Here is a 111,343-nt window from a genome sequence, read left to right on the forward strand (position 1 = left end):
TGCCGACCGGAATGCCGATGATTGAAACGCATTGCACGATACCGGCGGCGATGTGTGACAGACACAGCCACCAGCCGAACAGCACCAGCCAGATAATGTTGAGCAGTGAGCCGCCGGCGGAGAGCAGCGCATTGCTTTTTTCCGGATACAGTTCATCGACGTGTATCGCTTCGTTGCCGAACGGCACCAGCGACAGCTTAGTGATTTCCCAACAGGAGCGGGTAAGCGGCAGTGTGATGACAAGCAGCACGCTGAACACCGTAGCAATAAGCCAGCCTAGCGTGGTGAAGAAACCGCCCAACACAAAATTAAGAATATTCAGTACAGTACGCATAGACGTCATTCTGCTCTAATGATAGCCAAACCGCGATGCGGGCGTATTCACGATAAAAACGCAAAATCTATTCTACCCTTTTTTTAGCGCTAGAGTGCCACTGCTTATCGCAGGTAAACTGGCAGATATCCGTTATTTAATCTCAACATAGTCATGGCGCGACGATATGGAACTTAAAGCGACATCGCTGGGGAAACACCTGGCTCAGCACCCTTATAACCGCGTGCGGTTGTTGCACGCCGGCGTTGAGGTGAGCGGGGAAAAACATGAATATCTGATCCCCTTCAATCAACTGATTCAGGTCAGGTGCAAGCGTGGCATCGTCTGGGGCGAGCTGGAATTTGAATTACCGGACGAAAAAGTGGTGCGGCTGCACGGCACCGAATGGCAGGAAACGCAGCGTTTTTATCACTTTCTGCAGCAGGCGTGGCAGCAGTGGAGCGCCGAAATGAGCGACGTCAGCGCCGGCGTGTTGCAACAGCAGGTGGCGCAGATTAAGCGCATTGAGCAACAAGATAAATGGTTCAAAAAGTCTGAGCTGGGCAAGCTGCAGCAGCAAATTCGCGAGGCTTTCTCCGCGCTACCGATGCCGGTGGCGCGCCTGGAGGAATTCGATAACTGCCGGGCTGATTACCATCTGTGTTTGCAATGGTTGCAGCAGGGGGCGCGCAGCATCGAGCAACGCAACCGGCAGTGGACCGAGCGCATGCTGGAGCAACACCATGATTTCTTCCAGACCGTCGAGAGTTCGCCGCTCAACGACGCCCAGAGCCGGGCGGTGGTCAATGGCGAGGATTCCGTGCTGGTGTTGGCCGGCGCCGGCAGCGGCAAAACGTCGGTGCTGGTGGCGCGCGCCGGCTGGCTGCTGCGTCGTCAGGAGGCTGAGCCGGGTCAAATCTTGCTGTTGGCGTTCGGCCGTCAGGCCGCCGGCGAGATGAACGACCGCATCAAAGAACGTTTGGGGGATGTCGGCATTCAGGCCAAGACCTTCCATGCCTTGGCGCTGCAAATCATTCAACAAGGCAGCCGCAAAGCGCCGGCCATCAGCCGGTTGGAAACCGATGCCAAAGCGCGCAAAGAGCTGCTGATCACCCATTGGCGCCAACAGTGCGCGGAGAAGAAAGCGCAGGCCAAGGGGTGGCGTCAATGGTTGACCGAAGAGCTGGAATGGGAAGTGCCGGAAGGCGACTTCTGGCAGGATAAGCGCCTGGCGGATCGCCTGGCAAGCCGGTTGGAACGCTGGTTGGGGCTGATGCGCATGCATGGCGGCAGCCAGGCGGAAATGATCGAGCAGGCGGATGAAGAAATCCGCGATCTGTTTTCAAAACGCATCAGGCTGATGGCGCCGCTGCTGAAAGCCTGGAAAAGCGCCTTGAAAGAGGAAGGGGCGGTGGACTTCTCCGGCCTTATCCATCAGGCGGTCAACATTCTCGACAAGGGGCGCTTCGTCAGCCCGTGGAAACATATTCTGGTCGACGAGTTTCAGGATATCTCACCGCAGCGTGCACTGTTGCTGGCGGCATTGCGCCGACAGAACAAGCAGACCTGCCTGTTTGCTGTAGGGGATGACTGGCAGGCGATTTATCGCTTCAGCGGCGCAGAACTGACGTTAACCACGGCCTTCGCCACGAACTTCGGCGAAGGCGCGCAGTGCGCACTGGATACCACCTATCGTTTCAATGAACGTATCGGCGAGGTGGCCAACCGGTTCGTGCAGCAGAACCCGCACCAGCTGAAAAAACCGCTCAATAGCCTGAGCAAGGGCAATAAAAAGTCGGTGACGATCCTGCCGCACGAGCAGTTGGAGCCGCTACTGGACAAGCTGAGCGGCTACGCCAAGCCGGATGAGCGCATCCTGGTGCTGGCGCGTTACCACCATCTGAAACCGGAAGCGCTGGCGAAAGCGGCCACCCGCTGGCCAAAGCTGGATCTGGAGTTTATGACCATCCACGCCAGCAAGGGGCAGCAGGCGGAATACGTCATCATCGCCGGTTTGCATGAGGGGCGCGACGGCTTCCCCGCCGTGGCGCGCGAGTCGGTGTTGGAAGAGGTGTTACTGCCGCAGCCGGAGGACTTTCCGGATGCTGAAGAGCGCCGTCTGCTGTATGTCGCGTTGACTCGCGCCAAACATCAGGTATGGCTGTTGCAGGATCGTGAACGTCCTTCGGTGTTTGTCGACCACCTGCGTGAGCTTGGCGTTCCGGTGCAGAAAAAACCGTAAGCAGCTGGCCTGGCGGTAGCCAGGCCGAAAGGACTATTTCAGGCGGTCTTGCAGGTAACGCTGATAGTCGGGGATGGCGATCTCCACCTCGCTTTTGAACAGCGGAGAGTCAATCAGAAAATCAGCGGTCGAACGGTTGGTCGCTACCGGAATATTCCAGACGGTCGCCAGCCGCAGCAGGGCCTTCACGTCCGGATCGTGCGGAACCGCGTTCAGCGGATCCCAGAAGAAGATCAGCATGTCTATCTTGCCTTCCGCAATCAGTGCGCCGACTTGCTGATCGCCCCCCATTGGGCCGCTCAGCATGCTGGTGACGGGAATGCCGCTGGCACGCTGGATCAGGTTGCCGGTGGTGCCGGTGGCGTACAACTGGTGCTGCGCCAGAATGGTCTTGTGGCTTTCAACCCACTCCAGCAGGGCCTGTTTGCGGTGATCGTGCGCCACCAGCGCAATGTGTTTGCGCTCGGCGATAGTGCGGGTGGTCAATTCCATCTCAGTGTCCTTCGCTAATCGGTGATGTGCGACAGATTACTGAAACTGTTTTTCACTGCCTAGCGTTTGCAGCTGAAAATGCGAAGAAAAGGCGCCTTCGCGGCTAAGGCGCCGGGAGGGATCAGCGAACCGGTTGTTTGTTGGCCCAGTGCAGGAAGCGCTTCTGGGTTTCCTTGTCCGCCTGTTGGAACCAGTATTGCAGCATCTGTTCCGACACGTTTTCACCTTTCAGCGTCACCGTCGGGGCATTCACCGGTGCGCCGGCCGGCAGGGAGGCTGTTGTCTTGCCTGCGTTCGGCTGGACGAAAAGCGGGACGGAAGCCGGGCGGCTTTGGCGATTGTAATCCGTCATCACCTTTTCCAAATCGGCATTGAAGGTGACGCTGTCGGGATGCAGCACATCATGCTGGAACGGCAGGGCATTACCCTCTTTATCCACCACCCGATAGTTCAGCGTTTTATCGAAGCGTTGCGCGTCACGATCGTTCTCGATGCGCGGCAGTTCGATCGCCACCTGACTGATCTTTTGCGTATTGAAGGTGGCAACCAGCGGCAGGGACGCATAGGCCTGCGTATGCTGGCCGGAACGTACGGTTTTGGTCACTTTAAACAGCAGCTGGTGCTGTCCGCCATCCAGTTCAAGGCTGTCGGCGCCTTTTAACAACGAACCTGTCATTTTCTTGCCGTCGACCACCAGCAGATCGATGTCCGGGGAGAGTTTCAGGGTCGTAGCCGCGGCAGGCATGCTGATGCTGAGCAACGCCGCAACCACCAGACCAAATTTCATCATTATCTCCTTATAAAGTGACGTAGCTCTAAGTGTTGAACATGGCATAGGTTGTGTCAAAATTTTTCAATTGGGTATTTTATTTACATTTTTACATATTTATTTGTAATTAGACACGTCTGTGCGTGGCTGAACCGCGACAGCCTCAGACCATAAGATTACGCTGAAGTTTCCTGCGCGTAGCGTTTAGCCGCGCGAATGCCGATCGGTTACACTCGAAACGGAAGAGTGACGCAGTGATAAACGGGAGTTGAAGATGCAAGATCAAGAGATTGTTGAGTTATTGCAGCAGGTGAAAACCATCGCGCTGGTGGGCGCCAGCGATAACCCGTCGCGGCCCAGCTATGGGGTGATGGCTTATCTGTTGTCGCAGGGATATCAGGTGATCCCGGTGAGCCCAAAACTGGCGGGGCAGACGCTGTTGGGGCAGCCGGTTTATGCCACGCTGGCCGCCATCCCGCAGCCGGTCGATATGGTCGACGTTTTTCGCAATTCGGAGGCAGCCTACGGCGTGGCGCAAGAGGCGATAGCGATCGGCGCCAAGGCGCTGTGGTTGCAGATCGGCGTGATTAATGACCAGGCGGCAGTGCTGGCGCAACAGGCCGGGCTGCAGGTGGTGATGGATCGCTGCCCGAAAATCGAAATCCCGCGTTTGGGGCTGGAGCGCTAAATAAAAAGAGCCCGGCGCGATGCCGGGCTCTTTCAGGGTTTCTCAGGTCTTGGCGCGGTCAATTGCGCAAGCGTGGCGCCTGTAACTGGTGACGGATGGATTCCGCCAGTTCATCCAGCGATGGTTGCTCGGGATGCGCTTCCTGGGGCTCGCCATCCAGCTGCGCTTCCGCCAGATAGGTATGCACCGGTTGGCCTTCCTCGTCTTCCATCACCACGTGGTACCAAGGAGCGGAACGCAGTTCATCGTTCGCCGCTATCTCGTCAGCTTTGGGTTGTTCCAAAGAGTATTCAGGGTCGATATCGATAACGACGCCCAAATACCCCAGCAGTTTATGCCTAACCTGTTGTCCGATACCGAATTTGCTGGCAATCATGATGACCTCCTGAGAAACAATGCCTTGCTCATATATGGGGGCAAGGCAGCGCATTTCAAGTTACATCACCCGACAAGCGAAGCCTTTCAGATACAGCCCCTCAGGGTACGTGGCGATCACCGGGTGATCGGCAGCCTGGCGGAACTGTTCTATAAATTGTACATCACGTCCGGCATCTACAGCGGCGTCGGCCAAAATTTTCTGGAACAGATCGGTCGGCATCAGCCCGGAGCAAGAGAAGCTGAGCAGAATGCCGCCCGGGTTCAGCAGCTGCAGCGCCAGCATATTAATGTCTTTGTAGCCACGGCAGGCGCTGGCCAGCTGGTTTTTGTTCTCGACGAACTTCGGCGGATCCATGATGATCAGATCGAATTTCTCGCCTTGGGCGCGGTAGTTGCGCAGCAGTTGGAACACGTCATCGCGAACGAACTCTGCCTTGTTCAGATCCAACTTGTTGAGCTCGACGTTCTGTCTGGCGATATCCAGCGCCGCCTGCGAGGTATCTACACTGATCACCTGCGCGCAGCCGCCCATCAGAGCGGAAACGGCGAAGGCGCCGGTGTAAGAGAAGCAGTTCAGCACCCGGCGGCCGGCGGAGTAGTTACGCGCCGCCAGGCGGCTGTCGCGCTGATCGAGATAGAAACCGGTCTTGTGCCCTTGCTGAATGTCCACCAGCAGTTTCATGCCGTGTTCGGTGATCGGCAGCAGCTCCGGCGGCAGATCGCCCAGCACCGGGCCTTGCGCCAGCGGCAGGCCTTCTTTTTTACGCACCGCCACGTCGGAACGGTCGTAAATTGAACATTCCGGGTAACAATGCTGCAGAGCGGAAAGCAGAGCCGGGCGCTGATATTCGGCGCCGGCGGACAGCAGCTGCAGCACCAGGAAATTCTGGAAGCGATCGATAGTGATGCCCGGTAGGCCGTCGGACTCGCCGGCGATCAGGCGGTATCCGTCCAGGCCGTCGCGCTGCGCGACCCAATCACGCCAGCTTTGCGCTTGCTGCAGGCGGCGAATGAAGAAATCGATGTTAATCTCTTCATCCTGCTGGAAAGTCCAGACGCGTGCGCGGATCTGCGACTCGGGCGAATAGGCGCCGCGAGCCAGCCATTTGCCCTGGCTGTCGAGAATATCGATGGTTTCACCGGAGAGCGCTTTGCCCTCGACGCGTTGAACGGCGCCGGAGAATACCCAAGGGTGACGACGGAGTAAGGACTTTTCACGTCCTTTGGCGAGAAACAGGCGTACGGTCATAATTAATAATGCTGCCAGCTAGGATAGAAAGAGTGACACGGCGGTGCAAAGGCACGGCAATGCCATAACGAAAACTGAATTAAGGGGGCGATTATGACACAAGTTTGCATTGCTGCGTATGTGTATGGCGTGGTGCAGGGGGTAGGGTTTCGCTATTCCACTCAGCGGCAGGCTGAGGCGCTGGGGGTGACGGGCTATGCGCGCAACCTTGATGACGGCAGCGTTCAGGTGGTGGCCTGCGGCACACAGGCGCAGGTGGACTCGCTGGTCGCATGGCTGAAGCAGGGCGGCCCGCGCAGCGCGCGCGTCGAACGCGTGCTGGTGGAGCCGAAGGGCGTGACCGACTACGACGGGTTCGGCATTCGCTATTAAGTGCTCGCCTGCAGCGGCGCTGCGGGCGGAGCGGTCAGATGCATTTTACCGGTTTGGGCAATCCGGCGATCTTGGTGGCCTGTTTGGCCGGCCCTTTCGGGAACAGGCGGTACAGATAGCGGCTGTTGCCTTTTTCTTCGCCGTATTTCTGCGCCATGGCTTTGACCAGCATGCGAATAGCCGGTGAGGTATTGAATTCCTGATAGAAGTCGCGCACAAAGCGCACCACTTCCCAGTGTGCTTCGGTGAGCACGATCTCTTCCTGCGCGGCCAGCAGCGGCGCCAGGCCTTCATGCCAGTCGGCGCTGTTTTTCAGATAGCCCTGCGCGTCAGTGTCGATAACCCGACCTTCAAACTCCAACATACTGCCTCGATAACGGATAATTCGGAACGGCCGCCAGTTTAGCAAATTTTTTCAGCCGCAAAAATAAAGCCCCGCCGGAGCGGGGCCTGGAAGGCGGGGTAACACGCGATCAGTTGCTGCGGGCGAAGCCCAGGATGCTCAACAGGCTGATGAACATGTTGTACAGCGATACGTACAGGCTGACGGTGGCGCGAATGTAGTTGGTCTCGCCGCCGTGAATGATGTTGCTGGTTTCCCACAAGATCGCGCCGGCGGAGAACAGAATGAACAGCGCGCTGATCGCCAGGTGCAGAGCAGGGATCTGCAGGAACAGGTTGGCGATCACCGCCACCAGCAGCACCACAAAACCGGCCATCATCATGCCGGACAGGAACGACATGTCTTTACGGGTGGTCAGCACGTAGGCCGAGCAGCACAAGAACACCGCGGCGGTGCCGCCCAGCGCCAGCATGATCAGATCGCCCGCGCCGGCGTTCAGGAACGAGCTGAGGATCGGGCCGAGGGCATACCCCATGAAACCGGTCAACGCGAACGCCGCCAGAATGCCTGCCGGGCTGTTGGCCAGTTTATGCGTCAGGAACATCAGGCCGTAGAAGCCAACCAGCATCAGCAGCAAGCCCGGCGCAGGCAGGCCCAGCAGGGTACTGGCGGTTGCGGTCAGCGCCGAGAAAGCCAGCGTCAGGGATAACAGGAAATAGGTGTTGCGCAGGACTTTATGCGTGCTGAGCAGGGAGTCGCGCGAGGAAGACGAGACGACAATGCGGTCCATAATGATCTCTCTTATCAGGCCATCACAAAATAATCCCGATGATAGGCAGCGCAAGCGCTTGATTAAAGTTTGTTTACCAATCTTTACCCTTAGTTATCATTGTTGCAACAGCGGGGGGAGCGGCCACGCGTTTGTTCGCCGGCTTGCATCATTCCGTCGATTTTTCGCGCGGTTGAACGCGCCTGGGCTTTACAAGCGAATAAGCTCTGTTTATAGTGCGCGTCGTTGCGGAGGGGTGGCCGAGTGGCTGAAGGCAACGGTCTTGAAAACCGTCGACGGGAAACCGTTCCAGAGTTCGAATCTCTGCTCCTCCGCCATACATTCTGACCCCGCGCTCTTAGAGCGCGGGGTTTTTTGCTTTTGCGTGCTGAGAACTTGACGGTCGCCCGCAGGAAACGCGGACGGCTATTGATAAGGGCTACGCATCGGTGAGATTATGCGGTCATCAAGGCAGGCTGCTCGGATGCCTGCTGCTGTCAGGCGTGACCGGCACGATAATTAACGCCGCCTTATCGATTTTGCTTAATACTCTTAGGAGACAGAGATGAACTGGTATCAAGTCGCCCTATGGACCATGATTTTTCTCAAGTCCGGCGCTTTCCTGGTGTTCGTATGGTGGTGGATGTTCAAACGTGCGACCAAACCCTATGAGCGTCCGAAAGACGTTGTGGTCGACGAGACGCCGTATGACGATAGCCTTACGATGGAAGAGGTGATGAAGAATCACGGCATCGTACGGACTGAAAAGCCGCTCTGATCGTCGAATGTCTGTGTTGCTATCAACCCGAGCCTGTGGCGCTCGGGTTTTTTATTCCCGCCGTTACTCGCGATGCATCCCTTTTCCCCAATCTTGTTTGACCCCTGTAGCGATTTATTTAAATGAATTATCTTTCAGTATATTTTTTAATATACTTTAAAGGTGGGTTTTATATTGATAGGGAAAGATATATTTTTCTCTGAAAAATTCATCCTTATCGACTGAGTAAAGAAAAATTCGCACGCTGTTTCTTGTGTGTCTGAATATTCATGTGCAGAGAGTATCGCATTTCCGGGCTACTCCTATAGCGGTAGGTCGGATAATTTTTAAGGTAGGGGAAAAGTAAACCTTACGTGGAGGGATGAGGAGGGTTAAGGAATCTAAGATTTTTCTTTGTGTGTTTTTTCTTTTTATATCAATGGCTTTTTGTTTTTTATGCCACAAGCGCTTTTATGAGGAAATGGCGGCCCTCATTTGACCCGCGCAGTAAGCAGCCTGCCGTACTCACTCTTTTAAGGCACACATCCTTCCGGTCATTGCTCGATTCATTTTTTTTATTGTCATGAAAATTATTTGATTCGATGTTGCAATTTTTTTGTCTTTGGAATTAATATGTCCTGCATCTGGCGGTGAATGAGATTTTTCCCATTGTCGGATATCTTTTAGAATACACTTGGATATATATAAATATATACCGTCGCATATAAACTTTTAGATGGCAGGATGCTGTCAATACTCTGCTATTGCCTAAGCTTCGTTAGCCTCTAAACGGTTTAATGGTGTAGGTCATTTTATATATGCTCTCTCAGCGAAGAAAGTAATGGGGTTTATTATGATTAAGCAAGGCATCTCTTTGGCGGTATTGGCTGCCGCGTTAACATCTGTGGGCGCAACGGCGGCAGATAATTCCGCCGGTGGCGTTATTTCGTTTAGCGGTGCCGTTACGGATACCACTTGTACCATCAATGGCGGGAAAAGCGCCGATTTTACCGTTGCGCTCAGCCCGATTTCCGTGACTGATGCGGGCACCGTGGTCGGCCCCATCACCAAAAACAAGAAATCTTTCTCGCTGACGTTCTCCGGCTGCACGCCGGCGGCGGGAACGGCCGGTACGCCGCTGAAGATCTACTTCTCTTCGGCGAATAATATCTCTACCGACGGGAAATATCTGCTGAACAGCTCCGTGAATGAAAGCGACGCCGCCGTAGCGAAAAACGTCGGTTTTTCTCTGGCTGAGCCGGGTTCATCCACGCCGATTCCGTTGAACGTGCCTTATGTCACCAAGATCAAAGGCGATAAAACGGCGCCGGATGCCGAAACGCTGACGCTGGACGCCTATTACTACAAGACCAATGCATTGGCGGCAAAAGTGGGGGAATTGAGTTCCAACGTGACTTACACCATTTCTTACCTGTAATTGCAATTAAGCCAGGCCTGCGCCCAAGGCAAAGGCCTGGCTTCTGGGGTGACTATGAAACAGTGCTTAATCTTTGCTGGATTGTTTCTCAGCAGCTTTTGCGCCGATGCCAATATTGTAATTAATGGAACGCGCGTTATTTATCCGGAAAAAAACAAGGATGTTATCGTTCAGTTAGTCAACAATGGTGACGATCCGGCACTGGTGCAGGCATGGATTGATGACGGTGATATAAATTCGACGCCTGAAACGGCAACCGTGCCGTTCTTGTTATCCCCGCCGGTTGTGAAAGTTGCCGGAAATAATGGCCAGCAATTACGCATACAAAAAATGAACGCGGCGCTTCCCGGCGATCGTGAGTCGGTATTTTATTTGAATGTGCTGGATATCCCGCCTACGCCGGAGAATTTGCAGGGCGTCAATACGCTGCAATTAGCCATCAAATCACGCATCAAGCTATTTTATCGCCCGGCAGGGTTAACCGGCAGTGTCAATAACATCACCGACTTCATTGAACTCCAGGCGGCGGGGAAGGGATTTAAGGTTATCAACAAAGGCCCTTACTATTTTACGTTGGCCAATGTTGATCAGAAAGGCAAAAAGAATCTGTTGGTCGATTCAGTGATGGTCGGGCCATATTCCAGCCTCTTTGCCCCGACCAAAGTTGGCGTGAGCCGGAATATTCCCTACACCCTGCTCTATATCGACGACCTGGGGGCTTATAAATCTAAAGCCATTACAGCCCGCTAACGTGAAGAACGGCCATGAAGCTTAAACTAAAATTGCTTTCGATACTGACCGCATCTGTATTCATACCGTTAAATAAAGCATCGGCGATGAAATTCGACACTTCTCTATTGGCCGGTGCGTCCAGCGAATCCGATCTGTCGCGTTTTTACCTCAATAATGACATGCCGGCAGGCACGCAAACGGTCGACGTGTATGTCAACCAGAGTTGGAAAGGGCGGTTCTCGTTGCAGTTCGGCGAACATAAAGGCGATATTCGCATCGCCCATCGTGACGCCGCCCTGTTGGGCATCGATATGAGTCGTTTGTCCATCGGGGTGGACAAGGGGCCGATCCCCGTCCAAACGTTAGTGCAAGGAGGAAGGGCGGACTTCGATGTGGGGACGTTGAGCCTTAAGCTGACGGTGCCCCAGTCGCGAGTGATTCGCGCAGAGGCCGGCTATGTTGACGCCAAATTTTGGGATCGCGGCGTGCCTGCGTTGCTGCTGGCCTATAACGCCACCTATTACCACGAGCAGTCGTTGCAGGGCGACAAGGCGTCAAACGACGATTTCTATACCGGTTTGGAATCGGGGGTCAATCTGGCGGGTTGGCAATTCAGAGACAGCAGCAATTTCCGCAGCAGTTCGCGGCAAGGCAGCGATTGGCAAAATAATACTCGCTATGTGCAGCGTGGCTTCGCCGCCATCAAATCGAACCTGACGATGGGCGATTTCTATTCGCCGGGTGATTTGTTCGACTCGATTCGGGTGCGGGGCGGCGCTTTAGCCTCGGATATCAACATGCGGCCCAATTCGCAGCAGGGCTTTTCGCCGATAGTACGGGGCGTGGCGCAGAGCAATGCCCTGGTGAAAGTATTGCAAAACGGCAACCTCATCTATCAGGAGAACGTGCCGCCGGGCGCCTTTACGCTGGACAATATATTGCCGACCGGTTCTGCGGGGGATCTGTTGGTCGTGGTCAGGGAAGCCGACGGGCGGGAACAATCCTTTACCGTGCCGTTTTCCGCCGTTCCCAACATGTTGAAGCAGGGCGTCAGCAAATATGGCCTGGTGGCCGGTAAGGTCAATCAGGCGGATACCGACTATGCGCCCGCTTTCGTGCAGGGCACGCTGCAGTACGGCTTCAATAATCTGGTCACCGGTTACGCCGGTACGATCCTCAGCGAGGACTATCGCGCCTGGCTGCTGGGCAGTGGCTGGAATCTGCCGTTCGGCGCGGTATCCGTCGATGTGACTCAGGCCTCGACGCATTTGCAGGATCGCAATGATAATGGGCAAAGTTTTCGGATCGCCTACAGCAAGTTTTTGGACGCTACCGCAACCAACTTCACGCTGGCGGCTTACCGTTATTCGACCAAAGGTTATTACAGTTTCAACGATGCCATCTACACCCATCAAGGCTACCGCGAGCGTGACAAGCGCTTTCACGATTATTGGAACGATCGGGATGACGATGAGCTTGCCCCGCTGGATTTGAATACCTGGGACGCCGTTCGCGCCGCTCGTCCGCGCAATACCTTCAATTTGAACCTGAATCAGAGGCTCGCAGACGGGTGGGGCACGCTCTATTTCTCCGGCACCCAGCGCGACTATTGGTCGGATACGAATAAAAGCCGGGAATACCAGCTCGGGTATTCAAACGCCTTCGCGCGCGTCAGTTACAACATTTCCGCGAGTCGCGTGAGAAATTCCGATCGCAAAGAAGAGACGCGGTTTTATCTCTCTTTGAGCGTGCCGTTGTCGATGTTCGACAACAATGCCTATCTCAGCACCAGCTTATCCGCCACCGATTCGCACTATCAGCAAAGCTCGCTGAGCCTGAGCGGCAATGCGCTGGAATCAAACCGTCTGAGTTATGCGCTTGCCGGCAGCAATCAAAGCGGCGGCAACAGCATGGCGAGCGTGAATGCCGCCTATCGCGCCAACGCGACGACCGTCGGCGGCTCCTACAGTGAATCATCAGACTATCGACAGTTGGGCATGAGCGCCCGCGGCAGCCTGGTGGCGATCCCTTGGCATTTGCTGGCGTCCAACGAAATGGGCAACACCATGATGGTGGTGGACGCGCCCAAGGCCAAAGGGCTGATGGTGAACGGCGACGAGAGCATCGTCACTAACGACGAAGGGCTGGCTTTGGTGCCTTACGCCACGCCTTACCGGCAAAACTCCGTGACATTGTCGGATACCGGCTACAGTTCCGGCGCCGAGATCGTCGGCAATATCGCCAACAGCGTGCCCTATGCCGGCGCCGTCAACTATTTGAGATTCGAAACCGATCGGCGTCGGCCTTATACGCTGCGCGCCTTTAAGCGCGGCAATAAGCCCCTGCCATTTGGTGCGGAGGTGGCGGATCAAAGCGGGCATGCCATTGGCTTCGTCGGGCAGGCCAGCGTCCTGTATCTGCGGGTGGAGCAGCAGCCAACGTCACTGGAGGTCAGGCTGAATGACGGTGTCTGCAAGATTGAACGCCCGAAAATCTCGATGGACAGCGCAGCCAACACATGTCGATAAAAGGATAATTACACCATGCTCAGGATACTCGCACTGACCCTGTCCCTGTTGTTCAGCGGTTACAGTTACGCTTCATGCTACGGCAACGGCATCCAATATGCGCCGCCTATCTACGTCGATTTGTCGGATAAGCTCAGCGATAAAACCCCGGTCTGGGAAGGCAGTTTTTATACGCAATACAGCGGTTCATTCAGTTGTTCAACCTCGAGCAGCGAATTCGGCTATACGCGCATCCTGTCAACCGACAGCACAAAGGCGACCATTCTGGGATTCAACAACGGTAAATATTGGATACGCGCTGAAATAACCAACGACATCGCCAACAAAAAACTTAGCGGTTGGGGATCGCACTCCGCTTCGGAATTGAATCAGCCGATGAATATTCGTTTCAGTCTGGTCAGCAAGACGGGCACATCGATACCCGGCGACACGGTTAGCCTTAAGGACGTGATGTTCGTGACCGATCTGAGCGGGATGTCCTTGCTGGAGATCATTTTGTGGCCCGCCAAGCAGTTGGTGAAGATCTTGACCTGGCTGCTCAACGGTTTCAATTGGCCTTACGATCAGCGCGATATGTACGGACAGCCGATGACCATCAAGTATGCGCCCAAGATGACGACCTGCACTTTCGACAATGCCGGCCTGGCGGTGAAGTTGCCGACGCTGGGGATATCGCAGATTACTCAGGGGGCGCAAAATGGCCTGACGCCCTTTACGCTGAATTTCAGCTGCCAGAATCGGCAAAGTGGCGGCACGGCCGATCGGGATATCAATATGTTTTTATCCAGCAATAATCTGTTGTCTTCGGATAATACGGTTTTGATTGATAAAAGCGCTGAGGCGGCAAAAGGCATTGGCATCCGGCTGGTCAAGACGGCTTCGCCGAATAATCCCGTCACGCTGTCGCTTTCCAGCGTGACGCCAGGTGCGGCGACTTCATTATTTCACGTGGGAACCGGCAATGCCTTGGATGCACAATTTTCCATCGGCATGGCGGCCTATTATTATCCTTACAGCCCCACCGCAATGAGCAGCGGGGGAATTAACACATCGGCTACGCTTAACATTATATATAAATAATTCTTTTGTTATTTTTAATAATAAAAAACAGGTTGCCACATATAAGAAAAATCTTAACATGGTAATTGGTGGCGAATATTATTTGCTTGAATAATATTGGTGTTTAATCCGGATCTCTATGTTGAGGATGAATTGTATGACGGAACAAATCCAGATCGGTGTCAAAGTGGAAAAATCGCTAAAAGATGAGGTTGACGTCATTCTTCGCGGTTTGGATATTAAGCCGACGACGGCGATAAATGGGCTTTATCAATATATCTCGCAGCATGGAGAGCTCCCTTTTGTCATATCAACCAGCGTGAAAACACCGAAGGATATCGCCGGCGGGTTGTTCAAGAACCTGTTTTCCTTACAAAGCACGCTCAGCGTTTTCCTGGATAAAGTGCAAATGAAGCGGTGTGTCAGCAGGGAGGAAGTATTGATTGTGCTCGATATATTGCGCGACTTTATCGTTGGCTTTCGCCAAAGCGCGCAATATCTCGGCGCTTCGCCTTTCGGTCGGCGCGTAGTTTGGAAGGATGCCGTATGCGCCGTCGAGAGTATTCATGAAATTCTAGATAATAACGTGAAATACAGTGAAGATGGCATTATGAATTTGGATGAAAAATATCTCTCATCGCTGTCCGCATTGCTGATCTCATTATGTTCTTCACTTAAGTAAGTCGGACCAATAAAGTTAATTGACATGACTGCCATGGGGGCGTTGTTAAAAACGCGCCCATGACAAATAGCAATGGGGTGATCCTGTGCGAGTGGCTATATTTTCTGATGATTACTATTTATTCTATGGCATATCGCAGATCTTAATGTCGTTGGAGGGCGTTGAAGTTATGGGGCTGCATTCATCTGCACGCCGTGGATTACATGCCATGTATTGTCATGCAGAAGTGGTCATCGTCTCTTTCTCGTCTATCTGTCGGGTTATGAATTTCTTATCGCATATTATCGACAGGCCTGACAATACGATCGTCTTAACCGGCGTGGAAACGCCGCGACTGGCGAATTTTAACTGTCTGAAAAAAAACATTGGTCTTACGACGTTCGTTGAGGCAATAAAAATGTTCACCGCGAGCTGCAAAGGGAAGAGCCTGTCGCCGCGCGAGCTTTCGGTGTTGGCCATGCTGCTGGCGGGAAAACCGAATACCGGCGTCGCTAAGGCGTTGGGCATTTCCGAGAAAACCGTCAGCCAGCATAAAATGAACGCCATGCGTAAATTGGAAATCGAACGTTTTCACCAATTTATTGTTGCGGCGGATGAGCGAGTGTAAGCGTGATGCCGTTGGCGGAGTGAGCGCCGTCTGATGCCCGAGTAAAATAAACCCGCCGAAGCGGGTTTTTCCGTCAGTTTTTGCAGCCCATCAACTCCGGCAGAACGCCGGGCTTGTTCTTCAGCGAAGCCTGTACGTCGTCAGGCAGACCAGCCCAGATGATCAGGCCGGTGCGTTTCTCGATCTCGTCCACCGTCACGCGGAATTGGCAAAAATCGGCGCCCTTCGGCGTGTTTTGATCGAACAGGAAAGCGGCATAGTGGTTCACCGCCGGGCTGTTGTTGATGAAAATCACCTTCCAGTAGGCGCTGGGGATGGTGTGCGCTTTCTGGGTGCCCGGCAGTTTGCCCATATCGCGTTCATACAGCGGCCCGGTCACGGTATAGACCGAAGAGATGTCCGCGCGATCGATAAGCTTGCGCTCCTGATCTTCCAACCGCGCCCAGGCGCCCTGGTTCAGGTCGGACTTTTGCGGCGTGATGTTGGACAGGTAGTTCAGCGATTCCCAGTCGGAAACGCCGGCCAACGAGGCCAGCGGCGCCTGATGGCCGCGATCGACCTTCAACGCCGCGTTGGCGCCGGTGTAATCGGCAGGGGCCAGGGTATCTGCCGGATTGAGCGCCGGGTCGGTTTTCCAGTTGCGCGTCTTGCCGCTGGCCGGCGTGTCTTTGGTGATGTGATAGGCCACCCAGTTGGCGAATTTGGTGGTGCTGTTATTGTTCAACGTATAAGCATGACGCACGATCGACACATTGCTGCTGCCGCCGGTCGGGCAGCCAACCGCGCAGTTGTCGATAGATTCGAGCGTCTCGGCCGACGCCTGTGCGGCGAACAGCAGGGCGGCCAGGGCCAACATCTTGTTGTTAAAGCGCATATTCATATCCTCAATAAGTTAAAAAATACTGTATATATTTACAGTAAATTAAACTTATCGCAGTGAAACGAATACAACAATGCAACACATTCATGTTGTGAATGTGTCAGTCATGGTACAGCGATACCGCACGTTAAAGTCGGCAGAAATAAAAACGGCGTCCAACAGACGCCGTTTCAAAAGGGGGTTATTCCAGCAGGTCGTTGACCGTGCGGCGAACGTAGTGCGTCATCTGCGCCAGATCGTCCGGTGATACCGGCCCGCCGCCGGCGCGCACCACCTGCTGCTCAATCTGGGCGATCTCTTGCTCGACCTTGTTGGCGATCTGCACTTTGACTATCTTGTCCACCGAAGACAGCAGCACCTTCAATACCACTTTCAACGCGATGTTTTCGCAGAACGAGTCGTAGTGATGAACCGGCGGCGGCGGGGCCGGAGCCGGCTCGGGCGCGCGCGGAGCCAGAGCTTTGAAGCTGTCTACATTTTCAATAATAAGATCCATGTCTCTTATTAGTTCATCAAAATCTTTAGACACTGACTTATTCCCTTCGCTGTGCGCAAAAAACAGAACGCCCGTCCTCGGGCTGAAAGCCGATGAGCGACGGGCAGAACGAATTCGGGCCTGGCCTTCAGACGCTGAATGGCCGGGGGAGGGGCATTCTAACCTTGCGGCGGGTCGGCAACAAGATGGGGCCGTGCGAATGCGCGGCCCTTTGAATCACGGGTGCAGGAGGGCGATTAACTTTTCAGCTTGGCGGTGATTTTCGCCACGTGCTCGCCCTGATAGCGGGCAATGGTCAGCTCTTCGTTGCTCGGCTGTCGCGAACCGTCGGCGCCGGCGATAGTGGTCGCACCATAGGGGGTGCCCCCGCGCACCTGCGAAACGTCAAACAGCTCCGGCGTCGCATAGCCGATCGGCACGATGATGAAGCCGTGGTGCGCCAGCGTGGTCCAGGTCGAACTGATGGTTTGCTCCTGGCCGCCGCCGGTGCCGGTGGAGGAGAAGACGCTACCCACCTTGCCGTACAGCGCGCCGGAAGCCCACAGGCCGCCGGTCTGATCGAGGAAGGTGCGCATCTGTCCGGCCATGTTGCCGAAGCGGGTCGGCGTACCGAAGATAATGCCATCATAGTCCGCCAGCTCTTGCGGGGTGGCGACCGGCGCCTGCTGGTGTTGCTTGCCCCCGGCCTTGGCGAAGGCTTCCGGCGTCATGGTTTCCGGCACGCGTTTGACCGTCACGTCCACGTTATCGACCCGATTCGCCCCTTCGGCCACCGCCTGCGCCAGGCGTTCGATGTGGCCGTACATTGAGTAATAAAGCACCAACAGTTTCGTCATGTTTCGTACTCCCGCTCAGATGATTAACAAAAACCCCTGATAAGCATAGAAGCGAATGACGAACTTGGCGTCGCGGCGTTACCTGATGCCGGCGATCGCCAACAGGGCGCCAAAGACAATCAGCAGCCCGCCAAAGGTGCGATCGATGCCGCGGCGCAAACGCAAAAAGCGCGCATTGACGCCCGGCGCGGAAAACAGCAGCGCGACGGCGGCGAACCAGAATACATGGACGGCGGCGATAAAGAGGCCATAGCCGATCTGTACGCCGAGCACGGTGTGGGGAGAGACCACCTGCATGAACAGACTGACGATAAAGATGGTGGTTTTCGGATTTAACGCGTTGGTGAGAAAGCCGGTTTTCAGGGCGGCGAGATCGCTGATGGCGGCCGGCGTCGTGGTGGGCGCGGCGTCGTGATGGGTTGCGTTGCGCAGCAGCGTAAAGCCGAGGTAGATCAGGTAGGCGGCGCCGATGCCTTTGAGCAGGTTAAACAACCAGGGCGACTGTTGGATCAACACGCCGACGCCAATCAGCGTATAGCTGACATGGATCAGTACGCCGGCACCAATGCCGCAGGCGGTGAAGATGCCGGCGCGGCGGGAGAGCAGCAGGCTGTTGCGCGAGACCATGGCGAAATCCGGCCCGGGGCTGATTACAGCGAGTAAAGTAATGGTGACGACAGCGATGAGTTCAGTCATAGTTATCCTTGCGATGTTTATCAATAGAGTGACTGATTTATAAGAGTAATTTTTCTCGGTGACAAACGATGAATAGTGACGATATCGGTGAGAAAAACTCACGCAATAGGGCCAGGCCATTGCCGTTGGGCGGGCTGCGCTGTTTCGAGGCCGCCGCGCGGCTGGAAAGTTTCACCCAGGCGGCGCAGGGGCTGAATTTGACGCATGGCGCCATCAGCCGGGCGGTGAGGGCGCTGGAAGAGGAATTGGGCGTGGCGTTGTTTGAGCGCCGCCATCGGCGGGTACTGCTCACGGCGGCGGGCCGCAAGCTGTTTCAGGCGACACAGCAGGCCTTCGGCATTTTGGACCATACCGCGCTGGAGCTGCGCCAGCAGGCGCTCAATGCGCCGCTGATCTTGTCCTGTGAACCGACCTTATTGATGCGTTGGCTGATCCCGCGTTTGCCGGCTTTTCAGCGGGCGCACCCGGACATCAACTTACAGCTGGTGGCGGGCGGCGGTCCGTTTTCGTTCCATGACGGCATCACGGCGGCGATCCGGCGCAATGACTTCGATTGGGGAAAGCAGGCGCATAGCCTGGCGCTGTTCAATGAAAAGGTCGGGCCGGTGTGCCAACCCGAGGCGCTGACGAGGCTGACGGCCTCTGTGGACGGACGGCGGCTTTTGCGGCCGGGCGCCAAACTGCTGCATGCCGCGACCCGGCCGGATGCCTGGCGGCACTGGGCGCATCAGCAGGGGGTGACATTGGCGGGGCATCCGGAACAGCGCTTTGACCATTTCTATTTCAGCCTGCAGGCCGCGGTAGCCGGCCTTGGTATCGCAATCGGCCCATGGCTGCAGGTGCGAGACGATCTGGCCGCCGGCTTGTTGAGCGCGCCGTTCGGTTTTACGCCCGACGGCAGCGGCTATTACCTGCTGTCGCCGCAGCCTATCGTGCCGGGCAGCGCGTTGGCCCGGCTGGCCGAGTGGCTAACGCTCACGGCAGGCGCCTGAGTTTTTGCGCCAGCCGCTGTTCCTGCCAGCGGCTGAAGACGTTGCGCAGCAGCAGGGTGCGCACCGCCCGCATGATCAGCGCGAGGCTCATGCCGCCGATCGCCCATAGCGCCCAGAGATAGTGCGGGTGGGTAAAGACGTTGACAGCGAGCAATATCGCGCCGATGACGGCGAAACGCACCGCCATGCTCAGCAGTTTACCCTCTGCCGCAACCTGGCGACGAAGGCGCTGCGCCTCAGGCGTCTCCTCCTGCGGTGCCTGCGGCGGGGCGTTGAGATCGCTGACCTGCACGCCCAGCGCGGCGGCGATTGCGGTCAAGGTTTCCAGGCTGGCCTGTTCGCCGTTTTCAATCCGCTGTACGGTGCGGGTGCTGAGGCCGGCGATGGCCGCCAACTGCTCCTGCGACCAGCCTTTTTCCAGGCGTAATGGTCTGATGCGGTACTTTTGCATGGTGCACTCCCGAGTTCGCTGTCACTGTCATCCAGTGTAGGAGGCGCGGGGTAGCGGCGCCACGACAGCGGCACGACAGCGACACGACATCTGCCGCCGGCGCGGGCCGGCGGGCAGTCAGAAGGCGACGTTGCGGATAAAGCGCAGCGGGAGATCGCCGTGGTTGGCGTAAGCGTAGCGCTGATCGCTGTTGAAGGTTTGCGTGGCGCCGGCGCTGAGCGTCAGCGTGCCTTGTTCCAGTTCCAGCGTCAGGGTGCCGGCAATCACGTAGATCATTTCGCTCCAGCCTTCGGCGTCCGGCGCCGAGTCGTAGCGCTCGCCCGGCATCAGCGTCCATTCCCACAGCTCGGCCCGTTGGCGCGCCGGCACGCTGGCGGCAAACAGCGCCTGGCTGCCCGGCTGTGCGCCTTGCCAGGCCAACTCGCCTACCAGATGGCTGCCGCGAGCCTCTGGCGCCTGAATCAGATCGGTGAACGAAATCGCCAGGGCGGCGGCGATCTTGTCGAGCACCGCCAGACTGACGTTGCGATCGCCGGCCTCGATGCCCGCCAGCATGCGGCGGCTGACGCCGGAAAGTTCGGCCAGCGCCATCTGGCTCAGGCCCGCCTGTTGGCGGTAGCCGCGCAGATTGCTGCTCAGGTACTGCAGCACTTTGGGGGGATCGGTTTTCGCGTTATGCGCCGTATTGCTCATCGCCGGACTTTATCTCATACTGGCAGGATCTGTGCATTATATTGCACTCAGCAGGAAGGGCAAGCCGGTGTCAGCAGCAAAAAAATCCTTTATTTCCGCCGTGGTTCCGCAAATCAGGTTGCCGGAAGCGGTGTTGATTTTCATCACCATGATCTGGGGCGGCACCTTTTTGGCCGTGCATCACGCGATGCAAGTCAGCGGGCCGTTCTTTTTCGTCGGTCTGCGTTTCGCCACCGCCACGCTGGCGTTGACGCTGTTTTCGCTGCGCGTGCTGCGCGGCCTGACCCTGTATGAACTGAAGGCGGGCGTACTTATCGGGCTGGCGATCATGTTCGGCTACAGCATGCAAACCGTCGGTCTGCAGACGATTACCAGCAGCCAATCGGCGTTCATCACCGCCATGTACGTGCCGATCGTGCCGCTGTTGCAATGGCTGGTGCTGGGGCGGTTCCCCGGCATCATGTCGTGGATTGGTATTCTGCTGGCCTTTACCGGCCTGATGCTGCTGGCGGCGCCGAGCAGCACGGACATGTCGCTGAGCCTCGGCGAAATTCTGACGCTGGCCGGCACGCTGGGCATGGCGGCAGAGATCATTCTGATCGGCGCCTTCGCCGGCAAGGTGAATATCCGCCGGGTGACCATTGTGCAGCTGGCGACCGCCTCGCTGGCCTCATTTTTGATGATGGCGCCGACCGGCGAATCGCCGCCGCCGTATTCGGATTACCTGCTGTACAGCGCCATTGGGCTGGGGCTGGCCAGCGCGTTGATTCAGCTGACCATGAACTGGGCGCAGCGCAGCGTTTCACCCACGCGCGCTACGGTGATCTACGCCGGCGAACCGGTCTGGGCGGGCATCGTCGGGCGGCTCGCCGGTGAGCGTTTGCCGGGCGTCGCGTTGTTGGGGGGCGCGTTGATTGTGATCGGGGTGGTGGTCAGCGAGCTGCGCGTACGGCGCAAGGGGAAAGCGGCGGTGGCGACGGAAGCGGATTAGCGCAGAGGCAAAAAAGAGCAAAGGGGCGGAGATATCCGCCCCTTTTTGCATCACGCGGTTTTCTTCTTGCGCAGGAACACGTAAGACAGGCCGAGCAGGATGAACCACAGCGGGGTGACGATCAGCGCCTGGCGGGTGTCTTCGCGCAGCGACAACAGCACCAACACGAACACGAAGAACGCCATGCACACCCAGCACATCAGTTTGCCGGCCGGCATTTTGTAGATCGATTTCTGGTGCAGCGCCGGGCGCCGTTTGCGGTAGACCAGATACGAACACAGGATGATGGTCCAGACGAACATGAACAGAATCGCCGACACGGTGGTCACCAGGGTGAAGACCGTCATCACGTTCGGGATCAGGTAAATCAGCACCACGCCGCCCAGCAGGCAGATGCAGGAGAAGGTGAGGCCGTTGGCCGGCACCGCGCGCTTGGACAGGTTGGCGAACGATTTCGGCGCGTCGCCTTCCTGCGCCAGCCCGAACAGCATGCGGCTGGTGGAGAACACCCCACTGTTGGCGGAGGAGGCGGCGGAGGTCAGCACCACGAAGTTGATCACGCTGGCCGCGGCCGGCAGGCCAATCAGCACGAACAATTCAACGAACGGGCTCTTGTCCGGCACTACGGAGCTCCACGGCGTCACCGACATGATGACGATCAGGGCGAACACGTAGAACATGATGATGCGGATCGGAATCGAGTTGATGGCGCGTGGCAGTGACTTCTCCGGATCCTTGGTTTCCGCCGCGGTGGTGCCCACCAGTTCAATGCCGACGAAGGCGAATACCGCGATCTGGAAGCCGGCGAAGAAACCGCTGATGCCTTTCGGGAACATGCCGCCGTCATTCCACAGATGGGTGAACGAGGCTACGGTACCGGTCGGCGACTGGAACTGCATGGCGATCATCACCAACCCGGCGACGATCAGCCCGACGATGGCGACGATTTTGATCATCGCAAACCAAAACTCCATTTCGCCGAACATCTTCACCGTCGCCAGATTAAGGCCGAGCAGCAACAGCACGCACAGCAGCGAAGCGATCCACTGCGACAGTTCAGGGAACCAGAACTGGGCGTAGGCGGTGATCGCCACGACGTCGGCGATGCCGGTGACCACCCAGCAGAACCAGTAGGTCCAGCCGGTGAAGAAGCCGGCCCACGGGCCGAGCAGATCTGCGGCGAAATCGCTGAACGATTTGTATTCCAGGTTGGACAGCAGCAGCTCGCCCATGGCGCGCATCACGAAGAACAGCATAAAGCCGATGATCATGTACACGAAGATGATCGAAGGGCCTGCCAGGCTGATGGTTTTACCGGAACCCATAAACAGACCGGTGCCGATGGCGCCGCCGATGGCGATCAGTTGAATATGTCGGTTAGTGAGGTTTCGCCGTAGATGATCTTCTGAAGCGGGCGTCGCGTCAGTCGCTATTTTAGAGTGATCTACCATCTGATGATGTCCTGTTTTACCTGTCATTAGTGAAGTCGTGAGCTCTGAAGTGGCTCTTTTTTATACATTTATCCGGTTGGTCCGGCTTTAGTAAGGTAGTGCAATAACGCCACCTTTGTGCAACATGTTTACAACATTTATACGCGGGATAAAAGTCGATCAATCTTTACACGAGAGGAGGCAAATCGGACGTTCAGGGAGCGGAAGATTACTCTTCAAACGGTGGGATTAACAGACCTTATGCGGCTTATCTCGTTGATTAAACAAAGGGTTGTAAAATTCGCATGAGAAAAAGTAATGGGTGTAAGCGTTTGACAGCGAGGCTGACAAGAAGGGCGATTTATCTCGTTGGGCCGTTAGCTCAGGCGGTAGAGCCGTTGATGTCTAATCAACGAGACAGAGATTCGCCCCCTGTACGGCCCGTCAACCAAATCAGCGTGTTACGCTCAGAAATTTCTTTGATCGTGCCCTCATGGCGCCGTTTTAAGCGCGTATTCTGCAAAAAAATTCGCATTTTTCGACTGATGTTCAGAAAGGTGATCTGGCGCAAACTGCGATGTTGCACCGTACTTTATACGGCAAGGGAGGCTGTGCGCTGGCGCAACGTCGGCGCAGGGATGGGGCATTTGCCCAAGAATCTTTCAGGTCAAGAAACGGGGAACACATGCGCGGCCGACATCAAGAGCAGTGCCCAAACGGCGGCTGAGAGTGCGGCGGTGGCATAGACGTGCCTCGCCGGCAGTTGCAGCATGCCGGCCATCAGCGGCACGGTGTAACGCATCACCGCCAGAAAACGCGAGGCGAACAGCAGCGGCAGCCCGCGCTTTTGCAAGGAACGTTGCGCTTTGCGCAGCGGGGCGTGAAAGCGTGCCGGCAGCCGGCGGCCAAGATCGCGACGGCAGAACAGTGCGCCGCAGTGGAAAGACAGGATTGAGCCCAACGCCGCGCCAAGGGCGATGGCCGCCCAAACCGCGCCGATCGGCAGCGCATGTTTGCCCGCAAGGATGCCCATCAGCAGCGTCACCGAGGCAGGCGGCAGGACGGAGGACACCACGATCACGGATTTTCCCAGCGCGAACAGGAAAATCAGCAGTAGCAACATCTCCGGTTCCGGGCTGTATTTGGCGATAATGTGCGTCAATTCATCCATTTAACACCTGTGGGCGAGAGGGCTGACTGTCAGTGTCCCATCCGCAGGTTCAATAATGGCTAAATAACGCGTCGCTATCCGGTTATCTCTGCGTCTTGCTTGCGCGCCTCGGCATGCCGATGTCTGAGCGCCCCTAACAGCACGGCGCACAGCAGCGAAAAGGCGGCCAGCGCCAGCGGCCCGGCATGCGGGCTGTGAAAACGCTGTTCCGCCTCAGTGCGGATCAGCGGGGCTAAAAAGCTGAATGCGGCGCCGAGCGTGGTGCAAAAACCGATGCCGGCCGCCAGCGCCGGACCGGTGAGCAGCTGAGCGGGAAACGTCCAGAAAATGGGTTGTACCGCCAGAAAACTGACTGCGCAACAGCTCAGGGCGACGATAGCGAGCAACGGGCTGGCATAGGAAGAGACGACCAACCCCAGCGCTGCCGCGACCATGCAGCCAACGGCGATCGGCAATCTTCTGGCGGTTTTTCTGTCGGCATAGCGCGGCAGGAAATAGACGCCAAGCGCGGAGCATGCCCAGGGAATGGCGGCTACCAACGAGGCCTTGAAGCCGAGATGGGTGCCCATCAGCGAGGCGATCTGCGACGGCAGAAAAAACATCAGGCCGTATACGCCGATTTGCAGGGTGCCGTAGATCAACGCCAGATGCCAAACTTTGCCGCTTCTCATCGCCACTTTAACGCTGCTGGTTTCGGTGCGCTGCTGTTCAGCGGCCAGCTGTGTGACCAGCGCATTACGTTCTTCCTCGGTGAGAAAGCGGGCCTGCCCTGGGCTATCGTCGAGATAGAAAAAGGCGAAGACGCCGAGGACGACGGCCGGCAACCCTTCCAGCACGAACATCCAGAACCAGCCGGGCTTGCCCAACACGCCGTGCATCTCCAGCAAGGCCCCCGACAGCGGTGAGCCGAGCGTCAGGGCCGCCGGTACGCCAAGCACGAAAATGCCAATGACCGAGGCGCGCACCTTATTGGGAAAATAGATCGACGCCAGCAGCAGGATGCCGGGGTAAAAGCCGGCTTCGGCGATCCCCAGCAGAAAGCGCAGGACAATAAATTGCTGCTCGTTGGCCACCAGCCCGGTACAGGCCGACAATGCCCCCCACAGCGCGGTGGTGGCGCTGAGCCAGCGTTTGGCGCCCCAGCGATTCATCAACAGGTTGGCCGGAATGCCGAACAGCGCATAGGCGGCAAAGAATATCCCCGCGCCCAGCGCAAAGGCGGATTGCGACAGCGCGATATCGATGGCCATCGCGTCTTTGGCAAAGCCGACGTTGACCCTGTCGATAAACGCGATGAAGTACATGGCGAACATCAATGGCACCAGTCTGCGCCAGGTTTTGCGGATGGCGGCGTTGAGCGCTGGAGCGGCATAGGTGACGTGATTCACTGGCGGTAACCTCTCTTCTGAGAATGATAAGCGTCGGTCATAAGGACCGTCCTGGCGCCGTGGCCCATCATGCGGCGATGACATGGCTTTTCTGCGTGAGCCTTAAAGGTCTAAAGGACTAATGGTCAGGCCTTTAGGGGCGAAAAAAACGCCGCGTATTGCGTCGGCATATCGGTACAGATATCACCATGGTGAATGGTGTGTTGCTTTTTTGTTAATTGAAAGTTCACACAGGGCCAGGACGCGTTCAAGCGCTTTGATCGAGATCTGTGTGCGCTATCACCGAATTGGGAACCCGATGACAGACACGGGAGAGTGGCGCTTTCATCTCGCGAGGGAGGGCGATAAGGTGAAGCGCGGCACAACAGAACGCAGGAGCGCAACATGCTGAAGGTCATTGCTGAAGATTTCATTCACCCGGAACACATTGACACCGTTATGCCGTGGTATCGCGAGCTGGTGGAGAAAACCCGGCAGGAGCCGCTGTGCATCAGTTATGAACTGTGCATTGACCAGCAGGATCCCGGGCACTTTATTTTTATCGAAAGCTGGCCGGATCGCGCGGCTCTCGAAGTGCATTGCCAGACCGAGCATTTCACCCGGCTGGTGCCGCAGATCAATCAGTATCAGCGCAAGCCTTGCACCTTCCTGTTTATGCAGGCGTTCCCTGAAACAGGCGATAAATAGGCGAAAAAATCCCCGCAGGGGGCGGGGTTAATGGCTTCTCAACACTATCTTGTTGTGATTAAAAAATAGGCTGATAATGATTTTCATTCCCTAGGAATGCTCTTAAATTAATCAATCTGGTGAATGATTTGCCGTCTGCTTTTCGCTGGCGGTTTTAATGGCGCGCAGCATGCGGCGTCTTATCAACCCACTGACCAGGCGAATTGCATACCAGTAGGGGGTAAACCGCCGCCGGCTGGCGTCGTCGGGGCAGAAGATGCGCGTTTCCGTCACCAGACGACAACGCCCGCCCTCGGGGGGACTCACGACATACCCCAGCGCCAGTTTGGCGACGCCAGGCTGAGCGAAGGCCTGAAAGTCCGCCCCGTCAGCGACCTTCACCAAACCGTATTCGGCCTGCCAAAACCGGCCGATCAGGCCATAGACCAACGCGGTTTCATCCTGCTCAAGCAGGCAAAAGTTATGCAGGCCAAACGGCGGAGGACGAGGCTTATCGCGTGGCATCAGCCGCGCGGGCAATTCGCGCAGCGCTATCATGCTACGGAAAAAACGATCGCGCTTGGGATCGTAAGCGGCCACGGCGTCCAGCACCCGCGATTGCGGCGCGGTGATGACGATCGTATGCCGCTCAGAGAACTGATATTGCCCGAGGTATTTATTCAACAGCGTCATGTTGTTCATGCTCTCGCCATTCGCTATGCAGCAGGGCGAAACCGAATTCATCACCCCATGCGCCTTTGAAAAACACGTTTTGCCGCCAACAGGCCTCACGGCGAAAGCCCAGCTTACTGAACAACGCGGCGGCGCGAAGATTACGCGCGTCTACCACGGCGGTAATGCGGTGTTTCGCCAGCGGCCCGAACAGCAGGGCGATGACGGCGCTTAGCGCCTCGCGCGCCTGTCCTTGCCGCTGATGAACCGGATCGAAGGTCACGCCCAGTTCAGCCTGACGCCCTTCATCGAAAAAATGCACCGCGACATCGCCCAGCAACGCGCCGTCCTCGCGGCGCTCGACCGCCAGTTGAAACCAGCTGTCATCACGGTTGAACGCGAGCCGCTGTTGCTGTGCGAAAAAGGCCTGCGCCTGTGCGGCGCTGTAGTCGCTCCAGCTCTGGTAGCGCGCCACGTCAGGATGGTTGCGGTAGGCGGTAAAGTGGGGCAGATCGTCGGCGGTGAACGGGCGCAAGATCAGTCTGGGGGTCAGCAGAGGCAAGTGGCGCATTATTTTTCCTTATCAGCGCATGAGGGCTACCGGCAGTGTAGCCCAGCGCCGAGAGGCGGGCTGCGTAAAATGAGCTGTGGCGGGGAGGCGCAGCGGGAAATGCCGGCTCAGGCAAGCCGGCAAGCAATAAAGGGGTTAACGACGAGCGGCCGCCTGACGCAGGCGTTCGACCGGCGCCTGCTGAAAATCGAACGATGGCGCCTCGCGCTGCGTCAGCCCCTGGCGCACGATGGCCTTCACGGCCAGGCTGGCGGCGAGATCCTTCCCGGCGATCTGCTCGGCGATGCGCAGCGCTTCTTCCCGGGCCGAGCCCTCGCTGATGCGGGAAATGGCGCCGTGTGACAGGGCCTCCCGCGCACCGACGGTTCTGCCGGTCAGCAGCCAGTCGAGGGCGACATAGGGAGAAACTCGCGCCGGCAAGCGCGCGCATCCGCCTTGCGCGGCGACCAATCCGAGCCCGGTTTCGGGGAAGCTGAAGCGCGCGTTCTGGCCGGCGACGATCAGATCGCAAGCCAGGGCGAGCTCAAAGCCGCCCCCGTAAGCGATGCCGTCAACGGCGGCGATGATCACCTTGGCGATCTGCGCATGGATCAGCCCCCCGAATCCCTCCGGCGTGACGATGGGCAGTTCGCCCTGTCGGAACGCGTTGACATCCATGCCGGCGGAAAATACCGCCGGCTGACCGGCCAGGACGATCGCGCGTATCGTATCGTCATTATCCGCCTGCCGCAGGTAACTGCGGATCAACTCGGCCATCTGCAGGTTGATGGCGTTCTTTTTCTCCGGCCGATTGAGGGTGATGACCGCAACCTGCGCGCCATAACGTTCGTAAAGCACCGGCGGTGATTCACTCATCGCTGGCCTCCCCGCGGAAAAAGATCAGCGTCAGCAGCAGGGCGATGGCGCCGAGCGGCAGCGAAAACAGCGGCAAATAGTGGGCCGGCAACGCGTAGAGCGTCAGGCCGCCCAGCATGCCGCCCGCCGCGATGCCGGCGTACAGCACCGAGCTGTTGAGCGACACGGTCAGCGCGCCAAAGCGTTTCGACAGCGACAACAGGTGATGCTGGATCGGCACCAGATACATCCAGCCGGTGATGCCCCAGACCAGAAAGATGGCCAGCACCCACCAGGGCGAGGTGACGTAAAAGGCCAGCAGGAACAGGGACAACGTCTGGATCGCCACGGAAAACAGCAGCACGAACTTGCTGCCGAAGGCATCGGTTAGCGCGCCGGAGGCAAAATTGCCGATCACCGCGCCAATGCCGAACACCAGCAGCGCGAGGGGCAGGATCGCCTGCGGGCCGAACTGGGTGTTTTTCAGCAATACGCTGACGTAGCTATACACGATGTGTTCCGAGCAAACGGCAAAAAAGGTGATCAGCAGCGTAGTCAGCACCGCCTTTTGCCGCAGCGGAGCGAGCCGCTCTTTCAGCGAATGCTTGCCCGGTGGCGCAATGGCGCGCAGCGCCAGCGAAAGGCCCAGCAGCGCAATCGCTCCCAGCAGGGCGATGAACAGAAAGATGTCGCGCCAGCCGATCAGTTTGGCGAGAAAGGTACCAAACGGAATGCCGAGCGCAATAGCCAACGTCATACCGCCATAGACGATGGAAATGGCCAGGCCGCGACGCTTTTCCGCCACCAGCCCCACCGCAGCGGCGGCGGCCTGTGGCGTGTAACAGGCCGCCCCCAATGCCGCCAGCACTCTGCCAAACGAGATCTGCAGGTAGCTGGTGGCCCAGGCGCAGGCTAGGTTGCCGGCGATGAACAGCACCAGCGCCAACTGCAGGATATGCTTGCGGTTGACGTTGCCGAGCAGCCAGGCGGTGAGGGGGGCGAACAGCATATAAGCCAGCGCGAATATCGATATCAACTGCCCCGCTTGCGCGGGGCTGACGGCAAATGTCGCGGAAATGTCGCTGAGCACGCCGGCGACGATAAAGGCGTCGGTGCCGATGGCGAAGGTGCCGGTCGCCATCAGACACAGCGTGACCAGATGGCCGTTATAATCCGCTAACTTCATCCCGCCCTCCGCAGATCGTTTACCGCCCAGACCCGGCTCAACGCCGCCAGGAAGGTCTCCACGTCGGCATGGGAATGCGCCGAGGTCGGCGTCACCCGCAGCCGCTCGCTGCCCGCAGGCACCGTCGGGGCATTGACCGGTTGCACGTAAATATCGTGCTCATCGAGCAGCACTTTACTGATGTGTTTGTTGCGATGGGGATCGCCGACCCGCAGCGGCAGGATATGGCTGTCTGCCGACACCAGCGGGATGCCGGCGGCGCGCAGGCCGGTCTTCAGGTGATCGACGATCGCCAGCAGGTGCTTGCGTTGGGTGTCGTGCTCGAGGTTGTATTTAAAGCTGGCCAACGCGGCGGCCACCACCGGCGCCGGCGACGAGGTGCTGAAGACGAATGCCGGCGCCCAGCTGCGCACGGCTTCCACCACCGAACGGGGCGCGGCGATATAGCCGCCCGCCGCACCGTAAGACTTGCCGAACCCGCCCTGGATAATGGTGATTTTATCCAACAGGCCCAGCTGTTCGGCATAGCCCAGCCCCCGTTCGCCATACACGCCGGCCGAATGAATTTCGTCGAGATAGGTCAGCGCCTGATACTGTTCCGCCAGCGCCACAATCTGCGCCAGAGGAGCAAAGTCACCGTCCATGGAATACAGCGACTCAAAGGCGATCAGCTTTGGCCGCGCCGGATCGGCGGCCTGCAGCAGCTCGGCGAGGTGCGCCACGTCGTTATGGCGGAAGATTTTTTTCTCCGCCTTGCTGTAGCGAATCCCGTAAATCATCGAGGCGTGATTCAGTTCGTCAGAGAACACGATCAGATCGGGAATGGCGTCGCACAGGGTGGACAAGGTGGCGTCGTTGGCGCCGAAGCCGGTGGTGAACAGCAGCGCCGACTCTTTGCCGTAGGCGCTGGCCAGCAGCGTTTCCAGTTCAGTGTGATAGACCGAGGTGCCGGAAATGCTGCGGGCGCCGCAGGTGCCTAACCCGACTCGGTTAACCGCGTCGGTGGTGGCCAGCAGCACTTTGGGGTGGTGGCTCATGGCCAGATAGTCGTTTGAGCACCAGACGTTGAGACGGCGCTCGCCTTGTTGCCCGTGGCTGGTGGCCCAGGGTTTGTCCTGTACGCCGCGTTCAAGGTTGAGGAACTCGCGAAAACGCCCCTGCTTTTTGGTTTCCGCCAACTTTTCTTCAAGAATGTTCAGTACGCTCATAGCATGTTCCTTGTGTTAAACGGCTTTAAGGTTTAATGACAGGCCCTGACCGACGCCGACGCACATTGTGACCAATGCGTTGCCGGCCTGCCGATCGCGTAATTCCAGCGCCGCCGACAGCACCAGGCGCGCGCCGGACATTCCCAGCGGATGGCCGAGCGCGATGGCGCCGCCGTTTGGGTTGACGCGCGCGTCGCCGGCGTCGATGCGCCAGTGTTTCAGCGCCGCCAGAACCTGCGCGGCGAAGGCTTCGTTAATCTCGATGATGTCGAAGTCGTTCAAGGTGAACCCGCCGCGCTGCAGTAAGCGCTCGGTGGAAGCGATCGGCCCCAGCCCCATCAGCGCCGGCGCGACGCCGGCGGCCGCGCTGTCGCCGATCTCCGCCAGCGGTTGCCAGCCCTGGCGTTTCACGTAGCGTCCGGAGGCCAGCAGCAGCGCGGCGGCGCCGTCATTGATGCCGGAAGCGTTGCCGGCGGTGACCGAACCGCCGGCGGCGAAGGCCGGTTTCAGCGCCTGCAACTGCTGCAGCGTGCTGAGCCGGGGGAATTCGTCCTGTGCGAATATGCGGGTGGTTTTACGATCCGCCGGCACATCCACGGGCGTGATTTCCCGCGCCAATCGACCACTGTCGATCGCCCGGCGGGCTTTTTGCTGCGAGCCCAACGCGAACAGATCCTGTTCCTCGCGTGAGATACCCTGCTGTTGGGCCACGTTTTCCGCCGTGATGCCCAGCGGATCGCTGCCGTAGCGTTCCGCCAGGCGCGGGTTGACAAAGCGCCATCCCAGCGTGGTGTCGTACAGCTTTACCCCCTTGTCGAACGGCGTTTCGCCCTTGCTCAGCACATAGGGCGCGCGGCTCATGCTTTCCACGCCGCCGGCCAGAATCAGTTCGCTGAGGCCGCTGCGGATTTTCGCCGCGGCGTAGATCACCGCATCCAACCCGGAGGCGCAAAGGCGGTTGAGGGTGATGGCCGGCACCGACTGATCCAACCCGGAAAGCAGCGTCGCCATGCGGGCGACGTTGCGGTTGTCTTCGCCGGACTGGTTGGCGCAGCCCAGCACCACTTCATCCAGATCCTGCTGCGCCGCCGGATGGCGCTGAAGCAGGCTGAGAATAATCGTCGCCGCCATATCATCGGGGCGGGTATGCGCCAGGCTGCCGCCATAGGCGCCGATCGCCGTGCGCGTGCCGTCGATCAGATAAACACCGTCATCTTTAATGCTCATCATGGATCCTTAAGGCGTGGTGGTCAGCGCCGGTTGGGCGGCGTGCAGAAGGGTGTAATGCGGCGCATAGCGCGCCGCGTGCAGCAATTGCGCCAGGTTGCTCAGCGTCGTCCTGACATTTTCCTCGCCGAGACGAGTGAGCCAGCCGAAAATGCCGTCGGCGTAGTTCACGCCGGCGACGGCGGCGACATCAATGTCTTCCCGGCTGCAGACGCCGCTTTCCACCATGATCACCGACTCGTTAATCAGGCTGCTGAGCACGCGGGCGACGATCAAGGCCGGGGAATCCTTGATAAATTCCACCTGCGGGATCGCGGTGTGCAGCAGGCGTAAAAACAGCGCCTTATTGGCCGCAGAGGCGTGGCGGCTATGCGCCGCCACCAGGTACGCCGTATCGCCGTAGTTCAGGGCGACATCGACGACAAAGGCGTCCGCCGCGGTCTGTTCGGCAAGCTGGTTTGCCGTGCGGCCATCGGTAACGCTGACGGTGAAAGCGTCATTGACCTGAATGGCGGCGCCCAGGCCCGGTAATGTCGGCCGTTGTTCCACGCGCAGCCGCGGCCATTGCAGGGCGGCCCGCTGCTGTAGCAGGGTAAAGAGAGGATGTTCACCGTAAATGCGTAGCGTCTCGACCTCCGCATCGACGGCGGCCGCAAGCGGCGGGGGAGATTCTTCGGCGGAGAAATAGGAGCGGCCGTTCTTTTTGCCCAACAGACCGGCATCGACCAGCGAGCGCTGCAGATGGCCCGGGGTATAGCGCGGATCGTACTGCATGTCCTGCCAAATTTGCCGGCTGACCTGATAGTTGATGTCCTGACCGATAAAATCGGTCAGCTCGAGCGGCCCCATGCGAAAGTGTCCGCCGGCTTTGAGGGCGCGGTCGATCTGCGGCGCACGCGCCACGTGTTCTTCCAACAGGCGGAACCCTTCCAGATAGTAGGGGCGGGCCATACGGTTGACGATAAATCCCGGCGTGGCCTGACAGACGACATCGCGTTTCCCTAACGCCGCCACCAGTTGACGGCAACGTTCGGTGGTGACCTGTGCGGTAAAATAGGCCGGAATGATTTCAATCAGCTTCATCAGCGGCGCGGGGTTGAAAAAGTGCAAACCGATAAAGCGTTCGCTGTGCGTCACCGCCGTCGCCAGCTTATTAAGCGACAGTGAGGAGGTATTGGTAGCGATCAGCGTGTCGGGCTTGACCGTCGCGGCGATGGCCGCCAGCACCTCGAGTTTGGCTTGCTCATGTTCTGCGATGGTTTCGATCACCAGATCGCTGTCGGCGATGACCCCAAATTCTGCGGAGAACGTCAGATTAGCCAGCACCGCGTCTTTGTCCTGCAGCGCGAGCTTGCCCTGTTCCACCTTTTTGTTCAGGTCTTGCACGATAGCGTCGCGAGCTTGATTGAGGGTATTGCCGTTGCGATTATAAAGCACCGTACGAATGCTTTTTTGCGCAAAAAGATAAGCGATGCCTCTGCCCATCGTTCCCGCGCCGATAATCGCAGCCGATTGAATTGCCGCATTACTTTCTGCCATAGAAAATCCCCGTCACTGTATGCCATGCGAAATTCGCAAATGCTTATTATCTCTTTGGATTTACGGCGGCACCGGGTGCCTGTGAGGAAAGTAATTGGCGGTGTCTTGGCTGTCTAACGGTAGAAATGACAGGTTTACCTGCAGACGGGGTTATGCTATTCGCGTAGTTTTGCGGCTCAGCCCAATAAAAAGGCTTATTCTGAGGGAAATAAACCGGGGAATAGCTTTTTTCGTTATAGCGTTCGTATTTTTTATTATATGAAACGGCTATTGGCGCCGGGCGGCGATATCCTATAGTGAGTCTGACCTATCGATAAATCGACATCGCTATTTGGAGAACCTGCGTTATGGATACCCGCACTCAACGGCTCATGGCGGAGGTGATTGGCAGTTTGACCGATCGCGAACGTTTTCTGACCCAACTGGGGCGCTGCGTCGAGGCGCTGGGTTTTGATTATTTCTCCTACATCGTTTTTTCCTGTTACCCGGCGAGCCGGCCAAAAATGCGGGTTGAAGGAACGTTTCCAGCGCGCTATCTCGAGGATTATCGGCGGCAGCGGGCATATTTGCAGGATCCTGTCATCGAGCGAGCCCACCATTCCACGCTGCAATTCCAGTGGGACGAAAGTTTTTATCACGAGCGGCCGGCGCTTTGGCAGCGCATGTCGCAGTTTGGTCTGCACACCGGGTGGTCGCAATCGGTCAAGGATTGCTATGGCCGCCTGGGGATCCTGACTTTTGCCGGCAAGGCGCTGCCGCAGCAAACGCCGCAGGCCGGCGCGGTGAATGAACTCTTTTTCCTTTGGCTGGCGCAAACCGCCCACAAAACGCTGCGTGAAGCGTTGATATCGGTGAACGACGAAGCGATAAAAGATGTGCTGACGCTGCGCGAGAAAGATATCTTGCGCTGGTGCAGCGAAGGCAAAACCGCGGAAGAGATCGCGCTGCTGATGGGTGTGAGTGAACGTACGATCAATTTCCATATCGGTAACTCGATTAAAAAACTTTCGGTCGCTAATAAGACCGCAGCCACCGCCAAAGCCGTTTATTTACAGCTGATTTAATTGCGAGAAATAAATAATTAATCGCCTATCAGTTAGCGGCGCGATGTTTATATTTTGTTAAATTAAGCATTGTCCTTATCAGTATTTACCTCCGATCACAAAAGCGTGATAAAGCGGTTCACCGCGCCCGTGCGCGGCAGTACTCTGTAGGCACCCGGTTTACATAGAAAGGATGTGATATGTACAAGACTATTTTAGTGCCGATAGATATTGAAGAGGATCTGTTGACCGAGCATGCGCTGAAGCATGTGGAATATTTGGCGAAGATGTCCGGCGCTAAAGTGCATTTTTTCCATGCGCTGCCGGATGCCTCGGCTTTTGTTACTGCCTATTCGTTCGGTCTCAAGGAGTTTGAGAATCAGGCGGAAGTGAAGGCGGTGGAGAAGCTGAAGAAAATCATGTCGGAAATCGATCTGCCGTTAGATCGCCTCAATTACACCGTCAGCTTTGGCTCTGCGCGCGATCAGGCGCTGGAACTGGCGGAAGAGATCGACGCCGATCTGATCATCATCGGTTCGCGTCGCCCGAGCGTGAAAACTTATCTGTTGGGCTCCAACGCCGCCGCCATCGTTCGCCATGCCAATATATCGGTGATGGTGGTTCGATAATCCTCCTTTAAGCCCGCCGTTTTCATGCGCGTTCTGCGGTCGCCGGTCGGCCGCAGAACGCAGGCTGCTTTATTGCCATCTCAGCCTGAGCTGCTACGATTTTAGCTGACGTTTTTTATGCCGACCGGGCCAGCGGCCTTGCGCATATTCTTTATTTCAGCCAGAAGAGGGGCAGCCATGCCATTAGAAGTCGATGGGATCATCAGAGGCGATCGAGGCAGTGAACCGAGCCATTGGCAACATACGCCAACCAAACCGCTTATCACGCTGACCTGGCATCACACCATCCCCTGGAACTGTTTACGCAATGTCTGGAATGGTCTGGTGGCTGGCGAGCATTGGAACGCGCTCGACGAGTTTATGAATCTGATCGGTGTGCCTAACCGCGCCGAGGTGCTCAAACAGATCAAGAATGAAAATCTGCAGGATCGCGATGGGTTACATACCCTGGTGACCTGGCAAGGCTGGAATATCGTCGAGGGGCCGGGTAACGAATATCGCGCGCAGGGTGACGATCCCGGTGAAAATTTCGACGACTGGTCCGGCAAAGGCATGAGCACGAATCAGCAAGCGACGCTGCAGCAGGTCAAAGTGTTGTATCAGGTGATGGCGCCGCTGGGAAGCCGCGCGCTGGACGCCGCCAGACAGGCGCCGAACATTACTGCGGAAGAAGCGAGCGTCTTGCAACGAACGATTAAACAGACCCGCCCAACGTTGCGCGGAAAGGAACCGATCCGGTGGCAAGAGGGCATGTGGCACAAAGTGCAACCTGGTAAAGAGGCGAAACATTTCGCCCAATGGGACAGCAAACCCGTATGGCGCAAGCGCCTGCACAGCGACTTGGCTCAGGCAGGCTAAACTTCGCCCCGCGCCGGATTGGCGGCGCGGGGGCATCAATTCGGCGCTAATCGCACAGCGCCGCTATCTCGTCGTACAGCGTCCTGGGGATTTCCACGCCGTATTGTTCGCTGTGGCGTCGTTGCCGATAGCGCCGCTCGCCGGGAATGCGTGCGCCTTGCGCTTGCATGTCGGCAAACATCGCCTCCGCGCTGGCGAAATACCGCTCCTTATCCGCGCCGAGAAAACGCTCGGGATCCAACGCGATGATCAGTTCACCGCCGTAGGGCGATGAACCGGTGCCGTCGTCATAGGCCAGCGACTCTTTGCTGGTCATGTCGCCGATCAGCGGCCCAGCCAACAATTCAACCATGGCCGCCAGCGCCGAGCCTTTATGGCCGCCGAAAGTCAGCATCGCGCCCTCCAACACGCTGGCGGCGTCGGTGGAGGGGTTGCCTGCCTTATCAATGCCCCAGCCTTCCGGCAGCGGGGTGCCGGCGCGGCGATGCAATTCGATTTCGCCGCGCGCCGCTGCGCTGGTGGCCATGTCGAACAAAAACGGCGGCCGAGCCGGGCGCGGCCAGCCGAAGGCGATGGGGTTGGTGCCGAATAGCGGGCGTGAACCGCCGGCCGGCGTCACCCAGGCGTGGCTGGGCGTGCAGGCTAAGGCCACTAAACCCTGTTCGGTCAGCGGTTCGATGTCGGCCCACAGCGCGGAGAAATGCACGCACTGGTTGATCGCCAGGGCGGCGATGCCGTTGGCGCGCACCTTATCGATAAAGGCCGGCAGAGCGGTGCGGTAGGCGAGCAGGGAAAAGGCGCCGCCGGCATCGGCGCGCAAGATGGCCGGCGCCTGGTCGAAGAGCCTGGGTTTCGCATCGGCAGAGACTTTGCCCGCCCGTAATGAGCGGACGCAGCCCAACAGCCGGTACAACCCGTGCGAAGCACAGCCGTCGCGCTCGCCCTGAATGACATTTTGCGCCACTGTCTCGGCATGCGCCTGATTGAAGCCGTTGCAGCGCAGTGCGCGTAGCGCCAGTTGATAAGCGTGTTCCAGCGACAAAACGTGCATGGTTGTCATTTCGATGTCCTCCCTGGGTCATTCTTCTTCATCGCCGATAAAATTGGCCTGGGGTAAACAGGTATAGGCGCCCCAGTAGTAAATCGCCAGCGCAATCACCGCCATGGTGAGGGTGTCCCACGGATGAGCAATAGCGCCGATGCCGCCGAAACTGCTGAGGTAGGAAAGCGCGATCGTCAGCGCATAGAAGACGATTAGCCACAGCGAGGACCAAATTTGCTGCCTGAGGCTAACGGCGTGGGTCGGCACCTGATTCTTGAACAGGATGTAGATGAAGAACATCAGTATCTGCAAGCCGAGCAGCCAGGAGACGGTGTCCCAGCCGGACCAGAAGACGATTAGCGCCGAAATGATAAATGACAGCGGGCCGAGCACGCAGAAACCGCGCACCCGGAACGGACGCGGCATATCGGGCGCATTGCGCCGCAGCCCGGCGGCGGTGACCGGGGCGATGGCGTAACTCAGCACCAGCGCGGCGGACACCACGCCGATCAGCTTTTCCCACGATGGGAACGGCAGCGTCCAGAAGACCGAGAGGGCGAAGGTGAGCCACAACGCCGGGCGCGGGATACCGGATTCACTATCCACCCGGGTGAACAGTTTGAAGAAGGTGCCAGCGCGCGCCCACCCGTAGATCACGCGAGGCGTAGCGTTCATGTAGATGTTGCCGGTGCCGCTGGGCGAAACGATCGCGTCGCTGACCACCAGAAACGCCAGCCATCCCATGCCGAGCGTGATGGCGATATCGCGGAAAGGCAGGGAAAACTGTTGGCTGATGCCGGCCCAGCCACCGCTCAGCATCTCGCTGGGGATACTGCCGAGAAACGCTATCTGCAGCAGCACATAGATGATGGTGGACAGCACTACCGACAGGATCAGCGCGATGGGAATGGTGCGCTGCGGTTTTTGCACCTCGCTGGCGACCGAAATGATCGGCGTCAGGCCGAGGTAGGCGAAGATGATGCCGCCGGCGGAAATGGCGGCTTCAACCCCGGCGGAGCCGAAGGGGGCAAAGCCCTGGCTGTGCAGGTTTTCCGGTTTGAAAAAGCTGAACAGCACCACGATCACCAACAGCGGTACCAGAAACTTCAGCACGCTGATGAGATTATTGGATTTGGCGAAGGTTTTGACGCTGTAGTAGTTGAGCGCGAAGAAAAAGCACAGCAGCGCCAACTGCACCAGCCAGCCGAGCGCTGTCGGATCGCCGGAACCCGGCTGGCTGAGGAGCGGGAACCAGGCGGCGGCGTACTGACGGGCGGCGACGACCTCGATAGCGATCAGGCTGGAGAAGGCGATCAGCGTGATAAACCCCAGCAGATAGCCCATCAATTCGCCGTGCGAGAACACCGGATAGCGAATGATGCCGCCGGCGCGCGGCAGGGCGGCGCCCAGCTCGCAGTAGACGATGCCCAGCAGCAGCACCGCCAGGCCGCCGATCAGCCAGGAATAGATGCCGGCGGGGCCGGCGACGGAGGAGACATGGCTGGCGGCGAACAGCCAGCCTGAGCCGAATATGGCGCCCAGACCGATGAACGTCAGATCGGTGAGCGTAAGCTGCTTCTTGAATTTGCCTTGGGTTGTCATGGTATTACCCTTTTGTTATTGAGTGGCAGGCAGATGCGGCCGGGCTAATGTTGGGCAGGTGAAACTATGGGATCTCGGGTGTAAACGCCGTTCACCAGCCGCAGCAGGTTGAGCGGGTTGGCGTCCTGCAGCGGCGGCGGCAGCAGCGCCGCCGGGGTGTTTTGCAGGCAGACCGGCCGCAGGAAACGCTCGATGGCCAGCGTGCCTACCGAGGTGCCGCGTGCGTCGCTGGTCGCCGGATAAGGGCCCCCGTGTACCATGGCGTCGCACACCTCTACCCCGGTTGGATACCCGTTGAACAGCACCCGGCCGGCTTTGCGCGTCAGCAATGCCGTCAGCCCGGCGGCCATATCGAGATCGCCGTCTTCCGCCAGCAGCGTGACGGTCAGCTGGCCTTGCAACGCCGCCAGCGCCGCATGCAGCTGCGCTTCGTTATCTACCGCCACCAGCACGCTGGCCGGGCCGAAGACCTCTGTTTGCAGCAGCGGATCGGCCTGCAGCAGCAATGTTTCCTCCGCCTGATAAAGCTGCGCCGCTGCCCGGTGGGGCAGAATCTCGCGCCCCCCCGCCAGATGCCGTATGTGCGGATGGGCATCGAGCGCGGCCAGCCCGCGCCGGTAGTGCTCCAGCGTGCCGGCATTCAGCATCGGCTGTGGGGGGGCGGCGTCGACCAATGCGCTCATCGTCGCGGCCAACCGTTCGAAGGCGACGCCGCGCAGCGCGACGATCACGCCGGGCTTGGTGCAAAACTGGCCACAGCCGAGCGTGAAGGAGGAGACCAGTTCCTGCGCGATGTGCTGCCCGCGCCGAGCCAACGCCTGCGGCAGGATCACGACCGGGTTAATGCTCGACATCTCGGCGAAGACCGGGATCGGCTGGGGACGCTGCGCGGCCAGATCGAACAGCGCCCGGCCGCCTTGCAGTGAGCCGGTAAACCCCACGGCCTGAATCGCCGGATGCTGCACCAGCTCGGCTCCTACACGGTTGCCGAAGATCATGTTGAAGACGCCGGCGGGCATGCCCATACGTTCCCTTGCGCGCTCGATCGCCTGAGCGGTCAGCTCGGCGGTGATCATATGGCCGCTGTGTGCCTTGAACACGACCGGGCAGCCGGCGGCGAGCGCGGCGGCGGTATCACCGCCCGCGGTGGAAAACGCCAGCGGAAAGTTGCTGGCGCCGAACACCGCCACCGGACCGAGCGCCGTGCGATATTGACGCAGATCGGGACGCGGCAGAGGAGAACGCAGCGGCAACGCGCAGTCGATGCGCACGCCCTCGACGTCGCCGCGTCGCAGCAGCGTGGCGAACAGCCGCATCTGGCCGCTGGTTCTGGCGCGTTCGCCGCTTAACCGCGCCGGCGGCAGGGCGGTTTCCTGCATGGCGAAGGCGAAGAAGGTCTCATCCAACGCGTCCAGCTCCTCGGCGATGGCGTCGAGAAAACTCGCGCGTTGTTCGGCGCTGCATTGCGAATAGGGATCAAAGGCCGCCGCGGCGGCTTCGGCGGCGGCGGCGGTTTCTGCCGCCGTAGCCTGGTGGAAGCGGTAGCCGGTCGGCTGACCGTCGTCGGCGCGCAGGCTGAGCAGCGCCGCTTCTCCCGTAGCACGGCGCTGGCCGCCGATAAATTGTTGGCCGCTGATGGCGGCATCGCGAGCGTTGGGCATGGGTCCCCCTGGTAGAGAAAGTGCGCCGCCCGGCGTGGCCGGGCGGCGAAGGCGTTATAGGCCGACGTCCGGCAGCGCGGGACGAGTGGCCAGCGCTTTATCGATCACGGCGTTGATTTCGGAGAGCGTTTCCCCCTGCAGCGCCAGACGCGGCGGGCGAGTGATGGCGCTGCCGCGGCCGACCCGCTGTTCGCACAGCTTGATGCATTGCACCAGATCGGGGCGGGCATCGAGATGCAGCAGCGGCATGAACCAGCTGTACAGCGCCAGCGCTTCCTCATAGCGTTTTTCCTTCGCCAGACGGAACAGGGTTTCCCCTTCGCGCGGGAAAGCGTTGGACATGCCAGAGATCCAGCCTTGCGCGCCGACGGCGATGCTCTCCAGCACCACATCATCCAATCCGGCGAACAGTACGAAGCGATCGCCGACTTCGTTGCGCAGATCGATAAAGCGGCGGGTGTCGCCCGACGAGTCTTTGAAACACACGATGTTCTCGCAGTCGACCAGTGAGGTCAGGATGTCGGGCGTGACGTCATTTTTGTAAATGGGAGGGTTGTTGTAGACCATGATCGGCAGATCGGTAGCGCCGGCGACGCTGCGAAAGTGCGCGGCGGTTTCGTGCGGCTTGGCGGAGTAGACCAGCGCCGGCATCACCATAATGCCGTCGACGCCGGCCTTTTGCGCTTCACGCGCCATGTTTTGCGCGAAGGCGGTGGTGAATTCGGCGATGCCGGCGATCACCGGCACTTGGCCGTCGGCGGCGTCCCTTGCCACTTCGATCACCGCCAGCTTTTCCTGTACCGTCATCGAGGTGTTTTCACCGACGGTGCCGCAGACGACCAGGCCGGAGACGCCGTCGCGCACCAGGTTTTTGATCACCGTATGCGTGGCGTCGAGGTCCAGAGAAAAATCGTTGCGAAACTGGGTCGTCACCGCCGGGAATACGCCGCTCCAGCTTAGGGTTTTATGGCTCATCGTGTTTGTCCTGTCGTCCGAAAGTGTTAATAAAAAGTGAATCTTTGGTGAGGCTCACCGACAGATTGACCGGTATTGCACAGGGAGGCTTGACGCTTTTCGCCGATTGCTGCGACGAAATTGGCACAATGGCGCCGGAAAGCGGGCATGCAGAAATCGGGCGCCGGTGCGCCATAAAGAATGATTTTAATGCGGTAAATCAGCGAATTAAGCGGAAAGCGTCAGGCGGAAATCGCGCGGCGTGGAACCGGTCATCGCTTTGAACTGACGGCTGAAGGCGCTGTGATCGGTATAGCCGCACTGCAGCGCGATGTCGGTGATCGGCAGCTCGCCCGCCAGCAGTTCCGTGGCCTTTTCCAGCCGCACTTTGTGGATCATCTGGCGCGGAGTGAGGTGGAAGATACGTTTGCAGTAGCGTTCTATCTGCGCCACCGATAACCCGGTCAACGCCGTCAGCTCCTCGAGCGCGATCGGCCGGGCGTAGTGGCGGCGGATGTATACGTCGATCGCGGCCAGCCGTTGGTAAGCCGGATGATTGGCTTTGGCCTCTTGCAGATCGTGTGAAATGCCCGCCATTCCGATGATTTTTCCCTGCGCATCGTACAGCGCCAGCTTTTGCGTCAGGCACCAGCCGGTTTCACGGCCGTTGTACAGGTGCATTTCCAGCTGATCCTGGATCAGCACGCCGTGGCGCAATACCCGCAGATCTTGCTCGGTGTAGCCGGATCCGAGCTGCGCGGGGAAAACGTCGGCGGACGTCTTGCCCAGCAGCGGCGCGACGGTCTTGAAGCCGCAGCGCCTGGCCAGCGTCAGGTTGGCCAACAGGTAGCGCGCCTGGGCGTCTTTGATAAAGAACACCACATTGGGAATCGCGTTCAGCAACGGCGCGATCAGCGCCAGCGTATTGAGCAGATCGCGCAGGTTGTTCGGACGCTGCTGCGCCAGCCCGTCGCACAGGCGCGACAAATGTTCGACGGCGAAAACGTCCTCCTGATCCGGCAGCTCCACCAGGGCAGGCGGTGAGGGAGAAATCTGATGTTGATGGTCTGAAATGGATCGCATAGCAGTCCCTTTTCGGTCGTTAGCCGGAAAAACAGGCGGCCAGGTTGGCGCTTTCGCATCAATATTAACTTTTTTGTAACGAATCAAGCGCTATTTCCGGCTGGCTACCAAATATGCGGATCGCCGCATACTTTTGCCGGACGGCGCGCGGCGGTTGCTTGAAAACTGCGGCATTTCTCGCTACGCGGTGGTTTAGCATGAAAGTAACGTCATGATAAATAAGTTATTGTTATGGTTGCGTTAAACGTATGCCCGTGATGGGCCAGGCTAGCCTGTCGTCATTGTGCTGATTTCTTCATTCGCCACGCCGAAACGCATCAAGCCGTCATGCGCGCATTCGTTCAGGCTAACGCCATTGGTAACATCTCATTAACCCTGGAGACGCCGATGGCACTTTCTGCGCATATCACCGCTTTGCGGGCGATCGATTCTCATACCGGCGGGGAGCCGACCCGGCTGATCGTCGAAGGCTTCCCCGACCTTGGCGAAGGCTGCATGGCGGAACGGCGGGCGCATTTCGCGCAACATTATGACGATTGGCGCTGCGCGGTGATGCTCGAACCCCGCGGCAATGACGTGTTGGTGGGGGCGTTGCTGTGTCGGCCTTGTTCGCCGCAGGCTACCGCCGGGGTGATCTTTTTCAACAACACCGGTTATCTGGGCATGTGCGGCCACGGCACTATCGGGCTGATTGCTTCGTTGGCGCATCTCGGGCGCATCCGCGCCGGGCGTCATCTGATCGAGACCCCGGTCGGCCCGGTGAACGCCACGCTGCATGATGACGGCAGCGTTACCGTAGAGAACGTGGCGGCTTATCGTTATCGCCACCAGGTGCGAGTTGAGGTGGCCGGTTACGGCCCGGTGACGGGGGACATTGCCTGGGGGGGAAACTGGTTTTTCCTCATCGGCGAGTCGCCGTTGACCATCGATAAACATAATCTGGAGGCGCTGACCGCGTTCACCTGGGCGGTCCGGCAGGCGCTTGAACAGGCGGGCATTCGTGGCGAAGACGGCGAGGCGATCGACCATATCGAGCTGTTCGGTGACGATCCGCAGGCCGACAGCCGCAGCTTCGTGCTGTGCCCCGGCAAAGCCTACGATCGATCGCCGTGCGGCACCGGCACCAGCGCCAAGCTGGCGTGTCTGGCGGCGGACGGCAAACTGGCGCCCGATATGCACTGGCGCCAGGCCAGCGTCATCGGCAGCGAATTCCTGGCTTATTACCGCTGGAACGGCGAGCGCATCACCCCCTTTATTCGTGGGCAGGCTTATGTATGCGCCGATAGCCAACTGCTGCTCGACGAACGCGATCCTTTTGTCTGGGGCATACGCTGATGGGCGGCGGACGGGGAGTTGATGCCATCGTGGTGGGTGCCGGCATCATCGGCGCCGCCTGCGCCTGGCGGTTGGCGCGGGAGGGGTACCGCGTCTCGGTGGTGGACGACTGTCGCGCCGGCGCCACCGCCGCCGGCATGGGGCACTTGGTATGCATGGACGACAACCCGGCCGAGCTGGCGTTGAGCGCTTATTCGCTGCGGTTATGGCGTGAAGTGACGGGCCGGATGCCGCAAGCCTGCGCCTGGCGCGGCTGCGGAACGCTGTGGTTAGCGGAGCAAGCGAATGAAATGGCCATCGCCGAACAGAAGCGGACGCGGCTGGCGGAGCAGGGCGTGGCGGCGGAACTGCTGACGGCGGAGCAGGTTGCCGCCATGGAGCCGATGCTGCGGCAGGGGCTTGCCGGTGGGCTGCGGGTGCCGGGCGACGGCATTTTGTATGCGCCGCACGCGGCGCGTTGGCTGTTGGCCGACGCTGGCGCGGCGATCGATGTGGTGCAGGGTGAAGCGATCGCGCTGGACGAGGCGGCGGTGCGGTTGGCGGACGGCAGAGAGCTGGCGGCGCCGGTGGTCGTCTTGGCCTGCGGCCTGCGGGCCAATGATTTGTTGTCGCAGCCGTTGCTGCGTGCCAAGAAGGGCCACCTGGCGATCACCGATCGTTATCCGCCGCGGGTGCGGCATCAGTTGGTGGAGCTGGGGTATGGCGCCAGCGCGCATGCCAGCGACGGCGCCTCCGTGGCGTTCAATGTGCAGGCGCGGCCCACCGGGCAATGGCTGATCGGTTCTTCCCGCCAGTTCGATTCCGTCGATTCGTCATTGGATATGCCGCTGCTGGCGGCGATGCTCATGCGCGCGCAGCATTTCTTGCCCGCACTGGCGCAGCTGAACATCATTCGCTGTTGGACCGGGCTGCGCGCCGCCTCTGCCGATGGATTGCCGCTGTTGGGCGCGCATCCGCGGCATACCTGGTTGTGGTTGGCGTTGGGGCATGAGGGACTGGGCGTCACGACCGCCCTCGGCAGCGCCGCGCTGCTTGCCGCGCAGATCGGCCGGCAGGCGCCGGAGATTGACGATTCCCCGTATTTGGCGTCGCGGGCGTTTGCCGCCGAGGAGCTGTCCGTATGAAAGAGAAGCAAAACACGCTCGCGTTGAGCATCGACGGTAAACCTTACCGGGTGCCGGTTGGCATCAGCGTTGCCGCGGCGCTCAGTTTGTGCGGCGGGGATCATTGCCGATTGTCGATTTCACGCCAGCCGCGCGCACCATTTTGCGGCATGGGCGTTTGTCAGGAGTGCCGGGTAACCATTAACGGTCTGCGCCGCCTGGCGTGCCAGACGTTGTGCCAATCCGGCATGCGGATTGAGAGGAGCGATGATGAGTGACTTCGATTGCGAGGTGCTGATCGTCGGCGCCGGGCCGGCCGGCATGGCGGCAGCGCTGGCGGCGGCGGAAAACGGGGGGCAGATACGGGTGATCGATGATAATCCGCACCCCGGTGGGCAAATCTGGCGTGATGGGCCGCAGGTGGCTTTGCCTGAAGCGGCGAGACGATATCGGCAGGCGATGGCGGCGCGGGAAAATATTGTGCTGCACTCCGGCTGCAAGCTGGTGGCGCAGTGTGGCGCTAACCGATTGGCGTATGAAGACGCTGAAGGCTGCGGCGTGATTCGCTATCAAAAGCTGATTCTATGCAATGGCGCCCGTGAACTGCTGCTGCCGTTTCCTGGCTGGACGTTGCCGGGAGTGAGCGGCGCCGGTGGTCTACAGGCGCAAATCAAGCAGGGGCTGGCGATCCGCGGCGAGCGGGTGGTGATAGCCGGCAGCGGTCCGTTGCTGTTGGCGGTGGCGAAAAGTGTGAAACAGGCCGGTGGCGAGGTCGTGCTGGTCGCGGAACAGGCGGCGCTGCGGCGATTGGCGGCATTCGCCGGCGGCCTGTGGCGTTGGCCGTCCAAGCTGCGTCAGTCGTTTTCTCTGATTCAGCCTCATTACCGTGCCGATAGCCGAGTATTGGCGGCATTGGGGCAAGAGCGTTTGACGTCAGTGCGCGTCGGCAACGGCGGGCGGGAAAGTACGGTGGCCTGCGACAGGCTGGCCTGCGGCTTCGGTTTGGTGGCGAATATTGAACTGGCGATGCTGCTGGGATGCCGGATCGCACACGACGCCGTCGCGGTGGATTATTGGCAGCAAACCAGCCAGGCGCAAATTTATGCCGCCGGGGAGTGTACCGGTATCGGCGGCAGTGAACTGGCGCTCACCACCGGCGCCATCGCCGGTTATGCCGCCACCGGGCAAAAGGCAAAAGCCGAATCCCTGACGGCGCAGCGGCGGCGATGGCGGCGTTTCGCCACGTCGACAGCGGCCGCTTTTGCGCTTGATGAACGCATGAGTTATCTGGCCAAACCGCAGACGCTGCTGTGCCGCTGCGAAGACGTCACGCTGGAACAGGTATGCCATCAACCTGACTGGAACACGGCCAAGCTGAGCAGCCGCTGTGGTATGGGAGCCTGTCAGGGCAAGGTTTGCGCGACGGCGGCGCGGCACCTGTTGGGGTGGCCTTTGCCGCCGCCACGCGCCCCTTTAACGCCGGTGCGGACGGAAACGCTGGTTGCTCTGGGAAGGCATTGCAGCGACGACGATAATTGATGGGGCATCGCGGCAGTGGCGTTTCAGTCCAAATCGATTTCGCTGCATCACCACTGCGGCCAATAGTAGGTTTTCTCTCGCCAGCCCTTGCCGTACATACAAGCCTCGATGGTGGCGTTTCGGGCTGACTGATTGCGATCGGTCTGTACCGTTTTGATCGACGGCTCTTTGTCATAGCGATATCCCGATGGACAATCTTTCTTATTCTTCTCGCAAGGGATGTATTTGTTTTCGTAGCTGAACTCTACGTCCCGCACGACGTCTGGCGGGAAGCGATCGTAGCCCCGACTGCGGCATTCGGCATATTCGGCATTTCGGGTGCTCTCAACTGCGCCGGGTCTTTCCCATTGGGTACAGGCAGTCATCATCAATAACGGCAAAACAATCAAACAACGGTAATTCTTCATGGTGTCCCTAACTCTTCCTCTATCCTGGTGATCACTGACTAGGAATCTTCCCAACCAGCGATGCGAAAAAGTGTAATCAACTGACGACACAATTGGAAATGATAATGGTTATTGTTTAGGTGTGATTGAGGCAACGGCACCCTGAAATGCGCCGTCGGCGATAGGGGAGAGGCTTACAAGGGGCAGATCTGACGATGAGAGTGTGTGGGCAGAGCGATTTTATATCTTTTCTCTTTTTGCTGCATGGCTTGGTCATTATCTCAGCGTTATGAGAGGGAAGAACAGTATGCAAGCTAAGTATTTTCTTATCCTGTTTAAATGGAATTTTGAATTAAGATATTTACCCATGGCCAAGTTTTAATGCACGGTATTAATGCTCTATTTTTTTATTTCTGTTTTTTTATTGTGCCTTTATTTTCGGAATTCTTCCATTAAATACTTTTTAGTTACAGGGAATTCATTTGCATTTTAAATTTGGATTTTTTAAATTCAGCTCAGATGAGGGATAACCGTTAGCGACAGGTTCAAAAAAGGAGTTTATTTTGTCTGGGATAAAGAAAACGCCTGAAAGCCATGGCGGTTTGCCTTCACCATCAGGGGATTATGATAATTTTAAGCACCTTTCCGATGTTGGCACCGTGTTGGGATATGGGCGAACTCGCTTTTATCAGTGGTGCCGCGGACGCGGATTTCTAACGCCGATGAATGTTCCTTCGCATGAAATGCTCAGTCTGGGATATATGGTGGCAGTGCTGTCAGAGACCGGTCATACCCGGGTTTACGTCACGCCGGATGGCTTCAGCTACGTCAGTGACGCGTTTGCGGCAGATATCCAACGCGGCATGGTAAAGTTTTAAATTTTTAAAAATCGCCTTTATTTCAAGGTCTTTAATACAGAATCTTCTTATCCGGAAAGACGCGCAGGGCGATGAGTAGGAAGTTATCCGATTTTTTCGTCTTTGCGACATGAAGGCTACTGACAGCAGCTATTCTCTTGTTACGATAAGCATTATTTTTTTCAGGAGCCAAGGATGAAGCATTACGCCGCGTTGTTGTTCGCCTCTGCACTGTTGACGGGATGTGCGACCCAAGCCGTACCACCGCAACAGGCTGAATTACCGCCCCCAAGCCGTCTGATGCTTTATCAGAATATCCCGGATACGCCATACGCCACGGTGGTGGTGGTGCGCGACAGTGGAATGCTGGCGGGTAGCTGCCGCACCGGCGTTTATGTGAATGGGGAGTTCGCCGCTTCGCTGGGCGCGAAAGAAAAAGCGGAGTTTCGCGTGCCGCCGGGCAATACTTCGGTGAGCATCGGGCAAGATATGATAGAGAACTCTCTGTGTATTTGGCGAGATACCAGCGGCAGCGTGCCGATGACGCTGCGCGCCGGTGAAAGCCGCTATCTGCGGATCGCCGGCGATCGGCAGCGAGGCTTCGTTTTGCAGGCAGGGCGGCCGTAACCGCCCAGGCAAGGGCGTTAACGTCCTTGCCACCATCCCCACAGCGTAATTAATAGCCACGCCGCCGCAATCCAGCACAGTACCGCCGCACCCAACGCTAACGACAGCCGCAGACTGTTAATCAGGAAATACAGCGAAATCAAATACACCAGATAGGGCAACACCGCCCACATGCCGAAAATCAGCGTCGTTTTCAGTGCCGCTATTGAACGTTCGCTGCCGACAACATAATGCGCAATCAAAGCGAAAGTGGGGAAGAGCGGGACTAAACCGGCGATATAATAGTTGCGCGTTTTGGCCAGCAGGCCGATCAGAACCACGACCAGCGCGCCTATCAGCGCTTTGACAAGGATGCCCATAACGGTCTCGGGTGTCGGGGGAAAGCCAACACACTGCCCGAAAGCCTGAGCAGAATCAATGGCGTATTGCGTAGTGCGGGGAAAAACAGACCCGCATGAATCGCGGGTCTGAGCGGCAACGTTTACTGGCGGTAAGCGTGCTTGATTTGCTGAATGCTGTTCTTGAAGATTTCCGCCTGAGTCGGATCTTCAATCTGGGCGATGAAACGTTCCATGTTGATGATGACTTTCCCGGCATCGGCCTGGCCGATCGACTTCAGGATCAGCGTCAGCGTGGCTTTGAGGCAGGCAACCTCGGTCGCCAAGATCTCCGGGTTTGCAGACGTAGTGAAATCAACGTTGCTCATTTTCTCTCCTGATTTTTGAGGCCGTAGCCTGATACAAGCTGCTTTAGCGCACTGCGCGCGGACTATAGGCAAGTTGCCCACGCACGGCGGCGAATTTAACTGGGCGCGGAGTATAGCATAGCATGCGTCAGCCATCTGCACCGGGCTTGCTCTGGCGGCGCTGGTGGGTGAAGTTTGCTCATTGCACGTCCGGGTCATCCATTGTCGGCCAGTTATTTCGAGGCGGTTAACAAGTATTTGCCCGGCTCGTTATTGTTGAACAATCGGGGTTATTATAATTATTAGGGGCGGGTGGCACTGATTTTGCCGGCGTTGGTCGGTAATAATAGTTTTGTACGCTGGCTGTCAGGCTCGCGTTGGCCGCGGCTTTAAATATCAAATGATTACAAACAGCCAACAGCCGTGTTAATATTATTCATGTCGTGATTGCTTACACAGATTTCTCCCTCGCGGCATGATTGTCGCGCTATCCTGTGTCTGACGCAGCGCGACGAAATTATTTTCGTCGCTCGATCTTTTCTGACGTGACGATTTATCGGCGGCATAGACGGCTAAAATTGAAAAATCAGCTATGCTCCGCAAAGTTATTCGGAAGTATGTATTAATCTGTGTTCATTCTTGTCTGAAAAACAAGTAATATCTCTGGCGAAAACAGAGGCTGATTGCGTTACTCCCTTTTTTTGGAGAATTTTCCTTGATTAGCGTTCTTCTTGTTGATGACCACGAACTGGTGCGCGCAGGGATACGACGCATTCTTGAAGATATCAAAGGTATAAAAGTTGTCGGTGAGGCCCAGTGCGGTGAAGACGCCGTAAAATGGTGCCGTGGCAACGCTGTCGATATCGTGCTGATGGACATGAATATGCCGGGCATTGGCGGGCTGGAAGCCACGCGCAAGATTGTGCGTTATGCACCCGACGTCAAAGTCATCATGCTGACTATCCATACCGAAAATCCCTTGCCCGCGAAGGTGATGCAGGCGGGGGCCGCCGGCTACCTGAGCAAGGGCGCCGCGCCGCAGGAAGTGATTAACGCCTTGCGTTCCGTGCATGCGGGGCAGCGCTACATCGCGTCTGACATCGCCCAGCAAATGGCTCTGAGCCAGCTGGAGCCGCAGGCCGAAACGCCGTTCAGCTGCCTGTCTGAGCGCGAGCTGCAGATCATGTTGATGATCACCAAAGGCAAAAAAGTGAATGAGATCTCGGAGCAACTGAGTCTCAGCCCGAAAACGGTGAACAGTTACCGTTACCGTATGTTCAGCAAATTGAATATCAGCGGCGACGTCGAACTGACCCACCTGGCCATCCGACATGGATTGTTCAATGCGGAGACGTTGTTAAGCAGTGAATGACCGTTTTGATGCCAAAGCTTTCCTGAGTACCGTCACCAGCCAACCTGGCGTCTATCGTATGTATGACGCCACTGGCACGGTGATCTATGTCGGTAAAGCCAAAGACCTGAAAAAACGTCTCGCCAGCTATTTTCGGCAGCAGGTCAGCAGCCGTAAAACCGAAACGCTGGTTAAAAATATCGCGCAAATAGACGTAACGGTTACCCATACCGAAACAGAAGCGCTGTTGTTGGAACATAACTACATTAAATTGTACCAACCGCGATATAATGTTCTTTTGCGAGACGATAAATCTTATCCGCTGATTTTTCTCAGCGCCGATACCCATCCCCGTTTAGCGGTGCATCGCGGCGCCAAACACGCCAAGGGCGAATATTTCGGTCCTTTTCCCAACTCTTACGCCGTGCGCGAAACGTTGGCGCTGCTGCAGAAGCTGTTCCCGATCCGCCAGTGCGAAAACAGCGTGTACCGCAACCGCTCGCGCCCGTGTCTGCAGTATCAGATCGGCCGCTGCCTGGGCCCTTGCGTCGCCGGCCTGGTGAGTGAAGAAGAGTACCGGCAACAGGTGGACTACGTGCGGCTGTTTCTTTCGGGCAAAGATCAACAGGTGTTGCACCAGCTGATTGCCCGCATGGAAGAAGCCAGCAAGCTGCTCAATTTCGAAGAGGCGGCGCGCATACGCGATCAAATTCAGGCCGTGCGCCGCGTTACCGAGCGGCAGTTCGTCTCGGGCGACAGTGACGATCTGGATGTCATCGGCGTGGCGTTCGACGCCGGTATGGCATGCCTGCACGTGCTGTTCATCCGTCAGGGCAAGGTGTTGGGCAGCCGCAGCTATTTCCCTAAGGTGCCGGGCGGTACGGATATGAGCGAAGTGGTGCAGACTTTCGTCGGCCAATTTTACCTGCAGGGCAGCCAGGCGCGCACGCTGCCCGGCGAGATCCTGTTGGATTTCAGCTTGCCGGAAAAGGACCTGCTCGCAGAATCGCTCTCCGAGTTGGCGGGGCGCAAGATCCAAATTCAAAGCAAGCCGCGCGGCGACCGCGCCCGTTATCTGAAGCTGGCCCGCACCAACGCGGCAACGGCGTTGACCACCAAGCTTTCGCAACAGTCGACGATCCATCAGCGGCTGGCGGAATTGGCCAAGGTGCTGAATCTGGCGGAAATCAACCGTATGGAATGCTTCGACATCAGCCATACCATGGGCGAACAGACCGTAGCTTCGTGCGTGGTGTTCGACGGAAACGGCCCGGTGCGTTCGGAGTATCGGCGCTACAATATTAGCGGCATCACCCCCGGCGATGACTACGCGGCGATGACGCAGGTGCTGAAACGCCGTTACGGCAAAGCGCTGGAAGAGAAAAAAATCCCGGATGTCATTTTCATCGACGGCGGCAAAGGGCAGCTCGGCATGGCGATCGACGTGTTCAACTCGCTGAACGTCACCTGGGACAAGAATAAACCGTTGCTGATCGGCATCGCCAAAGGCGCCGATCGCAAGGCCGGGTTAGAAACGTTGTTCTTCGTGCCGGAAGGCGAAGGGATTTCGTTGCCGCCGGATTCGCCGGCGCTGCATGTGATCCAACACATCCGCGATGATTCACATAATCATGCGATTACCGGTCACCGGCAGAGAAGGGCGAAAGTCAGAAATACCAGCGCACTGGAACTGATTGAGGGCGTAGGGCCGAAACGGCGCCAGGTGCTGTTGAAGTATATGGGCGGACTGCAACCTTTGTTGAACGCCAGCGTGGAGGAAATTGCAAAAGTGCCGGGTATTTCACAAGCATTGGCAGAAAAGATCTACAATGCATTGAAACACTGAGGGCAATGTAGCAACATACTCTTAATTTCCACTTTAGCCAGATAGTTACCGTAGCATTATGCAATTGAATATACCGACTTGGCTTACCCTGTTTCGCGTAGTTCTGATCCCATTCTTTGTGCTGGCGTTTTACCTGCCGTTCAGCTGGGCTCCGATGGTTTGCGCCGTTATCTTTGTGTTTGCCGCTGTCACCGACTGGTTTGACGGTTTCCTGGCGCGCCGCTGGAAACAAACGACGCGCTTCGGGGCGTTTTTGGATCCGGTCGCGGACAAAGTGATGGTGGCGGTAGCGCTGGTGCTGGTGGCGGAGCACTACCACAGCTGGTGGATCACGCTGCCGGCGGCCACCATGATCGCCCGCGAAATCATCATTTCGTCGCTGCGCGAGTGGATGGCGGAAATTGGCAAACGCAGCAGCGTGGCGGTGTCCTGGATCGGCAAAGTGAAGACCATGGCGCAGATGATGTCGCTGGTGGGCTTGCTGTGGCGCCCGGATCGCTCTGTGGAATATGTGGCGATCGGCTTGCTGTATATTGCGGCGGTGCTGACTTTCTGGTCGATGTTCCAATATTTGAACGCGGCGCGTAACGATTTGCTGGAACCGTGATCGATACGCTGCAAAAAGCGGCAAACGATCGTGGTGGGCCAACAATTTTATTGACTCATCACGTCAGGTAAGTAGAATGCATCGCATCAGACGACAACGATGAATTGCAAAAGATAGCAAAGAAATCAGTCAGTTCTGGTAATGCGGGAATAGCTCAGTTGGTAGAGCGCAACCTTGCCAAGGTTGAGGTCGCGAGTTCGAGCCTCGTTTCCCGCTCCAAATATTAGCCTGTTGAATCCCCCGTGATTCGGCAGGTAAGGAAAAGGGGCTTCGGCCCCTTTTTCGTTTTCTGCTTCTGCGCCATTCGGCGAAACCTTTCTTCATCTTCCCATATCGATTATTGACTCTCCTCACGTATCTTTCCTGTCGTTGTCATACTGCTGGATGCAGCCGTTAAACGGTGAAACAATAATTTGATACGTCCGGCGGTTCGCCATGCAAGAAGAAAATAATGCGGCGTATGACGCCATCCGAGCACTCAGGCACAGCGCATGCTGCGCTGTCGCCTCGTCAAATCGCTGGGTTATCGGCAAAGTGAAGCGGTAGGTCGGTCTTTTGGAAGCGGGCATGGGAGGATGTATGGAATCTGGTGCTTTAAAGCATCTGATAAGAACGGCGGCGGGATGTGCGCTGTTCTTCGGCCTGGTCGCCCCGCCGTTGGGGGGCGTGCTCATGTTTCTGCTGATGGCGTTCGGCAGCGGTGAGTGGGTGGGAATAAGTCTTCTCGATGCCGGCGACTTGCTGGGCATGGCCGGGTTTATCGGTATTTTTTCTTATGCGCTCGGTTTTTTGCCGGCATGTTTGGCGGGGGCTGTCGCCGGTATCGCCCATTCAGGCATTCGCCAATTGCGGTGGTTTCTGCTGTTGTGTGCGGTGGTGTCCGCCATTGCTCCCGGGTTGCTGAATGCCGATCAGCGTATTTTTGGCGCGATCGCGGTCTTACCGGGAATGTTCGCCGGGTTTTTATGGTGGCGTCGAAGATTGCGTGATGCCCCGACTGATGAGGTTTTGCACGATAGCCCTTCGCCATAAGCAAGCGAAAAGCCGGGGAGGGCCATTCCTGTCGAGAAAAAGAACCGTTTTGCCCGTGAATTCCTGAGCCGATGCATATAATATCAACATTCCGCTTGCCTTTTCGTTGGCATTGTGAACAGTGCGCCCACAAAATAAGCAGTTGAAAGCGTTAGAGAACTTTTTGCTATTTCGGGGGGTTGCCAAGGTGGGGGGTTTAGTCCATAATGCAGTCCATCGATTCGGCAGTAACGAAATAAATTACTTAAGAATCAGATGATTAGGATAAGCGATTTTATCATCGCAATCCCGAAGAACAAAACGAAGTGGGTGATTCACCGGCTTTGGCCTGAAAAGGCAAAACAGAATAAAGGCGCGTTAACAAAGCGGTTATGTAGCGGATTGCAAATCCGTCCAGTCCGGTTCGACTCCGGAACGCGCCTCCAACTTTCCCGAGCCCGGGTGGTGAAATCGGTAGACACAAGGGATTTAAAATCCCTCGGCTTATGGCTGTGCGGGTTCAAGTCCCGCCCCGGGTACCAGGGAACAAAAATACCGAATAATCAAAGCAATAAGTAGTAATGTCGTAGACCGCCGAGAGGCGGTTTTTTTGTGTCTGAAATTCGCATTACGCCTGCATTTTTTTCCTTTTTGTCATGCCGCCACCCTGCCTGCAGGGAGCCCCGCAGGGCTCCACACTACAGATCATAAGAAACCGAACGCCGCGGCGAGGATCCAGCCGAAGACGCAAGAGACGCTGACGCCGATCAGGCCCGGTAGAATGAAGCTGTGGTTGATCACGAAGCGGCCGATGCGGGTGGTGCCGGAGCGGTCGAACTGAATTGCCGCCAGATCGCTGGGGTAGGTCGGCAAAATATAATAACCGTAGCAGGCCGGCGCCGAAGCGACGATATAGGCCGGGTTGACGCCGATCGCCAGCGCCACCGGCACCAGCGCCGCCAGCGCGGCGGCCTGCGAATTGACGAATTTCGACACCAGCAGCAGGATCAGCGCATAGGCCCAGGGGTACTCTTTCACCAGCACGCCCAGCGTGGCTTCTATCTGCGTCAGGTGCGCGCCGAACATGGTTTCCGCCATCCAGGCGACGCCATACACCGCCACGATGGCAATCATGCCGGAACGGAACACCTCGTTTTTAGAGATAGACGCCGGGTTGGTGCGGGTAATGATGACGATCAGCGCCCCGGCCATCAGCATGCACATCTGGATCACCAGGACCATGGAAAGTGGCTTGCCACCGAAGCTGGGCCGCAGGTCGGAAAAAGCCCCCAGCACCGCCACCAGGGCGATCGTGGCGAGGAAAATCCACATGGCGATCCAGTTGCTGCGCGGCAATACCCGGTCCAGCAGGGTGGCGGCGTCGCCATAGACGTAGCGATGGTTCTCCGGCACCGAGATGAATTTCTGAAACTCGGGATCTTTGTCCAGGTCTTTGCCGCGGAACCAACTGAAGATACCGATCGCCAGAATGCCGCACAGGGTGGAAGGAATGGTGATCGACAGCAGATCGAGGAATTCCAGATGGCGGCCATTGAAGGTGTAGCTGCTGAGCATCGCCACCAGTGAAACGACTGCCACCGAGACCGGGCTGGCGATAATGCCCATCTGCGCGCCGATCGAGCTGGCTGCCATCGGCCGTTCCGGGCGGATGTTATTTTTGATCGCCACGTCATAGATGATCGGCAAGATGGTGTACACCACATGGCCGGTGCCGCAAAGAATAGTGAGAATGCAGGTGACGAACGGCGCGATGATAGAGACATATCGCGGGTTGCGCCGCAGCATCCGCTCGGCGATCTGGAGCATGACGTCCAACCCGCCTGAGGCCTGCAGGGTGGCGGAGGCCGCCACCACCGCGATGATCACCAGCATCACGTCTACCGGCGGTTTGCCGGGCTGCAGGTGAAAGCCGAACACCAGAATCATCAAACCGATACCGCCCAGCAACCCCAGCGCAATGCCGCCTTTACGCGCCCCATACAGCAGGCATGCCAATATAACCGCTAATTGCAGAAAGAAATCCATGATAGATACGCCTTAATAATGTTGAACTTAACTGCGTTCAGTTTCCGGCGGCGTTTACAGCAGAAAGTTGTTTTAAATCTAAAGGCATTAATAAATTATGGTTATTGACCTTAAAGAGTGATGTCGGTCACATTCAAAGAACATAGAGAGCGTGCGGAAAGCGGCATCAGCACGAAAAAGCAAGCCAAGAGGTCAGACCTCTCCTATATGACGGATTTACCACCAGAGGAGAGAGTTATGGATCCGACAAAAATGACGGGGCTGGCGTTATTACAGGCAGCGATGGCCGGCAAAATTCCACCGGCTTCGATCGCTGAAACGGTGCCCATGAAACCGGCCGCGGTTGAAGAGGGATATATCCGCATCGTGGCGCGGGCCGACGAACGCCACCTTAACCCGCTGGGCGGCGTTCATGGCGGCTTCGCCGCCACGGTTTTGGACTCGGTGACCGGTTGCGCGGTGCACAGTACGCTGGGCGCAGGGACGGGTTATGGCACCGTCGATCTGCAGGTGAAAATGTTGCGCCCGGTGCCGAAGGAGATTGATCTGATCGCCGAGGGGCGTCTGGTCTATGCGTCGAAAAACGTCGCTTTCGCGGAAGGCACGCTCAAAACGGCGGAAGGGAAACTGCTGGCTTCGGCAACCGCCACTTGCTTTATTATTCGCCCTACCGAACAGCCGCCGCAATAACCTGCCATTTATCAGGCCCCGGTTATTCCATCCGGGGCCTGATGCATTTCTCTGTCGGCTGCACCGACCGCCGCGATACGGCTGCACCGACCGCCGCGATACGGCTGCAGGCGCGATGCGTCATTGTGGTCTAGTATTCTTGGGTAAAAATTTATCGGGGTGAGTATGCAGCCGTATAAAGAGGTTGAGTTTGATCATGAGCTTTGTCTGGCGATCGGCAGAGCCGTATTGGACGTGGTAGCGCAAGGGGAAGAAACCAGCGCGACGTCGGTGATGAGCGCCATTGAGCGGGCGGTGGAACAGGGGCTGAACGACGACGACACCGCCGTTGCCGACGACGCGCTGGATTTGATGGCTCGTCTTATTCACGGCTGCGGATTTATTAATCTATCGGGTGAAGAGGAGACTTCCCATGCATTGGTTGAATTTCAAGCGCTACAAGAGTGACGTCGCCAAACAGGCCGTGCCGCCGCATCTGAATGCCGCTGAATTTGCGCGGCATTATGCCGATAAGCCGCAGGAGAATACGGAAGAGTATCTTTCGCTCAGCGGGGAGATGTGCTGGGATGCGGTGGTGCTGTGCGCCCACCGTTCCGGCGCGCTCAGTAAGGCGAAATACAAGCAACTGTGGCTGACGGTGTTCGATAAGCAGTACAAACATTTCGTCAGCCCTGACGATACCGAGATCCGCACCATGGCGGATATGCTGCGCGCCCCGCAGGGATGTTTTATCGGGATATTCTCCATGCGCGACGCGGCCTCGCCCCGATTGCTGCATGCCATGATCGGCACCGGCGCGGGATTTGCCGCAGGCAATAAAAATCTTTGCATCGGCGTGGGAGGCGCGGTCGGCTGGGAAAATCTCAATCTGGCGCGCGATCTGCGCTGGCAGCCGGAAGGCGGTTTTCTACGCCAGGGCGACAGTGAAGTGCTGCGTATTTTTTATCGGCCTTTCCCCGCCTGAAACGGTCCGGACGCTTTTAGGGTAAAAAAAACCGCCGTTGGGCGGTTTTTTGCGTCTTATTTGAACCCGCCGCTGCGGATGAAGTCGAGACCGGCGGCGGTGATCCGCGTTTGGTGCGGATCGATATCATAGTTGTTCTCGTCGATGTCGCTCATCACGTAGGCCTGTATCAGCCCCTTGGTTTTGAGATAGGCGAAGGGATCCGCGAAGGCGTGCGGGCTGGTGGCGTCCTGCTTCCACAGTTCGTAAGTTTTCTCATCCAGCGTGCCGGGATGATTGGCGGCCAGTCGGGTCAGGATCTGATTGTAGAACACATAGTCGGTCATGATGCGGTCCTCTTTATCGCGAGCGACAGTCTCGGAAAATGACGTAACGTCTATCAATCATAGCCGATGTTTGCTCGCCGCCTGCGTTATCGCGAATCCAGGTTATCCACGCTGGCTTTCGAACCAGTGAAACAGACGCGAAATGGTGAGGCTGAGATCGCCGATGTTGAAGAGCGCGCCGAGCCACAGGGTTAGCATAACCAGGATGCCGATGATGACGGGAAGATCCATTTTGCCCATGAGAATGTTTTGCAGAGGTGACGGTGCCACAAGGGTAACACCGTTTTCCGGCAGGATAAAATGTGCCGCCGTTATTTCGATTGTGCCGCTGCGGAATGGCGAAGGCCGGCCATCAGGATGACCGGCCGGGTTTCAACAGCCTATCTTGCCGCCAATCGGTCAGGCATAGTGGCGGGCGATATGCTCGGCGGTGGCGATCGTCGTCACATTAGTGGCGACGGAGGGCACGTCGGGGAAAATGGAGGCGTCGACAACCCGAAGCCCGTGCACGCCGTGCACGCGGCCCTGAAGGTCAACGACCGCCTTCGGGTCGCCGGCATTCCCCATCGGCGCGGAGGAGGTCGGGTGATGATAGGTATCCAACGTCGCCGCCATCGAGGCCAGAATGGCCTCGTCGTTGTCTGCGGCGGGCGCAAGCTCGCTGTGGATAAGCGTAGACAGCGGAGCGGTTTGCCCTATTTTTCGCGCCAGTTTAACCCCCTCCAGCAAGCGAACACGGTCACTCTCTTGCGCCAGGAAGTTAAGGTCAATGTGAGGGGCTGCCATCGGATCGCGGCTTTCCAGCCAGATGCGTCCGGTGGATTGCGGCCGAGTCAGCGCCACCGCCAGGACAAATCCGACGCCGGTGGGGCTTTGGTCATGTGGGAACAGATGCGTCGCGGTAATGTGCAGATCGAGCTCCTCCGGTTCCGCCCGGCTGCTGCGGGTCCACAGCTTGGCGCCGATAACCGGCGATTGGCTGCCGATGACCTCGGGGCGGGCTGCGTAGGCATTGTAATAAAAGGGGTGATCGACCAGGTTTTCACCGACGGGCAAATCGGCGACGACGGGGATCCCCAGACGCTTCGACTGTTGCGCAGGCGCAATGCCGGATCGCATCAAAACGGCGGCGCTGCCGTAGGTTCCGGCGCTCAGGATCACTTCAGCGGCATGGATTTCTTCGCCACTGGCCAGGCGAACGCCGATCGCGCGCTGCCCGTCAAATATCACGCGGTCGACTAGCGTATCGGCACGCAGGGTGAGATTGTCTCTGGCGCGCGTTTTCTCATCCAGATAGGCCATGCCGGTGTTAACGCGCACACCGTTGACGATATTCATCGGGTAGGGGCCGACGCCATTCGCTGAAGGGCCGTCAAAATCGTCGATGGCGTCATAGCCGTTGGCGCGCGTGGCGGCGACGAAAGCGCGTTGCATTGGCGTGATGTCATCCAATGTGAGTTGCACGACGGGGAAAGGACCGCTATCGCCATGGATTGCGCGGTCGTGCAGGCCATGACGAGTCTCCAGTTTTTTGAAGGAGGGCAGCAGATCCTGATAGCGCCATCCCGGCAGATCCCAGCGTTTGAAATCTTCCGGGCGGGCGCGGATCGCCACGGCGCCGTTGACGCCTGAACTGCCGCCCAGGACTTTACCGCGGATGGCGCCGATCGCGTGGCTGACATAGCCGGGTTCTGTCCGGTATCCCCATTCGAATTCCGGGTCGCCATTGGCGCCGAGCACGTCGCTGTTCGCGATGAGGCGCGGATAATCGTAGAGCGCGTAACTGTGTCCGGCCTCTATCAGCAGGACCCGGCGCGTTGGGTTTTCGCTGAGGCGAGCCGCCATCACCGCGCCGGCGGAACCGCCGCCGACGATGATCACGTCGAAGGTGGATGGCTCGCTGGCGCGTTGGGCCGGTTGTGTTTGCGCCGCCGACGCGGAACTCGATGCGCAAGCGCTGAGCGTGGCGGCGGCTGAAACGGCCAGCGTTTGGGATATCAGCTGACGGCGTGACAGGTCTTTCATGGCGTAGTCTCCAGAGCGGGCGGAAGGTGTGTTCTGCAGACTAAAACCCGGAGATAAAAGCGACAAGCGGGCGAAATTCGAACCTGCTGTTCGCGTTCTACGAACCTTTCAGGTTGACGTCAGGAAAGGGGACAGCGCGGTTTCCCAACTGGGCGTATGGCCAATGTGCTCACTCAGAAAGTCCACCAGCGCCTTGATCTTGGGGGATGCCCGTTTTGAACGGCGATAGACGGCGGAAATGTCGCCGCCGTCGGGTGAATAGGCGGCCAGCACAATGCGCAGTTCCCCTGCGCGTATCGCGTCGGCGGCGATAAATGCGGGCAGGATGGCGAGGCCCAAACCGGCTTTCGCCGCCGCCAGCAGGTGAAAAGCATTATCGGTGCGCAGGCGTTTGCCGATACGAAACGATCGGATCTCGCCTTCGATGGGGAGTTGCAGCATGCCGGTCGGCTCGCGGTGAATATACAGCAACCCCTGATGCTGTTGCAGGTGTTGCGGGTGCGTCGGCGTGCCTTGACGCGCAAGATAGGCTGGGCTGGCGCAAATCAAGTGACGGTTGGCGCAGATGCGCTGCGCGATCAGGTCGGAATCCGCCAAGGCGCCGATACGGATGGCGACGTCGAAATTTTCCTGATTCAGATTGGCCAGGCGATCGCTGTACTCCACGTCCAGATTGAGGTTCGGGTATTGTTCCATAAAGGCGGATAACAGCGGCGCCAGATAGCGGATGCTGAACGCCATCGGCGCGGTTAACCGCAATGGGCCCTGCAGTTGGCCGTGCAGTGTTCGCACCGACTCTTCGGCATCGCTCACTTCGCTTAATATGAGAACGGCGCGCTGATAGAACAGATGGCCGGCGTCGGTCAGCCCAAGCGTTTTCCCGCGTTCGAACAGCACAGTCCCAAGGCGCGTCTCCAACTGCTGGATGCGTTTGCTGACCACCGACTTGGTGGTGCCCAAGCGGCGGGCGGCGGCGCTGATGTTGGCGGCCTCGACCACGGCGATATAGGTCGCCATCTCCTGAAACTGATTCATTCATCTCTCCTTCGGCATCCGCCGGGTCAAGTTACCACTCTGTGCACGCCAGGCAAAAAAAACCACCCGGGCGGGTGGTTTTTGCTTGTCAGTGCGAATCAGTCCAGTTTGGGGTGCTGGTCGATCAGGATCTGTTTTTTCTTTTCCAGTTCGGCGATCTGCGCGTTGATGTCCTCGACTTTCTGTTCGATGTTGTCGTAGGTTTCCTGCAGCAGCTCTTTTGCCTCGGAGCGGTCAGAGGCGGCCGGCGTCGCGCCGCGTAGCGGCTTGTTGGCGGTTTCTTTCATGTACAGACCGGTGATAAGACCGATCACCGCAACAACCATCAGGTAGTAGGCCGGCATGTACAGGTTGCCGGTCGCTTCCACCAGCCAGGCGGCAACGGTCGGCGTCGCACCGGCGATCAGTACCGAAATGTTGAACGAAATCGCCAGCGCGCTGTAGCGAATGTGCGTCGGGAACATCGCCGGCAGGATGGAGGCCATCACCCCGGTGAAGGAGTTGAGCAGCACCGCCAGCACCAGCAGGCCGACGAAAATCAGGCCGATGACGTTGCTGTTGATCAGAATGAAGCACGGGATCGCCAACGCCAACAGGCCGATGCTGCCGCCGATGATAAACGGCTTACGGCCGATGCGGTCACTGGTCAGGCCGATCACCGGCTGCACGAACAGCATGCCGATCATGATGGCGATGATGATCAGAACGCCGTGATCTTCCGAGTAGTGCAGGTTATGCGACAGGTAGCTCGGCATGTAAGTCAGCAGCATGTAATAGGTCACGTTGGTGGAAATCACGATACCGACGCACACCAGCAAACTTTTCCAGTGTTTGGCCGCGATCTCTTTGAACGAGGTCTTTGGCGGATTCTCGATGGCGTTGCGATCCTCTTTCTCCATCTTGTCCACATGCTGCTGGAACGCCGGGGTTTCTTCCAGCGCATGGCGCAGGTAGAGACCGATCAGGCCCAGCGGCGCGGCGATGAAGAACGGAATACGCCAGCCCCAGTCGAGGAAGTTGGCTTCGCCGACGATACTGGAGATCAGCACCACTACGCCTGCGCCCATCACAAAGCCGGCGATGGAGCCGAAGTCCAGCCAGCTGCCCATAAAGCCGCGTTTGCGGTCCGGTGAGTATTCGGCGACGAAGATCGCCGCACCGGAATATTCACCGCCGACGGAGAAGCCTTGCGCCAGTTTGGCCAGCAGCAGCAGGATCGGCGCCCAGATGCCGATCGACGCATAGGACGGGATCAGGCCGATACAGAAGGTGCTGACCGCCATGATGATAATGGTGACTGAGAGCACTTTTTGACGGCCGAACTTGTCGCCCATGGCGCCGAAGAACAGACCGCCGAGCGGACGCACCAGGAAGGGGACGGAGAAGGTCGCCAGCGCGGCGATCATTTGTACGCCGGGAGAGGCGCCGGGGAAGAAGACCTGGCCAAGCGCATAGGCGACAAAGCCGTATACGCCGAAGTCGAACCACTCCATTGCGTTGCCGAGGGCCGCGGCGGTAATGGCCTTCTTGAGTTTGCTGTCATCGATGATGGTGATGTCGTTAATGTGCATCGGTTTATGTCGTTTTTTTCTTAACTTCATATAATCATCCCTTAATGAATTATTCGTTGTTCGTGAAAGCGTAATCTCCGTTCACTGTTGTTTTCGAGTTATCAAATCGGCTAATCGAATCGCGGTTCAAGACGATTCATTATCCACATTTAAGTTGAGATGTGGATCACAAAATAGCGTCGCTCATGCCGATGTTATGTCATTTAGGTGACTAATTATTTTGCATCTATAGCTTAACGTTATATCTTGCGGCGATCAAATCCAGCAGTTTAACTTAAGTGTTTGCACCGATTTGGTGCGAGAATGGTCTGATAATTGTGCGATCTGGCGATTTTTCGGCTGATTGATGGTGTTTCCAGTATAGAGAATACGGGAGATAAAACAGGAAAAATTGATGTGTTCGCCGCTAAAAAACGCCTGGCCGGGTGGCCAGGCCGCTGAGATTACGGCGCCGATGAACCGCCGAATTCGAGATAGATTTTCGCCAGATTCTGGTACTGCGCGAAGCGGTTCTCATCCACCGCCAGTTCCGCCTGACGGCGTTGTTCCTGAGCGTTCAGCCAGTCGGTAATGGTGACGGCGCCCTGTCGGTAACGCACCTCGTTCAACCGCTCCGATTTACGCGCCAACGCCAGTGAGGCGCGCAACTGCGTCTCCTGCGCCAGCAGCTGCGTGCGCAGTGACAGCGCGTTGTTCACATCGCCCATCGCTTTGTACAGCGCCTGCTTGAAGGCCAGAACTTGCTGTTCATAGTCGTTGCGGGCGATCTTGATCTCCACGCCCATTTGCCGCCACTGCAGGAACGGCAGCGTCAGGCCGGCGCTGAGGCTGCCCGTCGGGTTGCGCAGGAATTCCAGCAGCGCGCTGCTGCTGGTGCCCAGTGAACCGGTCAGGCTGAACGCGGGATAGTATTGCAGACGTTTTTCATCGACGTTGGCCAGGGCGGCGCGCAACCGCAGCTCTTGAGCGCTGAGATCCGGGCGACGACTCAGGACGCTGGCGGGAATGCCGGTGTTGATCTGCGGCATCGCCGTCGTCGGCAGGCGCGCGGGCGCGATGGTGGCCTGGCCTGATGGCGCGCCCAGCAGCACCGCCTGTTCGTTCAGCGCCTGTTGACGATCGTGTTGTAACGCCACCAGGCTGCGTTCCTGCGTCAGCAAGTTTTGTTCCGCATTCACTACGTCCAGCGCCGAGATGCTGCCGGCCTGATAACGGGCGTTGGCCAGCCGCAGCGTCGTTTTGGCATAGGCGATGCTCGCCTGGCTGACGCTGATTTGTTGATTGAGAAAACCGATGCGCCAGTAGTTGGCGGCGGCGTCGGCCAACAGCTTCAGGCGCGCCGCCTGCAGATCCTGCACGGAAGCCTGGCTGCTCCACTCGGCCGCGTCGCGCTGGCGCGCCAGCTTGCCCCACAGATCGACCTCATAGCTGGTGGTGAGCGACGCGTTGCTGGTTTTATTCCACGCGGAGGACTCGGACAGCGGGCGATTAATGCTGCTGCCTAATGAGGCGCTGACGCCAGGCGCGGTGCTGATGCCGACGCGTTCCGCCTCGAGCCGCGCGCGGTAAACGCGCAGCACGGCGGCGGCCAGATCGTTATTGCTCGCCATCACCTGTTGCAGCCAACGATCGAGCTCGGGATCGTGGAAATCGCGCCAGTCGAACGGCGTCGGCGCGGCGTTGTCGGCAGCGTATTGCCACCCCGCAGGATAGTTGACCTGCGGCGCCCGGTAGTCGCTTTTCAGGGCATTGCCGCAGCCGGCGGTGAGCAGGGCGGCGAGGCTTAACGCCAGGGGAGATAAAATTTTCATGGGTTACTCGCTGGCCAATGAAACGACCGGATCCATCCTTGCCGCTTTGCGGGCGGGGAGATAACCGAAGATCATGCCGATTAAGGTTGAACAGAAAAATGCCGTGGCGGCGGCTTGCCAGGAATAGATGGCGGTGAACATGCCGCCCGCCAGCGAGGTGAACAGCGACCCGGCGGCGAACGACAGCGCGATGCCCAAAGCGCCGCCGATCAGACAGACCAGCACCGCCTCTATCATGAACTGTTGCATGATGTCGCTGCGCCGCGCGCCGACCGCCATGCGCACGCCGATTTCGTGGGTGCGTTCGGTCACCGAGACCAGCATGATGTTCATCACGCCCAGGCTGCCGATCACCAGCGCGATGGACGCCACCATCAGGATCAGCAGGCTGAAAGTCATTGACGTGCGTTCGATGGACTTTCGGATTTTATCGAAGTTGTACAAACGGAAATCTTTTACGCCATGGCGTTGGGTCAACAGCTGTGTGATAGCGGTGACCGCCGATTCGCTGGCGACATTGTCCTTTAGCCGAACGGTGATGCCGCTGAGCGTCGGTTTGCCTACCATGCGATACATCACCGTGCTGTAGGGCATCCAAACAGTGATGCGATTGGGCGCGTAGTTGCGATTGCTTTTCGCCACACCGATCACCCGGGCCGGCACCGAGCCGAGAAACACGATCTGGCCGAGCGGCTCGACGCCGAAATCGCCGAACAGCGCCTGGCGCGCATTGTCGTCGATGATCACTTCCTGCAGCGCATTACGATCGTCGCGGAAAGTCACGCCTTGTAACAGCTCGACGCCGTTAACGCGGAAATAGTCGCGTCCGACGCCGGTGATCGAGGCGGTGGCGGATTTGCTGCGAAAACGGATGCTGTCGGAAGCGTCTACTTCCGGGCTGACGCTGTCGACGAAGCTTTGCTGCGCCAGCGCGTCGGCATCGGCCGGCACCAGGGTGCGGATGCTGTCGATGGCGTCGTCGAAGAAATCGCGGCCCGGATAGATGCTTACCACGTTAGTGCCGAGATCTTTGAGGTTTTCCAGCGTGCGCTGTTTGGCGCCTTCGCCCAGCGCCACTACCGTGACCACGGCGGCGATGCCGAAGATGATGCCGGTCATGGTCAGCGCGGTGCGCAGACGATGAGCGTTCATCGCTTTCAACGCCATGTGCAGCGATTCGCGGGTACGGTCGATCAGGCGTTGCCAGCCGCTTTGCCGGCTGCGGTTCGGCGGCGGCAACGATGAGCCGGACGCCGACTTGCGGCCGCTGTCAGCGATGATCTTGCCGTCTTGCAGTTCGATGACGCGCTGCGCATGTTGCGCCACTTTCATATCGTGGGTGACGATCACCACGGTGTGGCCGCGCTGATTCAGTTCGCTCAGGATCGCCAGCACTTCCTGGCCGGATTGGGTGTCCAGCGCGCCGGTCGGTTCGTCCGCCAGGATGATCTCACCGCCGTTGATCAGGGAGCGGGCGATGCTGACGCGCTGCTGTTGGCCGCCGGAAAGCTGGCCGGGTTTGTGATCTTCTCGTCCCTCAAGCCCCAACCGCGCCAGCAATTGCGCCGCCCGCTGCCGACGCTGATCGCGCCGGGCGTTGGCGTAGATGGCCGGTATTTCGACGTTGCCCAGCGCGCTGAGATCGGGCATCAGGTGATAGCGCTGGAAGATAAAACCGATATGTTCGCGGCGCAGGCGGGCCAATTCGTCCGGCGACAGGTGGGCGGCGTTCTGGCCGCTGATGCAGTAATCGCCGCGATCCGGCACGTCGAGGCAGCCCATGATGTTCATCAGCGTCGATTTGCCGGAACCGGAGGCGCCAATGATCGCCACCAGCTCGCCGGCGGCGATGGTCAGATCGATGTCTTTCAACACCGTTAACGCTTGACCGCCGTTGGTGTACGTTCGGCTGATGCCTTTTAGTTCGATGATCGCGTTCACAGGAAGATGCCATCCTCAGCCGATTTGGCGGCGGGCTGCGACAGCACCACGGTTTCACCGGCTTTCAGGCCGCTGAGGATCTGAATGTCGACATTGTTGGTGATGCCGGTGGTCACTTTGCGCGTTTCCAACCGCTGGTCCTGGGTCAGCACCTGCACCTGCTGCTCTTTGCCATCGATTTTATGCACCGCCTGGATCGGCACCAGCAGGGTGTTCTTCGCGTCGCCGAGCAGCAAGGACACCTGCGCGGTCATGGCGATGCGCAGGCGGTTTTCCGGGTTTGGCACGTCCAGCAGCGCGTTGTAATAGACCGAGGCGTTCGAGGTGCCGGAGCCGGAAGCGGAGCTGGTGCCGGCGAGTGAGTCGTCTTTCATCACCGATTCCGGTGCCAGCTCGATGGTGCGCAGCGTGGCGTCGTAGCGCTTATCCGGATCGGAGAAAATAGTGAAGTAAGCCTTTTGTCCCGGCGAAATGCGGGTGATGTCGGCTTCGGAGATCTGCGCCTTGATGGTCATCATATCCAGCCGCGCCAGCTTGACGATGGTCGGCGCACTTTGGCTGGAGTTGACCGTTTGTCCCTGCTGCGTGACCACGGCGATAACAATGCCGTCCATCGGCGCAACCACGCGGGTATAGCCCAGATCGATTTTTTCTTCTCGACTTCGATCTGCGATTGCACCAACTGCGCATTGAGCGCCTGCAGATCGGCACGAGTGGTGGCGAGCGAGGCTTCGGCGGTCTCGAAGTCTTCCCGAGAACTGGCTTCGTCGTTCAGCATGCGGCGCTGGCGTTTGAAACGCGACTCCGCCTGTTTCAGCAAGGCCTGTTTGGCTAACATATTGGCTTTGACTACGTTCAGCGCCGCTTCGGCGTTGCGCAGATCGTTGCGCTGTTGCAGATCGTCGATGTCGGCGATCGGTTGCCCTTTGGTGACGCGATCGCCCAGCTTGACCTTCAGCGATTTGACTTCGCCGGAGACGCGGGCGCCGACGTTGACGCGTTCGATGGCATCCAGCCGCCCGGTGGCCAGCACGGCGTTTTCGATATCGCCCAGACGGGCCGGCGCGGTAACGTAATCCTGCTGCGGCGGGCGTTGCCAAAAGATGGCCAGCGCGACGGCGACGGCGATGAAAACGATGGCGGCGATCAACGCCAGACGGCGGGAGGGGAGTTTCAGTGATGACATACCCAGGTTTTCCATAACGATAAAAGCGGCGGTTCCAGTCTGCCATCATGGCAGCGCCAGCTTGAACTGGCGCTAAACGTGAGGCGCTTTCCCGCTGGAAAGGGGATAGTAAAGGCTTTCCCGTTAAAGATCACGGTGAGTTATTATCCGCCGGGTGTGCAACCGGCTGCGTTGGGCGTTATACTGGGTAAAAAACCAGTATTCATTCATCAGCAGGATAATGCCACCGCCATGATGCCAAACCGCCTCGAGCCAGAACTCGACATTTATCAATACCCGGAGCACCTGCGCGCCTGCCTGGCGCCGTTGCCTAAAGGGCCGGGCGTGTATGTGTTTCACGGTCAAAGCGAGAGCCTGCCGCTTTACATCGGTAAAAGCGTCAATATACGCAGCCGGGTGATGGCGCACTTCCGCGCGCAGGACGAGGCTAAAATGCTGCGCCAAACCCGACGCATCAGCTTTATCGAGACCGCCGGTGAGTTGGGCGCATTGCTGCTGGAGGCGCAGTTGATCAAACAACAACAGCCGCTGTTCAACAAACGTCTGCGGCGCTCGAAACAGCTGTGCGCGCTGCGCTTGCAGGCAGATGCGGTGACGATTGCTCACGCCAAAGAGATCGACTTCGCCGTCACGCCCCATCTCTACGGGTTGTTTGCCAATCGCCACGCCGCGCTGGAAAAGCTGCGCGCCATCGCCGACGAGCATCGTTTATGTTACGGCAAGCTGGGGATCGACAAGCTGCCGGCGGGGCGAGCCTGTTTCCGCTACAGCCTGCGCAAGTGCGCGGGCGCCTGCTGTGGCGTGGAGTCGGCGCAGGAGCATGCGCTGCGGCTCAGCGCGGCGCTTGAGCAGCTGCGTATCACCTGTTGGCCGTTCGCCGGGCGCGTGGCGCTGGAGGAGCAGGGCGAGACGCTGCGTCAGTACCATGTGATCCACAATTGGTTTTATCTGGGCTCGGTCGGCAATCTGGCGCAGGCGGAGCGGCTACAGAGCGCGGCCAGCCATTTCGACAGCGATGGCTACAAGATTTTGTGCAAGCCGCTTATCGCCGGCGATTACCCGATTATTGAGCTGCCGTAAGGCCATAACGCTGGCGATAACCTAAGACTTATCCGTAAAATCAGGGCATTATGCTAAAAAAGCTTGAGTCCATAATGTTGTTATGGATAATAACGCCCCGAAGCGAAGGAACGCGCTATTAACTCAGTTGGCAGAGTGATTGGTTTTATAATGGCTTGTTTTGGCTTGAAAATTGATAGACGCGGGTTCGAGTCCTGCATAGCGCGCCAGCTTTCTTTCACTTCATCTCATCGCGCTTACCGTAAAGCGCACCCGGGTTGATTTGCACTATCGGCTCCTCGTTGGGATTTTCGGGTGTGCTTTACCGTAACCGCTGGCTTTCCTTCCTCTTTCTCTCTCGATCCTTTGCTAAACTGTAATCAGGCAGGCTTGCTGCCCGGCAACAGGAGGTCGATATGTCCCACTCCGAGCAACTGCAGGAACTCTTGCAACGCGTCGCCGCCCTCGAGGCGAGAGAGAAGGCGCTGACCGCCGCGTCCAACGCTTACCAGGCGATTATCACCACCATGTTGGGCAATATGGAGAAGACTGAACGTGATCGCATCATCGCGATGATCGATCAGGCCCATGAAATCGCCTACGCCCGCGCCATTCAACGCAGCAACGAACCGCAAAAGCAGAAAATCAAACAGGCCGACGACGTAGCCCAGCGCATGTTCATGTTTGCGCAAGGCAAAGCCGCTCAACCACGCTGAAGCCGAACTATAACAGTTGCCGCCATTAAGTTGGTTAACTGATCTACCTGGCAAAACTGTACTTGTGTTACTTTTAGCGGTGAGATTTGATGGCAATGCTGTTTCCAGCATAAGGTTGTAACGATGGACGCGATTAAAAGCATCTTGGTTAAAGAGATTGAACAGATCAATCGGCGCGAAGGGCGCGACGGCAAGCCGCGCTTCAACAGCGAATTCGCCCGCACTCACCGCTATTTGTGCCTTGCCATGTTCGCCGGTTACTTCGCGGTGATCGCCGTGATGTATCAGGTGCCGTACATGGGGATGTATGCCTTCCTCGGCTTCACCGCCTTTGTGCTGTTCATGTTCGCCATGCTGCTGATAGAGATCCGGCCGGTCTACCGCTTTGAAGACATCGGGGTGCTGGATCTGCGGGTGTGCTATAACGGCGAGTGGTACTTCACCCGCGCGCTGTCGCCTTATGCGGTGCAGCAGCTGCTGGATGAGCCGTCCATCGGCGCCGCGCTGAAACAGAAGATGCGGGTGATCATCGGCAACAAGGGCGAAATCGACTTCTACGACGTGTACGACATGGCCTACGGAAAAAAGCCTCAGGATGAGCCACCGCAGCTGGCGGCGGCAAACTGAAAGGTTTCCGGCCGGCGGCTTGTCGATTATACTCAGCGTTTGAACGCGAAGCAGAATGAGGACCAAGCGATGAGTGATGATATTTTCGATTTTGATATCGATGCCGAACTGGCGAAAGCCGAAGAAAAAGCGGCGCAGAAGGTAAAAGAGGTCCCTGAATTCCTCGAAGACGAAGCGGACTGCGAAGGTTGCAAGATCTGATCGCCTGACCCATAAAAAAACCGCCGCGGCGGTTTTTTTTATCTCTGAGCGTCCTCGGTATCAGTCCAGCATGAATCCCCAGATGAGGAACGCCGCCACCAGAATCAGGCAAAGCGCGGACACCGTCACCAGTATTTTCCCCAGAATGTCTTTTTCTTGTTCCCGCTGCGTCACGTTGAAATTATCCAATTAAAAGTCTATGGACCAAACCGGCGATGCTGAGATCGAGCGCCGCTACGCCCAGCGCCATAATCATCATCACCGAAAGAAATCGAGTCTTGCCGTTCACATCCCTAATCCCCGTTGGCGCCGCTGTTAAATTGTTTTTATATCAAACGGATATAATTCAGCGACGCCGTACTTCATGCATCATGATAGTGATTAAGAACGTTCTTAAGGCCAGAAGTTCCCTCATCTGATAACGCGGCCGCGTTAGTCGGTCACGATCCTGACGCCTATCTTGCTGACCTGATTGCCCTCCATTTCGGCAATGGTCCAGGTCAGGCCGTCCCATTCCACCTGGTCGCCGATCACCGGTTCACCGCCGATCAGCTGAATGACGAACTGCCCCAGCGTCTGTTGCTCGTCGACATCGTCTTGCAGATTGAGGCCATAAACCTGCGAGATGTCGCTTAAACGGGCGTCGGATTGCAGGATAAAGTCGCCGAAGAAGCGTTCGTCGAGCGTCACGGCCGGCGCTTGGCTAAACAGTTTGCCGAGGATCGGCAGATCGTGCTCATGGCCGATAACGCACAGGATATCGTTCTCGCGCAGCCGGGTACTGCCGCTAGGGTGCAGCAGCTCTTTGCCGCGGAACAGGGCGGCGATGCGGGTATTGGGCGGCATTTTCAGCTCGCGCAGCGCGGCGCCGACGCACCAGTTTTCCGCCGAAAGTTGATACACAAACTGTTCCCACTGGTTTTCCGGGTGCACGTCCAGCCCAACGCGGGAGATCGGCGTCAGCGCCGGTGGCACGATCACCTTGGCCTTTTTGGCGGCGAACGACAGCGTGGTGCCTTGCAGCAGCAGGGAGACCAGCACCACGAAGAACGCCACGTTAAAGAACAGCTGGGCGTTGGGCAGCCCGGCCATCATCGGGAACACCGCCAGGATCACCGGTACCGCGCCGCGCAGGCCAACCCAGGAAATAAAGCCGCGTTCGCGCAGGGTAAAGCTGCGGAACGGCAGCAGGCCGATAAACACCGACAGCGGGCGTGCGAACAGGATCATCCACAGCGACAGCAGCAGGGCAGGGATGGCGATCGGCAGCAGCTCATGCGGGTTGAGCAGCAGGCCGAGCACCAGGAACATGCCGATCTGGCTGAGCCATGCCAGGCCATCGAAGGTTTGCACGATGCCGTGACGGTTGCGAATGGGACGGTTGCCCAGCAGCAGGCCGCACAGGTACACCGCCAGAATGCCGCTGCCGTCCAGCGCCGTGGTCAGCGCGAAAATAAGAATGCCGCCGCTTACCGCCAGCAGTGGGTAGAGGCCGTCCGCCAGCTTGATGTGGTTAATCAGCGTCAGCAGCAGCCAGCCGCCGCCGAGACCGAAGACGATGCCCATGCCGAACTGCTGCATCAGATGCAGCGGGAAGGTCCAGCTCAGCGCGGTTTCCCCGGCGGCGATCATCGCAATCAGCGTGATGGTGAGAAATACCGCCATAGGATCGTTGCTACCGGACTCGATCTCCAGCGTGGCGCTGACGCGTTCGTTCAGCCCTTTGCCGCCCAGCAGCGAGAATACCGCGGCGGCGTCGGTAGAACCGATGATGGCGCCGATCAGCAACCCCTGCAGCAGATCGAGATTGAAGAGCCAGGCGGCGGCCATGCCGGTCAGGCCGGCGGTGATCACCACGCCGACGGTGGCGAGAGACAGTGCCGGCCACAGCGCCACGCGGAACGAGCTGACCCGGGTGCGCATGCCGCCGTCGAGCAGGATCACCGCCAACGCGAGGTTGCTGACCAGATAAGCGACCGGGTAATTGCTGAAGACGATGCCGCCGGGGCCGTCAACGCCGGCCAGCATGCCGATCGCGAGGAAGATCACCAGGATCGGAATGCCGAGCCGGGAAGAAAATGAGCTGAGCAGAATGCTTGCCCCCACCAGCACGGCACCGATGACGAACAAGCTGTTAATGGTGCTGGCATCCAAAATATCGTTCTCCTGAGGCTGGGGGATAGGGGGCACTGCGCGTGTTTCGATGATAACGTGTTTAGTGGGTAAAACGCCAAGGCTGATTGCGAAAACAATCGATCAATTATTACCCTTTGGTGCGATTAAACTAAGAAAGTGAGGGGAAGAGGTGAAGTTCTACCTTTTATCCAACATTATCAGGCTGCTGTATTTCGATTTTGGCAATAATGCCGGGTTTGCACGGTGGGAAAAACCATTAAGCCCGCGCAGGCAGGCTTAATGGTTTGCAGGCGCGGTAGGGTTAATGGTCGAGCGATTCCAGCGACCGTTTGATCAGCTCGGCGGCCAGTTTGCGTTCCGCTTCGGAAATGCCGTCGAGATTGAAGTTGGAGAGCTCAGCGACCAAAACGCTGCGTTCTTTACCGCTGATCGAAGCATCCAGCGCGGACAGCAACCTGCTGAGGATCTTCAGCAGGGTGGCGTTTTCCGCTACGGCTTCCTGAGCCTGGGTGTTTTTATCGGTCATTCAAAATCCTCTCTGTCGTGACGGAAGGGAGAGACAGGTAACGCCATCGAATCAATCAAGCGATCGCGCAGCCCTTCGGGGGTTGAGCCCAATCACTACCGTAAGGCAGGGATCCGGATTTCTACTTATGCATTGCAGTTATAACGGCCAGGTTATCTATGCCGCCGTATCACTTTGCCTTAACGGACGACGTAAAGCTGAACAATGTGTGCTCTGTGTGGCATGGGGAAGAAGACGCAACCGGCAGGTTGCGCCATCAAGTATAGTGTCAGGAACAGCGGGCAGGGGCGGCGGAACCGCCCTCAGGAGATTTTTTCTTTTTGCAGACGGCTATTGAAGCGAGGACGCTCCAACAGAAAATTGAGATGCAGGCGCTGTATCAGCAGATAAGCGATAATGGGCGCGCTCAAGCCAACCAGTGTGCCGAGGATCGCATGCGCCGGCCAATTGCTGACGTGCAGAAACTTGGTCAGTATGATGCGTAAACCGCTGGTGGCGAGGATATGCATCAAATAGATCACCATGCTCAATTCACCGAGTCGGCGCAGCCAGAAAAGCTTCGTTTTAGCCAACATAACCGATAGGGTGACGATGAAGAAGATGGCTTCAACCGCCAGTATCAGGGAGAAACTTCCTGCATCGGTATACAGCAAGCCGGAATAGCCGTGGAATCCCCATTGCAGCGAGATAAACGCGAACAGGGAAGCCAACAGCGAGCCAAAGCCCAGATTGGCGATGTGAGAAGCGTAACGAACGGCCAAAGCGCCAAGCAGGAAGAAGATCAAGAACCGGGTGATGTAATCGAAATGGAAGGCTTTGGTGAGGTTATCTTGGTAGAGATACAGCCCCATGCTGATGACGATCAACACCGGCAGAAGATAACGGTATGCATCTTTGCTATACAGTAAAGTTGCTAACACAAAGACCATAAACAAGGCATACAAGAACCAAAACTGCGCGCGAGGATGCGTAAACAGCGACAGGACATCGCCGAGGCTCGAAGGATTATTGGTGTAACGTGACAATAAGACCTCCACCAAGCCTTGCAGCAGCGACCAGATCACGTAGGGGTAGACGATGGTATCGATCTTGCTGATGACGAAGCGAGTTTTGCCCTTTCTCTCCAGCGACTGCGTAAAAAACAAACCTGAAAGGAAGAAAAACAGCGGCATATGGAAGCTGTAGATAACGCTGTCTGTCAGTTGATAGAACGAGCCGGGAAGTTGAATGCCTGCGCTGTATAGACCGCGGTTGACGTGGCCGAAAACCACGAGAATGATGCCGATCCCTTTTGCATAATCGACCCATGCTTCTCTCATATGTGTACCTTGCCCAGAAAGTAACGCAACTAATTTATAAGTATCAATAGTGAGCGTAACAGGCAGTTGCCGTTTTGCAATGCGTCCCAGGGATTAGGATTAATATTAGGAAAATGCTCAGGTTGCTGCCGATGCCGCAGCGGTAATGGAAGGGATCATAACATTGATGCGGTTAATTTCTGGGCGATAATTCATCACCCAGAAATGGCGTAAGGCCTTATTGCGGCTTGCCGGAGAACAGGAAGCGCAGCACCGGGATGCGTTTGTGCAGCTCATATAAAGCGAAGGCCAGCGAGAACACAAACAGCAGGCCCAGCAAGAACCCCAACAGGTTGTTGCCGATATAAGGCGTCACGAAAGCGCCATATATCAGGGTCAACGGATGGTGCACCAGATATATAAACAGCGAGGCGTTGACCAGATAGGTGATGCGCGGCGAGTGATAATTCAGCAGGTTATGCCCGAAAGAGAACACCACATTGGTCATCAGGATCCCCATTAGGGTTTTGATCACCACTTCCAGCTCGAACATATAGCTGCTGTGCGCCAACAGTTTCTGGTTCAGCATATATGCGATAAACAGCAGCAGCGAGCCGAGCAGCGCCAGCGGCGAACGGCGCAGGAAAATCTCTTTAAGCCACACATACTTAAACGCATAGGCGCCGAGGATGAAGAACGGCAGGTAGAACATCGTCTCCATCACCACGAAATTGAACAGGCCATTGGATAATAGCTGCGGCGCGAAAATTAAAATAATACGGTGCGCGGCCGAGTAGCATACCGCATAAATAAAGAAACACAGTGAGATGTTTCCTAATCCACGCATTCTGTTTATTAACGCTGGAATAGGCTCGCGGGTTTGACGCTTGATTTTGCGGAACAGATAAAAGCAGGCGAAGGTTAACAATGACAGGGTCAATAAGAACCACAGATGAGACACCAATTCCCAAACTGTTACATTTATTTTCTGATAGAGAGAAAACTCGTCCCAGCCGTTTAATTTATCGGTGAAATATTTCAGCATGAAAAATTGCGGCACCGTAATTAGCGGGATGGAGCTCAACAGCGGGATCGCCACCCGCTCCAGCCTGACCTTCAGCCACTGATGGCGCTCGTAACGCTCGTAGAGCATGTAGGAGAAGTAGCCGGAAATCACGAAGAACACCTGCATGCGGAAGGCGTGGATGAAGTCGTTCAGCACCGTGAGTGAGAAGGAGGGCGACGCGCTGTTCACCGCCCAGACGTGGCTGGAATAAATCAGGGAAAGGTGAAACGGAATGCCGAGCAGCATCAAATAGGCTCGGATCGAATCGAGGAAAAACTCGCGCTGTTTGCTGCCTTTAGTCATAGATTACCGCTGGTGATTTAATCGGGTGCTCATTAACACGCTTAATAAGTCGTCAAACGTTAAATTGTTATCCGGAACCCTACTATAGCCCCTCGCATTTTTCCATAGCGTCTTGTTGCGCGGCTTGCTACGCTGGTGCTCCATCAGCTGCTTAAACAATGAGCCGTAAACATGAACCATCCATTTATCATGTTGTCGGAAAGCTGAGTAATCCATTAATATGGATTTAAATGATTTGAGCACACGAATAGGGGGGATGTGCTAGTTAATATATTATCCGGACAACCACGCGCCGCGAGCGTTCGTTGGTTAGGTGCTACCGTATTGTTCACGCTGTTCAGTTCGCCGGCATGGGCCTTTTCTATTGATGATGTGGCCAAGCAGGCGCAGGATCTGGCTGCGAAAGGTTTCGAAGCCCCGAAGAGCAACCTTCCTTCTCAGTTCCGCGAGATGAAGTTCGCAGACTATCAGCAGATTCAGTTCAATCACGATAAAGCCTATTGGAGCAAGCTGAAAACCCCTTTCAAGCTTGAGTTTTATCATCAGGGGATGTATTTCGATACGCCGGTGAAAATCAACGAAGTCACCTCTACCAGCGTAAAACAGATCAAGTACAGCCCGGATTACTTCAACTTCGGCTCGGTCAAACACGATCCTGAATCAGTGAAGAACCTCGGCTTTGCCGGCTTCAAGGTGCTCTACCCGATCAACAGCGCCGACAAAAACGATGAGATTATGAGCCTGCTGGGCGCGAGCTATTTCCGCGTGGTGGGTAAAGGGCAGGTTTACGGGCTTTCCGCTCGTGGCCTGGCTATCGATACCGCTTTGCCTTCCGGCGAAGAGTTCCCGCGTTTCCGCGAATTCTGGGTTGAGCGTCCGAAGCAGGGCGACAAACACCTGGTGATCTACGCGCTGCTGGATTCCCCGCGCGCCACCGGCGCTTACCGTTTCACGGTGATCCCGGGCCGTGACACCACCGTGGACGTCGAGTCCAAAGTGTTCCTGCGCGATAAGGTGGGCAAATTGGGCCTGGCGCCGCTGACCAGCATGTTCCTGTTCGGCCCGAACCAGCCGTCGCCGACGCTGAACTACCGCCCGGCGCTGCACGATTCCAACGGTCTGTCTATCCATGCCGGCAACGGCGAGTGGATCTGGCGTCCGCTGAACAATCCTAAACACCTGTCCGTCAGCACCTATACCGTTGAGAATCCGAAAGGCTTCGGTCTGCTGCAGCGCGGTCGCAACTTCAAAGAGTACGAAGATCTGGACGATCGTTACGATCTGCGCCCGAGCGCCTGGATCGAACCGAAAGGCGACTGGGGCAAAGGCAAGGTCGAGCTGGTGGAGATCCCAACGGCGGATGAAACCAACGACAACATCGTCGCGTTCTGGACGCCGGATACCTTGCCGGAAGCCAAAAAACCGCTGACGCTGAGCTACCGTCTGAACTTCACCCGCGATGAAGACAAACTGCATTCGCAAGACATCGCCTATGTGGCGCGGACCATGCGTTCGACCGGTGACGTGAAGCAGTCCAACCTGATCCGCGAGCCTGACGGCAGCGTCGCCTTCCTGGTCGATTTCGTCGGCCCGGTGCTGAAAGCGCTGGACGCCAATACGCCGGTCGCTTCTCAGATCAGCATCGGCGACAACGGTGAAATGGTAGAAAACAACGTCCGCTATAACCCAGTGACCAAAGGCTGGCGCCTGACGGTGCGTCTGAAAGTGAAAGACGACAAGAAGCCGGTAGAAATGCGCGCGGCGCTGGTCAATGGCGATAAGACACTGTCGGAAACCTGGAGCTATCAGCTACCTGCCAATGAATAAGCCTACTCAACCCGCCCAGGATTATCTTGCGGCGCTGCCTCTGACCGCCGAGCGGTCGGAGGCGCTTACCCCTAAAACGGCGGATGACGCTCAGGCTCTGGAGGCGCTACATCGGCAGATGGGCGCCGCCGACGCCAACGTCAATAGCCTGTCGGCGGATGACGTGGCGCTGGCCTCGGTCAAACCGCGCATCGAAAGCGCCTGGCCGGATGCGGTCAGCGATGACGACTTCGATACCGACGCCGAAGGGCGCGCCATTCTGAAGGCGACGCCGCCGATCAAACGCACCACCATGTTCCCGGAAGCCTGGCGCACCAACCCGGTGGCGCGCTTCTGGGATTCTCTGCTGGGGCGGTCGCCGCACAATCGGCACGCCACCAAAGAGGAGGCCGAGGCCGAGAACCGCTGGCGTACCGTCGGCTCCATGCGCCGCTATGTGCTGCTGGTGCTGATGCTGGTGCAAACCGGCATCGCCACCTGGTATATGAAAACCATCTTGCCTTACCAGGGCTGGGCGCTGATCGATCCTATCGCCATGCTGGACCAAGATCTGATGCAGTCGGTGCTGCAGCTGCTGCCGTATGTGCTGCAAACCGGCATTCTGATCCTGTTCGCCGTGCTGTTCTGCTGGGTCTCGGCCGGTTTCTGGACCGCGCTGATGGGCTTCCTGCAGCTGCTGATCGGCAAGGACAAATACAGCATTTCCTCCACCATCAAGGGCGATGAGCCGATCAACCCGGCGCACCGCACCGCGCTGATCATGCCGATCTGCAACGAAGACGTCGAACGCGTGTTCGCCGGCCTGCGCGCGACCTATGAGTCCGTCGCCGCGACCGGTCAGTTGGAACACTTCGATATCTACGTGCTGAGCGACAGCTACGATCCGGACATCTGCGTGGCCGAGCAAAAGGCGTGGATGGAACTGTGCCGCGATGTCGACGGCCACGGCCGCATCTTCTATCGCCGCCGCCGCCGCCGCGTCAAACGCAAGAGCGGCAACATCGACGACTTCTGCCGTCGCTGGGGCGGTGAGTACAGCTACATGGTGATCCTGGATGCCGACAGCGTGATGAGCGGCGAATGCCTCACCGGGCTGGTTCGCCTGATGGAAGCCAACCCGAACGCCGGCATCATCCAGTCCGCGCCGAAGGCGTCCGGCATGGATACCCTGTACGCGCGCGTGCAGCAGTTCGCTACCCGCGTTTACGGGCCGCTGTTTACCGCCGGTCTGCATTTCTGGCAGCTGGGCGAGTCGCACTACTGGGGCCATAACGCCATCATCCGCGTGAAGCCGTTTATCGAGCACTGTGCGCTGGCGCCGCTGCCGGGCGAGGGCTCCTTCGCCGGTTCTATCTTGTCGCACGACTTCGTTGAAGCGGCGCTGATGCGCCGCGCCGGCTGGGGCGTGTGGATCGCTTACGATCTGCCGGGCAGTTACGAAGAGCTGCCGCCGAACCTGCTGGACGAGCTGAAACGCGACCGTCGCTGGTGCCACGGCAACCTGATGAACTTCCGCCTGTTCCTGGTGAAGGGCATGCACCCGGTGCACCGCGCGGTGTTCCTCACCGGCGTGATGTCCTACCTGTCGGCGCCGCTGTGGTTCATGTTCCTGGCGCTCTCCACCGCATTGCAGGTGGTGCATACCCTGATGGAGCCGCAATACTTCCTGCAGCCGCGGCAGCTGTTCCCGGTCTGGCCGCAGTGGCGGCCCGAGCTGGCGATAGCGCTGTTCTCCACCACGCTGGTGCTGCTGTTCCTGCCGAAGCTGCTCAGCATCGTGCTGATCTGGGCCAAGGGGGCGAAAGAGTATGGCGGCGCGTTCCGTTTGTTCATTTCGATGCTGATGGAAATGCTGTTCTCGGTGCTGTTGGCGCCGGTGCGCATGCTGTTCCATACCGTGTTCGTGGTGAGCGCCTTCCTCGGTTGGGAAGTGGTGTGGAATTCGCCGCAGCGTGACGACGACGACACGCCGTGGGGCGAAGCGTTCCGCCGCCATGGCTCGCAGATGTTGCTGGGCCTGGTGTGGGCCGGCGGCATGGCGTGGCTGGATCTGCGTTTCCTGTGGTGGCTGTCGCCAATCGTGTTCTCGCTGATCCTGTCGCCGTTCGTGTCGGTGCTGTCGAGCCGCGCGACGCTGGGCATGAAAAGCAAACGCGCCAAGCTGTTCCTGATCCCGGAAGAGTACAATCCGCCGCGTGAGCTGCTGGCGACGGAAGAGTACCTGCATCTCAACCGCAACCGCGCGTTGACCAACGGCTTTATGCACGCGGTGGTCAACCCGTCCTTCAACGCGTTGGCGACGGCGCTGGCGACGGCGCGTCACCACCTGCGCGCGACGCTCGATCGCAATCGCGAGGAGCGGGTAAACGAAGCGTTGCAGCTGGGGCCGGAGAAGCTGGTGAAGGGCAAGCGTCTGGAACTGCTGAGCGATCCGGTCACGCTGGCTCGTCTGCACCAGCGCGTCTGGCTGCTGCCGGAAGGCGCCGCCTGGCGTGAGCACTATCAGCAGTTGCCGCACAACCCGCTGGCACACCCAACGGGCCGACGTTAATCGCTGAACGGTAACGCTCAGACGGGGAATGCGCATGGCGCGTTCCCCGTTTTTTTACCTTTTGCTTACGCGCGCCGGTACCGGTGGAGAAAGGGAACTGTGGTAGACTGCGGCCGATGCGTTGTTCACTCGCGAAACAACCCTTTGCTCAGAGTCAATGTCGTGAAGCTCTCTTCCTACCTTCGGCTGGCCTGCGTGGCGGCCAGCGTGATGGTCTTAACCGGTTGCGGCAGCATCATCAGCCGCACCGTGCCCGGTGCGGGGCATGGCCACCAGTACTATCCCGGCGTGCAGTGGGATTTGCGCGATACGCCCTGGCGTTACGTCACGGTGATAGATGTGCCGCTGTCGATGGTGGTGGACACCTTTATGCTGCCGTTCGATGCGCAGCATGGCCCCTATGAATAAACCTGCTCAGCGGGTGGCGAACACCACCAGCTGGTAGCCTTTCTGCCCGCAATGGAAAGGCGCCAGCGCCGTCATCCCCAGCCCTTGCACGTGAGCGGCCAACGAATGCGGATTGTCGTCGTCGATAAACAGTGCGCCCACGTCGTAATCATGGCGGGTGTGCGCTTTGACTGCGGCGTAGAGGCGCTTTAATACGCCTTTGCCGCGCCAGGCCATGCCGAGGCAGACCGGGCCGTAGAGAAATACCCGCTGCTCACTCAGCGGCCGTCCGGCGAATGAGTGCGTGGCGAGCGTCGCCAGCATCGCATCCACCACCGGCGGCCGCGGCTGCGCGTCGGCGGGCATCAGGCAAACGAACCCCGCCAGTTGGCCCTCCTGTTCCGCCACCCATATGCCGATGCCGCGGTTGATCGCCGTCAGCTGCGCCTCATTCATGCGCGATACGATAAATCCCTGCCGTTTTTGGCGCTCATCGAGCGCTTCCGGCACGTTTTCCGCCTGCAGCTGCAAAATGGCGGGGTAGTCGGTGGGGCGGGCCTGGCGAATGTTCATGCTGCCTCCTTGGCGTTCAAAGCGTCGTGCGGGTTAACGTTCATCCCACTCATCGGCGGCGGCCTGGCCTTCTTCGGTATCCAACGGCGGCTCGAGCTGGAAGTCGCCTTCCTCCCATTCGTACAGGGTGTTTTCGTCTATCCACTCGGCGGTGATTTCCACCTCGTCGTAGTCACCGTCGAAGATCGCCTGCGCCGCCGCACCGCTGCGCAGCGTCAGGCATTCCACCGCCTCGCCTTCTTCTTCGAAGAACTCCGCCTGCCACATCGTGTCGCCATCCTGCATCACGTACTTTTGCAGATTGAACTGCTGCGGCACCGGCGGTTCGTCACCGCCGCCGCCTTCGGCGGTGTCGAGAAACTCTTCGCGTGCGGCCTCGATGGCTTCTTCCAGGGTTGCATACAGGCTCATGTTCGCCTCCGTTGACAATGAGAGTAAAGCGTCCGGCGTGCTGCCGGCGCGGTGGGGGAAACGTCAAAACTAATTGTTGTCTCACTGGCGCAGGATGCAAATTTTTTTGTTGTCCGCTCTGCGACGACGGTTGTCCGCAAAGCGGGAGAAGCAGGCGCGGAGGCGGGAAATAATGACGGTATCGTTCACTCAGGCATCAGGAGAAGCCCATGTTAATCGACCCTTCAAGCAAATACCGACCGTTCCCGCCGGTGACGTTACCGGATCGCCAGTGGCCTTCGCGTACCCTGCGACAGGCGCCGCGCTGGTGCTCCAGCGATCTGCGCGACGGCAACCAGGCGCTGGCGGAGCCTATGGATAACGCGCGCAAGCGCGAGTTCTATCAGCTGCTGTTGCAGTGCGGTTTCAAAGAGATTGAGGTGGCTTTCCCTTCGGCGTCGCAAACGGACTTCGACTTTGTGCGCGCCCTGATCGACGAGCGGCTGATCCCGGACGATGTCACCATTCAGGTGCTGACGCAGTCGCGCGACGATCTGATCGACCGCACCTTCGAGGCGCTGCAGGGGGCGCCGCGGGCTATCGTGCATCTGTATAACGCCACGGCGCCGATGTTTCGCGACATCGTGTTCCGCCAGGATAAGGCGGCTACCGTGGCGCTGGCGGTGAACGGCGCGCGGCGCATTCGCCGGCATTGCGAGGCGCAGCCCGATACCGTCTGGTGCTTCGAATATTCGCCGGAAACCTTCTGCTTTACCGAATTGGCGTTCGCGCTGGAGATCTGCGAAGCGGTGGCGGATGTTTGGCAACCGGGGGCACAGCGGCCGATGATCATCAACCTGCCGGCGACGGTGGAAGTGAGTACGCCCAACGTGTATGCCGATCAGATCGAATGGTTCTGTCGCCACTTCAGCCGTCGCGCTGATGTGACGATCGGCGTGCACCCGCATAACGATCGCGGCACCGGCGTCGCCTGCGCCGAGCTGGCGCTGCTGGCCGGCGCCGATCGGGTCGAAGGCTGCCTGTTCGGCAACGGCGAGCGTACCGGCAACGTTGATCTGGTCACGCTGGCGTTGAATCTCTATACCCAGGGCGTGGCGCCGGGCCTGGACTTCAGCCGCTTGAAGCAGGTGGTGGAGGTGGTGGAGCAGTGCAATCAGCTGCCGGTACATCCTCGCCATCCTTATGCCGGTGAGTTGGTGTTTACCGCCTTCTCCGGATCGCATCAGGATGCGATCAAGAAAGGCTTCGCCGCGCAACGGCAGCGGCAAGATGGCTGGTGGCAGGTGCCTTACCTGCCGCTCGATCCCGCCGATGTCGGCTGCAGCTATGAGGCGGTGATCCGGGTTAACAGCCAGTCCGGCAAAAGCGGCGCCGCCTGGCTGTTGGAGCAGAACCATGGGCTGGCGTTGCCGCGCGGTCTGCAGATTGATTTCAGCCAGGTGGTCCAGCGGGCGACCGACGGCAGCGGTAAGGAAATGAGCGTCGCGCAGCTGTGGCGCTTATTCCGCGACACTTACGGGCTGGTGGAGCAGCCGCGCTTGCAGCTGTTGAGCTATCAAACGGAAAGTCACGGCGTGGAAGCGTACAGTTTCAACGCGCGAGTCGCCTGGCAGGGGGAGCCTCTGCAGCTGCAGGGGGCCGGCAACGGCCTGCTTTCCAGCGCGGTGGATGCGCTGCGCCAACGCTTCGGTTTACCGTTGGCTATCGAAGATTACCACGAGCATACGCTGGGGCATCAGAGCGACAGCCGAGCGGTGGCTTACATTCGCTGCGTTTTGCCGCACGGCGAGGCGAGCTACGGCGTTGGCATCGACGTCGACTCCGCCAGCGCTTCGCTGCAGGCGTTGTTCAACGTCGCCGGGCGCTATCTGGCGTCAACGTCGGCGCGGCCCGGCTGAAATAGTCGCTGGGCGCTACCCCCAGCACCCGGCGAAACATGGCGCTGAACGCGCTGGGGCTGTCATAGCCGAGATCCAGCGCCACTTCCAACACCGAACGTCCGATCGCCAGCGCGTTCAGCGCCGCCAGTAAACGGGCGCGTCGCACCCAATCGCCAAAACGCAGCCCGGTTTCTCGCTGGAAGCGCCGCGACAGGGTGCGTCCGCTGACATTGAGGCGTTCGGCCGCCTGTTCCAGCGTCCAGGGCTGCGCCAGCGTGGCCTGAATATGGCGGCACAGGGCGAGCAGCGAGGCCTCGCGCGGCTCGGGCAGGTGCAGCGGCAAGCTCGGCAGTACCCGTAATTCATCCAGAATCAACTCCATGATGCGCTCGTCGCGCCCGCCACTGGGGTAGCCGGGCGCAATCTCCATCGCGCTGATAATCAGCTCGCGCAGCAGCGGCGACACCTGCACCACCTGGCACTGAGCCGGCAGATCGGCGCGCGCCAGCGGATCGATGAACAACGTCCTGGCCGCTACCTGGCCGGTGATGCGCAGACTGTGCACCACTTTCGCCGGTACCCAGACGCCGCGGCCGGGCGGCACCACCCAACTGCCGAGTCGGGTAGTGACCTGCACCACGCCGCTCAGGCTGTGGATCAGCTGCGCGCAGTTATGGTAGTGCTCCGGCTCGCTGTCGCCATGATGATAATCCCTGGCTAACGGCCGGACAGGCTGATCGGGCGGCAGAACGTCGTGAAAAAACAGCATCGCTGGCGCCCTCCGCGCGGCAAAAGGATAAGACCAAACAGCATGCCATGCGGCGTTATTTCACGCCAGCCTGTGGCTTTGTGCGTCAATACTTTATAAAATAATATTATATAATTTTATATATTGATGGAGGGTCAATGGATATTGACGCGATGCGTAAGGCGGCGACGCAGGCCGGCGCGATGCTGCGCACCCTGGGCAACGAAGATCGGCTGCTGCTGCTGTGCCGGCTCAGTCAGGGCGAGATGGCGGTGAGCGAGCTGGCGCAGGCGCTGGATATCCGCCAGCCGACGCTGTCCCAGCAGCTTGGCGTGCTGCGGGAGGAAGGGTTGGTATCCACCCGGCGCGCCGGCAAGCAGATTTACTATGCGGTGGCCGATGCCAAAGCGCTGGCGCTGCTCCATACCCTGTATCAGCTCTATTGCCCACAACCGGAGAACCGCGATGACCATTGACTGGCAACACTTCACGCCTTATTCCGCGCTGGCGGGCGGGGCCATTATCGGCGGCGCGGTGGCGCTGCTGCTGCTGTTCAACGGCCGGATCGCCGGCATCAGCGGCATTACCGGCGGTGTATTGAGTGCCGGTGGCCAGGAGCGGGGCTGGCGCGCCGCATTTATTGGCGGGTTGCTGCTCTCTCCCTGGCTGTATGCTGCCGCTGCGGCTTTGCCGTCCGGTGAGATCGCGGTCGGCAACGGCGGGCTGGCGGCCGCAGGGCTGTTGGTGGGATTGGGCACTCGATTGGGCAGCGGTTGCACCAGCGGGCACGGCGTGTGCGGCGTCGCACGGTTGGCGCCGCGTTCGCTGGCCGCCACGGCGGTGTTTATGCTGCTGGGCTTTATGACCGTGTGGTTGATGCGCCACCTGGCGGGAGGTTGAGAATGCTTAAAACGCTGTTGGCGCTGCTGAGCGGCGTCATTTTCGGTCTGGGGCTGATCGTCGCCGGCATGGCCAATCCGGCCAAAGTGTTGGCGTTTCTCGACGTTACCGGCGCGTGGGATCCCTCGCTGGCGTTGGTGATGGCTGGTGCGATCGCGGTGGCGGCGCCGGCCTTCCTGTGGGCGAGGCGACGAGAGCGTAGCCTGTTGGGGGAAACGCTGCAGATCCCGGCCGCCGGGCGTCTGGATCGTCGTTTGCTGGCGGGCAGCGCGCTGTTCGGCATCGGCTGGGGCATCGCGGGTATTTGCCCCGGTCCAGCCTGGGTGTTGGCCGGGGCGGAGATAAGCCGGGTATGGCCGTTCCTGCTGGCAATGCTGGCGGGCATGGCGCTGTATGACGTTATCATGAGGAAGAGGAGGACATGTCGATAGCCAAAGCGGTGTTGCGCATCGCGCGCCCGACCGATCGGTTGCAAGAGATTGCTACGCTGTATTGCCGCGGGCTGGGGTTCGAAAAGCTGGGCGAGTTTGTCGATCATCAGGGGTTCGACGGCATGATGATCGGGCATCCGCAGCATGCCTACCATCTGGAGTTCACGCAGCATCGCGGGGTACGGGTCGGGCAGGCGCCGACGCAGGATCATCTGCTGGTATTTTATCTGCCGGATGAGAACGAATGGCGGGCCGCGTGTGAGCGGATGCGGGCGGCGGGATTCTTATCGGTCGCCGCCTATAATCCCTATTGGGATCGGGCGGGGCAAACCTTTGAAGATCCTGATGGCTACCGGGTGGTATTGCAACATCAGGCCTGGCAGGCATAAAAAAACCGGCGCATCGAGCGCCGGTTTGCGAGATAAAACGGGCTATCCGTCAGGCGTTGGTCGCCGGTTTTTGCGCGCTCTTGGACTGGGTATTTTCCAGCATGCGGCGAATCGGCACGATCAGCACGATAAGCACGGCGGCGCAGATCAGCAACGCGACTGAGCAGCGGGCGAACAGATTCGGCAGCATATCCAGTTGGTCGGCCTTGACGTGACCGCCGATCAGACCGGCTGCCAGGTTGCCCAACGCGCTGGCGCAGAACCACAGCCCCATCATCTGACCGCGCATTCTCTCCGGCGCCAGCAGCGTCATGGTGGCCAGCCCGATCGGGCTCAGGCAGAGTTCACCCAGCGTCAGCATCAGGATACTGCCCACCAGCCACATCGGCGATACGCCGGCGCCGCCGTTGCTCAGCACATTCTGCGCGGCCAGCATCATCAGGCCAAAACCGCCGGCGGCGCACAGAATACCGATCACGAACTTGGTGATGCTGCTCGGACGCACGTTATTGCGCGCCAGCGCAGGCCAGGCCCAGCTGAAGACCGGCGCCAGCAGGATGATGAACAGGGCGTTGATCGACTGGAACCATACCGCCGGGATCTCGAAGTCGCCGATCATGCGATTGGTGTAATCGTTGGCGAACAGGTTAAACGAGGTCGGTTTCTGTTCAAACGCTGACCAGAAGAACGCGGCGGAGATCAGCAGGATGAAGCACACCAGCAGGCGAGCGCGCTCTTTGCGGCTCAGGCCGGCAAAGGCGAACAGATAGATGAAGTACAACGTGACCGACGCGGCGATCACGTACACCAGCACGCTGGCCACCTCGACCGGATTGATGACGATAGTGCCTTGGGCGATCAGCACGATGACCGCCACCAGGATGGCCGCCAACGCCAGCAACCAGGCGCCGACGCCTTTTTTCTTCGCGACCGGGCTGTTCCAGGTGGAGTCCAGGCCCACTTCGCGGTCATAGCGTTTCATCGCCGGGACGGCGAACACCCGGAAGATCACCAGTGCCACCAGCATCCCGATACCGCCGATGCCGAAGCCCCAGTGCCAGCCGTGTGACTTGATCAGCCAGCCGGAGATCAGCGGGGCGATGAACGAACCGATATTGATGCCCATGTAGAACAGCGAGAAACCGCCGTCGCGACGCGCATCGCCTTTCTTGTATAGCGTACCGACCATCACCGAGATACAGGTCTTGAACAGGCCGGAACCGAGCACGATGAACATCAGACCGATGAAGAACAGGTTGGTGCCCATCACTGCGGACAGCGCGATCGACAGGTGGCCGAGCGCGATCAGGATCGAACCGTACCAGACGGCCTTGCGTTGGCCGAGCCAGTTGTCCGCCAGCCAGCCGCCCGGCAGCGCCGCCAGGTACATGCTGCCGGCGAAGATGCCGACGATCGCCGACGCGTTCTCGCGCGCCAGGCCCAGGCCGCCGTCGTACACCGTGGCGGCCATAAACAGGATCAGCAGCGGACGGATGCCATAGAACGAGAAGCGCTCCCACATTTCGGTGAAGAACAGAGAACCCAGCGGATAGGGATGGCCGAAGAAGGTCCGGCTTTCTGACTTATTGACAGAGGATTGCATAACGATTTCCCAATAAAAGGCGCTGCAAGGCTGCAGCCCGTACTGTGGTATGTATGTGTATTTAATGAAGGCGATCCGCCCAATGCGGATTACCCGACAAAACCGCGGCTGCAACGCTGATAAACCGTGGAAAGCGTGCTGACCTTTTCTTCACTTGGCCGATGGTTCACATCTGGCGTGATATTATTTAACCATTTGATAACTGGTCGTTGGTTTTGTCTAGTACCTGTATCCCATTTTTTAGACGAAAAGTCGACAAGCATCTCCTTTTCTGGTTTTTCTGTTGGTTGTGACAGGAATATGATTGACAGCGGGTTTTATGCGCTGAAAGTTAATTATTTGTTGATAAACAAGATGTTGTATTAAGAAAGTTCTGAGTTAGGTGAAAATTCACCGGCGGCGAGAAAGCATTATTAAAAATAGGGGAAACGCGCCGTTGATCCGGCCAATGGCGAAAGCTGGCGATAAATGCAGCTATTGCTCTTCCTGCAGCGTATCTTCCCGCATATAGCCCGGCCGTCGTCGCAGACACCACCAGGAATAGCCGGCGTTGAACAGCACCACCAGCGCGGTGACGCCGAAGACCGCGCGAAAACCGTAACCGGCGGAGACTGCGGCGCCGAGCAGCGGGCCGCTGACGTTGCCGACGTCGCGGAACGACTGGTTATAGCTGAAAATACGGCCGGCCACCTGATTGGTGCAGTTATAAATCAACAGCGTCTGTACCGCCGGCAGCAACGCGCCGTCGGCCGCCCCCAGCAGAAAACGCAGCACCCCGAGTTGCCATGGCGTTTGCACGAACGCCATCGGGATCAGCAGCAGCACCGAAACGATCAGCATGAACACCAGTATGCGTTCCGGGCCGATGCGATCGCCCAGCTTGCCCAGCCGCGGGGCGCTCATCAATGCCGCGACGCCGGGCACCGAGGCGATCAGCCCGCTGATAAACGCCAGATTGTGGGTGGCGCCGGCCAAATCGCGCACATACAGCGTCAGGATCGGCGCGATCGAACCGGTGGCGATCTGGATGATCATGGTGGTGACGAACAGGCTGAGCACCAGCTTCGGGTTTTTCAGCGAAGCGAACACCTGCTTTGCGTGCAGCATGTCGCGCTTTTGCACCGGGGTGAATTGTTCTTTGACATACAGCAGCGTCAGCACGAAGCAGACGAACAGCACCGCGGCGGTGATATAAAACACCGGGCGCAGGCCGTATAAATCGGCCAGCAGCCCCCCGATCAGCGGGCCGATCAGCGCACCGCCGACGCCGCCGGTGGACAGGGTGCCGAGCGCCCAGCCGCTGCGGTTGCGCGGCACCTGGGTGGCGATCAGCGCGTTGGCGTTGGGAATGAACCCGCCGAGCAGCCCCAGCACCGCACGCAGTGCGAGAAACTGCCAGACCGTTTGCGCCATGCCCATCAGCGCCATGACGATCGCCATACCGAGCGCCGAACGCAGCAGCATCAGTTTGCGGCCGCGTCGATCGGCCAGGGCGCCCCAGAACGGTGCGGCGATAGCGGAAAACAGGAAGGTGATGCTGAACAGCAGACCGGACCACATGTTGAGCGCCTGATGGCCGGTAACGCCCAGCGTCTCTACGTACAGCGGCAGAAACGGCATCACCAGGCTGAAGGCGGCGCCGGTGAGAAAACATCCCAGCCAGGCGACGAAAAGATTGCGTTTCCAGTTAACGGGTTCTGCTGCCGAAGCCATAAATGTCCACTGCCGAAAGGTGACGCGTTTTGCCGGCGGCGAGATGATGGGGCAAAACGTGAAAGTTAGCGTGGTAAGTATGCGCCGCAGGCGCGGCGACGGCAAACGAGGGGACGCAGATAGGGCAAAAAATGAAATAAAGTTTTAAAAATGGCGTTTAAACCTTATTCCGCGCTTGGCGCGCGGAATTTACAGCGTTTTATAGTCCGGCCAGCGCCTCGAAACCGGCGGCGGTGGTGGTGGCGCTAAAGTCGGTGACCTCGTAGTGGGCCACGGCGTTGAACGGATCTTCGGCCAGGATGGCGTCCAGCCGAGCACGCTCAATGCCTTTGGCCAGGATCACGCCGCCGGTGCGGGGATTCTTGCGGCCGGAGGCGACGAAGGTGCCGTCCTGAAAATATTTCTTAAGCCAGGCGATGTGCCCGTCAAGGTGGCTGTCGACGTCGGCGATCGGGCGATGGTAGGTCAGGCTGACAATGTACATGGCGGCTCCAAGGGTGGCGGCAAAAGCATTACCATCCCACCCTCGCCGGCGATTCTCAAGGGGCGCGCAATAAAAAACCCGCCGGCGGCGGGTTTGCGTGATCAGTACAGCGAAGGCTCGCCTTCCGGGCGGGTCTTGAAGCGGCGGTGCAGCCACATGTATTGGTCCGGCGCCATCAGGATCTCTTTTTCCACCACTTTATTCATAAAGGCGGCGGCGTCGAGTTCGTTGTCCAGCGGGAAGTTTTCCACCGCCGGCTGCATGATCAGCTCATAGCCTTTGCCGTCCGGCAGGCGACGCGGGGTGAACGGAATGATCGCCGGTTTGCCCATCCGCACCAGCACGTAGCTGCCGGTGGTGGTGGCGGCTTTATCCACCGCGAACAGCGGCACGAAAACGCTGCTGCGCGGGCCGTAGTCGTGATCCGGCGCATACCAGATGATATCGCCCTGTTTCAGGGCGCGGATCATGCCTTTGACGTCTTTACGATCCAGCATCGATTTGTTGGAGCGCATCCGGCCCCAGGTTTGCAGCCAGTCCATCAGCTTGTTGTCGTGCGGGCGGTAAACGCCGATGCCCGGGTTGTGAATGCCGAAGATGCGCGCGCCCAGCTCCAGCGTCAAAAAGTGCAGGCCAATCAGCAACACGCCCTGATGGTTGTCGCGCGCTTTTTGAATGTGCTCCAGGCCGCTGACCTTGAACCAGCGCTCGATGCGCCAGTTCGGCCAGAACCACGCCATGCCGGTTTCAAACAACCCCATGCCGACCGATTCGAAATTCTTTACCACCAGCGCATCGCGTTCAGCCTGCGGCATGTCGGGAAAACAGAGTTCGAGGTTACGTTGGGCGATAACGACGCGTCGCTTGAGAAAGCGCATGGAAAATCGCCCGATCGAGGTGCCGAGCCAGTAGATAACGGGATAAGGCAGCAACACCAGCAGATACAGCAAGCCGATGCCTACCCAGGTCAGCCAGTAGCGCGGGTGCAGTAAGGAGCGATTGAAAGTAGGAACTTGAGTCATGGGTTCTCTGTTTTAATACGGTTGTTTAAGTGTAATGACAGAGTCATAGCATGGTCTGACGGCCGGGTGGGCTCGGTCGCTAGGTTCGTTTCTGCCGATTGTTTGCGACTATTGTGGCATTTTTCTGACGATCCGGGAAAACACAACGCATTAAAATCCCTTTTTGGGCGTTAAATATGCATCGAATGCCGAATTTTTCCACAATGTTTCCTGCCAAAAGCCCATGGCGATATCCTTATCAGGAAGGTCAATACGGTGGCATCCGGGATGAGTGAGCGATGCAGGTATGCGCACGCGAGCGCCAGGGCTGCGCGGCGGCGGTTTTTCGGGTATGATGTGCGCCGCGCGCGGGCCGGCTGGCTGCGCGCGGTAATCAGTCACCTCCCGAAAGACAGGAAAGTACACCATGCCAGTGTTACATAACCGAATTTCTAATGAGGAACTGAAGGCGCGCATGCTGGCGGAAACCGAGCCGCGCACCACAGTTTCTTTTTACAAATACTTCTCCATCGACGATCCCAAGGCGTTTCGCGACAGCCTGTACGTTCAGTTCGAAAAACTGAAGGTGTTCGGCCGCATCTACGTGGCGAAAGAGGGCATCAACGCGCAGATCAGCGTGCCGCAGCATAACTTCGACGCGTTTAAAGCCGCGCTGTTCGCCTCGCACCCGGCGTTGGATCAGGTCCGCCTGAATATCGCGCTGGAAGACGACGGCAAGTCCTTCTGGGTGCTGCGCCTCAAGGTGCGCGAGCGCATCGTGGCTGACGGCATCGATGACGAGAGCTTCGATCCGAGCAACGTCGGTGAGTATCTGCAGGCCGATCGCGTCAATCAGATGATCGACGATCCGAATACGGTATTCGTCGATATGCGCAACCACTATGAGTACGAAGTCGGCCATTTCGAAAACGCCATCGAGGTGCCGTCGGATACCTTCCGCGATCAGCTGCCGATGGCGGTGGAGATGTTGCAGGACAGCAAAGACAAGAATATCGTCATGTACTGCACCGGCGGCATTCGCTGTGAAAAAGCCAGCGCCTATATGCTGCACAACGGCTTTAAAAACATCTACCACGTGGAAGGCGGGATTATCGAGTACACCCGCAAAGCGAAAGAACAGGGGTTGCCGCTGAAGTTTATCGGCAAAAACTTCGTGTTCGATGAGCGTATGGGTGAGCGCATCTCCGACGATGTGATCGCCAACTGCCACCAGTGCGGCGCACCGTGCGACACCCATACCAACTGCAAGAACGACGGCTGCCATCTGCTGTTCATTCAGTGCCCGAGCTGCGCCGCCAAGTTTGAAGGATGCTGCAGTGAGATTTGCCGCGAAGAGCTGAAGCTGCCGCGCGAAGAGCAGCGCGCGCGCCGTGCCGGCCGCGAAAATGGCGTCAAGATTTTCAATAAATCGAAAGGATTGTTGCAGACCACGATGCACATTCCGGCACCGGAAGAAGAAGGCCCAGCCCGCTGAGCCTGAGGAACCGACAAGCCCGGCCGCCAAGCCGGGCTTTTTTTTATTTCTCGCGCACGCCTTCTACGGAGATGATCAGCTCAACGTCTTGCGACGCCGGGCCAAGATCGGTGGTGATGCCGAAATCTTTCAGCTTGATCTTGCCGTTGGCTTCAAAGCCGGCGCGGTAGCCGCCCCACGGATCGTTGCCCTGGCCAATCAGTTTGGCATCGAGCGTAACCGGTTTGGTGACGCCGTTCAGCGTCAGGTTACCGACCACCGCGTAACCGTCGCCGCTTTTCTTCACTTCGGTGGATTCAAACTTGGCTTGCTTGTTCTTCTCCACGTTGAGGAACTCGGCGCTGCGCAGGTGCTTGTCGCGCTCGGCGTGGTTGGTGTCGACGCTGGCGGTATTGATGGTCACGTTGACCTTGTCCTTGGACGGATCTTTCTCGTCGAAGGTGAAGCCGCCGTCGAAGTCTTTAAAGCTGCCGTACAGCCAGCTGTAGCCCAGGTGCTGGATGCGGAATTCGATAAAGGCGTGTTGGCCTTGTTTATCGATCTTGTAGTCTGCCGCCAGTGCGGAACCGGCGCTCAGCAGCAGGGCGCCTGCGGTCAGGCCCAATACGGTCTTTTTCAACATAGCAATCTCCATAAATCCAAAGGTTAATCGGCGCTGCTACCCAGCATCCGTTTCAAAGTGACATCACGATCGATAAAGTGATGTTTAAGCGCGGCCAGCCCGTGCAGTACCGAGAGCACTACCACGGCCCAGGCCAGGTAAAGGTGTATGGCGCCGGCGGTGTCGGCCTGTTCCGCCATGCCGGTCACGGTGGCGGGCACGTTGAACCAGCCGAACACGCTGATCGGTTGGCCGTCTGCGGTGGAGATCAGATAGCCGCTGATCAGAATGCCGAACAACACGGCGTACAGCGCCAGATGCGCGAGGATGGCGCTGACGCGAGTGAGGCGGCCATAGCTGGCCAGCGGTTTGGGCGGCGGTGAGACAAAGCGCCAGACCACGCGGATCACCATCACAATGAACAGCAGCGTGCCGATGCTTTTGTGGATCTCCGGCGCCTGATGGTACCAGACGTCGTAATAGCCCAGCGTGACCATCCACAGGCCGAGTGCGAACATGCCGTACACCGTCAGCGCCACCAGCCAGTGGATCAACACTGACACATGGCCGAAACGATCGGCGGTATTTTTCCAGAGCATCCTGTTTCCTTCGATTACCGATTGGCTGGCTGCAATAATTAAACTTTAGGAAACATAAAATCAATAATAAATTTAACTATGTTACTACTTTGAAATATTAGTCAGTGAATTTGTTCGAGATGTTCGGAGTTAATCAGATAAATCGTTGGAGATAATATTATTTCGCTCACGAGAGTTTCATGCTAATCATTGAAAAATGGGGCTATTATCTATTAATGTCAGCTTTTGTCATTTTACGTAAACCCCTCGTGAGTTGCCCGGCGAGATTATTTGTTGGCAAAGGTTATGCCTATTTATTGCGGCGCAGGGCAGGGCGGAAAGATTAACTTTGTCGAACGGTTGCGCTAAATCCCCTGCGGTGCAGCGGCGGATTTTGCTACCATTAGCGCCAAGAGCCGGCGCCCTGGCGCCGGTTAACCCAGTGAAATAACAAGGAAACGTCATGGGCCGAACCCGTGTGACCGACAGCAGCCTGCGACTGGCCGTCCTGCTGGCGATGTTGGTGATCATTTTGGCCGGGGTGAAAGCCGCCGCCGACATTGTGGTGCCGTTTTTGCTGGCGGTATTTCTCGCCATGGTGCTGAATCCGCTGGTGGCGATGCTGGAGCGTAAACGGGTGCCGCGTATCGTCGGGGTGACGCTGCTGGTGACGGCGGTGATCGTGGTCGTGATGCTGTTTATCGGCATGCTGGGGGCTTCGCTGAACGAGTTCGCCCGTTCGCTGCCGCAGTACCGCGGCATGATGATCGAGAAGCTGCGCGAGCTGCAGCATTACGCCGGCCGTTTCAATATCAGCCTTTCCAGCGAAGCGATGCTGCAGTATGTCGATCCCAGCGCGGCGATGAATCTGGTCACCCGCATGCTGGGGCACCTGTCTGGCGCGATGACCAACGTCTTCCTGCTGCTGATGACCGTGGTGTTTATGCTGTTCGAAGTGCAGTTGCTGCCTTACAAGCTGCAGCAGGCGCTGGATAAACCGAACGAGGGGCTCGCCGCGATGCGGCGGGCGCTGGATGGCGTGACGCGCTATCTGGTGATTAAAACCATCATCAGCCTGGCCACGGGGGTAATCGTCTGGATCTTCCTGGCGGCGGTCGGCGTGCGTTTTGCCTTTATCTGGGGGCTGCTGGCATTTCTGCTTAACTACATTCCCAACATTGGCTCGGTATTGGCCGCCATTCCGCCGCTGATTCAGGCGCTGTTGTTCAACGGATTAGGAGATGCGCTGGTGGTGGCGGGCGGCTTTATCGCTGTCAACATGGTGATCGGCAATATCCTCGAGCCGCGCGTGATGGGGCGCGGGCTGGGGCTGTCGACGCTGGTGGTGTTCCTGTCGCTGATCTTTTGGGGCTGGCTGCTCGGCCCGGTGGGCATGTTGCTGTCGGTGCCGCTGACGATCGTGGCGCGCATCGCGCTGGAGACTACCGAGGGCGGCTATCGGCTGGCGGTTATCCTGGGGGACGGCCGCCCGCCGCGCCAGCCTCCGGCGGCGCCGGAGTGAGGAATATTTTGCCATTCACGCCGGGCTGGGCGGCGTGGTGCAGCGCCGCTGCGTACTGACGCAAAGGATAAATCGCGGCGGGCGGGCGCAGCGCCAGCTGGCCGCGTCGCAGCAGCAGGAATAACTGATAAAACGCCGTCTGCCATTGCGCCGGCGCTGCCTGTGCGTTCCATTTGCGCAAGTGGAACAGCGAAGCGCGCAGCTTTAACTCGTCCACCACGCGCCGCCAGTCTACCTGGCGGCCGCTCAGCAGGCCCAGCGCCACAAAATCGCCGCCGGTGCGAACCGCCCGCGCCAACTGCAATCCGTCTTCTCCGCCAATGCAGTCGATGGCCGCACGGGCGCCAAAATTCGTCATTTCCGCCAGCTGCGGCGCTTCGATAACGCGCCAGGCGCCGGCGGCCAGCAACGCCTGGCGATGAGCGGCGTTGCGCGCCACGACCGCCAGACGAATGCCGCGCAGCGCCGTCAGCTGCGCCAGCAGCAGGCTGACAGCGGAGCCGCCGCCGTTGAGCAGCAGTACGTCGCCGGCGCTGAGCGGCAGCCATTGGGTCAACAGCACCCAGCAGGTGAGCGGGTTGATATAGATTTGCGCTGCGCAGGCGTCGTCGATGTCGTCCGGCACCCAGACCACCCGATCTTCAGGCAGCGTGACGAACGTTTGCCAACTGCCGTTACCCGCTACCGCCAGCGCGCGTCGGCCCGTTGAATGCCCATTCTGCGGATTGACGACGACGCCCACGCCTTCATATCCCGGCACCTGAGGAAGGGCGATGCGGTGCGCGTATTGGCCGTGGATCGGGATCAGATCGGAAGGGTTGATCGGGGCATAGCGCATCTGCAATAACCGCTGTCCGGGGCGCAGCAACGGTCTGCTCGTCTGCTGCAATTCCAGCACCTGGGCGGGATCGCCGAAGCGGTTGAAGCTCAATCGGGGAAATAACGGCGGCATGGCTTACATGACGAAAAAGAAATAGACATCCAACGCCAGCAGCACCAGCCACAGACAAAGGTACAGCACCAGATGCTCACGCACATTGTTGACGATAGCCGCCAGTATTCGGTTTAACATTTCAGCCGCCTGAAGAGAAGGACCCTTGATTATAGTCCTTTTCTCGGCGTCATTTATAGCGCGCCGCGCGTGAGTGGCGGGAAAGTGGCGATAAAAAAGCCTGCGTTATCGCAGGCTTGAGGTTACACGGCCAACAGCGCCAGCGGCGTTGAATTCGCCGGCGTGCTCGGCGGGTAGAAATAGCGCAGCACGTTATACAGCGAGTAAAACTCCAGCCGGTTGCGCGCGTTGATCTTTTCCGTGATGTGACGCTTGTGCACATAGACCGTATGGGAGCTGATCTGCAGTTTTTTCGCAATGCGGTAGTTAGGCATCTCTGCCATCCAATACTTCATTACCGTCAGCTCCTGCGGGCTGAACAGGGAACGCTCTTCGCCGTCATCGGCCAGCGCCAGCGGATTCTCGCGCAGCGTGCGTAAGGTGAGCGGCAGAATGCTTTTATTGAACAGAAAGGCGTTATCGGCGATGCGCATTGGCGCTTCGCTGTAAGGGTAAGGTGTATCGAGATAAATAAACAGCAAGGCGCACTGGCTGGCTTCCATAAAGGCCTGCAGTTGCGCGTCCGCTTCGTTATAGCGGCATTGGTTGCTGAGGTTCACCAGAATGTGGCTCGGCTGAAAGCTGGCCAACAGCGATGTAGCGTATTCAATGCTGTGGCAGCACTTGATCGTCGTGATCCCACTATCAGCAAAGTAGCTGGCTATACCGACCCGGGTGAAGCAGCATTCGTCCACGACAAGTAGTTTCATGGTGACGTCCTTGTTGAAAGCCGATGGAGCATATCTTCTGTAAAATAGGACTTACACTGCAAGTGTTCAATTCGGAAATTCAACTGCTGAATATAAGAAATTTCCGTTATCAGGATTTTTACTTGGTATTTAAAAGAGTTAGCAGGTTAACAAATTGTAACCGCCAAATTTCGCTGTCCAGTGCCTGAGGGGGACTTGGACAGCGAAATCCTTCGCTCAGCTAAATCGTTTCAGACCAAAGCTTGAGACGTCAACCGGCGGCGCTTTGTCCTGCGCGAACAGCGCGGCGATCTCGCCCAGAGCGCTGGCGAACTTGAAGCCGTGGCCGCTCAATCCGCTGATGACCATCAGGCGATCGCAATCCGGCAGGGTATCGATAATAAAGTCTTCGTCGGGGCTCATATCATAGCTGCAGGCTTCACCGTGTAAACATACGCCTACACCCGGCAAAAATTGCCGCAGGAAGGAGAAAACTTCCGTGCCGTCGCTGGCGTAGCTGCCGAAGGGTTTGCGCTGCTCGGGGGCATCCATCGGCTGGCCGCCGTCATGTTTGCCCACTTTCAGGCCGTCGTTATCCGCCGGAAAACCGTAATAGTGCGTGCCGTCTTGCGCTTCGACGGTAAAGGCCGGGAAACGATTGTTCACGCTGTAGCGGCCATCTGCCTGATGCCAGGAGAAGACTTTGCGCAGTGGCGCGATCGGCAGTTGCGGCAACAGCGCTTTGACCCAGGTGCCGGCGGTGATCACCGCTTTTCGCGCCGTGAAACGCCCTTCGCCGGTGATGACCTCAACGCCGCCATCGATGGGTTCTACCGCGTTGACCGGGCAGTTGAACAGCTGGCTGCAGCCGGCTTCTTTCGCCAGCTTGATCAGGCTGGTTATCGCCAGCTCGGCACGCAGGAACCCCGCGTCTGGCTCGAATACGCCGACATAACCTTCCGGTGCTCGGAATTCCGGCCAGCGCTGATTGATCTGTTCGGCGCTGAGGGTTTGCGCGTTCAGGCGGAATTTTTGCGCGCTGAGCTGCGCATTGCGAATGAATTCGGAGTGCTGTGGCCCCAGGTTGAACACGCCGCACGACTGGAACAGTTCCTCGCCGGATTGTTGAATCAGCGCATTCCACAGCGCCTGCGCGCGCAGCACCAGCGGCACGTACTTTTCGCCTTCGCCGTATGCGTGACGGATAATGCGGGTATCGCCGTGATGGCTGCCGTTTCGGTGCGGAGGGATAGCGCTGTCGATCATCAGCACTTTCAAGCCGGCCCGCGTGGCATAATAGCCTGCCGCCGCGCCGACGGAACCGCTGCCCACCACAATCAAATCATATTCCACGTGCCAACCCTCTCTGATAGCGATTTCTTATGCCCCCATGATAAAAGGTTGGCGGACGCAATGCACTGATTGAACGGCGAAAGGCGAAGAAAAGGCGCCGGGAAAGGTCGCGGCGCCTTAGGGGGTAGGAGACGATGAATCAATGTTTTCTGCGATCAAGATCCTGGTAATCCGTAGCTTCAATCTTGGCGATGCCGGCCTCTAAGATATTGATTAATTGACGGGCGACATCTGTGGTCAGCCAAAGCGTTCGGTCTACTTGGGCTTCTTCGGGCGTTTGGTCTAGTGAAGACAGGTAATGAAGGCGTATCATCATGGCGTCGTAAACGTCGACAGTACTGATATCCCAACCGACAAGCGGGTGCGTCTGAATTACTTCATCATTTCTGTCCATAAAGACCCCTTATTGAGTAGTAACTACCGTGAGTGACTAACGAGGATCAATGCGGCTCATCATCATGAGAGCAATTACAGTATACGCATCCGCTTTCATCGGTGGAGGGGTTGTCACCTAAAATTGCAAAATAAATATTTATTTGAACAATTATTCTACAAATTCGGGTGCGAACGCGCGATGAGTAAAGCCTGTGGCGTTATTCCGCGCCGCCGGTGGGTGGGGCGGAGCCGTGCAGACATTTTTCCAGTTCTTCTGCCAAGTGCGCGAAATGTTTCTGCGTTTCGGCGTCGCGATTCTGGCTTTGCGATTCCAGCCTCAGGCTGTGGATCAGCCGTTGGTTGGCTTTGTCATCCAGGCTGAAGGCCAGGTAAGAGAAGGCCACTTCCAGTACGTTCAAGCGTCTTTTTTGATCGGCAATCAGCGCCAGCAATTCGCCAAACGTCATTGCGTCTTCGGATTTCACCTTGTCCGGGGCCATGCTTACTCCTTTGCGTTAAATACAGCGCTGAGGCGGATTTGGTTCCAGAGTAAGGGTAAGCGATGAATGGGCAGGGCGCCAGAAACAAAAAAGCCGGAGAGCGACCCCCGGCAAAAACAGCATTGCAGTGTTATTCTGCGCTGAACCATTCGTCCGCGCTTTCCCAGGTTTCCTGAAGGATTTCCTCAATCAGATCCCGGTCGGTTTTGGCGCCCCCCAGCACAGAGAGCCCGTTGGCGCCGGCATAACGGACGTGCACGACGGCGCCTGGAAACTGGCGATTGACCCGTTTGCCCAGCTCGCCGGTCAGCGCCTCAATGGCGCCCGACGGCAGCGGCCGGGTTTTATCTATAGTGACTTCAACACGCATAATTGCCCCCGAAGCGATTTACTGTTTATTTATACAGTTAACCGTAAGCGAGGGCAAGAGGGCGAAGCAAAAATATCAGCCTTTCAGCGACCAGTTCAGGGTTTCGCCGGCCAGGAATGGGATCACGGATTCATTGCCCAGGGCGATCTCTTCCGGCTGGGTGGTCGGCACGCGCTGCAGTTCGATGAAGTCTTCGTTGAGCGGCAGGCCATAGAAGCGTGGGCCGTTGAGCGAGCAGAAGGCCTCGAAGTGCTCCAACGCGCCGAGCTGTTCGAAGACGGCAGCGTAAGCCGGGATCGCATTCGGCGCATTGAAGCAGCCGGCGCAGCCGCAGCTGGACTCTTTGCGATGCTTGAGGTGCGGCGCGGAGTCGGTGCCGAGGAAGAAGCGGTCCGAGCCGCTGGCCACCGCCTGACGCAGCGCTTCCTGATGGACGTTGCGCTTGAGGATCGGCAGGCAGAACAGGTGTGGGCGAATGCCGCCGACCAGCATGTGGTTGCGGTTGAACATCAGGTGCTGCGGGGTGATGGTGGCGCCGAGGAAACGGTTGCCTGCCTGCACGTACTGCGCCGCTTCTTTGGTGGTGATGTGTTCGAAGACGATTTTCAGTTCCGGGAAGTGACGGCGGATAGGCTCCATCACCTGTTCGATAAAGCGCGCCTCGCGGTCGAAAATATCGACGGCAGGATCGGTCACTTCACCGTGGATCAGCAGCGGCATGCCGATTTTTTGCATTTGCTCGAACAGCGGGTAAATGCCGGTCACGTCGCTGACGCCGTGGCTGGAGTTGGTGGTGGCGTTGGCCGGATACAGCTTGGCGGCGGTAAACACCCCTTGTTCGAAACCGCTGACCAGTTCACTGGCCGCCAGAGAGTTGGTCAGGTAACAGGTCATCAGCGGAGTAAAGTTGTGACCCTGCGGCACCGCCGCCAGAATCCGATCGCGGTAGGCGCGCGCGGCGGCCACGGTCGTCACGGGCGGAACCAGGTTCGGCATCACGATCGCCCGGCCAAATACCTGGCTGGTATAGGGCACCACCGTTTTCAGCATCTCATCGTCACGCAGGTGGATATGCCAGTCGTCTGGGCGGCGGATTTTCAGAACTTGAGGTTGTGCGGTCATCTAGCTAGGCTCCGGCGGTCAAATACGTCTAATGAAAAGCGAATAATGGGTTTATTCACGCCGGGGTGTAAGGATAAGCGGAAAGTGCCGCAGATGCATCTGTTTGTTGGCGACAAGTTGAAATCAACGGCGCAGCAGGCGCATAGTGACAATGATTTCAACGATGCCGACGCCAATAGCGTCGACTTTCATCAAGTGGAAAGGGAGAAAACAATGGAAGTACGCGTTATCGCCACCCTGCAAGCGAAAGCGGGATTTGAGGCCGCAGTCAGTGAAGCGGTGCACGACATTCTCGAGCCGAGCCGCCAGGAGCTGGGCAACCTGCAATATGATTTGCATCGCGATCTGGAAAAGCCGGGCACCTTCGTGTTCTTCGAGCGTTGGGCCAGCAGCGAAGCGCTGGATAAGCATAATGAGACGGCGCATTTTCAGCAGTTCGTCAGTCGACTTGACGGCAAGTTGGATGTTCTGGACATCAAAAAACTGAAAAAGATCGCCTGAGCTTTTTGCAGGCAAGAAAAAACCCGCCGTCGGCGGGTTTTTTTAGGGGGGCAGATTAACTTATTCGTTAACCGGCTGCGGCTTGGTGGCCGGCGCGGTGGCCTGGCTCACTGCAGAGTGACCACCGGCTGAACCTTTGCCTTCAAAGTTGAAGGAAGGGCGCTGCCAGTCGCTGTGCTTGCGTTCTTCCGGCTCGTAGGCCGGCGCAGGCGCTTTGGTCATCGGCGCAGTGGCGATGTGTTTGTACAGCGCGTCCTGCACGGCTTTCACCGGCGCCGGCTGCTGAGCAACCGCAGGCGCAGGCTCGGCGGCCGTTGGTTCCGACGCTTTTTCTACCGGAGCGGCTGCCGCTGCAGGTGCGGCTTCTACCACTGGCGCTTCTTCCGCCGGCGCGGCTTCTACCGGTGCAGTTTCGACCACAGGCTCGTCTTCCGCTGGCTTAGCTTCAACCACTGGCTCTGCCGCTACGGTTTCAGCTACCGGCTGAGCTTCCACTGCAGGGGCAGTCTCTTCCGCTTTCGGTTCTTTAACCGCAACCGTTGCCGGGGCGGTTTCCACCGGCGCCGGGGTTTCCTCGGCCGGGGTGGCAACAACCGGCGCTACGACTGCCGCTTCTTCCGTTACGGTGACGGCGGCAGTTTCAACGGCGGCTTCTGGTGCCGGTTCGTTGACGCTGGCCGCGGCCTGAGTTTCTTCCACGGCAACGCTGTGCTGTTCAACCGCTGCGGCGACAACCGGCGCCTGCTCTACGGCTTCGGTTTGCACTTCGGCTTCTTCAACCTGAGCGACCGGGTAGCTTACCCAGACTTTGCCTGATGCCATTTCCGGAGAAGCGAACGCGCCCACCAACGGCATTGGGGATTGCAGAGGGTAACGCTCGTCGCGGTAACGACGGCGACGCTGGCCGCTGACGCGCAGGTGACGCGGTGAACGACGGGAACGACGCGGCATGCCTTCGCCGTTGCCGCGGTTTTCGCCCTGGGCATCGTCTTCCGCCTGAGCGGCAACGGTTTCCGGCAGCAGCTTCACGCTGTCGTCGGCGGTTGGCTGCGCATCTTCGGCTTTCGCTACCGGCGCTTTCGGCGCCAACAGCTCTTCCGCTGCGCGCTGCAGCTCTTCTTCCGCGGACAGGATGCGCACTTTCTGCGTCAGAGGGCGGCGCTGACGGCGCTGCATGTTCTGCTGCTGGCGTTCTTCCTGCTCTTCGTCGGTGCTCTCGACCGCGTCAACGCTTTCCAGCGCTTTCACTTCCTGCTGAGCCTGACGTTTCTCTTCCTGACGACGACGCTGGCGTTCAGCACGCTGTCCACGGCGCTGCTGCTGATCTTCGCGCGGCGCTTTAGCGCTTTCTTCCGAGGCAGTTTCCTCCGCTACCGGCGCGTTCTGCTGCTGGTTGCGGCGGTTACGGCGCTGCTCATCGCGGGATTCACGCGATTCACGGCCTTCACGGTTCTCACGCGGTTCACGGTTGTCGCGTTCGCGATTGTCACGGCCTTCACCGCGCTCTTTACGTTCGCCGCGTTCCGGACGATCGCCACGGTCGCTACGCTCACCGCGCTCTTTACGGCCGGTGCCTTGACGGCGTTGACCGCGACGATCCTGACGACGGTTTTCACCGTTGCCTTCCGCCTTCGGCGTTTCGGCCGGTTTGGCTTCTTCGACGGCAGGTTGTTCTTCACCGGCGAACAGGCTCTTCAAACCACCGAACAGGCGGCCCAGGAAGCCCGGCTTGGCGGCGGCCGGCGCAGCGGCTTTAGCCTTGGCGGCTGCAGCGACAGGTTTGGCAACGGCGACGGGTTCTTCAGCCGGCGGCGGCACATCGGCGGACAGGGAGAAGGAAGCCAGGGCCGGTTGCTCCGGACGCTTGCGTTCCATCGGCGCATCTTCCAGCGGACGCTCCATGTCTTCTTCGTGCAGTTTCGGCAGCAGGTAGCTGAGGGTAGAGGTTTCCTCGCCCTTGCGTACGCGCAGCACCGAGTAGTGCGGGGTTTGCATTTCATCGTTCGGCACGATGACGGCTTTCACGCCACCCTGACGTTTTTCGATCGCGCTGACGGATTCACGCTTTTCGTTCAGCAGGTACGAAGCGACCTGAACCGGTACGATAGCGTGAACTTCTTTGGTGTTTTCCTTCAGCGCTTCTTCTTCGATCAGGCGCAGGATGGACAGTGCCAGCGATTCGTTGTCGCGGATGGTGCCGGTGCCGTTACAGCGTGGGCACACGTGGTGGCTGGATTCACCCAGCGACGGGCTGAGGCGCTGACGCGACATTTCCAGCAGGCCGAAACGGGAGATGCGGCCGATTTGGATGCGCGCGCGGTCTTGACGCACGGCGTCGCGCAAGCGGTTTTCCACTTCGCGCTGGTGGCGTACCGGCGTCATGTCGATGAAGTCGATGACGATCAGGCCGCCGAGATCGCGCAGGCGCAGCTGGCGAGCGATTTCGTCCGCCGCTTCCAGGTTGGTGTTGAACGCCGTCTCTTCGATGTCGCCGCCGCGGGTTGCGCGTGCGGAGTTGATGTCGATGGCGGTCAGCGCTTCGGTGCTGTCGATGACGATCGAGCCGCCGGACGGCAGGCGCACTTCGCGTTGGAAGGCGGATTCGATCTGCGATTCGATCTGATAGTGGCTGAACAGAGGAATTTCACCGCTGTACAGTTTGATTTTGCTGCTGAAATCCGGGCGGCCCAGCGCGGCGATGTGCTCTTTGGCCAGATCGAGAATTTTCGGGTTGTCGATCAGGATTTCGCCGATGTCCGGGCGCAGGTAATCGCGGAAGGCGCGCACGATAACGTTGCTTTCCTGGTGGATCAGGAACGGCGCAGGGCGGCCTTCGGCGGCTTTTTTGATCGCTTCCCAGTGCTTCAGACGGAAGGAGAGATCCCACTGCAGCGCGTCGGCGGATTTGCCTACGCCCGCGGTGCGAACGATCAGGCCCATGCCGTCCGGCAGTTGCAGCGAAGAGAGCGCTTCTTTCAGCTCGGTGCGATCGTCACCCTCGATGCGGCGAGAAATACCGCCGGCGCGCGGGTTGTTCGGCATCAGCACCAGATAGCTGCCCGCCAGGCTGATGAAGGTGGTCAAGGCGGCGCCTTTGTTGCCACGTTCTTCTTTGTCTACCTGAACGATGACTTCCTGGCCTTCGCGCAGCACATCTTTGATGTTCGGGCGGCCATGGGAAGAGTAATTGCTAGGGAAGTATTCGCGGGCGATTTCTTTAAGAGGGAGGAAACCATGTCGTTCTGCGCCGTAGTCCACGAACGCTGCTTCAAGACTTGGTTCAATGCGGGTGATTTTGCCTTTGTAAATATTCGCTTTTTTCTGCTCATGACCCGGACTTTCGATATCCAAATCATACAGCCGCTGTCCATCTACGAGGGCAACACGCAACTCTTCCTGCTGAGTTGCGTTAATCAACATTCTTTTCATCTTAACTTACTCGTTATTTTTACATTATCGACAAAGCTGCGGGCAAAATAACCTCATGGCCGGAGTTAAACCGAAAGCCCCGTGTCTTCTCGCAAAGCCGTCAACCTCACGGTTGTCGCCTGCATAGGGGCGCATTATCTCGGTAAGCCTGCTTTTCTTTGTGAAAGACAGCACTTTTACTAGGGGAATAGCCTCTGATTTACGTCGACAGATCTGATTCCATTTGCCGGCCAAGCTGCAACCCGCAGCCCGCTAATTGTTTGATTTCGCATTACGTCTTACGCCATTGCTGCGTTTTTGCGCGATCAGACAAATTTTATAATTCCACCGTTTTCCCTGTTTAACGAGAATCAACGCGGAAAGTGACTGCATTATTCCACTGCTGATGCCGTTATAGCAAGGTGACTTTTCCTTAACTGCGGAAGAAATCGCAAACGTTCAAATCGGCTTGCTGCCTTATTGTCCGCTGGGGTTTCGCCCGCCGTCAGAGAGACAGTTAAGCACAGAAAAAGATGTGGCGCTATTCACGCGCTCTATTTAGAATCCCGCACCATGAAAACGAACAATCCAGCAGTACAATTCATCACGATTTCCGACGACGAAGCCGGTCAGAGAATCGACAACTTTCTGCTCGCTCGCCTGAAAGGCGTGCCGAAGAGCATGATTTATCGCATCGTGCGCAAAGGCGAGGTGCGGGTTAATAAAGGGCGCATCAAGGTCGAATACAAATTGGCGGCCGGCGACGTGGTGCGCGTGCCGCCGGTGCGCGTGGCCGAGCGCGAAGAGGCGCCGGTGTCGGCGAAGCTGGATAAGGTGGCGGCGCTGGCCGACTGCATTCTGTATGAAGATGACCACCTGCTGATCCTCAACAAGCCTTCCGGCACCGCGGTGCACGGCGGCAGCGGCCTGAGCTTCGGCGTGATTGAAGGGCTGCGGGCGCTGCGCCCTGAGGCCCGTTTCCTGGAGCTGGTGCATCGGCTCGATCGCGATACCTCCGGCGTGCTGTTGGTTGCCAAGAAGCGTTCCGCGCTGCGTTCGCTGCATGAGCAACTGCGGCTGAAGGGCATGCAGAAGGATTATCTGGCGCTGGTGCGCGGCCAGTGGCAGTCCCACTGCAAGGCCGTACAGGCGCCGCTGCTGAAAAACATTCTGCAAAGCGGTGAACGTATCGTGCGCGTCAACAGCGAAGGCAAGCCTTCGGAAACCCGCTTCAAGGTGGAAGAGCGTTACGAATTCGCCACCCTGGTGAAGGCCAGCCCAATCACCGGGCGTACCCACCAGATCCGCGTGCACACCCTGCATGCCGGGCATCCGATCGCCTTTGACGATCGCTACGGCGACCGCGAGTTCGATCGTCAACTGGCGGGTACCGGCCTGAAGCGTCTGTTCCTGCACGCCGCGGCGCTGCGCTTCGAGCATCCGGCCACCGGCGAAACGATGCGTATCGAAGCGCCGATGGACGAAGAACTGCGTCATTGCCTGCAAGTGCTGCGCCGACAGGCCGCCAAATAATCCGCGTCACACCAGCGGGTTGATGCCTTCAGCCCGCAACATCTCCAACAGCGCGATCAACGGCAGGCCGACCAGGGCGTTCGGATCCCGGCCTTCCAGCCTGTCGAACAACGCGATCCCCAACCCCTCGCTCTTGAAACTGCCCGCGCAGTTCAGCGGTTGCTCCAGACGCACATAGGCGGCGATCTCCGCTTCGCTCAGCGCGCGAAAATGCACGTGGAAAGGCTCGCATAGGGCCTGCAGCTGCTTGCTGCGGCCGTTGTACAGCGCCAGGCCGGTGTAGAAGGTCACGGCCTGGCCGCTTACCTGGCGCAGCTGCGCGCGGGCGTTTTCCTCGGTATGGGGCTTGCCGGTGATGCTGCCATCGATCACGCAGACCTGATCGGAACCGATGATCAGATGCTCGGGGTAGGCGAGGGCCAGCGCCTGGGCCTTCGCTGCCGCCAGGCGCAGCACCAGCGCTTCCGCGCCTTCGCCCGGCAGCGGGGTTTCATCCACCTCCGGCGCGGCGCAGTCGAACGGCAGCTGCAGTTTCTCCAGCAGCATTTTTCGATAGGGGGAGGTGGAGGCTAAAAGCAATCTCTGCATAATTTTTTTCGTAAACCGTAGCGTAAATGGGTACGGCATTTTAAACTGTCGGCCGCTGTGGAAGCGAATATTGGTGAAAGGAGCCGTTTTACGGCCTTTTTCTTTGACTCTATGTCGTTACAAAGTTAATATGCGCGCCCTATGCAAAAGGTAAAATTACCCTTGACCATTGATGCGGTACGTACCGCTCAGAAACGCCTGGACTATGCTGGTGTCTATGCGCCTGAGCAGGTTACTCGTGTTGCCGACTCCGTGGTCAGTGTGGACAGTGATGTTGAGGTGTCGTTGTCGTTTAATATCGACAATCAACGCCTCGCGGTGATAACAGGGCATGCGGACGTCACGGTAACGTTGATGTGCCAACGCTGTGGAGTCCCGTTCGAACATCAGGTTCACACAACATATTGTTTTAGCCCGGTCGTCAATGATGAGCAGGCTGAGGCATTACCGGAAGCGTACGAACCGATCGAAGTTGACGAGTTTGGCGAAGTCGATCTGTTGGCAATGATTGAAGACGAAATTATTCTTTCACTGCCTGTCGTTCCGGTACATGAATCTGAACACTGTGAAGTGTCCGAAGCGGACATGGTATTTGGCCAACTGCCTCCCGAGGCGGAGAAACCGAATCCGTTTGCCGTATTAGCCAGTTTAAAGCGTAAGTAATTGAGGAGTAAGGTCCATGGCCGTACAACAGAATAAACCAACCCGTTCCAAGCGTGGCATGCGTCGTTCTCACGATGCTCTGACCACGACTACTCTGTCTGTAGACAAAGTATCCGGTGAAACTCACCGTCGTCACCACATCACTGCCGACGGTTTCTACCGCGGTCGCAAGGTTATCGGCTAAGTAGCGATACCTTGACTCGTCTAACCCTGGCGTTAGATGCAATGGGCGGGGACTTCGGTCCCTGCGTCACAGTGCCTGCTTCGTTGCAGGCACTGGCCTCTAATTTACAGCTTCATCTCTTGCTGGTCGGTAATCCCGACGCCATCTCCCCTTTGCTTGCCCACGCCGATCCGGTTCTTCTGGAGCGTCTGCAAGTCGTGCCCGCCGAGTCTGTGATCGCCGGCGACGCCAAACCCTCACAAGCGATACGCGCCAGCCGCGGCACGTCGATGCGCATTGCGCTCGAACAGCTCAGCAGCGGCAACGCGCAGGGCTGCGTCAGCGCCGGCAATACCGGCGCGCTGATGGGATTGGCGAAGCTGTTGGTCAAGCCGTTGGAGGGCATTGAGCGCCCGGCGCTGATGACGGTGATCCCGAACCAGCAGCGCAGCAAAACCGTGGTGCTGGATCTGGGCGCCAACGTCGAGTGCGACAGCACCATGCTGGTGCAGTTTGCCGTGATGGGCGCGGTGATGGCGGAAGAGGTGATCGGCATTGCGCAACCGCGGGTGGCGCTGCTGAATATCGGCGAAGAAGAGACCAAAGGCCTGGATAATATCCGCGAAGCGGCCGCTGTGCTAAAAAATACTCCGGCAATCAACTATATTGGTTACCTGGAAGGAAACGAACTGCTCACCGGCAAGACCGATGTGTTGGTCTGCGACGGCTTCGTGGGCAACGTCACGCTGAAAACCATGGAAGGGGTGGTCAGGGTGTTCTTATCGCTGCTGAAATCGTCCGGCGATGGAAACAAGCGAGCCTGGTGGCTGAAATTGTTGGGCCGTTGGTTGCAAAAACGGGTGGTCAAGCGGTTCGGCCACCTGAACCCCGACCAGTATAATGGCGCATGTCTGTTAGGATTGCGCAGCACCGTAGTCAAGAGCCACGGCGCTGCGAACCCTCACGCGTTTGCAGTCGCAATCGAACAGGCTGTGCAGGCGGTGCAGCGGCAAGTCCCGGAAAGGATTGCTGCGCGCCTTGAGGCTGTATTACCTAAGAGTGACTGATCGTACATGTATACAAAGATTCTCGGTACGGGGAGTTATTTGCCCGTACAAGTGCGCACCAATGCTGATTTGGAAAAAATGGTGGATACCTCTGACGAGTGGATCGTCACGCGTACCGGTATTCGCGAACGTCGCATCGCCGCTGCGGATGAAACCGTCGCGACGATGAGCTTCCAGGCCGCTGAGAAAGCTCTGGAAATGGCAGGTGTGGCTAAAGAAGACATTGGGCTTATCGTCGTGGCGACCACCACGACGACTCACGCGTTCCCGAGTGCGGCGTGCCTGGTGCAGCAAATGTTGGGCATCAAAGACTGCGCGGCGTTCGATCTGGCTGCGGCCTGCGCCGGCTTTACTTATGCGCTCAGCGTGGCCGATCAGTACGTGAAAAACGGCGCGGTCAAACATGCGCTGGTTATCGGCGCGGACGTCTTGTCGCGCACGCTGGATCCTGAAGATCGCGGCACCATCATTCTGTTTGGTGATGGCGCAGGGGCGGTGGTGCTGGGGGCTTCTGAAGAGCAGGGCATTCTGTCTACCCACCTGCATGCCGACGGCAGCTACGGCAGCCTGCTGACGCTGCCTTACAAGGATCGTCAGAATCAAGACAAGCCGGCCTATGTCACCATGGCGGGCAATGAAGTCTTCAAGGTTGCGGTCACCGAACTGGCGCGCATCGTCGATGAGACGTTGCAGGCCAACAACATGGACCGCAGCGAGCTGGATTGGCTGGTGCCGCACCAGGCCAACCTGCGTATCATCAGCGCAACGGCGAAAAAACTGGGCATGGGGATGGACAAAGTGGTGGTGACGCTCGATCGTCACGGCAACACCTCTGCCGCCTCGGTGCCTTCCGCACTGGACGAAGCCGTGCGAGACGGGCGAATTCAGCGTGGCCAGCTGGTGCTGCTGGAAGCCTTCGGCGGCGGCTTTACCTGGGGCTCGGCGCTGGTTCGTTTCTGATTTGAACAGGAATAAAAAATGACGCAATTTGCTTTTGTTTTCCCGGGCCAGGGGTCACAGGCCGTTGGCATGCTGGCCGAATTGGCCGCACAGTTCCCGATCGTCGAAGAGACTTTCGGCGAGGCCTCTTCCGCGCTGGGTTACGATCTGTGGCAGCTGGTGCAGCAAGGCCCGGCGGAAGAGCTGAACAAGACCTGGCAGACCCAACCGGCTCTGCTGGCGGCTTCTGTGGCGATTTTCCGCGTGTGGCAGCAGCAGGGCGGTAAAGCGCCCGCATTGATGGCGGGCCACAGCCTGGGCGAATACTCGGCGCTGGTCTGCGCCGGCGTGCTGGACTTCAAGGCGGCGATCCGCCTGGTCGAGCTGCGCGGTAAGCTGATGCAGGAAGCGGTGCCGGAAGGCACAGGCGCTATGTACGCCATCATCGGCCTGGACAACGACGCGATCGCCAAGGCGTGCGAAGAGTCCGCGCAGGGACAGGTGGTTTCTCCGGTCAACTTCAACTCGCCGGGCCAGGTGGTTATCGCCGGCAATAAAGAAGCGGTTGAACGTGCAGGCGCCGCCTGTAAAGCGGCGGGCGCCAAACGTGCACTGCCGCTGCCGGTGAGCGTGCCTTCGCACTGCGCGCTGATGAAACCGGCCGCCGACAAGTTGGCCGTGGCGCTGAAGGACATCACCTTCAACGCGCCGCAGGTGCCGGTGGTGAACAACGTCGACGTACGTACCGAAAACGATCCTGAAGCGATCCGCAGTGCGCTGGTGCGTCAGCTGTACAGCCCGGTGCGTTGGACCGAGAGCGTTGAATTTATCGCAGCACAGGGAGTGACGTCGCTGCTGGAAGTGGGGCCGGGCAAAGTGCTGACCGGTCTCACTAAACGTATTGTTGACACCCTGACGGCTGCGGCGGTGAACGACACCGCCAGCCTGTCGGCGGCGCTTGAACAATAAAGAGGAAAATGATGAGCTTCGAAGGTAAAATCGTTCTGGTCACCGGCGCGAGCCGCGGTATTGGCCGAGCTATTGCAGAAACGTTTGTGGCCCGCGGCGCCAAAGTGATCGGCACCGCGACCAGCGAGAGCGGCGCTGAAGCGATCAGCGGCTACCTGGGCGCAAACGGCAAAGGGTTTATGTTGAACGTTGTTGATGCGCAATCTATCGACAGCGTGCTGGCATCGATTCGCGCCGAATTTGGCGAAATCGACATTTTAGTGAATAATGCCGGCATTACGCGTGATAACCTGCTGATGCGTATGAAGGATGATGAGTGGGAGGATATCCTCGACACTAACCTGACTTCCGTATTCCGCCTGTCAAAAGCGGTAATGCGCGCTATGATGAAAAAGCGGTTTGGCCGTATCATCACCATCGGTTCCGTTGTCGGCACCATGGGGAACGCAGGGCAGGCGAACTACGCGGCGGCTAAAGCCGGTCTGATTGGTTTTAGCAAATCTTTGGCACGTGAAGTTGCTTCTCGTGGCATTACGGTCAACGTCGTGGCACCTGGCTTTATTGAGACGGACATGACACGGGCGTTGACAGATGATCAACGCGCAGGCATTTTGTCATCAGTTCCAGCCAACCGGCTGGGCGATGCTAAAGAAATCGCCAGCGCTGTTGCATTTTTGGCCTCTGATGAGGCCGGCTATATCACCGGTGAAACGTTACATGTCAATGGCGGCATGTACATGATTTAAAAAATGTGAAAACCATTTGCGTTATTTGAGGCAAAAACCGCAAAATAGCGTAAAATCGTGGTTTGACCAGCCGGGATTTAGTTGCATCTTTTTCAGCATTTTATACACTACGAAAACCATCGCGAAAGCGAGTTTTGATAGGAAATTTAAGAGTATGAGCACTATCGAAGAACGCGTTAAGAAAATCATTGTTGAGCAACTGGGTGTTAAACAGGAAGAAGTTTTGAACAACGCTTCTTTCGTTGAAGATCTGGGCGCTGATTCTCTTGACACCGTTGAGCTGGTAATGGCACTGGAAGAAGAATTCGACACCGAGATTCCAGACGAAGAAGCTGAGAAGATCACTACTGTTCAGGCAGCTATTGATTTCATCAACGCTAGCCAGCAGTAAGAGAACATATCTAGGCGGTCGTTCGACCGCCTAAGTTTTTTCTATCCCTAGTGTCATATTTTTCCCTCCCTGGAGGACAAACGTGTCTAAGCGTCGAGTAGTTGTGACCGGACTGGGCATGTTGTCTCCTGTCGGCAATACGGTAGAGTCCACGTGGAACGCTCTTCTTGCCGGTCAGAGTGGCATCAGCCTGATCGACCATTTCGATACCACTGCCTATGCGACCAAGTTTGCTGGCCTGGTAAAGAATTTTAATTCTGAGGATTTCATCTCTCGCAAAGATGCGCGCAAGATGGACGCCTTTATCCAGTACGGTATCGCTGCGGGCATGCAAGCCATGCAGGATGCAGGTCTGGACATCACCGAGGCTAACGCCAGCCGCATTGGAGCCGCGATCGGTTCCGGCATCGGCGGCCTGGGTTTGATTGAAGAAAACCACAGTTCACTGGTTAACGGTGGCCCACGGAAAATCAGTCCGTTCTTCGTGCCTTCCACCATCGTGAATATGATTGCAGGCCACCTGACAATCATGTACGGCATGCGTGGCCCAAGCATCTCCATCGCCACCGCCTGTACTTCAGGTGTGCACAACATCGGCCATGCCGCGCGTATCATTGCTTACAATGATGCTGACGTGATGCTGGCCGGTGGGGCAGAGAAAGCCAGCACC

The 111,343-nt window shown here is 58.1% G+C and carries 116 protein-coding genes, 6 tRNA genes and 1 pseudogene (2 of these 123 only partly in view); 59 read left to right on the forward strand and 64 right to left on the reverse strand.

Translation table 11 applies throughout. The annotated features are described in order from the left end of the window. On the reverse strand, positions 1-334 hold the 5' portion of the coding sequence (locus ACORQT_RS08640; protein ID WP_025302313.1) for a YccF domain-containing protein. The gene continues 119 nt to the left of window position 1, outside the view; 334 of the gene's 453 nt are visible here — the first part of the coding sequence; it begins with the start codon at positions 332-334; its stop codon lies beyond the left edge, outside the window. A 166-nt stretch (positions 335-500) separates the two neighbouring features. On the opposite strand from ACORQT_RS08640, the gene helD reads away from it, so the two are divergent. After that, complete coding sequence (gene helD, locus ACORQT_RS08645) at positions 501-2,555, forward strand: DNA helicase IV (RefSeq protein WP_089191473.1); 2,055 nt, start codon at positions 501-503, stop codon at positions 2,553-2,555. A gap of 33 nt (positions 2,556-2,588) precedes the next feature. On the opposite strand, the gene ACORQT_RS08650 is transcribed toward helD, so the two are convergent. Beyond that, positions 2,589-3,047, reverse strand: coding sequence for a methylglyoxal synthase (locus tag ACORQT_RS08650; protein ID WP_042784134.1), 459 nt, complete (start codon positions 3,045-3,047; stop codon positions 2,589-2,591). 121 nt (positions 3,048-3,168) lie between these two features. After that, complete coding sequence (locus ACORQT_RS08655) at positions 3,169-3,834, reverse strand: DUF2057 family protein (RefSeq protein WP_164057186.1); 666 nt, start codon at positions 3,832-3,834, stop codon at positions 3,169-3,171. Positions 3,835-4,090: 256 nt separating this feature from the next. On the opposite strand from ACORQT_RS08655, the gene ACORQT_RS08660 reads away from it, so the two are divergent. Further along, positions 4,091-4,504, forward strand: coding sequence for a CoA-binding protein (locus ACORQT_RS08660; RefSeq protein WP_033642598.1), 414 nt, complete (start codon positions 4,091-4,093; stop codon positions 4,502-4,504). Between the two features lie 58 nt (positions 4,505-4,562). Here the strand turns inward: ACORQT_RS08660 and hspQ are convergent, their stop codons facing one another. Both hspQ and rlmI read right to left on the reverse strand, forming a co-directional pair. Continuing rightward, a complete protein-coding gene (gene hspQ / locus ACORQT_RS08665) occupies positions 4,563-4,880 on the reverse strand; it encodes a heat shock protein HspQ (protein ID WP_004928104.1) in 318 nt (105 codons plus the stop codon). A 60-nt stretch (positions 4,881-4,940) separates the two neighbouring features. Further along, on the reverse strand, positions 4,941-6,131 hold the full coding sequence (rlmI, locus tag ACORQT_RS08670) for a 23S rRNA (cytosine(1962)-C(5))-methyltransferase RlmI (RefSeq protein WP_042784137.1): 1,191 nt from the start codon (positions 6,129-6,131) through the stop codon (positions 4,941-4,943). Positions 6,132-6,224: 93 nt separating this feature from the next. Here rlmI and yccX point away from each other — a divergent pair, with 93 nt between their 5' ends. After that, on the forward strand, positions 6,225-6,503 hold the full coding sequence (gene yccX / locus ACORQT_RS08675) for an acylphosphatase (RefSeq protein WP_164057174.1): 279 nt from the start codon (positions 6,225-6,227) through the stop codon (positions 6,501-6,503). A 34-nt stretch (positions 6,504-6,537) separates the two neighbouring features. Here the strand turns inward: yccX and tusE are convergent, their stop codons facing one another. Both tusE and yccA read right to left on the reverse strand, forming a co-directional pair. Next, on the reverse strand, positions 6,538-6,867 hold the full coding sequence (gene tusE / locus ACORQT_RS08680) for a sulfurtransferase TusE (protein WP_033642601.1): 330 nt from the start codon (positions 6,865-6,867) through the stop codon (positions 6,538-6,540). A 109-nt stretch (positions 6,868-6,976) separates the two neighbouring features. Beyond that, positions 6,977-7,636 carry an FtsH protease modulator YccA gene (gene yccA / locus ACORQT_RS08685; protein ID WP_042784139.1) on the reverse strand — a complete coding sequence of 220 codons (660 nt, stop codon included), beginning with the start codon at positions 7,634-7,636 and terminating at the stop codon, positions 6,977-6,979. A 229-nt stretch (positions 7,637-7,865) separates the two neighbouring features. Between yccA and ACORQT_RS08690 the strand changes: the two genes are divergently transcribed. The 8 genes from ACORQT_RS08690 (at position 7,866) to ACORQT_RS08725 (ending at position 15,418) form a co-directional block, all read left to right on the forward strand. After that, positions 7,866-7,953: transfer RNA gene (locus ACORQT_RS08690), tRNA-Ser, on the forward strand. Positions 7,954-8,180: 227 nt separating this feature from the next. After that, a complete protein-coding gene (locus tag ACORQT_RS08695; protein WP_004928089.1) occupies positions 8,181-8,393 on the forward strand; it encodes a hypothetical protein in 213 nt (70 codons plus the stop codon). A gap of 820 nt (positions 8,394-9,213) precedes the next feature. Beyond that, positions 9,214-9,810: a fimbrial protein gene (locus ACORQT_RS08700; protein ID WP_369795919.1), complete on the forward strand. Its 597-nt coding sequence runs from the start codon at positions 9,214-9,216 to the stop codon at positions 9,808-9,810. A gap of 54 nt (positions 9,811-9,864) precedes the next feature. Further along, complete coding sequence (locus ACORQT_RS08705) at positions 9,865-10,560, forward strand: fimbrial biogenesis chaperone (protein ID WP_042785679.1); 696 nt, start codon at positions 9,865-9,867, stop codon at positions 10,558-10,560. A gap of 14 nt (positions 10,561-10,574) precedes the next feature. Then, a complete protein-coding gene (locus ACORQT_RS08710) occupies positions 10,575-13,070 on the forward strand; it encodes a fimbria/pilus outer membrane usher protein (protein ID WP_444859360.1) in 2,496 nt (831 codons plus the stop codon). 15 nt (positions 13,071-13,085) lie between these two features. After that, positions 13,086-14,150, forward strand: a complete 1,065-nt coding sequence (locus ACORQT_RS08715; protein ID WP_004928073.1) for a fimbrial protein — start codon at positions 13,086-13,088, stop codon at positions 14,148-14,150. Positions 14,151-14,286: 136 nt separating this feature from the next. Continuing rightward, positions 14,287-14,811, forward strand: a complete 525-nt coding sequence (locus tag ACORQT_RS08720; protein ID WP_049866670.1) for a hypothetical protein — start codon at positions 14,287-14,289, stop codon at positions 14,809-14,811. Between the two features lie 91 nt (positions 14,812-14,902). Further along, positions 14,903-15,418 carry a response regulator transcription factor gene (locus ACORQT_RS08725; RefSeq protein WP_197666393.1) on the forward strand — a complete coding sequence of 172 codons (516 nt, stop codon included), beginning with the start codon at positions 14,903-14,905 and terminating at the stop codon, positions 15,416-15,418. A 73-nt stretch (positions 15,419-15,491) separates the two neighbouring features. Here the strand turns inward: ACORQT_RS08725 and ACORQT_RS08730 are convergent, their stop codons facing one another. The 4 genes from ACORQT_RS08730 to ACORQT_RS08745 all read right to left on the reverse strand — a co-directional run bounded on the left by ACORQT_RS08730 (position 15,492) and on the right by ACORQT_RS08745 (position 18,326). After that, on the reverse strand, positions 15,492-16,292 hold the full coding sequence (locus tag ACORQT_RS08730; protein WP_033650698.1) for a DNA/RNA non-specific endonuclease: 801 nt from the start codon (positions 16,290-16,292) through the stop codon (positions 15,492-15,494). A 187-nt stretch (positions 16,293-16,479) separates the two neighbouring features. Continuing rightward, on the reverse strand, positions 16,480-16,794 hold the full coding sequence (locus tag ACORQT_RS08735) for a hypothetical protein (RefSeq protein ID WP_016928271.1): 315 nt from the start codon (positions 16,792-16,794) through the stop codon (positions 16,480-16,482). Positions 16,795-17,030: 236 nt separating this feature from the next. Further along, entirely contained in the window at positions 17,031-17,630 is a 600-nt protein-coding gene (wrbA, locus tag ACORQT_RS08740) for an NAD(P)H:quinone oxidoreductase (RefSeq protein ID WP_033650699.1), read from the reverse strand. 78 nt (positions 17,631-17,708) lie between these two features. Beyond that, positions 17,709-18,326 (reverse strand): LysE family translocator, encoded by a 618-nt coding sequence (locus tag ACORQT_RS08745; RefSeq protein ID WP_164057171.1) that lies wholly within the window; start codon positions 18,324-18,326, stop codon positions 17,709-17,711. 68 nt (positions 18,327-18,394) lie between these two features. On the opposite strand from ACORQT_RS08745, the gene ACORQT_RS08750 reads away from it, so the two are divergent. Continuing rightward, positions 18,395-19,318 carry a LysR family transcriptional regulator gene (locus tag ACORQT_RS08750; protein ID WP_046686794.1) on the forward strand — a complete coding sequence of 308 codons (924 nt, stop codon included), beginning with the start codon at positions 18,395-18,397 and terminating at the stop codon, positions 19,316-19,318. On the opposite strand, the gene ACORQT_RS08755 is transcribed toward ACORQT_RS08750, so the two are convergent. After that, positions 19,302-19,769: a helix-turn-helix domain-containing protein gene (locus tag ACORQT_RS08755; RefSeq protein WP_033650701.1), complete on the reverse strand. Its 468-nt coding sequence runs from the start codon at positions 19,767-19,769 to the stop codon at positions 19,302-19,304. The two genes, ACORQT_RS08750 and ACORQT_RS08755, sit on opposite strands and share 17 nt — an antisense overlap. A gap of 117 nt (positions 19,770-19,886) precedes the next feature. Then, positions 19,887-20,462: a helix-turn-helix domain-containing protein gene (locus ACORQT_RS08760; protein WP_033642611.1), complete on the reverse strand. Its 576-nt coding sequence runs from the start codon at positions 20,460-20,462 to the stop codon at positions 19,887-19,889. Between the two features lie 67 nt (positions 20,463-20,529). Between ACORQT_RS08760 and ACORQT_RS08765 the strand changes: the two genes are divergently transcribed. Beyond that, the gene (locus ACORQT_RS08765) at positions 20,530-21,453 is read left to right on the forward strand and encodes a DMT family transporter (protein WP_033642612.1); all 924 of its coding nucleotides are present in this window, start codon (positions 20,530-20,532) and stop codon (positions 21,451-21,453) included. Between the two features lie 50 nt (positions 21,454-21,503). Here ACORQT_RS08765 and cycA read toward each other — a convergent pair whose 3' ends face one another. Beyond that, positions 21,504-22,904, reverse strand: a complete 1,401-nt coding sequence (gene cycA, locus ACORQT_RS08770) for a D-serine/D-alanine/glycine transporter (protein ID WP_033642613.1) — start codon at positions 22,902-22,904, stop codon at positions 21,504-21,506. A gap of 350 nt (positions 22,905-23,254) precedes the next feature. Here cycA and ACORQT_RS08775 point away from each other — a divergent pair. Continuing rightward, positions 23,255-23,327 (forward strand) — tRNA-Arg (locus ACORQT_RS08775). Positions 23,328-23,550: 223 nt separating this feature from the next. Here ACORQT_RS08775 and ACORQT_RS08780 read toward each other — a convergent pair. Both ACORQT_RS08780 and ACORQT_RS08785 read right to left on the reverse strand, forming a co-directional pair. Continuing rightward, positions 23,551-24,054, reverse strand: coding sequence for a DedA family protein (locus ACORQT_RS08780; protein WP_042784148.1), 504 nt, complete (start codon positions 24,052-24,054; stop codon positions 23,551-23,553). A gap of 74 nt (positions 24,055-24,128) precedes the next feature. Then, the gene (locus ACORQT_RS08785) at positions 24,129-25,442 is read right to left on the reverse strand and encodes an MFS transporter (protein WP_197801246.1); all 1,314 of its coding nucleotides are present in this window, start codon (positions 25,440-25,442) and stop codon (positions 24,129-24,131) included. Between the two features lie 384 nt (positions 25,443-25,826). Between ACORQT_RS08785 and ACORQT_RS08790 the strand changes: the two genes are divergently transcribed. Beyond that, positions 25,827-26,129 (forward strand): putative quinol monooxygenase, encoded by a 303-nt coding sequence (locus tag ACORQT_RS08790; RefSeq protein WP_033633403.1) that lies wholly within the window; start codon positions 25,827-25,829, stop codon positions 26,127-26,129. 111 nt (positions 26,130-26,240) lie between these two features. On the opposite strand, the gene ACORQT_RS08795 is transcribed toward ACORQT_RS08790, so the two are convergent. The 7 genes from ACORQT_RS08795 to ACORQT_RS08825 form a co-directional block, all read right to left on the reverse strand. After that, on the reverse strand, positions 26,241-26,810 hold the full coding sequence (locus ACORQT_RS08795; RefSeq protein WP_232091350.1) for a hypothetical protein: 570 nt from the start codon (positions 26,808-26,810) through the stop codon (positions 26,241-26,243). Beyond that, on the reverse strand, positions 26,785-27,351 hold the full coding sequence (locus tag ACORQT_RS08800; protein ID WP_089191484.1) for a GNAT family N-acetyltransferase: 567 nt from the start codon (positions 27,349-27,351) through the stop codon (positions 26,785-26,787). The genes ACORQT_RS08795 and ACORQT_RS08800 overlap by 26 nt, the downstream gene beginning before the upstream one ends. A gap of 135 nt (positions 27,352-27,486) precedes the next feature. After that, a complete protein-coding gene (locus ACORQT_RS08805; protein ID WP_033650705.1) occupies positions 27,487-28,206 on the reverse strand; it encodes an enoyl-CoA hydratase-related protein in 720 nt (239 codons plus the stop codon). Beyond that, complete coding sequence (locus tag ACORQT_RS08810) at positions 28,199-29,371, reverse strand: MFS transporter (RefSeq protein WP_164057169.1); 1,173 nt, start codon at positions 29,369-29,371, stop codon at positions 28,199-28,201. The genes ACORQT_RS08805 and ACORQT_RS08810 overlap by 8 nt, the downstream gene beginning before the upstream one ends. Then, on the reverse strand, positions 29,368-30,579 hold the full coding sequence (hemA, locus tag ACORQT_RS08815) for a 5-aminolevulinate synthase (RefSeq protein WP_042784152.1): 1,212 nt from the start codon (positions 30,577-30,579) through the stop codon (positions 29,368-29,370). The genes ACORQT_RS08810 and hemA overlap by 4 nt, the downstream gene beginning before the upstream one ends. A 15-nt stretch (positions 30,580-30,594) precedes the next feature. Next, positions 30,595-31,806 carry an acetyl-CoA C-acyltransferase gene (locus ACORQT_RS08820; protein WP_164057168.1) on the reverse strand — a complete coding sequence of 404 codons (1,212 nt, stop codon included), beginning with the start codon at positions 31,804-31,806 and terminating at the stop codon, positions 30,595-30,597. Between the two features lie 9 nt (positions 31,807-31,815). Then, positions 31,816-33,345: a 3-hydroxyacyl-CoA dehydrogenase NAD-binding domain-containing protein gene (locus ACORQT_RS08825; RefSeq protein ID WP_101453301.1), complete on the reverse strand. Its 1,530-nt coding sequence runs from the start codon at positions 33,343-33,345 to the stop codon at positions 31,816-31,818. Positions 33,346-33,692: 347 nt separating this feature from the next. Here ACORQT_RS08825 and ACORQT_RS08830 point away from each other — a divergent pair, with 347 nt between their 5' ends. The 3 genes from ACORQT_RS08830 to ACORQT_RS08840 all read left to right on the forward strand — a co-directional run bounded on the left by ACORQT_RS08830 (position 33,693) and on the right by ACORQT_RS08840 (position 35,875). Beyond that, positions 33,693-34,409 carry an autoinducer binding domain-containing protein gene (locus ACORQT_RS08830; RefSeq protein ID WP_047024917.1) on the forward strand — a complete coding sequence of 239 codons (717 nt, stop codon included), beginning with the start codon at positions 33,693-33,695 and terminating at the stop codon, positions 34,407-34,409. A gap of 179 nt (positions 34,410-34,588) precedes the next feature. After that, a complete protein-coding gene (locus ACORQT_RS08835) occupies positions 34,589-35,017 on the forward strand; it encodes a universal stress protein (protein WP_033642623.1) in 429 nt (142 codons plus the stop codon). Positions 35,018-35,194: 177 nt separating this feature from the next. Continuing rightward, the gene (locus ACORQT_RS08840) at positions 35,195-35,875 is read left to right on the forward strand and encodes a hypothetical protein (protein ID WP_033642624.1); all 681 of its coding nucleotides are present in this window, start codon (positions 35,195-35,197) and stop codon (positions 35,873-35,875) included. 46 nt (positions 35,876-35,921) lie between these two features. On the opposite strand, the gene ACORQT_RS08845 is transcribed toward ACORQT_RS08840, so the two are convergent. From ACORQT_RS08845 to ACORQT_RS08865, 5 genes are all read right to left on the reverse strand, one after another. Next, positions 35,922-36,935 (reverse strand): Ldh family oxidoreductase, encoded by a 1,014-nt coding sequence (locus ACORQT_RS08845; RefSeq protein WP_164057167.1) that lies wholly within the window; start codon positions 36,933-36,935, stop codon positions 35,922-35,924. Positions 36,936-36,953: 18 nt separating this feature from the next. After that, a complete protein-coding gene (locus ACORQT_RS08850) occupies positions 36,954-38,519 on the reverse strand; it encodes an APC family permease (RefSeq protein ID WP_444859361.1) in 1,566 nt (521 codons plus the stop codon). 44 nt (positions 38,520-38,563) lie between these two features. Next, a complete protein-coding gene (locus ACORQT_RS08855; protein WP_164057165.1) occupies positions 38,564-40,180 on the reverse strand; it encodes an aldehyde dehydrogenase (NADP(+)) in 1,617 nt (538 codons plus the stop codon). Positions 40,181-40,234: 54 nt separating this feature from the next. Then, positions 40,235-41,155: a dihydrodipicolinate synthase family protein gene (locus ACORQT_RS08860; protein ID WP_072627915.1), complete on the reverse strand. Its 921-nt coding sequence runs from the start codon at positions 41,153-41,155 to the stop codon at positions 40,235-40,237. A gap of 207 nt (positions 41,156-41,362) precedes the next feature. Then, the gene (locus tag ACORQT_RS08865) at positions 41,363-42,217 is read right to left on the reverse strand and encodes an AraC family transcriptional regulator (protein WP_033642629.1); all 855 of its coding nucleotides are present in this window, start codon (positions 42,215-42,217) and stop codon (positions 41,363-41,365) included. 387 nt (positions 42,218-42,604) lie between these two features. On the opposite strand from ACORQT_RS08865, the gene ACORQT_RS08870 reads away from it, so the two are divergent. From ACORQT_RS08870 to ACORQT_RS08885, 4 genes are read left to right on the forward strand one after another with little or no spacing between them, the layout of a single operon-like run. Then, positions 42,605-43,552, forward strand: coding sequence for a 4-hydroxyproline epimerase (locus ACORQT_RS08870; RefSeq protein ID WP_072627914.1), 948 nt, complete (start codon positions 42,605-42,607; stop codon positions 43,550-43,552). Further along, positions 43,552-44,676: an NAD(P)/FAD-dependent oxidoreductase gene (locus ACORQT_RS08875; RefSeq protein WP_072627913.1), complete on the forward strand. Its 1,125-nt coding sequence runs from the start codon at positions 43,552-43,554 to the stop codon at positions 44,674-44,676. Before ACORQT_RS08870 ends, ACORQT_RS08875 begins: the two co-directional genes overlap by 1 nt. Next, a complete protein-coding gene (locus ACORQT_RS08880) occupies positions 44,673-44,933 on the forward strand; it encodes a (2Fe-2S)-binding protein (RefSeq protein ID WP_072627912.1) in 261 nt (86 codons plus the stop codon). The genes ACORQT_RS08875 and ACORQT_RS08880 overlap by 4 nt, the downstream gene beginning before the upstream one ends. After that, complete coding sequence (locus ACORQT_RS08885) at positions 44,926-46,194, forward strand: NAD(P)/FAD-dependent oxidoreductase (protein ID WP_042784164.1); 1,269 nt, start codon at positions 44,926-44,928, stop codon at positions 46,192-46,194. Before ACORQT_RS08880 ends, ACORQT_RS08885 begins: the two co-directional genes overlap by 8 nt. Before the next feature lie 47 nt (positions 46,195-46,241). On the opposite strand, the gene ACORQT_RS08890 is transcribed toward ACORQT_RS08885, so the two are convergent. Beyond that, on the reverse strand, positions 46,242-46,601 hold the full coding sequence (locus ACORQT_RS08890) for a hypothetical protein (RefSeq protein WP_033642634.1): 360 nt from the start codon (positions 46,599-46,601) through the stop codon (positions 46,242-46,244). A 542-nt stretch (positions 46,602-47,143) separates the two neighbouring features. Here ACORQT_RS08890 and ACORQT_RS08895 point away from each other — a divergent pair. Next, complete coding sequence (locus ACORQT_RS08895) at positions 47,144-47,458, forward strand: hypothetical protein (protein WP_033642635.1); 315 nt, start codon at positions 47,144-47,146, stop codon at positions 47,456-47,458. A gap of 174 nt (positions 47,459-47,632) precedes the next feature. Next, a complete protein-coding gene (locus ACORQT_RS08900) occupies positions 47,633-48,064 on the forward strand; it encodes a hypothetical protein (protein ID WP_033642636.1) in 432 nt (143 codons plus the stop codon). A gap of 17 nt (positions 48,065-48,081) precedes the next feature. On the opposite strand, the gene ACORQT_RS08905 is transcribed toward ACORQT_RS08900, so the two are convergent. Next, positions 48,082-48,423, reverse strand: coding sequence for a GlpM family protein (locus ACORQT_RS08905; RefSeq protein WP_025302360.1), 342 nt, complete (start codon positions 48,421-48,423; stop codon positions 48,082-48,084). Between the two features lie 122 nt (positions 48,424-48,545). Continuing rightward, positions 48,546-48,770 carry a DUF2594 family protein gene (locus tag ACORQT_RS08910; RefSeq protein WP_004927950.1) on the reverse strand — a complete coding sequence of 75 codons (225 nt, stop codon included), beginning with the start codon at positions 48,768-48,770 and terminating at the stop codon, positions 48,546-48,548. Positions 48,771-49,464: 694 nt separating this feature from the next. Here ACORQT_RS08910 and uvrY point away from each other — a divergent pair. The 7 genes from uvrY (at position 49,465) to ACORQT_RS08945 (ending at position 54,106) form a co-directional block, all read left to right on the forward strand. Continuing rightward, positions 49,465-50,121: a UvrY/SirA/GacA family response regulator transcription factor gene (gene uvrY, locus ACORQT_RS08915; RefSeq protein WP_004927947.1), complete on the forward strand. Its 657-nt coding sequence runs from the start codon at positions 49,465-49,467 to the stop codon at positions 50,119-50,121. Beyond that, positions 50,114-51,946 carry an excinuclease ABC subunit UvrC gene (uvrC, locus tag ACORQT_RS08920; protein WP_071845073.1) on the forward strand — a complete coding sequence of 611 codons (1,833 nt, stop codon included), beginning with the start codon at positions 50,114-50,116 and terminating at the stop codon, positions 51,944-51,946. The genes uvrY and uvrC overlap by 8 nt, the downstream gene beginning before the upstream one ends. A gap of 58 nt (positions 51,947-52,004) precedes the next feature. Beyond that, on the forward strand, positions 52,005-52,553 hold the full coding sequence (gene pgsA, locus ACORQT_RS08925) for a CDP-diacylglycerol--glycerol-3-phosphate 3-phosphatidyltransferase (RefSeq protein ID WP_033642639.1): 549 nt from the start codon (positions 52,005-52,007) through the stop codon (positions 52,551-52,553). 143 nt (positions 52,554-52,696) lie between these two features. Continuing rightward, positions 52,697-52,772 (forward strand) — tRNA-Gly (locus ACORQT_RS08930). 360 nt (positions 52,773-53,132) lie between these two features. Continuing rightward, positions 53,133-53,585, forward strand: coding sequence for a hypothetical protein (locus ACORQT_RS08935; protein WP_033642640.1), 453 nt, complete (start codon positions 53,133-53,135; stop codon positions 53,583-53,585). A gap of 351 nt (positions 53,586-53,936) precedes the next feature. Beyond that, positions 53,937-54,010: transfer RNA gene (locus tag ACORQT_RS08940), tRNA-Cys, on the forward strand. 10 nt (positions 54,011-54,020) lie between these two features. Continuing rightward, positions 54,021-54,106: transfer RNA gene (locus tag ACORQT_RS08945), tRNA-Leu, on the forward strand. A 163-nt stretch (positions 54,107-54,269) separates the two neighbouring features. Here ACORQT_RS08945 and ACORQT_RS08950 read toward each other — a convergent pair. After that, positions 54,270-55,610, reverse strand: coding sequence for an anaerobic C4-dicarboxylate transporter (locus ACORQT_RS08950; RefSeq protein WP_033642641.1), 1,341 nt, complete (start codon positions 55,608-55,610; stop codon positions 54,270-54,272). 237 nt (positions 55,611-55,847) lie between these two features. Here ACORQT_RS08950 and ACORQT_RS08955 point away from each other — a divergent pair, with 237 nt between their 5' ends. The 3 genes from ACORQT_RS08955 to ACORQT_RS08965 all read left to right on the forward strand — a co-directional run bounded on the left by ACORQT_RS08955 (position 55,848) and on the right by ACORQT_RS08965 (position 57,264). Beyond that, positions 55,848-56,300, forward strand: a complete 453-nt coding sequence (locus ACORQT_RS08955; RefSeq protein ID WP_047026312.1) for a PaaI family thioesterase — start codon at positions 55,848-55,850, stop codon at positions 56,298-56,300. A gap of 165 nt (positions 56,301-56,465) precedes the next feature. Next, the gene (locus tag ACORQT_RS08960; RefSeq protein WP_033642643.1) at positions 56,466-56,747 is read left to right on the forward strand and encodes a hypothetical protein; all 282 of its coding nucleotides are present in this window, start codon (positions 56,466-56,468) and stop codon (positions 56,745-56,747) included. After that, complete coding sequence (locus ACORQT_RS08965) at positions 56,713-57,264, forward strand: hypothetical protein (protein ID WP_033642644.1); 552 nt, start codon at positions 56,713-56,715, stop codon at positions 57,262-57,264. The genes ACORQT_RS08960 and ACORQT_RS08965 overlap by 35 nt, the downstream gene beginning before the upstream one ends. Positions 57,265-57,320: 56 nt before the next feature. Here the strand turns inward: ACORQT_RS08965 and ACORQT_RS08970 are convergent, their stop codons facing one another. The 8 genes and pseudogenes from ACORQT_RS08970 to ACORQT_RS09005 form a co-directional block, all read right to left on the reverse strand. After that, positions 57,321-57,590, reverse strand: coding sequence for a hypothetical protein (locus tag ACORQT_RS08970; RefSeq protein ID WP_033642645.1), 270 nt, complete (start codon positions 57,588-57,590; stop codon positions 57,321-57,323). A 102-nt stretch (positions 57,591-57,692) separates the two neighbouring features. Next, positions 57,693-57,860: a hypothetical protein gene (locus tag ACORQT_RS08975; protein ID WP_154219868.1), complete on the reverse strand. Its 168-nt coding sequence runs from the start codon at positions 57,858-57,860 to the stop codon at positions 57,693-57,695. Between the two features lie 129 nt (positions 57,861-57,989). After that, the gene (locus ACORQT_RS08980; protein WP_164057163.1) at positions 57,990-59,615 is read right to left on the reverse strand and encodes a GMC family oxidoreductase; all 1,626 of its coding nucleotides are present in this window, start codon (positions 59,613-59,615) and stop codon (positions 57,990-57,992) included. Positions 59,616-59,723: 108 nt separating this feature from the next. After that, positions 59,724-60,650, reverse strand: a complete 927-nt coding sequence (locus tag ACORQT_RS08985; RefSeq protein ID WP_108680431.1) for a LysR family transcriptional regulator — start codon at positions 60,648-60,650, stop codon at positions 59,724-59,726. Positions 60,651-60,748: 98 nt separating this feature from the next. Further along, positions 60,749-62,251, reverse strand: a complete 1,503-nt coding sequence (gene proP, locus ACORQT_RS08990; protein ID WP_025302375.1) for a glycine betaine/L-proline transporter ProP — start codon at positions 62,249-62,251, stop codon at positions 60,749-60,751. A 413-nt stretch (positions 62,252-62,664) separates the two neighbouring features. Further along, positions 62,665-64,032: a TolC family protein gene (locus tag ACORQT_RS08995; protein ID WP_147880252.1), complete on the reverse strand. Its 1,368-nt coding sequence runs from the start codon at positions 64,030-64,032 to the stop codon at positions 62,665-62,667. Positions 64,033-64,035: 3 nt separating this feature from the next. Then, entirely contained in the window at positions 64,036-65,973 is a 1,938-nt protein-coding gene (locus ACORQT_RS09000) for a MacB family efflux pump subunit (RefSeq protein ID WP_164057162.1), read from the reverse strand. Beyond that, positions 65,970-67,174 (reverse strand): annotated as a pseudogene (locus ACORQT_RS09005) (efflux RND transporter periplasmic adaptor subunit). Before ACORQT_RS09005 ends, ACORQT_RS09000 begins: the two are co-directional and overlap by 4 nt. A gap of 216 nt (positions 67,175-67,390) precedes the next feature. On the opposite strand from ACORQT_RS09005, the gene cho reads away from it, so the two are divergent. From cho to ACORQT_RS09030, 5 genes are all read left to right on the forward strand, one after another. Further along, positions 67,391-68,239, forward strand: a complete 849-nt coding sequence (cho, locus tag ACORQT_RS09010; protein WP_033644249.1) for an excinuclease Cho — start codon at positions 67,391-67,393, stop codon at positions 68,237-68,239. Positions 68,240-68,351: 112 nt separating this feature from the next. After that, positions 68,352-68,448 (forward strand) — tRNA-OTHER (locus tag ACORQT_RS09015). A 186-nt stretch (positions 68,449-68,634) separates the two neighbouring features. Further along, positions 68,635-68,934 (forward strand): sigma-S stabilization anti-adapter protein IraP, encoded by a 300-nt coding sequence (locus tag ACORQT_RS09020; RefSeq protein ID WP_033642650.1) that lies wholly within the window; start codon positions 68,635-68,637, stop codon positions 68,932-68,934. A gap of 123 nt (positions 68,935-69,057) precedes the next feature. Then, positions 69,058-69,561 (forward strand): YlaC family protein, encoded by a 504-nt coding sequence (locus tag ACORQT_RS09025; RefSeq protein WP_033642651.1) that lies wholly within the window; start codon positions 69,058-69,060, stop codon positions 69,559-69,561. Between the two features lie 69 nt (positions 69,562-69,630). Further along, complete coding sequence (locus ACORQT_RS09030) at positions 69,631-69,762, forward strand: hypothetical protein (protein ID WP_015377413.1); 132 nt, start codon at positions 69,631-69,633, stop codon at positions 69,760-69,762. A 60-nt stretch (positions 69,763-69,822) separates the two neighbouring features. Here ACORQT_RS09030 and ACORQT_RS09035 read toward each other — a convergent pair whose 3' ends face one another. The 5 genes from ACORQT_RS09035 to mdoC form a co-directional block, all read right to left on the reverse strand. Beyond that, positions 69,823-69,951 (reverse strand): hypothetical protein, encoded by a 129-nt coding sequence (locus tag ACORQT_RS09035; RefSeq protein ID WP_033642652.1) that lies wholly within the window; start codon positions 69,949-69,951, stop codon positions 69,823-69,825. 243 nt (positions 69,952-70,194) lie between these two features. Then, positions 70,195-71,916: a potassium/proton antiporter gene (locus tag ACORQT_RS09040; RefSeq protein ID WP_004927894.1), complete on the reverse strand. Its 1,722-nt coding sequence runs from the start codon at positions 71,914-71,916 to the stop codon at positions 70,195-70,197. Positions 71,917-72,199: 283 nt separating this feature from the next. Next, positions 72,200-72,424, reverse strand: coding sequence for a hypothetical protein (locus ACORQT_RS09045; protein ID WP_033650720.1), 225 nt, complete (start codon positions 72,422-72,424; stop codon positions 72,200-72,202). Positions 72,425-72,726: 302 nt separating this feature from the next. After that, positions 72,727-73,743, reverse strand: coding sequence for an acyltransferase family protein (locus tag ACORQT_RS09050; protein WP_164057161.1), 1,017 nt, complete (start codon positions 73,741-73,743; stop codon positions 72,727-72,729). A gap of 217 nt (positions 73,744-73,960) precedes the next feature. After that, entirely contained in the window at positions 73,961-75,091 is a 1,131-nt protein-coding gene (mdoC, locus tag ACORQT_RS09055) for a glucans biosynthesis protein MdoC (RefSeq protein WP_047026307.1), read from the reverse strand. A gap of 258 nt (positions 75,092-75,349) precedes the next feature. Between mdoC and mdoG the strand changes: the two genes are divergently transcribed. From mdoG to ACORQT_RS09070, 3 genes are all read left to right on the forward strand, one after another. Continuing rightward, positions 75,350-76,918 carry a glucans biosynthesis protein MdoG gene (gene mdoG / locus ACORQT_RS09060; RefSeq protein ID WP_169539530.1) on the forward strand — a complete coding sequence of 523 codons (1,569 nt, stop codon included), beginning with the start codon at positions 75,350-75,352 and terminating at the stop codon, positions 76,916-76,918. Then, positions 76,911-79,469: a glucans biosynthesis glucosyltransferase MdoH gene (gene mdoH / locus ACORQT_RS09065; protein ID WP_033650723.1), complete on the forward strand. Its 2,559-nt coding sequence runs from the start codon at positions 76,911-76,913 to the stop codon at positions 79,467-79,469. Before mdoG ends, mdoH begins: the two co-directional genes overlap by 8 nt. 210 nt (positions 79,470-79,679) lie before the next feature. Beyond that, the gene (locus tag ACORQT_RS09070) at positions 79,680-79,877 is read left to right on the forward strand and encodes a YceK/YidQ family lipoprotein (RefSeq protein ID WP_046688460.1); all 198 of its coding nucleotides are present in this window, start codon (positions 79,680-79,682) and stop codon (positions 79,875-79,877) included. A 6-nt stretch (positions 79,878-79,883) separates the two neighbouring features. Here the strand turns inward: ACORQT_RS09070 and ACORQT_RS09075 are convergent, their stop codons facing one another. Together ACORQT_RS09075 and ACORQT_RS09080 are read right to left on the reverse strand one after the other, a co-directional pair. Continuing rightward, a complete protein-coding gene (locus ACORQT_RS09075; protein WP_046686840.1) occupies positions 79,884-80,429 on the reverse strand; it encodes a GNAT family N-acetyltransferase in 546 nt (181 codons plus the stop codon). A 33-nt stretch (positions 80,430-80,462) separates the two neighbouring features. Then, the gene (locus ACORQT_RS09080) at positions 80,463-80,840 is read right to left on the reverse strand and encodes a MysB family protein (RefSeq protein WP_015377419.1); all 378 of its coding nucleotides are present in this window, start codon (positions 80,838-80,840) and stop codon (positions 80,463-80,465) included. Positions 80,841-81,049: 209 nt separating this feature from the next. Here ACORQT_RS09080 and leuA point away from each other — a divergent pair, with 209 nt between their 5' ends. Continuing rightward, a complete protein-coding gene (gene leuA, locus ACORQT_RS09085; RefSeq protein ID WP_046686841.1) occupies positions 81,050-82,738 on the forward strand; it encodes a 2-isopropylmalate synthase in 1,689 nt (562 codons plus the stop codon). Here the strand turns inward: leuA and ACORQT_RS09090 are convergent. Beyond that, positions 82,689-83,489 (reverse strand): AraC family transcriptional regulator, encoded by an 801-nt coding sequence (locus ACORQT_RS09090; protein WP_033642662.1) that lies wholly within the window; start codon positions 83,487-83,489, stop codon positions 82,689-82,691. The two genes, leuA and ACORQT_RS09090, sit on opposite strands and share 50 nt — an antisense overlap. Positions 83,490-83,626: 137 nt before the next feature. Between ACORQT_RS09090 and ACORQT_RS09095 the strand changes: the two genes are divergently transcribed. Genes ACORQT_RS09095 through ACORQT_RS09110 form a run of 4 tightly spaced genes read left to right on the forward strand, consistent with a single transcriptional unit; the run spans position 83,627 to position 85,188 of the window. After that, positions 83,627-83,944, forward strand: coding sequence for an ArsR/SmtB family transcription factor (locus ACORQT_RS09095; protein WP_069100846.1), 318 nt, complete (start codon positions 83,627-83,629; stop codon positions 83,942-83,944). Further along, the gene (locus ACORQT_RS09100) at positions 83,934-84,368 is read left to right on the forward strand and encodes a YeeE/YedE family protein (protein ID WP_033642664.1); all 435 of its coding nucleotides are present in this window, start codon (positions 83,934-83,936) and stop codon (positions 84,366-84,368) included. Before ACORQT_RS09095 ends, ACORQT_RS09100 begins: the two co-directional genes overlap by 11 nt. A 2-nt stretch (positions 84,369-84,370) precedes the next feature. Then, positions 84,371-84,799: a YeeE/YedE family protein gene (locus ACORQT_RS09105; RefSeq protein ID WP_164057159.1), complete on the forward strand. Its 429-nt coding sequence runs from the start codon at positions 84,371-84,373 to the stop codon at positions 84,797-84,799. After that, positions 84,790-85,188 carry a VOC family protein gene (locus tag ACORQT_RS09110; protein ID WP_033642666.1) on the forward strand — a complete coding sequence of 133 codons (399 nt, stop codon included), beginning with the start codon at positions 84,790-84,792 and terminating at the stop codon, positions 85,186-85,188. The genes ACORQT_RS09105 and ACORQT_RS09110 overlap by 10 nt, the downstream gene beginning before the upstream one ends. A gap of 49 nt (positions 85,189-85,237) precedes the next feature. Here the strand turns inward: ACORQT_RS09110 and ACORQT_RS09115 are convergent, their stop codons facing one another. The 4 genes from ACORQT_RS09115 to ACORQT_RS09130 all read right to left on the reverse strand — a co-directional run bounded on the left by ACORQT_RS09115 (position 85,238) and on the right by ACORQT_RS09130 (position 90,010). Further along, positions 85,238-86,791: a peptide MFS transporter gene (locus ACORQT_RS09115; protein WP_042784184.1), complete on the reverse strand. Its 1,554-nt coding sequence runs from the start codon at positions 86,789-86,791 to the stop codon at positions 85,238-85,240. A gap of 474 nt (positions 86,792-87,265) precedes the next feature. Beyond that, positions 87,266-88,504, reverse strand: a complete 1,239-nt coding sequence (gene mdtG, locus ACORQT_RS09120) for a multidrug efflux MFS transporter MdtG (RefSeq protein WP_046686848.1) — start codon at positions 88,502-88,504, stop codon at positions 87,266-87,268. A gap of 199 nt (positions 88,505-88,703) precedes the next feature. Further along, on the reverse strand, positions 88,704-88,988 hold the full coding sequence (locus ACORQT_RS09125; protein ID WP_033642669.1) for a YciI family protein: 285 nt from the start codon (positions 88,986-88,988) through the stop codon (positions 88,704-88,706). Between the two features lie 101 nt (positions 88,989-89,089). Next, on the reverse strand, positions 89,090-90,010 hold the full coding sequence (locus tag ACORQT_RS09130) for a Kdo(2)-lipid IV(A) acyltransferase (RefSeq protein WP_025159951.1): 921 nt from the start codon (positions 90,008-90,010) through the stop codon (positions 89,090-89,092). Positions 90,011-90,416: 406 nt separating this feature from the next. On the opposite strand from ACORQT_RS09130, the gene trhO reads away from it, so the two are divergent. Beyond that, entirely contained in the window at positions 90,417-91,484 is a 1,068-nt protein-coding gene (trhO, locus tag ACORQT_RS09135) for an oxygen-dependent tRNA uridine(34) hydroxylase TrhO (protein WP_033638032.1), read from the forward strand. 43 nt (positions 91,485-91,527) lie between these two features. On the opposite strand, the gene ACORQT_RS09140 is transcribed toward trhO, so the two are convergent. Both ACORQT_RS09140 and ACORQT_RS09145 read right to left on the reverse strand, forming a co-directional pair. Then, entirely contained in the window at positions 91,528-92,106 is a 579-nt protein-coding gene (locus tag ACORQT_RS09140) for a YceI family protein (RefSeq protein ID WP_016928208.1), read from the reverse strand. A gap of 23 nt (positions 92,107-92,129) precedes the next feature. Continuing rightward, positions 92,130-92,684 (reverse strand): cytochrome b, encoded by a 555-nt coding sequence (locus ACORQT_RS09145; protein WP_033642671.1) that lies wholly within the window; start codon positions 92,682-92,684, stop codon positions 92,130-92,132. Between the two features lie 442 nt (positions 92,685-93,126). Between ACORQT_RS09145 and ACORQT_RS09150 the strand changes: the two genes are divergently transcribed. Then, on the forward strand, positions 93,127-94,185 hold the full coding sequence (locus tag ACORQT_RS09150) for an AI-2E family transporter (protein ID WP_042784187.1): 1,059 nt from the start codon (positions 93,127-93,129) through the stop codon (positions 94,183-94,185). Here the strand turns inward: ACORQT_RS09150 and ACORQT_RS09155 are convergent. From ACORQT_RS09155 to pyrC, 8 genes are all read right to left on the reverse strand, one after another. Next, on the reverse strand, positions 94,133-95,137 hold the full coding sequence (locus tag ACORQT_RS09155) for a zinc-dependent alcohol dehydrogenase family protein (RefSeq protein ID WP_164057157.1): 1,005 nt from the start codon (positions 95,135-95,137) through the stop codon (positions 94,133-94,135). The two genes, ACORQT_RS09150 and ACORQT_RS09155, sit on opposite strands and share 53 nt — an antisense overlap. A 3-nt stretch (positions 95,138-95,140) precedes the next feature. Beyond that, positions 95,141-95,257, reverse strand: coding sequence for a DUF2770 family protein (locus ACORQT_RS09160; RefSeq protein WP_004927822.1), 117 nt, complete (start codon positions 95,255-95,257; stop codon positions 95,141-95,143). A 122-nt stretch (positions 95,258-95,379) separates the two neighbouring features. Then, entirely contained in the window at positions 95,380-96,006 is a 627-nt protein-coding gene (locus tag ACORQT_RS09165; RefSeq protein ID WP_042784193.1) for a LuxR C-terminal-related transcriptional regulator, read from the reverse strand. A 216-nt stretch (positions 96,007-96,222) separates the two neighbouring features. Continuing rightward, positions 96,223-97,338 (reverse strand): N-methyl-L-tryptophan oxidase, encoded by a 1,116-nt coding sequence (gene solA, locus ACORQT_RS09170; protein ID WP_164057156.1) that lies wholly within the window; start codon positions 97,336-97,338, stop codon positions 96,223-96,225. A 139-nt stretch (positions 97,339-97,477) separates the two neighbouring features. Further along, on the reverse strand, positions 97,478-97,732 hold the full coding sequence (gene bssS / locus ACORQT_RS09175) for a biofilm formation regulator BssS (RefSeq protein WP_004927812.1): 255 nt from the start codon (positions 97,730-97,732) through the stop codon (positions 97,478-97,480). A 199-nt stretch (positions 97,733-97,931) separates the two neighbouring features. Further along, positions 97,932-98,213 (reverse strand): hypothetical protein, encoded by a 282-nt coding sequence (locus ACORQT_RS09180; protein WP_046686854.1) that lies wholly within the window; start codon positions 98,211-98,213, stop codon positions 97,932-97,934. Positions 98,214-98,343: 130 nt separating this feature from the next. Next, positions 98,344-98,583: a DNA damage-inducible protein I gene (gene dinI / locus ACORQT_RS09185; protein ID WP_033650738.1), complete on the reverse strand. Its 240-nt coding sequence runs from the start codon at positions 98,581-98,583 to the stop codon at positions 98,344-98,346. A gap of 75 nt (positions 98,584-98,658) precedes the next feature. Further along, positions 98,659-99,705 carry a dihydroorotase gene (gene pyrC / locus ACORQT_RS09190; protein ID WP_047026294.1) on the reverse strand — a complete coding sequence of 349 codons (1,047 nt, stop codon included), beginning with the start codon at positions 99,703-99,705 and terminating at the stop codon, positions 98,659-98,661. Positions 99,706-99,918: 213 nt separating this feature from the next. On the opposite strand from pyrC, the gene ACORQT_RS09195 reads away from it, so the two are divergent. Further along, on the forward strand, positions 99,919-100,206 hold the full coding sequence (locus tag ACORQT_RS09195; protein WP_025302406.1) for a putative quinol monooxygenase: 288 nt from the start codon (positions 99,919-99,921) through the stop codon (positions 100,204-100,206). A gap of 60 nt (positions 100,207-100,266) precedes the next feature. On the opposite strand, the gene rne is transcribed toward ACORQT_RS09195, so the two are convergent. Beyond that, positions 100,267-103,635: a ribonuclease E gene (rne, locus tag ACORQT_RS09200; RefSeq protein ID WP_444859362.1), complete on the reverse strand. Its 3,369-nt coding sequence runs from the start codon at positions 103,633-103,635 to the stop codon at positions 100,267-100,269. 552 nt (positions 103,636-104,187) lie between these two features. Between rne and rluC the strand changes: the two genes are divergently transcribed. Continuing rightward, positions 104,188-105,147 (forward strand): 23S rRNA pseudouridine(955/2504/2580) synthase RluC, encoded by a 960-nt coding sequence (rluC, locus tag ACORQT_RS09205; protein ID WP_004927787.1) that lies wholly within the window; start codon positions 104,188-104,190, stop codon positions 105,145-105,147. 6 nt (positions 105,148-105,153) lie between these two features. On the opposite strand, the gene ACORQT_RS09210 is transcribed toward rluC, so the two are convergent. Continuing rightward, positions 105,154-105,735, reverse strand: a complete 582-nt coding sequence (locus tag ACORQT_RS09210) for a Maf family protein (protein ID WP_164057154.1) — start codon at positions 105,733-105,735, stop codon at positions 105,154-105,156. Between the two features lie 141 nt (positions 105,736-105,876). On the opposite strand from ACORQT_RS09210, the gene yceD reads away from it, so the two are divergent. From yceD to fabF, 8 genes are all read left to right on the forward strand, one after another. Beyond that, entirely contained in the window at positions 105,877-106,398 is a 522-nt protein-coding gene (gene yceD, locus ACORQT_RS09215) for a 23S rRNA accumulation protein YceD (RefSeq protein WP_004927780.1), read from the forward strand. A gap of 16 nt (positions 106,399-106,414) precedes the next feature. Beyond that, positions 106,415-106,582 (forward strand): 50S ribosomal protein L32, encoded by a 168-nt coding sequence (gene rpmF, locus ACORQT_RS09220; RefSeq protein WP_004927778.1) that lies wholly within the window; start codon positions 106,415-106,417, stop codon positions 106,580-106,582. 11 nt (positions 106,583-106,593) lie between these two features. Beyond that, positions 106,594-107,628: a phosphate acyltransferase PlsX gene (gene plsX, locus ACORQT_RS09225; RefSeq protein ID WP_071841648.1), complete on the forward strand. Its 1,035-nt coding sequence runs from the start codon at positions 106,594-106,596 to the stop codon at positions 107,626-107,628. A 6-nt stretch (positions 107,629-107,634) separates the two neighbouring features. Next, positions 107,635-108,588: a beta-ketoacyl-ACP synthase III gene (locus ACORQT_RS09230; protein WP_033642683.1), complete on the forward strand. Its 954-nt coding sequence runs from the start codon at positions 107,635-107,637 to the stop codon at positions 108,586-108,588. 18 nt (positions 108,589-108,606) lie between these two features. Further along, complete coding sequence (fabD, locus tag ACORQT_RS09235; RefSeq protein WP_033642684.1) at positions 108,607-109,536, forward strand: ACP S-malonyltransferase; 930 nt, start codon at positions 108,607-108,609, stop codon at positions 109,534-109,536. 11 nt (positions 109,537-109,547) lie between these two features. Further along, complete coding sequence (gene fabG, locus ACORQT_RS09240) at positions 109,548-110,282, forward strand: 3-oxoacyl-ACP reductase FabG (RefSeq protein ID WP_004928729.1); 735 nt, start codon at positions 109,548-109,550, stop codon at positions 110,280-110,282. 154 nt (positions 110,283-110,436) lie between these two features. Beyond that, entirely contained in the window at positions 110,437-110,673 is a 237-nt protein-coding gene (gene acpP, locus ACORQT_RS09245) for an acyl carrier protein (protein WP_004719003.1), read from the forward strand. An 82-nt stretch (positions 110,674-110,755) separates the two neighbouring features. After that, positions 110,756-111,343, forward strand: the start of a protein-coding gene (gene fabF / locus ACORQT_RS09250; protein WP_033642685.1) for a beta-ketoacyl-ACP synthase II. 654 nt of this gene lie beyond the right edge of the window; only the first 588 of its 1,242 coding nucleotides appear in the window; the start codon lies at positions 110,756-110,758; its stop codon lies off the right edge, out of view.

Source organism: Serratia sp. (in: enterobacteria), assembly GCF_052400455.1.
Classification (GTDB): domain Bacteria; phylum Pseudomonadota; class Gammaproteobacteria; order Enterobacterales; family Enterobacteriaceae; genus Serratia; species Serratia ureilytica.

Coding starts and splice junctions, on each gene's coding strand:
- ACORQT_RS09155 (WP_164057157.1), bottom strand. CDS start 95,137: ATGCCGCCGTTATTTCCCCGATTGAGCTTCAACCGCTTCGGCGATCCC.
- ACORQT_RS08885 (WP_042784164.1), top strand. CDS start 44,926: ATGAGTGACTTCGATTGCGAGGTGCTGATCGTCGGCGCCGGGCCGGCC.
- dinI (WP_033650738.1), bottom strand. CDS start 98,583: ATGCGTGTTGAAGTCACTATAGATAAAACCCGGCCGCTGCCGTCGGGC.
- ACORQT_RS08855 (WP_164057165.1), bottom strand. CDS start 40,180: ATGCCCAACGCTCGCGATGCCGCCATCAGCGGCCAACAATTTATCGGC.
- ACORQT_RS08810 (WP_164057169.1), bottom strand. CDS start 29,371: ATGAAGTTAGCGGATTATAACGGCCATCTGGTCACGCTGTGTCTGATG.
- wrbA (WP_033650699.1), bottom strand. CDS start 17,630: ATGACGAAACTGTTGGTGCTTTATTACTCAATGTACGGCCACATCGAA.
- ACORQT_RS09150 (WP_042784187.1), top strand. CDS start 93,127: ATGGGCCGAACCCGTGTGACCGACAGCAGCCTGCGACTGGCCGTCCTG.
- tusE (WP_033642601.1), bottom strand. CDS start 6,867: ATGTTGGAGTTTGAAGGTCGGGTTATCGACACTGACGCGCAGGGCTAT.
- pyrC (WP_047026294.1), bottom strand. CDS start 99,705: ATGACCGCACAACCTCAAGTTCTGAAAATCCGCCGCCCAGACGACTGG.
- cho (WP_033644249.1), top strand. CDS start 67,391: ATGATGCCAAACCGCCTCGAGCCAGAACTCGACATTTATCAATACCCG.
- bssS (WP_004927812.1), bottom strand. CDS start 97,732: ATGGACAGAAATGATGAAGTAATTCAGACGCACCCGCTTGTCGGTTGG.
- ACORQT_RS08720 (WP_049866670.1), top strand. CDS start 14,287: ATGACGGAACAAATCCAGATCGGTGTCAAAGTGGAAAAATCGCTAAAA.
- ACORQT_RS08715 (WP_004928073.1), top strand. CDS start 13,086: ATGCTCAGGATACTCGCACTGACCCTGTCCCTGTTGTTCAGCGGTTAC.
- ACORQT_RS08745 (WP_164057171.1), bottom strand. CDS start 18,326: ATGACTGAACTCATCGCTGTCGTCACCATTACTTTACTCGCTGTAATC.
- ACORQT_RS08980 (WP_164057163.1), bottom strand. CDS start 59,615: ATGAAAGACCTGTCACGCCGTCAGCTGATATCCCAAACGCTGGCCGTT.
- acpP (WP_004719003.1), top strand. CDS start 110,437: ATGAGCACTATCGAAGAACGCGTTAAGAAAATCATTGTTGAGCAACTG.
- ACORQT_RS08840 (WP_033642624.1), top strand. CDS start 35,195: ATGCCATTAGAAGTCGATGGGATCATCAGAGGCGATCGAGGCAGTGAA.
- ACORQT_RS08875 (WP_072627913.1), top strand. CDS start 43,552: ATGGGCGGCGGACGGGGAGTTGATGCCATCGTGGTGGGTGCCGGCATC.
- ACORQT_RS09050 (WP_164057161.1), bottom strand. CDS start 73,743: ATGAGAGAAGCATGGGTCGATTATGCAAAAGGGATCGGCATCATTCTC.
- ACORQT_RS09210 (WP_164057154.1), bottom strand. CDS start 105,735: ATGCAGAGATTGCTTTTAGCCTCCACCTCCCCCTATCGAAAAATGCTG.
- ACORQT_RS09080 (WP_015377419.1), bottom strand. CDS start 80,840: ATGAGCCTGTATGCAACCCTGGAAGAAGCCATCGAGGCCGCACGCGAA.
- ACORQT_RS08905 (WP_025302360.1), bottom strand. CDS start 48,423: ATGGGCATCCTTGTCAAAGCGCTGATAGGCGCGCTGGTCGTGGTTCTG.
- ACORQT_RS09160 (WP_004927822.1), bottom strand. CDS start 95,257: ATGTTAAACCGAATACTGGCGGCTATCGTCAACAATGTGCGTGAGCAT.
- rluC (WP_004927787.1), top strand. CDS start 104,188: ATGAAAACGAACAATCCAGCAGTACAATTCATCACGATTTCCGACGAC.
- mdoH (WP_033650723.1), top strand. CDS start 76,911: ATGAATAAGCCTACTCAACCCGCCCAGGATTATCTTGCGGCGCTGCCT.
- yccA (WP_042784139.1), bottom strand. CDS start 7,636: ATGGACCGCATTGTCGTCTCGTCTTCCTCGCGCGACTCCCTGCTCAGC.
- ACORQT_RS08705 (WP_042785679.1), top strand. CDS start 9,865: ATGAAACAGTGCTTAATCTTTGCTGGATTGTTTCTCAGCAGCTTTTGC.
- ACORQT_RS08845 (WP_164057167.1), bottom strand. CDS start 36,935: ATGACAACCATGCACGTTTTGTCGCTGGAACACGCTTATCAACTGGCG.
- ACORQT_RS08710 (WP_444859360.1), top strand. CDS start 10,575: ATGAAGCTTAAACTAAAATTGCTTTCGATACTGACCGCATCTGTATTC.
- mdtG (WP_046686848.1), bottom strand. CDS start 88,504: ATGGCTTCGGCAGCAGAACCCGTTAACTGGAAACGCAATCTTTTCGTC.
- ACORQT_RS09230 (WP_033642683.1), top strand. CDS start 107,635: ATGTATACAAAGATTCTCGGTACGGGGAGTTATTTGCCCGTACAAGTG.
- ACORQT_RS09180 (WP_046686854.1), bottom strand. CDS start 98,213: ATGGCCCCGGACAAGGTGAAATCCGAAGACGCAATGACGTTTGGCGAA.
- ACORQT_RS09045 (WP_033650720.1), bottom strand. CDS start 72,424: ATGACCGATAAAAACACCCAGGCTCAGGAAGCCGTAGCGGAAAACGCC.
- ACORQT_RS09090 (WP_033642662.1), bottom strand. CDS start 83,489: ATGCTGTTTTTTCACGACGTTCTGCCGCCCGATCAGCCTGTCCGGCCG.
- proP (WP_025302375.1), bottom strand. CDS start 62,251: ATGAAGTTAAGAAAAAAACGACATAAACCGATGCACATTAACGACATC.
- ACORQT_RS08890 (WP_033642634.1), bottom strand. CDS start 46,601: ATGAAGAATTACCGTTGTTTGATTGTTTTGCCGTTATTGATGATGACT.
- hspQ (WP_004928104.1), bottom strand. CDS start 4,880: ATGATTGCCAGCAAATTCGGTATCGGACAACAGGTTAGGCATAAACTG.
- rne (WP_444859362.1), bottom strand. CDS start 103,635: ATGAAAAGAATGTTGATTAACGCAACTCAGCAGGAAGAGTTGCGTGTT.
- ACORQT_RS08800 (WP_089191484.1), bottom strand. CDS start 27,351: ATGCGCCACTTGCCTCTGCTGACCCCCAGACTGATCTTGCGCCCGTTC.
- ACORQT_RS08695 (WP_004928089.1), top strand. CDS start 8,181: ATGAACTGGTATCAAGTCGCCCTATGGACCATGATTTTTCTCAAGTCC.
- rlmI (WP_042784137.1), bottom strand. CDS start 6,131: ATGACCGTACGCCTGTTTCTCGCCAAAGGACGTGAAAAGTCCTTACTC.
- ACORQT_RS08805 (WP_033650705.1), bottom strand. CDS start 28,206: ATGAGTGAATCACCGCCGGTGCTTTACGAACGTTATGGCGCGCAGGTT.
- ACORQT_RS08835 (WP_033642623.1), top strand. CDS start 34,589: ATGTACAAGACTATTTTAGTGCCGATAGATATTGAAGAGGATCTGTTG.
- ACORQT_RS08870 (WP_072627914.1), top strand. CDS start 42,605: ATGGCACTTTCTGCGCATATCACCGCTTTGCGGGCGATCGATTCTCAT.
- ACORQT_RS08880 (WP_072627912.1), top strand. CDS start 44,673: ATGAAAGAGAAGCAAAACACGCTCGCGTTGAGCATCGACGGTAAACCT.
- ACORQT_RS08825 (WP_101453301.1), bottom strand. CDS start 33,345: ATGGCAGAAAGTAATGCGGCAATTCAATCGGCTGCGATTATCGGCGCG.
- ACORQT_RS08860 (WP_072627915.1), bottom strand. CDS start 41,155: ATGAGCCATAAAACCCTAAGCTGGAGCGGCGTATTCCCGGCGGTGACG.
- ACORQT_RS08955 (WP_047026312.1), top strand. CDS start 55,848: ATGGATCCGACAAAAATGACGGGGCTGGCGTTATTACAGGCAGCGATG.
- ACORQT_RS09130 (WP_025159951.1), bottom strand. CDS start 90,010: ATGACTCAAGTTCCTACTTTCAATCGCTCCTTACTGCACCCGCGCTAC.
- mdoC (WP_047026307.1), bottom strand. CDS start 75,091: ATGACTAAAGGCAGCAAACAGCGCGAGTTTTTCCTCGATTCGATCCGA.
- ACORQT_RS08900 (WP_033642636.1), top strand. CDS start 47,633: ATGAAGCATTACGCCGCGTTGTTGTTCGCCTCTGCACTGTTGACGGGA.
- rpmF (WP_004927778.1), top strand. CDS start 106,415: ATGGCCGTACAACAGAATAAACCAACCCGTTCCAAGCGTGGCATGCGT.
- yceD (WP_004927780.1), top strand. CDS start 105,877: ATGCAAAAGGTAAAATTACCCTTGACCATTGATGCGGTACGTACCGCT.
- ACORQT_RS08820 (WP_164057168.1), bottom strand. CDS start 31,806: ATGAGCATTAAAGATGACGGTGTTTATCTGATCGACGGCACGCGCACG.
- hemA (WP_042784152.1), bottom strand. CDS start 30,579: ATGAGCGTACTGAACATTCTTGAAGAAAAGTTGGCGGAAACCAAAAAG.
- ACORQT_RS08755 (WP_033650701.1), bottom strand. CDS start 19,769: ATGCAAAAGTACCGCATCAGACCATTACGCCTGGAAAAAGGCTGGTCG.
- ACORQT_RS08985 (WP_108680431.1), bottom strand. CDS start 60,650: ATGAATCAGTTTCAGGAGATGGCGACCTATATCGCCGTGGTCGAGGCC.
- pgsA (WP_033642639.1), top strand. CDS start 52,005: ATGCAATTGAATATACCGACTTGGCTTACCCTGTTTCGCGTAGTTCTG.
- ACORQT_RS09025 (WP_033642651.1), top strand. CDS start 69,058: ATGGACGCGATTAAAAGCATCTTGGTTAAAGAGATTGAACAGATCAAT.
- yccX (WP_164057174.1), top strand. CDS start 6,225: ATGACACAAGTTTGCATTGCTGCGTATGTGTATGGCGTGGTGCAGGGG.
- ACORQT_RS09075 (WP_046686840.1), bottom strand. CDS start 80,429: ATGAACATTCGCCAGGCCCGCCCCACCGACTACCCCGCCATTTTGCAG.
- ACORQT_RS08850 (WP_444859361.1), bottom strand. CDS start 38,519: ATGACAACCCAAGGCAAATTCAAGAAGCAGCTTACGCTCACCGATCTG.
- ACORQT_RS09195 (WP_025302406.1), top strand. CDS start 99,919: ATGGAAGTACGCGTTATCGCCACCCTGCAAGCGAAAGCGGGATTTGAG.
- leuA (WP_046686841.1), top strand. CDS start 81,050: ATGTTAATCGACCCTTCAAGCAAATACCGACCGTTCCCGCCGGTGACG.
- ACORQT_RS08760 (WP_033642611.1), bottom strand. CDS start 20,462: ATGAGCAATACGGCGCATAACGCGAAAACCGATCCCCCCAAAGTGCTG.
- ACORQT_RS09100 (WP_033642664.1), top strand. CDS start 83,934: ATGACCATTGACTGGCAACACTTCACGCCTTATTCCGCGCTGGCGGGC.
- helD (WP_089191473.1), top strand. CDS start 501: ATGGAACTTAAAGCGACATCGCTGGGGAAACACCTGGCTCAGCACCCT.
- ACORQT_RS08970 (WP_033642645.1), bottom strand. CDS start 57,590: ATGACCGACTATGTGTTCTACAATCAGATCCTGACCCGACTGGCCGCC.
- ACORQT_RS09105 (WP_164057159.1), top strand. CDS start 84,371: ATGCTTAAAACGCTGTTGGCGCTGCTGAGCGGCGTCATTTTCGGTCTG.
- ACORQT_RS08795 (WP_232091350.1), bottom strand. CDS start 26,810: ATGAACAACATGACGCTGTTGAATAAATACCTCGGGCAATATCAGTTC.
- ACORQT_RS09125 (WP_033642669.1), bottom strand. CDS start 88,988: ATGTACATTGTCAGCCTGACCTACCATCGCCCGATCGCCGACGTCGAC.
- ACORQT_RS09110 (WP_033642666.1), top strand. CDS start 84,790: ATGTCGATAGCCAAAGCGGTGTTGCGCATCGCGCGCCCGACCGATCGG.
- ACORQT_RS08865 (WP_033642629.1), bottom strand. CDS start 42,217: ATGCGATCCATTTCAGACCATCAACATCAGATTTCTCCCTCACCGCCT.
- ACORQT_RS09115 (WP_042784184.1), bottom strand. CDS start 86,791: ATGCAATCCTCTGTCAATAAGTCAGAAAGCCGGACCTTCTTCGGCCAT.
- ACORQT_RS08950 (WP_033642641.1), bottom strand. CDS start 55,610: ATGGATTTCTTTCTGCAATTAGCGGTTATATTGGCATGCCTGCTGTAT.
- ACORQT_RS08995 (WP_147880252.1), bottom strand. CDS start 64,032: ATGAAAATTTTATCTCCCCTGGCGTTAAGCCTCGCCGCCCTGCTCACC.
- ACORQT_RS09020 (WP_033642650.1), top strand. CDS start 68,635: ATGTCCCACTCCGAGCAACTGCAGGAACTCTTGCAACGCGTCGCCGCC.
- ACORQT_RS08960 (WP_033642643.1), top strand. CDS start 56,466: ATGCAGCCGTATAAAGAGGTTGAGTTTGATCATGAGCTTTGTCTGGCG.
- ACORQT_RS08655 (WP_164057186.1), bottom strand. CDS start 3,834: ATGAAATTTGGTCTGGTGGTTGCGGCGTTGCTCAGCATCAGCATGCCT.
- ACORQT_RS08780 (WP_042784148.1), bottom strand. CDS start 24,054: ATGGATGAATTGACGCACATTATCGCCAAATACAGCCCGGAACCGGAG.
- ACORQT_RS09140 (WP_016928208.1), bottom strand. CDS start 92,106: ATGTTGAAAAAGACCGTATTGGGCCTGACCGCAGGCGCCCTGCTGCTG.
- ACORQT_RS08935 (WP_033642640.1), top strand. CDS start 53,133: ATGGAATCTGGTGCTTTAAAGCATCTGATAAGAACGGCGGCGGGATGT.
- ACORQT_RS09070 (WP_046688460.1), top strand. CDS start 79,680: ATGGTCTTAACCGGTTGCGGCAGCATCATCAGCCGCACCGTGCCCGGT.
- ACORQT_RS08750 (WP_046686794.1), top strand. CDS start 18,395: ATGAATAGTGACGATATCGGTGAGAAAAACTCACGCAATAGGGCCAGG.
- ACORQT_RS08910 (WP_004927950.1), bottom strand. CDS start 48,770: ATGAGCAACGTTGATTTCACTACGTCTGCAAACCCGGAGATCTTGGCG.
- ACORQT_RS08650 (WP_042784134.1), bottom strand. CDS start 3,047: ATGGAATTGACCACCCGCACTATCGCCGAGCGCAAACACATTGCGCTG.
- ACORQT_RS08660 (WP_033642598.1), top strand. CDS start 4,091: ATGCAAGATCAAGAGATTGTTGAGTTATTGCAGCAGGTGAAAACCATC.
- trhO (WP_033638032.1), top strand. CDS start 90,417: ATGCCAGTGTTACATAACCGAATTTCTAATGAGGAACTGAAGGCGCGC.
- ACORQT_RS09095 (WP_069100846.1), top strand. CDS start 83,627: ATGGATATTGACGCGATGCGTAAGGCGGCGACGCAGGCCGGCGCGATG.
- ACORQT_RS09165 (WP_042784193.1), bottom strand. CDS start 96,006: ATGAAACTACTTGTCGTGGACGAATGCTGCTTCACCCGGGTCGGTATA.
- ACORQT_RS08965 (WP_033642644.1), top strand. CDS start 56,713: ATGCATTGGTTGAATTTCAAGCGCTACAAGAGTGACGTCGCCAAACAG.
- cycA (WP_033642613.1), bottom strand. CDS start 22,904: ATGGTAGATCACTCTAAAATAGCGACTGACGCGACGCCCGCTTCAGAA.
- fabD (WP_033642684.1), top strand. CDS start 108,607: ATGACGCAATTTGCTTTTGTTTTCCCGGGCCAGGGGTCACAGGCCGTT.
- ACORQT_RS09030 (WP_015377413.1), top strand. CDS start 69,631: ATGAGTGATGATATTTTCGATTTTGATATCGATGCCGAACTGGCGAAA.
- fabG (WP_004928729.1), top strand. CDS start 109,548: ATGAGCTTCGAAGGTAAAATCGTTCTGGTCACCGGCGCGAGCCGCGGT.
- ACORQT_RS08730 (WP_033650698.1), bottom strand. CDS start 16,292: ATGCGCTTTAACAACAAGATGTTGGCCCTGGCCGCCCTGCTGTTCGCC.
- ACORQT_RS08700 (WP_369795919.1), top strand. CDS start 9,214: ATGGGGTTTATTATGATTAAGCAAGGCATCTCTTTGGCGGTATTGGCT.
- ACORQT_RS09145 (WP_033642671.1), bottom strand. CDS start 92,684: ATGCTCTGGAAAAATACCGCCGATCGTTTCGGCCATGTGTCAGTGTTG.
- ACORQT_RS08830 (WP_047024917.1), top strand. CDS start 33,693: ATGGATACCCGCACTCAACGGCTCATGGCGGAGGTGATTGGCAGTTTG.
- ACORQT_RS08790 (WP_033633403.1), top strand. CDS start 25,827: ATGCTGAAGGTCATTGCTGAAGATTTCATTCACCCGGAACACATTGAC.
- ACORQT_RS08735 (WP_016928271.1), bottom strand. CDS start 16,794: ATGGATCTTATTATTGAAAATGTAGACAGCTTCAAAGCTCTGGCTCCG.